The organism is Halorhabdus sp. CBA1104 (assembly GCF_009690625.1).
Lineage (GTDB): Archaea > Halobacteriota > Halobacteria > Halobacteriales > Haloarculaceae > Halorhabdus.
Map to the genome: position 1 here is coordinate 1,574,538 of NZ_CP033878.1, position 110,648 is coordinate 1,685,185.

Annotated in this window: 114 protein-coding genes and 6 pseudogenes (1 of these 120 only partly in view); 53 read left to right on the forward strand and 67 right to left on the reverse strand. The window is 63.2% G+C overall.

All coding sequences use genetic code 11. The features are described from left to right. Positions 1-1,684: the 5' portion of an archaea-specific SMC-related protein gene (locus Hrd1104_RS07950; RefSeq protein WP_195837560.1), read on the reverse strand. Its footprint begins 248 nt before the window's first position; the window shows 1,684 of its 1,932 coding nt (coding positions 1-1,684); it begins with the start codon at positions 1,682-1,684; its stop codon lies beyond the left edge, outside the window. A 177-nt stretch (positions 1,685-1,861) separates the two neighbouring features. Between Hrd1104_RS07950 and rdfA the strand changes: the two genes are divergently transcribed. After that, a complete protein-coding gene (gene rdfA, locus Hrd1104_RS07955) occupies positions 1,862-2,491 on the forward strand; it encodes a rod-determining factor RdfA (RefSeq protein WP_154552255.1) in 630 nt (209 codons plus the stop codon). A 56-nt stretch (positions 2,492-2,547) separates the two neighbouring features. After that, a complete protein-coding gene (locus tag Hrd1104_RS07960; protein ID WP_154552256.1) occupies positions 2,548-3,300 on the forward strand; it encodes an IclR family transcriptional regulator in 753 nt (250 codons plus the stop codon). A 633-nt stretch (positions 3,301-3,933) separates the two neighbouring features. Here Hrd1104_RS07960 and galT read toward each other — a convergent pair. Further along, positions 3,934-4,905, reverse strand: coding sequence for a galactose-1-phosphate uridylyltransferase (gene galT, locus Hrd1104_RS07965; protein ID WP_154552257.1), 972 nt, complete (start codon positions 4,903-4,905; stop codon positions 3,934-3,936). Between the two features lies 1 nt (position 4,906). Next, positions 4,907-5,029 carry a hypothetical protein gene (locus tag Hrd1104_RS13450; protein ID WP_255470246.1) on the reverse strand — a complete coding sequence of 41 codons (123 nt, stop codon included), beginning with the start codon at positions 5,027-5,029 and terminating at the stop codon, positions 4,907-4,909. 193 nt (positions 5,030-5,222) lie between these two features. Between Hrd1104_RS13450 and Hrd1104_RS07970 the strand changes: the two genes are divergently transcribed. Beyond that, complete coding sequence (locus tag Hrd1104_RS07970; RefSeq protein ID WP_154552258.1) at positions 5,223-6,170, forward strand: NAD-dependent epimerase/dehydratase family protein; 948 nt, start codon at positions 5,223-5,225, stop codon at positions 6,168-6,170. Positions 6,171-6,218: 48 nt separating this feature from the next. Here Hrd1104_RS07970 and Hrd1104_RS07975 read toward each other — a convergent pair whose 3' ends face one another. Further along, entirely contained in the window at positions 6,219-7,301 is a 1,083-nt protein-coding gene (locus tag Hrd1104_RS07975) for a galactokinase (protein WP_154552259.1), read from the reverse strand. A 499-nt stretch (positions 7,302-7,800) separates the two neighbouring features. On the opposite strand from Hrd1104_RS07975, the gene Hrd1104_RS07980 reads away from it, so the two are divergent. Continuing rightward, a complete protein-coding gene (locus Hrd1104_RS07980; protein WP_154552260.1) occupies positions 7,801-8,253 on the forward strand; it encodes a Mut7-C RNAse domain-containing protein in 453 nt (150 codons plus the stop codon). Positions 8,254-8,306: 53 nt separating this feature from the next. Continuing rightward, a complete protein-coding gene (locus Hrd1104_RS07985) occupies positions 8,307-8,798 on the forward strand; it encodes a DUF5797 family protein (RefSeq protein WP_154552261.1) in 492 nt (163 codons plus the stop codon). Between the two features lie 2 nt (positions 8,799-8,800). On the opposite strand, the gene Hrd1104_RS07990 is transcribed toward Hrd1104_RS07985, so the two are convergent. Next, positions 8,801-9,847, reverse strand: a complete 1,047-nt coding sequence (locus tag Hrd1104_RS07990) for a DUF5787 family protein (protein ID WP_154552262.1) — start codon at positions 9,845-9,847, stop codon at positions 8,801-8,803. A 65-nt stretch (positions 9,848-9,912) separates the two neighbouring features. Further along, complete coding sequence (locus tag Hrd1104_RS07995) at positions 9,913-10,335, reverse strand: bis(5'-nucleosyl)-tetraphosphatase (RefSeq protein WP_154552263.1); 423 nt, start codon at positions 10,333-10,335, stop codon at positions 9,913-9,915. A 165-nt stretch (positions 10,336-10,500) separates the two neighbouring features. Between Hrd1104_RS07995 and Hrd1104_RS08000 the strand changes: the two genes are divergently transcribed. Next, on the forward strand, positions 10,501-10,827 hold the full coding sequence (locus Hrd1104_RS08000) for an uS10/mL48 family ribosomal protein (protein ID WP_154552264.1): 327 nt from the start codon (positions 10,501-10,503) through the stop codon (positions 10,825-10,827). Between the two features lie 58 nt (positions 10,828-10,885). Continuing rightward, positions 10,886-12,163 (forward strand): amidohydrolase, encoded by a 1,278-nt coding sequence (locus tag Hrd1104_RS08005; RefSeq protein WP_154552265.1) that lies wholly within the window; start codon positions 10,886-10,888, stop codon positions 12,161-12,163. 144 nt (positions 12,164-12,307) lie between these two features. Here Hrd1104_RS08005 and Hrd1104_RS08010 read toward each other — a convergent pair whose 3' ends face one another. After that, positions 12,308-13,672 (reverse strand): geranylgeranyl reductase family protein, encoded by a 1,365-nt coding sequence (locus tag Hrd1104_RS08010; RefSeq protein ID WP_154552266.1) that lies wholly within the window; start codon positions 13,670-13,672, stop codon positions 12,308-12,310. Positions 13,673-13,790: 118 nt separating this feature from the next. Between Hrd1104_RS08010 and Hrd1104_RS08015 the strand changes: the two genes are divergently transcribed. Then, positions 13,791-14,129, forward strand: a complete 339-nt coding sequence (locus Hrd1104_RS08015) for a 2Fe-2S iron-sulfur cluster binding domain-containing protein (RefSeq protein WP_154552267.1) — start codon at positions 13,791-13,793, stop codon at positions 14,127-14,129. Between the two features lie 25 nt (positions 14,130-14,154). Here the strand turns inward: Hrd1104_RS08015 and Hrd1104_RS08020 are convergent, their stop codons facing one another. Then, the gene (locus Hrd1104_RS08020) at positions 14,155-15,552 is read right to left on the reverse strand and encodes an NAD(P)/FAD-dependent oxidoreductase (protein ID WP_154552268.1); all 1,398 of its coding nucleotides are present in this window, start codon (positions 15,550-15,552) and stop codon (positions 14,155-14,157) included. Positions 15,553-15,765: 213 nt separating this feature from the next. Between Hrd1104_RS08020 and Hrd1104_RS08025 the strand changes: the two genes are divergently transcribed. The 3 genes from Hrd1104_RS08025 to Hrd1104_RS08035 all read left to right on the forward strand — a co-directional run bounded on the left by Hrd1104_RS08025 (position 15,766) and on the right by Hrd1104_RS08035 (position 17,893). Further along, on the forward strand, positions 15,766-16,347 hold the full coding sequence (locus Hrd1104_RS08025) for a hypothetical protein (RefSeq protein ID WP_154552269.1): 582 nt from the start codon (positions 15,766-15,768) through the stop codon (positions 16,345-16,347). A gap of 63 nt (positions 16,348-16,410) precedes the next feature. Then, complete coding sequence (locus Hrd1104_RS08030) at positions 16,411-17,388, forward strand: phosphoadenosine phosphosulfate reductase family protein (RefSeq protein WP_154552270.1); 978 nt, start codon at positions 16,411-16,413, stop codon at positions 17,386-17,388. Positions 17,389-17,695: 307 nt separating this feature from the next. Further along, positions 17,696-17,893: a cupin domain-containing protein gene (locus Hrd1104_RS08035; RefSeq protein WP_154552271.1), complete on the forward strand. Its 198-nt coding sequence runs from the start codon at positions 17,696-17,698 to the stop codon at positions 17,891-17,893. Between the two features lie 233 nt (positions 17,894-18,126). Here Hrd1104_RS08035 and Hrd1104_RS08040 read toward each other — a convergent pair whose 3' ends face one another. After that, positions 18,127-18,993 carry a transcriptional regulator gene (locus Hrd1104_RS08040; protein WP_154552272.1) on the reverse strand — a complete coding sequence of 289 codons (867 nt, stop codon included), beginning with the start codon at positions 18,991-18,993 and terminating at the stop codon, positions 18,127-18,129. A 229-nt stretch (positions 18,994-19,222) separates the two neighbouring features. On the opposite strand from Hrd1104_RS08040, the gene Hrd1104_RS08045 reads away from it, so the two are divergent. Beyond that, a complete protein-coding gene (locus tag Hrd1104_RS08045) occupies positions 19,223-21,298 on the forward strand; it encodes an alpha-amylase family glycosyl hydrolase (protein ID WP_154552273.1) in 2,076 nt (691 codons plus the stop codon). A 234-nt stretch (positions 21,299-21,532) separates the two neighbouring features. Here Hrd1104_RS08045 and Hrd1104_RS08050 read toward each other — a convergent pair whose 3' ends face one another. The 6 genes from Hrd1104_RS08050 to Hrd1104_RS08075 all read right to left on the reverse strand — a co-directional run bounded on the left by Hrd1104_RS08050 (position 21,533) and on the right by Hrd1104_RS08075 (position 28,038). Beyond that, the gene (locus Hrd1104_RS08050) at positions 21,533-21,970 is read right to left on the reverse strand and encodes a transcription elongation factor Spt5 (protein ID WP_154552274.1); all 438 of its coding nucleotides are present in this window, start codon (positions 21,968-21,970) and stop codon (positions 21,533-21,535) included. Then, entirely contained in the window at positions 21,970-22,143 is a 174-nt protein-coding gene (locus Hrd1104_RS08055) for a protein translocase SEC61 complex subunit gamma (RefSeq protein WP_154552275.1), read from the reverse strand. The genes Hrd1104_RS08050 and Hrd1104_RS08055 overlap by 1 nt, the downstream gene beginning before the upstream one ends. 183 nt (positions 22,144-22,326) lie before the next feature. Next, a complete protein-coding gene (locus tag Hrd1104_RS08060; RefSeq protein ID WP_154552276.1) occupies positions 22,327-24,714 on the reverse strand; it encodes a methyl-accepting chemotaxis protein in 2,388 nt (795 codons plus the stop codon). Then, positions 24,711-25,946 carry an ABC transporter substrate-binding protein gene (locus tag Hrd1104_RS08065; RefSeq protein ID WP_154552277.1) on the reverse strand — a complete coding sequence of 412 codons (1,236 nt, stop codon included), beginning with the start codon at positions 25,944-25,946 and terminating at the stop codon, positions 24,711-24,713. The genes Hrd1104_RS08060 and Hrd1104_RS08065 overlap by 4 nt, the downstream gene beginning before the upstream one ends. Before the next feature lie 158 nt (positions 25,947-26,104). Next, a complete protein-coding gene (gene ftsZ, locus Hrd1104_RS08070; protein ID WP_154552278.1) occupies positions 26,105-27,265 on the reverse strand; it encodes a cell division protein FtsZ in 1,161 nt (386 codons plus the stop codon). A 134-nt stretch (positions 27,266-27,399) separates the two neighbouring features. Continuing rightward, complete coding sequence (locus tag Hrd1104_RS08075) at positions 27,400-28,038, reverse strand: FAD-dependent oxidoreductase (RefSeq protein ID WP_154552279.1); 639 nt, start codon at positions 28,036-28,038, stop codon at positions 27,400-27,402. A gap of 124 nt (positions 28,039-28,162) precedes the next feature. Between Hrd1104_RS08075 and Hrd1104_RS08080 the strand changes: the two genes are divergently transcribed. Beyond that, positions 28,163-29,935, forward strand: a complete 1,773-nt coding sequence (locus tag Hrd1104_RS08080; protein WP_154552280.1) for a 2-oxoacid:acceptor oxidoreductase subunit alpha — start codon at positions 28,163-28,165, stop codon at positions 29,933-29,935. Next, entirely contained in the window at positions 29,932-30,795 is an 864-nt protein-coding gene (locus Hrd1104_RS08085; RefSeq protein ID WP_154552281.1) for a 2-oxoacid:ferredoxin oxidoreductase subunit beta, read from the forward strand. The genes Hrd1104_RS08080 and Hrd1104_RS08085 overlap by 4 nt, the downstream gene beginning before the upstream one ends. On the opposite strand, the gene Hrd1104_RS08090 is transcribed toward Hrd1104_RS08085, so the two are convergent. Beyond that, complete coding sequence (locus Hrd1104_RS08090; RefSeq protein ID WP_154552282.1) at positions 30,789-32,117, reverse strand: hypothetical protein; 1,329 nt, start codon at positions 32,115-32,117, stop codon at positions 30,789-30,791. The genes Hrd1104_RS08085 and Hrd1104_RS08090 overlap by 7 nt on opposite strands. Before the next feature lie 99 nt (positions 32,118-32,216). Between Hrd1104_RS08090 and Hrd1104_RS08095 the strand changes: the two genes are divergently transcribed. Then, positions 32,217-32,417, forward strand: a complete 201-nt coding sequence (locus tag Hrd1104_RS08095; RefSeq protein ID WP_154552283.1) for a glycerol ABC transporter substrate-binding protein — start codon at positions 32,217-32,219, stop codon at positions 32,415-32,417. 12 nt (positions 32,418-32,429) lie between these two features. On the opposite strand, the gene fen is transcribed toward Hrd1104_RS08095, so the two are convergent. Next, a complete protein-coding gene (gene fen, locus Hrd1104_RS08100) occupies positions 32,430-33,410 on the reverse strand; it encodes a flap endonuclease-1 (protein ID WP_154552284.1) in 981 nt (326 codons plus the stop codon). Between the two features lie 9 nt (positions 33,411-33,419). After that, complete coding sequence (locus Hrd1104_RS08105) at positions 33,420-33,995, reverse strand: GNAT family N-acetyltransferase (RefSeq protein ID WP_154552285.1); 576 nt, start codon at positions 33,993-33,995, stop codon at positions 33,420-33,422. 85 nt (positions 33,996-34,080) lie between these two features. Here Hrd1104_RS08105 and Hrd1104_RS08110 point away from each other — a divergent pair, with 85 nt between their 5' ends. Beyond that, positions 34,081-34,515 (forward strand): DUF3054 domain-containing protein, encoded by a 435-nt coding sequence (locus tag Hrd1104_RS08110; RefSeq protein WP_154552286.1) that lies wholly within the window; start codon positions 34,081-34,083, stop codon positions 34,513-34,515. Between the two features lie 40 nt (positions 34,516-34,555). On the opposite strand, the gene Hrd1104_RS13095 is transcribed toward Hrd1104_RS08110, so the two are convergent. Then, positions 34,556-34,723: a hypothetical protein gene (locus Hrd1104_RS13095; protein WP_195837561.1), complete on the reverse strand. Its 168-nt coding sequence runs from the start codon at positions 34,721-34,723 to the stop codon at positions 34,556-34,558. A gap of 266 nt (positions 34,724-34,989) precedes the next feature. On the opposite strand from Hrd1104_RS13095, the gene Hrd1104_RS08115 reads away from it, so the two are divergent. Continuing rightward, positions 34,990-35,985, forward strand: coding sequence for an ornithine cyclodeaminase family protein (locus Hrd1104_RS08115; protein WP_154552287.1), 996 nt, complete (start codon positions 34,990-34,992; stop codon positions 35,983-35,985). Here Hrd1104_RS08115 and Hrd1104_RS08120 read toward each other — a convergent pair whose 3' ends face one another. The 13 genes from Hrd1104_RS08120 to Hrd1104_RS08180 form a co-directional block, all read right to left on the reverse strand. Further along, on the reverse strand, positions 35,986-37,008 hold the full coding sequence (locus Hrd1104_RS08120) for a presenilin family intramembrane aspartyl protease PSH (RefSeq protein ID WP_154552288.1): 1,023 nt from the start codon (positions 37,006-37,008) through the stop codon (positions 35,986-35,988). Positions 37,009-37,074: 66 nt separating this feature from the next. Further along, complete coding sequence (locus Hrd1104_RS08125) at positions 37,075-37,302, reverse strand: H/ACA ribonucleoprotein complex subunit GAR1 (RefSeq protein WP_154552289.1); 228 nt, start codon at positions 37,300-37,302, stop codon at positions 37,075-37,077. Then, the gene (gene srp19 / locus Hrd1104_RS08130) at positions 37,302-37,580 is read right to left on the reverse strand and encodes a signal recognition particle subunit SRP19 (protein ID WP_154552290.1); all 279 of its coding nucleotides are present in this window, start codon (positions 37,578-37,580) and stop codon (positions 37,302-37,304) included. Before srp19 ends, Hrd1104_RS08125 begins: the two co-directional genes overlap by 1 nt. 32 nt (positions 37,581-37,612) lie before the next feature. After that, positions 37,613-39,166 (reverse strand): cobyric acid synthase, encoded by a 1,554-nt coding sequence (locus tag Hrd1104_RS08135; protein WP_154552291.1) that lies wholly within the window; start codon positions 39,164-39,166, stop codon positions 37,613-37,615. A gap of 19 nt (positions 39,167-39,185) precedes the next feature. Next, complete coding sequence (locus tag Hrd1104_RS08140) at positions 39,186-39,920, reverse strand: cob(I)yrinic acid a,c-diamide adenosyltransferase (RefSeq protein WP_154552292.1); 735 nt, start codon at positions 39,918-39,920, stop codon at positions 39,186-39,188. Next, positions 39,917-41,221, reverse strand: a complete 1,305-nt coding sequence (locus tag Hrd1104_RS08145) for a cobyrinic acid a,c-diamide synthase (RefSeq protein WP_154552293.1) — start codon at positions 41,219-41,221, stop codon at positions 39,917-39,919. The genes Hrd1104_RS08140 and Hrd1104_RS08145 overlap by 4 nt, the downstream gene beginning before the upstream one ends. Next, on the reverse strand, positions 41,218-41,943 hold the full coding sequence (locus Hrd1104_RS08150) for an adenosylcobinamide amidohydrolase (RefSeq protein ID WP_154552294.1): 726 nt from the start codon (positions 41,941-41,943) through the stop codon (positions 41,218-41,220). The genes Hrd1104_RS08145 and Hrd1104_RS08150 overlap by 4 nt, the downstream gene beginning before the upstream one ends. Continuing rightward, the gene (locus Hrd1104_RS08155) at positions 41,936-42,946 is read right to left on the reverse strand and encodes an aminotransferase class I/II-fold pyridoxal phosphate-dependent enzyme (RefSeq protein WP_154552295.1); all 1,011 of its coding nucleotides are present in this window, start codon (positions 42,944-42,946) and stop codon (positions 41,936-41,938) included. Before Hrd1104_RS08155 ends, Hrd1104_RS08150 begins: the two co-directional genes overlap by 8 nt. A 1-nt stretch (position 42,947) precedes the next feature. Further along, positions 42,948-43,949: a nicotinate-nucleotide--dimethylbenzimidazole phosphoribosyltransferase gene (locus Hrd1104_RS08160; RefSeq protein ID WP_154552296.1), complete on the reverse strand. Its 1,002-nt coding sequence runs from the start codon at positions 43,947-43,949 to the stop codon at positions 42,948-42,950. Next, on the reverse strand, positions 43,946-44,500 hold the full coding sequence (locus Hrd1104_RS08165) for an NTP transferase domain-containing protein (protein ID WP_154553220.1): 555 nt from the start codon (positions 44,498-44,500) through the stop codon (positions 43,946-43,948). Before Hrd1104_RS08165 ends, Hrd1104_RS08160 begins: the two co-directional genes overlap by 4 nt. Further along, a complete protein-coding gene (gene cobS, locus Hrd1104_RS08170) occupies positions 44,500-45,240 on the reverse strand; it encodes an adenosylcobinamide-GDP ribazoletransferase (protein ID WP_154552297.1) in 741 nt (246 codons plus the stop codon). Before cobS ends, Hrd1104_RS08165 begins: the two co-directional genes overlap by 1 nt. After that, the gene (cbiB, locus tag Hrd1104_RS08175) at positions 45,234-46,202 is read right to left on the reverse strand and encodes an adenosylcobinamide-phosphate synthase CbiB (protein WP_154553221.1); all 969 of its coding nucleotides are present in this window, start codon (positions 46,200-46,202) and stop codon (positions 45,234-45,236) included. The genes cobS and cbiB overlap by 7 nt, the downstream gene beginning before the upstream one ends. A gap of 13 nt (positions 46,203-46,215) precedes the next feature. After that, positions 46,216-47,382, reverse strand: a complete 1,167-nt coding sequence (locus Hrd1104_RS08180) for a PGF-CTERM-anchored ABC transporter substrate-binding protein (protein ID WP_154552298.1) — start codon at positions 47,380-47,382, stop codon at positions 46,216-46,218. 63 nt (positions 47,383-47,445) lie between these two features. Here Hrd1104_RS08180 and btuC point away from each other — a divergent pair, with 63 nt between their 5' ends. Next, the gene (btuC, locus tag Hrd1104_RS08185) at positions 47,446-48,546 is read left to right on the forward strand and encodes a vitamin B12 ABC transporter permease BtuC (protein WP_154552299.1); all 1,101 of its coding nucleotides are present in this window, start codon (positions 47,446-47,448) and stop codon (positions 48,544-48,546) included. Next, complete coding sequence (locus Hrd1104_RS08190) at positions 48,543-49,817, forward strand: ATP-binding cassette domain-containing protein (RefSeq protein ID WP_154552300.1); 1,275 nt, start codon at positions 48,543-48,545, stop codon at positions 49,815-49,817. Before btuC ends, Hrd1104_RS08190 begins: the two co-directional genes overlap by 4 nt. On the opposite strand, the gene Hrd1104_RS08195 is transcribed toward Hrd1104_RS08190, so the two are convergent. Then, positions 49,818-50,261, reverse strand: a complete 444-nt coding sequence (locus Hrd1104_RS08195; RefSeq protein WP_154552301.1) for a MaoC/PaaZ C-terminal domain-containing protein — start codon at positions 50,259-50,261, stop codon at positions 49,818-49,820. A 40-nt stretch (positions 50,262-50,301) separates the two neighbouring features. Beyond that, complete coding sequence (gene coxB / locus Hrd1104_RS08200) at positions 50,302-51,015, reverse strand: cytochrome c oxidase subunit II (RefSeq protein WP_154552302.1); 714 nt, start codon at positions 51,013-51,015, stop codon at positions 50,302-50,304. Positions 51,016-51,226: 211 nt separating this feature from the next. On the opposite strand from coxB, the gene cyoE reads away from it, so the two are divergent. Genes cyoE through Hrd1104_RS08220 form a run of 4 tightly spaced genes read left to right on the forward strand, consistent with a single transcriptional unit; the run spans position 51,227 to position 55,110 of the window. Continuing rightward, positions 51,227-52,645: a heme o synthase gene (gene cyoE, locus Hrd1104_RS08205; protein WP_229770441.1), complete on the forward strand. Its 1,419-nt coding sequence runs from the start codon at positions 51,227-51,229 to the stop codon at positions 52,643-52,645. Next, entirely contained in the window at positions 52,642-53,349 is a 708-nt protein-coding gene (locus Hrd1104_RS08210; protein ID WP_154552304.1) for a hypothetical protein, read from the forward strand. Before cyoE ends, Hrd1104_RS08210 begins: the two co-directional genes overlap by 4 nt. 7 nt (positions 53,350-53,356) lie before the next feature. After that, positions 53,357-54,322, forward strand: a complete 966-nt coding sequence (locus Hrd1104_RS08215) for an ABC transporter ATP-binding protein (protein WP_154552305.1) — start codon at positions 53,357-53,359, stop codon at positions 54,320-54,322. Further along, positions 54,319-55,110, forward strand: coding sequence for an ABC transporter permease (locus Hrd1104_RS08220; RefSeq protein WP_154552306.1), 792 nt, complete (start codon positions 54,319-54,321; stop codon positions 55,108-55,110). The genes Hrd1104_RS08215 and Hrd1104_RS08220 overlap by 4 nt, the downstream gene beginning before the upstream one ends. Before the next feature lie 26 nt (positions 55,111-55,136). Here the strand turns inward: Hrd1104_RS08220 and Hrd1104_RS08225 are convergent. Continuing rightward, positions 55,137-55,364 (reverse strand): annotated as a pseudogene (locus Hrd1104_RS08225) (type II toxin-antitoxin system HicA family toxin); the annotation flags it as partial. A 2-nt stretch (positions 55,365-55,366) separates the two neighbouring features. Further along, positions 55,367-55,636, reverse strand: a complete 270-nt coding sequence (locus tag Hrd1104_RS08230) for a type II toxin-antitoxin system HicB family antitoxin (RefSeq protein ID WP_154552307.1) — start codon at positions 55,634-55,636, stop codon at positions 55,367-55,369. Positions 55,637-55,780: 144 nt separating this feature from the next. Between Hrd1104_RS08230 and Hrd1104_RS08235 the strand changes: the two genes are divergently transcribed. Next, positions 55,781-57,193 carry an aspartate ammonia-lyase gene (locus Hrd1104_RS08235; RefSeq protein WP_154552308.1) on the forward strand — a complete coding sequence of 471 codons (1,413 nt, stop codon included), beginning with the start codon at positions 55,781-55,783 and terminating at the stop codon, positions 57,191-57,193. A gap of 29 nt (positions 57,194-57,222) precedes the next feature. Here Hrd1104_RS08235 and Hrd1104_RS08240 read toward each other — a convergent pair whose 3' ends face one another. Next, positions 57,223-58,056: a hypothetical protein gene (locus Hrd1104_RS08240; RefSeq protein WP_154552309.1), complete on the reverse strand. Its 834-nt coding sequence runs from the start codon at positions 58,054-58,056 to the stop codon at positions 57,223-57,225. Between the two features lie 122 nt (positions 58,057-58,178). Here Hrd1104_RS08240 and gatE point away from each other — a divergent pair. Both gatE and Hrd1104_RS08250 read left to right on the forward strand, forming a co-directional pair. Next, positions 58,179-60,076: pseudogene (gatE, locus tag Hrd1104_RS13575) on the forward strand (Glu-tRNA(Gln) amidotransferase subunit GatE). A gap of 1 nt (position 60,077) precedes the next feature. After that, positions 60,078-60,494 carry a hypothetical protein gene (locus tag Hrd1104_RS08250; RefSeq protein ID WP_154552310.1) on the forward strand — a complete coding sequence of 139 codons (417 nt, stop codon included), beginning with the start codon at positions 60,078-60,080 and terminating at the stop codon, positions 60,492-60,494. A 36-nt stretch (positions 60,495-60,530) separates the two neighbouring features. Here Hrd1104_RS08250 and Hrd1104_RS08255 read toward each other — a convergent pair whose 3' ends face one another. From Hrd1104_RS08255 to Hrd1104_RS08265, 3 genes are all read right to left on the reverse strand, one after another. Further along, entirely contained in the window at positions 60,531-60,935 is a 405-nt protein-coding gene (locus tag Hrd1104_RS08255; protein ID WP_154552311.1) for a hypothetical protein, read from the reverse strand. 76 nt (positions 60,936-61,011) lie between these two features. Beyond that, entirely contained in the window at positions 61,012-61,725 is a 714-nt protein-coding gene (locus Hrd1104_RS08260; RefSeq protein WP_154552312.1) for an RNA methyltransferase, read from the reverse strand. Next, a complete protein-coding gene (locus Hrd1104_RS08265; RefSeq protein ID WP_154552313.1) occupies positions 61,722-62,255 on the reverse strand; it encodes a hypothetical protein in 534 nt (177 codons plus the stop codon). Before Hrd1104_RS08265 ends, Hrd1104_RS08260 begins: the two co-directional genes overlap by 4 nt. 111 nt (positions 62,256-62,366) lie before the next feature. Between Hrd1104_RS08265 and folP the strand changes: the two are divergent. Further along, positions 62,367-63,209, forward strand: a pseudogene (folP, locus tag Hrd1104_RS08270) (dihydropteroate synthase); the annotation flags it as partial. A gap of 29 nt (positions 63,210-63,238) precedes the next feature. Next, the gene (locus Hrd1104_RS08275) at positions 63,239-63,940 is read left to right on the forward strand and encodes a 6-hydroxymethylpterin diphosphokinase MptE-like protein (RefSeq protein ID WP_154552315.1); all 702 of its coding nucleotides are present in this window, start codon (positions 63,239-63,241) and stop codon (positions 63,938-63,940) included. A 22-nt stretch (positions 63,941-63,962) separates the two neighbouring features. On the opposite strand, the gene Hrd1104_RS08280 is transcribed toward Hrd1104_RS08275, so the two are convergent. From Hrd1104_RS08280 to Hrd1104_RS08295, 4 genes are all read right to left on the reverse strand, one after another. Next, positions 63,963-64,583 carry a hypothetical protein gene (locus Hrd1104_RS08280; RefSeq protein ID WP_154552316.1) on the reverse strand — a complete coding sequence of 207 codons (621 nt, stop codon included), beginning with the start codon at positions 64,581-64,583 and terminating at the stop codon, positions 63,963-63,965. Between the two features lie 40 nt (positions 64,584-64,623). After that, positions 64,624-65,043 (reverse strand): peptide-methionine (R)-S-oxide reductase MsrB, encoded by a 420-nt coding sequence (msrB, locus tag Hrd1104_RS08285; RefSeq protein ID WP_154552317.1) that lies wholly within the window; start codon positions 65,041-65,043, stop codon positions 64,624-64,626. Between the two features lie 172 nt (positions 65,044-65,215). Then, positions 65,216-67,000, reverse strand: coding sequence for an excinuclease ABC subunit C (locus Hrd1104_RS08290; protein WP_154552318.1), 1,785 nt, complete (start codon positions 66,998-67,000; stop codon positions 65,216-65,218). Positions 67,001-67,099: 99 nt separating this feature from the next. Further along, on the reverse strand, positions 67,100-67,729 hold the full coding sequence (locus Hrd1104_RS08295) for a hypothetical protein (protein ID WP_154552319.1): 630 nt from the start codon (positions 67,727-67,729) through the stop codon (positions 67,100-67,102). Between the two features lie 109 nt (positions 67,730-67,838). On the opposite strand from Hrd1104_RS08295, the gene Hrd1104_RS08300 reads away from it, so the two are divergent. The 8 genes and pseudogenes from Hrd1104_RS08300 to Hrd1104_RS08335 all read left to right on the forward strand — a co-directional run bounded on the left by Hrd1104_RS08300 (position 67,839) and on the right by Hrd1104_RS08335 (position 73,513). Next, on the forward strand, positions 67,839-68,099 hold the full coding sequence (locus tag Hrd1104_RS08300; protein WP_154552320.1) for a hypothetical protein: 261 nt from the start codon (positions 67,839-67,841) through the stop codon (positions 68,097-68,099). 355 nt (positions 68,100-68,454) lie between these two features. Further along, positions 68,455-68,694 carry a hypothetical protein gene (locus Hrd1104_RS08305; RefSeq protein ID WP_154552321.1) on the forward strand — a complete coding sequence of 80 codons (240 nt, stop codon included), beginning with the start codon at positions 68,455-68,457 and terminating at the stop codon, positions 68,692-68,694. A 131-nt stretch (positions 68,695-68,825) separates the two neighbouring features. After that, a pseudogene (locus Hrd1104_RS08310) lies at positions 68,826-69,736 on the forward strand (ATP-binding cassette domain-containing protein). After that, positions 69,733-70,125, forward strand: coding sequence for an ABC transporter permease (locus tag Hrd1104_RS13465; RefSeq protein WP_154552322.1), 393 nt, complete (start codon positions 69,733-69,735; stop codon positions 70,123-70,125). The pseudogene Hrd1104_RS08310 and the gene Hrd1104_RS13465 overlap by 4 nt, the downstream one beginning before the upstream one ends. Then, the gene (locus tag Hrd1104_RS13470) at positions 70,119-70,568 is read left to right on the forward strand and encodes an ABC transporter permease subunit (protein ID WP_370454774.1); all 450 of its coding nucleotides are present in this window, start codon (positions 70,119-70,121) and stop codon (positions 70,566-70,568) included. Before Hrd1104_RS13465 ends, Hrd1104_RS13470 begins: the two co-directional genes overlap by 7 nt. Before the next feature lie 61 nt (positions 70,569-70,629). Beyond that, positions 70,630-71,535 carry an ABC transporter ATP-binding protein gene (locus Hrd1104_RS08325; protein WP_154552324.1) on the forward strand — a complete coding sequence of 302 codons (906 nt, stop codon included), beginning with the start codon at positions 70,630-70,632 and terminating at the stop codon, positions 71,533-71,535. Position 71,536: 1 nt separating this feature from the next. After that, positions 71,537-72,373, forward strand: a complete 837-nt coding sequence (locus Hrd1104_RS08330) for an ABC transporter permease (protein WP_154552325.1) — start codon at positions 71,537-71,539, stop codon at positions 72,371-72,373. 48 nt (positions 72,374-72,421) lie between these two features. After that, complete coding sequence (locus Hrd1104_RS08335) at positions 72,422-73,513, forward strand: aminopeptidase (protein ID WP_154552326.1); 1,092 nt, start codon at positions 72,422-72,424, stop codon at positions 73,511-73,513. On the opposite strand, the gene ligA is transcribed toward Hrd1104_RS08335, so the two are convergent. From ligA to Hrd1104_RS08350, 3 genes are all read right to left on the reverse strand, one after another. After that, positions 73,510-75,591, reverse strand: coding sequence for an NAD-dependent DNA ligase LigA (gene ligA / locus Hrd1104_RS08340; RefSeq protein ID WP_154552327.1), 2,082 nt, complete (start codon positions 75,589-75,591; stop codon positions 73,510-73,512). The genes Hrd1104_RS08335 and ligA overlap by 4 nt on opposite strands. An 88-nt stretch (positions 75,592-75,679) precedes the next feature. Next, a complete protein-coding gene (locus Hrd1104_RS08345; RefSeq protein WP_154552328.1) occupies positions 75,680-76,744 on the reverse strand; it encodes a 2,3-butanediol dehydrogenase in 1,065 nt (354 codons plus the stop codon). A gap of 257 nt (positions 76,745-77,001) precedes the next feature. Continuing rightward, entirely contained in the window at positions 77,002-78,114 is a 1,113-nt protein-coding gene (locus tag Hrd1104_RS08350; RefSeq protein ID WP_154553222.1) for an alanine--glyoxylate aminotransferase family protein, read from the reverse strand. Between the two features lie 283 nt (positions 78,115-78,397). Here Hrd1104_RS08350 and Hrd1104_RS08355 point away from each other — a divergent pair. Further along, positions 78,398-79,739 (forward strand): annotated as a pseudogene (locus tag Hrd1104_RS08355) (O-acetylhomoserine aminocarboxypropyltransferase/cysteine synthase family protein). Beyond that, positions 79,736-80,962, forward strand: coding sequence for a homoserine O-acetyltransferase (locus Hrd1104_RS08360; RefSeq protein WP_154552329.1), 1,227 nt, complete (start codon positions 79,736-79,738; stop codon positions 80,960-80,962). The pseudogene Hrd1104_RS08355 and the gene Hrd1104_RS08360 overlap by 4 nt, the downstream one beginning before the upstream one ends. 7 nt (positions 80,963-80,969) lie before the next feature. Here the strand turns inward: Hrd1104_RS08360 and Hrd1104_RS08365 are convergent, their stop codons facing one another. Continuing rightward, a complete protein-coding gene (locus Hrd1104_RS08365) occupies positions 80,970-81,722 on the reverse strand; it encodes a DedA family protein (RefSeq protein ID WP_154552330.1) in 753 nt (250 codons plus the stop codon). A gap of 170 nt (positions 81,723-81,892) precedes the next feature. On the opposite strand from Hrd1104_RS08365, the gene Hrd1104_RS08370 reads away from it, so the two are divergent. The 3 genes from Hrd1104_RS08370 to Hrd1104_RS08380 all read left to right on the forward strand — a co-directional run bounded on the left by Hrd1104_RS08370 (position 81,893) and on the right by Hrd1104_RS08380 (position 83,390). Further along, complete coding sequence (locus Hrd1104_RS08370) at positions 81,893-82,186, forward strand: rubredoxin-like domain-containing protein (RefSeq protein ID WP_154552331.1); 294 nt, start codon at positions 81,893-81,895, stop codon at positions 82,184-82,186. A gap of 70 nt (positions 82,187-82,256) precedes the next feature. After that, a complete protein-coding gene (locus tag Hrd1104_RS08375; RefSeq protein WP_154552332.1) occupies positions 82,257-82,451 on the forward strand; it encodes a hypothetical protein in 195 nt (64 codons plus the stop codon). 51 nt (positions 82,452-82,502) lie between these two features. After that, a complete protein-coding gene (locus Hrd1104_RS08380; RefSeq protein ID WP_154552333.1) occupies positions 82,503-83,390 on the forward strand; it encodes a ketopantoate reductase family protein in 888 nt (295 codons plus the stop codon). Here the strand turns inward: Hrd1104_RS08380 and Hrd1104_RS08385 are convergent. The 7 genes from Hrd1104_RS08385 to Hrd1104_RS08415 all read right to left on the reverse strand — a co-directional run bounded on the left by Hrd1104_RS08385 (position 83,387) and on the right by Hrd1104_RS08415 (position 89,764). Then, positions 83,387-83,752 carry a NifU family protein gene (locus Hrd1104_RS08385; RefSeq protein ID WP_154552334.1) on the reverse strand — a complete coding sequence of 122 codons (366 nt, stop codon included), beginning with the start codon at positions 83,750-83,752 and terminating at the stop codon, positions 83,387-83,389. The genes Hrd1104_RS08380 and Hrd1104_RS08385 overlap by 4 nt on opposite strands. A 61-nt stretch (positions 83,753-83,813) precedes the next feature. Beyond that, a complete protein-coding gene (locus Hrd1104_RS08390) occupies positions 83,814-84,128 on the reverse strand; it encodes a DUF5783 family protein (RefSeq protein WP_154552335.1) in 315 nt (104 codons plus the stop codon). Positions 84,129-84,176: 48 nt separating this feature from the next. Next, positions 84,177-84,446 (reverse strand): hypothetical protein, encoded by a 270-nt coding sequence (locus tag Hrd1104_RS08395; protein WP_154552336.1) that lies wholly within the window; start codon positions 84,444-84,446, stop codon positions 84,177-84,179. Between the two features lie 128 nt (positions 84,447-84,574). Beyond that, the gene (locus Hrd1104_RS08400) at positions 84,575-85,981 is read right to left on the reverse strand and encodes a DHH family phosphoesterase (protein WP_154552337.1); all 1,407 of its coding nucleotides are present in this window, start codon (positions 85,979-85,981) and stop codon (positions 84,575-84,577) included. Between the two features lie 338 nt (positions 85,982-86,319). Beyond that, on the reverse strand, positions 86,320-88,920 hold the full coding sequence (locus tag Hrd1104_RS08405) for an RND family transporter (protein ID WP_154552338.1): 2,601 nt from the start codon (positions 88,918-88,920) through the stop codon (positions 86,320-86,322). Between the two features lie 194 nt (positions 88,921-89,114). Then, positions 89,115-89,390: a hypothetical protein gene (locus Hrd1104_RS08410; protein WP_154552339.1), complete on the reverse strand. Its 276-nt coding sequence runs from the start codon at positions 89,388-89,390 to the stop codon at positions 89,115-89,117. Then, a complete protein-coding gene (locus Hrd1104_RS08415) occupies positions 89,387-89,764 on the reverse strand; it encodes a winged helix-turn-helix domain-containing protein (RefSeq protein ID WP_154553223.1) in 378 nt (125 codons plus the stop codon). Before Hrd1104_RS08415 ends, Hrd1104_RS08410 begins: the two co-directional genes overlap by 4 nt. Positions 89,765-90,187: 423 nt before the next feature. On the opposite strand from Hrd1104_RS08415, the gene Hrd1104_RS08420 reads away from it, so the two are divergent. After that, on the forward strand, positions 90,188-90,628 hold the full coding sequence (locus Hrd1104_RS08420) for a hypothetical protein (protein ID WP_154552340.1): 441 nt from the start codon (positions 90,188-90,190) through the stop codon (positions 90,626-90,628). 287 nt (positions 90,629-90,915) lie between these two features. On the opposite strand, the gene Hrd1104_RS08425 is transcribed toward Hrd1104_RS08420, so the two are convergent. Next, positions 90,916-91,464, reverse strand: a complete 549-nt coding sequence (locus tag Hrd1104_RS08425; protein WP_154552341.1) for a hypothetical protein — start codon at positions 91,462-91,464, stop codon at positions 90,916-90,918. A 296-nt stretch (positions 91,465-91,760) separates the two neighbouring features. Between Hrd1104_RS08425 and Hrd1104_RS08430 the strand changes: the two genes are divergently transcribed. Continuing rightward, positions 91,761-93,491 carry a transposase gene (locus tag Hrd1104_RS08430; RefSeq protein ID WP_154552342.1) on the forward strand — a complete coding sequence of 577 codons (1,731 nt, stop codon included), beginning with the start codon at positions 91,761-91,763 and terminating at the stop codon, positions 93,489-93,491. 412 nt (positions 93,492-93,903) lie between these two features. Here Hrd1104_RS08430 and Hrd1104_RS08435 read toward each other — a convergent pair whose 3' ends face one another. The 4 genes and pseudogenes from Hrd1104_RS08435 to Hrd1104_RS08450 form a co-directional block, all read right to left on the reverse strand. Beyond that, positions 93,904-94,590: a uroporphyrinogen-III synthase gene (locus Hrd1104_RS08435; RefSeq protein WP_154552343.1), complete on the reverse strand. Its 687-nt coding sequence runs from the start codon at positions 94,588-94,590 to the stop codon at positions 93,904-93,906. 59 nt (positions 94,591-94,649) lie between these two features. Next, on the reverse strand, positions 94,650-95,414 hold the full coding sequence (gene cobA, locus Hrd1104_RS08440; RefSeq protein WP_154552344.1) for a uroporphyrinogen-III C-methyltransferase: 765 nt from the start codon (positions 95,412-95,414) through the stop codon (positions 94,650-94,652). Beyond that, positions 95,411-96,534 (reverse strand): annotated as a pseudogene (gene hemC / locus Hrd1104_RS08445) (hydroxymethylbilane synthase). Before hemC ends, cobA begins: the two are co-directional and overlap by 4 nt. Positions 96,535-96,639: 105 nt before the next feature. Beyond that, positions 96,640-97,185: a CDP-2,3-bis-(O-geranylgeranyl)-sn-glycerol synthase gene (locus tag Hrd1104_RS08450; RefSeq protein WP_154552345.1), complete on the reverse strand. Its 546-nt coding sequence runs from the start codon at positions 97,183-97,185 to the stop codon at positions 96,640-96,642. 98 nt (positions 97,186-97,283) lie between these two features. Between Hrd1104_RS08450 and Hrd1104_RS08455 the strand changes: the two genes are divergently transcribed. The 3 genes from Hrd1104_RS08455 to Hrd1104_RS08465 are packed head-to-tail and all read left to right on the forward strand — an operon-like array spanning position 97,284 to position 98,477. Further along, complete coding sequence (locus Hrd1104_RS08455; protein WP_154552346.1) at positions 97,284-97,715, forward strand: hypothetical protein; 432 nt, start codon at positions 97,284-97,286, stop codon at positions 97,713-97,715. 50 nt (positions 97,716-97,765) lie between these two features. Then, on the forward strand, positions 97,766-98,257 hold the full coding sequence (locus Hrd1104_RS08460) for a hypothetical protein (protein WP_154552347.1): 492 nt from the start codon (positions 97,766-97,768) through the stop codon (positions 98,255-98,257). A 25-nt stretch (positions 98,258-98,282) separates the two neighbouring features. After that, positions 98,283-98,477, forward strand: a complete 195-nt coding sequence (locus Hrd1104_RS08465) for a hypothetical protein (RefSeq protein WP_154552348.1) — start codon at positions 98,283-98,285, stop codon at positions 98,475-98,477. Here Hrd1104_RS08465 and Hrd1104_RS08470 read toward each other — a convergent pair. Next, the gene (locus Hrd1104_RS08470; RefSeq protein ID WP_154552349.1) at positions 98,465-99,175 is read right to left on the reverse strand and encodes a sensor domain-containing protein; all 711 of its coding nucleotides are present in this window, start codon (positions 99,173-99,175) and stop codon (positions 98,465-98,467) included. The two genes, Hrd1104_RS08465 and Hrd1104_RS08470, sit on opposite strands and share 13 nt — an antisense overlap. Positions 99,176-99,249: 74 nt before the next feature. Continuing rightward, on the reverse strand, positions 99,250-100,101 hold the full coding sequence (gene pyrF / locus Hrd1104_RS08475) for an orotidine-5'-phosphate decarboxylase (protein WP_154552350.1): 852 nt from the start codon (positions 100,099-100,101) through the stop codon (positions 99,250-99,252). A 99-nt stretch (positions 100,102-100,200) separates the two neighbouring features. Here pyrF and Hrd1104_RS08480 point away from each other — a divergent pair, with 99 nt between their 5' ends. Further along, a complete protein-coding gene (locus Hrd1104_RS08480; RefSeq protein ID WP_154552351.1) occupies positions 100,201-100,860 on the forward strand; it encodes an HAD family hydrolase in 660 nt (219 codons plus the stop codon). A 17-nt stretch (positions 100,861-100,877) separates the two neighbouring features. On the opposite strand, the gene Hrd1104_RS08485 is transcribed toward Hrd1104_RS08480, so the two are convergent. Further along, entirely contained in the window at positions 100,878-101,219 is a 342-nt protein-coding gene (locus Hrd1104_RS08485; protein WP_154552352.1) for a hypothetical protein, read from the reverse strand. Position 101,220: 1 nt separating this feature from the next. Further along, on the reverse strand, positions 101,221-101,661 hold the full coding sequence (locus Hrd1104_RS08490) for a DUF2240 family protein (RefSeq protein WP_154552353.1): 441 nt from the start codon (positions 101,659-101,661) through the stop codon (positions 101,221-101,223). Between the two features lie 90 nt (positions 101,662-101,751). Between Hrd1104_RS08490 and Hrd1104_RS08495 the strand changes: the two genes are divergently transcribed. Further along, complete coding sequence (locus Hrd1104_RS08495) at positions 101,752-102,123, forward strand: 30S ribosomal protein S8e (protein ID WP_154552354.1); 372 nt, start codon at positions 101,752-101,754, stop codon at positions 102,121-102,123. 86 nt (positions 102,124-102,209) lie between these two features. On the opposite strand, the gene Hrd1104_RS08500 is transcribed toward Hrd1104_RS08495, so the two are convergent. From Hrd1104_RS08500 to Hrd1104_RS08510, 3 genes are all read right to left on the reverse strand, one after another. Continuing rightward, positions 102,210-102,968, reverse strand: a complete 759-nt coding sequence (locus Hrd1104_RS08500) for an alpha/beta fold hydrolase (RefSeq protein WP_154552355.1) — start codon at positions 102,966-102,968, stop codon at positions 102,210-102,212. 86 nt (positions 102,969-103,054) lie between these two features. Continuing rightward, a complete protein-coding gene (locus tag Hrd1104_RS08505) occupies positions 103,055-103,726 on the reverse strand; it encodes a helix-turn-helix domain-containing protein (RefSeq protein ID WP_154552356.1) in 672 nt (223 codons plus the stop codon). Positions 103,727-103,804: 78 nt separating this feature from the next. Next, on the reverse strand, positions 103,805-104,809 hold the full coding sequence (locus tag Hrd1104_RS08510; protein WP_154552357.1) for a phosphate uptake regulator PhoU: 1,005 nt from the start codon (positions 104,807-104,809) through the stop codon (positions 103,805-103,807). Positions 104,810-105,177: 368 nt separating this feature from the next. On the opposite strand from Hrd1104_RS08510, the gene Hrd1104_RS08515 reads away from it, so the two are divergent. The 5 genes from Hrd1104_RS08515 to phoU are packed head-to-tail and all read left to right on the forward strand — an operon-like array spanning position 105,178 to position 110,513. Further along, entirely contained in the window at positions 105,178-106,170 is a 993-nt protein-coding gene (locus tag Hrd1104_RS08515; protein WP_154552358.1) for a PstS family phosphate ABC transporter substrate-binding protein, read from the forward strand. A gap of 50 nt (positions 106,171-106,220) precedes the next feature. Next, a complete protein-coding gene (gene pstC / locus Hrd1104_RS08520; RefSeq protein WP_154552359.1) occupies positions 106,221-107,225 on the forward strand; it encodes a phosphate ABC transporter permease subunit PstC in 1,005 nt (334 codons plus the stop codon). Further along, a complete protein-coding gene (pstA, locus tag Hrd1104_RS08525) occupies positions 107,225-108,907 on the forward strand; it encodes a phosphate ABC transporter permease PstA (protein WP_154552360.1) in 1,683 nt (560 codons plus the stop codon). Before pstC ends, pstA begins: the two co-directional genes overlap by 1 nt. A 2-nt stretch (positions 108,908-108,909) precedes the next feature. Then, on the forward strand, positions 108,910-109,773 hold the full coding sequence (gene pstB / locus Hrd1104_RS08530; protein WP_154552361.1) for a phosphate ABC transporter ATP-binding protein PstB: 864 nt from the start codon (positions 108,910-108,912) through the stop codon (positions 109,771-109,773). Positions 109,774-109,832: 59 nt separating this feature from the next. After that, on the forward strand, positions 109,833-110,513 hold the full coding sequence (phoU, locus tag Hrd1104_RS08535) for a phosphate signaling complex protein PhoU (RefSeq protein WP_154552362.1): 681 nt from the start codon (positions 109,833-109,835) through the stop codon (positions 110,511-110,513). Positions 110,514-110,648 lie beyond the last annotated feature (135 nt).

The following is a 110,648-nucleotide window of genomic DNA, read 5'->3' on the forward strand; positions in this document are numbered from 1 at the left end:
GATTGTCGATCGTCTCCTCGTACCCAACGCCGTCGGCCGACTCCCGAATAACGTGTAGGTTGAAACTGCTATCGGCAGCTGGGCTAGCCTGGGACGAGCGCTTCTCGATCCAGACACGAGTAATGTTATCGTACCCCAGGACGTCGAGTAGCTCGTCCATGTGCTGGTTGAACGTCTCGACGGCCCGCTGTTCGAGGCGATCGATACGGGCACGCTGCTCGGCGATCTGGTCGCGCAACTCCGACCGTTGTTCGTTCAGATCTGCCACAGCCGGTAACGCCTGGATCGACTCGATGTCGTCGGTAACGTCTTCGAGTTGCTGATTGAGTTGGCCCCGTTCGTACTGTAAGTCGCTGAGCCGTTCGTACATCTCCAGTAGATCGTCGTCCCGGAGTTGCTGTGTGTCTGCAACTTCGCGTTCGAGATCTGCGATGGTGTCGGCGAGTTCCGACTGTCGCGATTCGAGTGTGGACCGACGCTCACGCCGCTGGTTGAGTCGCTTGCGCAGCGACGAGCGCTCACGTTCGATCCGGTCTTGTTCGTCGAGCGTCGTTTCGATCGTCTCCCGTTCGTCTTCGAGCGTCTCGACGCGTGACGTCACGTCTGTCCGCTCGGCGCGCTTTTGTTCGATGACCGCTCGAAGCGAATCGAGCCGAACATCGACGTCGTTGCGAGTGACAGGACTCCCACACGTCCAACAGACCAAATCACGTTCGTCGTCCGGTGCCAGTTCGCTGGTCGGATCACTGTCGGTGGGTTCGATGCCAGGCAGTTCCAGTGACCCGTCGAGTAGGTCCTGGTTGAATTCGACGATCGTAAACAGTGCGTTGATCGTCTCTTCGAGCTGTCGACGCCGTTCACGCGCGACGGCGAGATCCTCTTTGACCTGCTCGAGATCCTCGTCAGTGTACTCGACGCCCTCGTCTGTGCCGGTGAGTTCCGCCAGTTCCCCTTCCAGTGACTCGATCTCGGCTTCGACGACCTCGATCTCGTTTTCGACGCGGTTGTGCTCTTGTCGGGCCTCGTCGAGTTCTTCGACGAGTGAATCGGCCTCGGCCGCCGTTTCGTGATCGGCCTCGTAGGCGTCGATCTCCGTCCGAAGCGTGGCGATCTCGTCGTCGATCGACTCGACGTCCGCCTGGAGGGATTGTCGCCGATCCTCCAGGGCCGGCAGTTCGTCTTTCCGCTCACCGACCCGATCGATCCGGTCGTCGAGTTGCCGTTTTTCCCGCTGTAAGGACTCGATGCGGCGTTCGATCTCGTCCGTGTCGATCGGACGCATGATGATCTCGCGGAGGTCCCCACCCCGTTCGACTGCTCGTCGCGCCGGATTGTTTTCGAGCAACGTGACGAACGTCTCGACCAGTGAACCGTCGGCAACGTACGGCTCCCCGTCTACGTGGACGTCTTCACCGTCTCGCCGGAAGGTCCGCTCGTACCGTTGGTCACCGATCTGAAGGGCCACCGACCCAGTGTCGGCATCTGTCTTGATCGAGCCAGCCGTCCCGCCAAGAGCACTGTCGACCGCCGAAAGGAACGACGTCCGGTTGGTCGCATTGCGACCGCGAAGAACAGTCACGCCGGGATCGATCGTCACGTCTGTCTGCTCGATCCCACCGACGTTCTCGACGGAGACAGTGATAGCATCGGCCGCCATATCCGTATCGGTAGCTGAGTGGACCATTGATCGGAAAGTTAGGAGACGTCCTATAAATTCCCATCGGTAGTGTGGGTAGATTCCACAGGCGACACTGGTCAGTGATTGACGTCGATCGACCGTAGGCTCCGATAGTATCATGTCCGCGGACCCGGTACGTACGGCCAATGTATGTGCTCTCGCTGACCGCTGAGGTGACTATCGATGGCTGAGTCTCCGTGCTCGTGTAAGGTCGGTCGCGTCGCCGAACGCTACGATCTCTCGGATCTGGATACCGACCTACAGAGTCGCCACGACGCAGGAACGAGTTTGCGTGCCTTAGCGACAGTCCTCAACAAGCGAATCCTCCGGACGGCACTCGAGCGGGCTGGCGGGGACACGTCGACGCTCGTCTCCAGCGACCGCGGTGTCGATGCGCTGTTTGACGTCCTCGATGGCAGCACGGAAGCGACGGACACAGAACGCGTCAGGGTCAAGACGAGACTGGAACAGGCCGGCGTCGACGTCGAAGCAGTCACCGACGACTGGGTATCCCACGCGACGATCAAGAGCCACCTCAACGAGTGTCTGTCCGTCGATACGAGCCGGGAGACGTCGATCACTGAATCGGACGCCATCGATACGATCGAGTGGACCAGAACACGCTCGGAGAACGTGATTGCAGAGACAATTGAGCGACTCCAGAACGCGGGACTGATCGCGGTTGGCGAGCCGACAACGAGCGTTAGGGCGCGGATTACCTGCGAAGACTGTGGTCGCTCCTACGCCGTTCGGGACCTACTAGACGCTGGAGGCTGTGCCTGTAGGGACGACGAATCACGTCCCCGAGAGTGAGTTGATCGTTCACTTCGGGCGAACAGCATATGTACCCGTGAGCCGTTGGGCAACGCATGACACGAGCGGACGACACAGGCGTCAAAACTGCCCGGACGAGTTTCGCGATCGTCGAGGCGATCGCCGAACTCGATGGCGCTGGAATCAGTGAACTGGCACGGCACCTCGATCGCTCGAAAGGCGGCATTCACAAGCACGTCCACACCCTCGCCGATCTCGGCTATCTGGTCGAGGACGACGGCACGTATCGGCTCGGTCTCGGCTTCTGGACGCTCGGGACCGACGTCCGGGATCGACTGATGCCGGAACAGGTTCGCTCGATCATCGACGACCTCGCAGCCTCGATCGGGCACGTCGTCACGCTCGTGATCTACGAGAGCGGCACTGCAGCAGTCGTCTATTCGAAGGCCCCCGCCACGGCCTCAGTACAGCCTTTTGGGGACGGTGACTCGCTCCCGTTGCACGCGACTGCCGGCGGGAAGGCGATTCTCGCGTACTTACCCGACTCGGAGTGTGACTCGGTACTTGAAGGCGATCTGGAAGCCTACACCGAGGCGACGCTGACCGATCCCCAAGCCCTCCGTGCAGCGCTTGGGGACGTGCGCCAGCAGCGACTCGCCCGTGACGATGGCGAATACGATCCGGCCGTCGAGTGTGTCGCGGCACCGATCGTCGACTCCGGGGGCTATCCCCGAGGGTCGGTCGTCGTCACGAGTGGCACCGAAGAACTCCTCGGCGGGACTCTCGAAGCGGACGCGAGCCTCATCGTCAGCGCCTCGAAGTCGCTCGAAAACACCATGACCGACTGAGTGCCGACACACTCGACCGGCCTGGATGCACACCACAGCGAGCAGCCACTGATCGCTGGCAGTGATCCGTCTGACCAAGGGCGGACACGACATCGACGCGCTGCTCGGCGAACTCACGTGGAGGTGGCGGCACTGATCGAGCAATCCGACCGCGGAGACGAAGACGCGAAAGGGTGAGACGAGTTCCAGGGACGGGATTTCGACCCCCCGAAATCAGTGGGTCGGTGGTCTTGGCAGACGGCTCGATCGAAGCGGTGATCGGTCACAACCGGCGCTGGTGACGTGCCACGAGATGTTTTACATCCATATGGACGTAAATAGTTGAATCAGCCCCGGCGATCGCGCCAGGCTGCATATGCATTTTTGGCCCAGTGAGATCAGACGAGATAGATCGGTTCCACAAAGCATACGTCAGGGGCGTAGACGACACCGAGTCGATGGGTGGGCTGTTCGCCGCGAACCACTGTTTGCAGTCAGCAAACGAAAAGAGAAAGACGAAGACGAGAGCCCTCTGTCCCTGGATATCCGTTCGAGGTCAGCGAACGGCTGGCGGATGATCCGACGAGGACCGAAACGAGAGACAATCTATCTGGACGAATGTGGGGCGATATCGACAGACAGGTGCTCGCTCGATCAGTTCACGTCCCGGAGTTCAGCCGCGGCTTCCTCGGCGAGTTTGTTGTTGATGTACGCCCCACCACCGCGTTCGCTGCCGGCGGGATACTTGAGCTTGTGTTCAGTGCGGTAGGGTGGGTAAAACTCCATGTGGAAGTGGGCGTACGCCGCGCCTTCGCCGGTCGTCGGCTGCTGGTGGGTCGCCATGATGTAGGGCATCTCGAAGCCGAACAGCGCGTCGTAGCTGACCTGCAGTTCTTTCAGCACGGCCCCGAGGTCCCGTTCGTGCTGATCTGTGAAGTCAGCCATCGACGGGACGTGCTCGTTGGCGTAGACGTGGACTTCGTAGGTCCAGCGGGCGTGAAACGGCACGACAGCGGTAAAGGAGTCGTTCTGAGCGACGATGCGTCGCCCGTCCTCGCGTTCGGAGGCGATGACGTCACAGAACAGACACCGGCCGGTCTCGTCGTGATGGTCGGCCGAGTTGTCCAGTTCCCGACGGACTTTCGGCGGGACGAACGGGTAGGCGTAGATCTGGCCGTGTGGATGATGGAGCGTCACGCCGACTTCCTCGCCCTTGTTCTCGAAGATGTAGACGTACTCGTGGTCCTCGACAGCCCCGAGAGTCTCGTAGCGATCACGCCAGAGCTGGACCAGATTGACGAACCGCTCGGTGGGTTCGGTGGACAGCTGGCCGTCGTGCTCGGCGGTAAACAGGACGACCTCACACTGGCCGTTTGCGGGCTCGACCGGCGCGAGATCGGTCCCCTCGACGGCGGGCTCGGGCGGGTCGGGCTGGAGGGACGGGAAGCCATTTTCGACGACAGCCATGTCGTACTCGGGCTCGGGGATGGCCGTCGGATACGCGGCGTCCTCGGCGGTCGGACAGAACGGACAGTAATTTTCCGGCGGTTTGAACGTCCGTTCCTGACGGTGAGTTGCAGTGATGACCCACTCCTGTAAGGTCGGATCCCAACGGCGTTCGGTCACGTCAATCGTCCTCCTCGGATTCGGTCCCGGCCGTGGCCGACTCTGACCGAGTGGTGCCCTCGTCGTCGAACTCGTAGAACACGACGTACCGGTCGTTGTGGTTCGTGGTCTTGTGACTGTCCATTGGAATACGACTCCAATCTCTGTGTGAACCATCATAATAGTACCGGACTGTTCGACGAAGACCACCACCGGTCCTGCCACCAGACCGGCGATGCGGTCGGTGCCTCGGCAGCCAACGCAAGTCGATGGGCTAGATCACGACACTGGCAGACCGCACCGGAACTGTTTTGAGAGCTACCGTGTCATTGTCTGCTATGGAATTGACCGATAAGCGGATCCTCGTCACTGGTGGTGCCGGGCTCATCGGGTCGGCGCTGGCCAGGCGACTCGTCACGGACAACGACGTCGTCGTCGTCGACGACCTCTCGAACGGGATCGAAGCATCAGTCCCGGATGACGCAACGTTCATCGAGGGCGATCTCACCAATGAAGGGGTCGTCGCCAAAGCGATCGACGAACAGACAGACATCGTCTTCCACCTCGCGGCCGATAAATACGTCAACGCCGCGCAACCGCGCGAACAGTTCGAGACGAACGGCGAAATGACCTACAACCTGCTCGAACGCATGGCGGCAGTCGGTGTCGAGCATATTGCCTTTACCTCCTCGTCGACGGTCTACGGGGAAGCCCCCCGCCCGACCCCAGAGGATTACGCCCCACTCGAACCCATCAGTGAGTACGGCGCGGCGAAGTTGTCCGAAGAATCACTGCTGTCGGTGTACGCCCACAGCCACGACTTCACGGTCTGGAACTTCCGGTTTGCCAACATCGTCGGCCCACGATACGGCGCTGGCGTCGTCCCCGATTTCATCTACAAGCTCTCGGAGGACCCCGAGACGCTCACGATCCGGGGCAACGGCCGCCAAGAGAAGTCTTACATGACCCTCACAGAGTGCATCGACGCGATGTGCTACGTCGTCGAACACGCCGATCAGCCGGTCAACACCTACAACCTGGGCACGCGGACGACCACGTCGGTCAACCGCATCGCGGACATCGTGGCCGACGAGATGGGCGTCGACCCCGACTACGAGTACACCGGCGGCGACCGCGGCTGGGATGGCGACGTTCCGAAGATGCGCCTCTCGATCGAGAAACTCGCCGCACTCGGCTGGGAACCCTCGACTGCCAGCGATCAAGCCATCCGAAACGGCGTCCAAGAGATCCTCGACGGGGCCGAGAACGAGCCGCATTTGAGTTGAACGGCGTCGATCCCACCGCTGGTCTCGACGACCCACGGCGTCTCTCCCCTACTCGACCTGCTCGAGTTGGACACCGGCCGAGGGCGTGACGAGATAGGTCGCCGGATCGAGGTCGGGAAACTGATCACGATAGGCGGCCGCCAAGGAGTCTGCGAACGCGTCCGCTTGCTCGTCGTCGACGAGCGCGATGGCCGCCCCGCCCCAACCGGCACCAGTCAGCCGCGCGCCGTAAGCCCCTTCCTCGAGGGCCTGTTCGACGACGTAATCGAGTTCCGCACAGCTGGCTTCGTAGTGCTCGGCGATATCGCGATGAGCGTCGACCAGTAGCTCGCCGAACTGTTCGAGATCGCCGTCTGACAGTGCCGCCTTGGCCTGTGTGACACGGTTGTTCTCCCGGACGACAAAGCCCAGACGGTCGCGTTCCAGGGCCGACAGTTCGTCGAGGTCGTCCTCGCTGACGGCCTTCGAGGACTCGACACCCAGCTTCGCCAGTGCGCGCTCGACGGTTTCGCGACGCTGATTGTACGCCGAGTCGACCAACTCCCGGGAGACACCGGTATGGAAGACGACGACTCGGATCCCCTCCGGCATAGGCACTGGCTCGTATTCGAGGGTCTCGGTGTCGATCATGAGGGCGTGATCGTCCTGGCCCAGCGCCACAGCGAACTGATCCATGATGCCACACGACATGCCGACGTGCTCGTTTTCGACACGCTGGCTCAGCACCGCCATCCGCTCCCGAGAGAGACCAAGGTCGTAGGCCTCGTTCAGAAAACCCATGACTGCCAGTTCGAGACTCGCAGAAGAACTCAATCCCGAGCCAAGCGGCAACGTGGCGCTGAGTTCGCCGGTGAACCCACCCGGTTCGTAGCCCTCCGCCTGGAGAATCGCATAGCAGCCTTTGACGTAATCGATCCAGTCGTCTTCGAGTTCGAGAGCATCTGTCTCGAACGTGTATGTCGTTTCGACGGCATCAGAAGCGACCTCGACTGCCGAACTCGGTGTCGCTTCGAGCTGTGTATGTAAGTCTGTCGCGAACGGCATCACGTAGCCGCCCGTGTAATCGGTATGCTCGCCGATCAAATTCACTCGTCCGGGTGACCGAACCCGGTAGGTTGGCTCGCTAGTCATGACGCTATCACTCTCGGAGATTCGGGCCAGTTGCAAAAGCCTGGCGGCGTCGTGGAGTGGGACCACGGACCAGGAAAACAGCCACTCGCTGCGATAGAAACATAAAGAAAGAATAATACCTGTAAATAGTATGATTACGACAGTAACTCCAACACTATACACGCGCTTGCTTGCATACAGCGCACTCACAACGCGCGAAACAGTACGAAATAGACAGCACTAACGTAGAACACAAATTACCCAAGATACGCAGATCTGAAATCAAAAGTGGGAGAGATTTTTGTACTTTGGGTCTTGCGAGACGTTATGTCCGCAGAGATGGTTGATTTCTTTGTACTTTTCGAATACGACGATATCACATAAATATTCGTATATTTCTAAATATTCGTAGGATTTTATACTATACAGACTCGCTCGTCCGTCGTGCTTCCACCCCAGTCCGTCCGGGGCCAGCGGCCGTGCGTAGGCTTTTGGTCGAAACGGACTGACGGATACCCAGATGCCCTCGCATAAGCTCCTGCTGGATGCGATGCTCGGCAAGCTCGGGACGTACTTGCGGATGTGTGGGTACGACGCGGCGTACGCGCTGGACCGTGGCATAGAGGCCGACGAGCGGCTCCGCAAGATCGCCCGCGAGGAGGATCGTCTCCTCCTCACACGCGACCGTGCCCTGGCCGCAAAGACCGAGCGGAGTCACCTCCTGGAATCGCGAGAGGTTACGGCCCAGCTCCGAGAGCTCGACGAGGCCGGATTCGATCTGACCCTCGCCGAATCGCCCACCCACTGCGGGCGCTGTAACGGCCCGCTTGTGGCACTCGACTCTGACACAGAGACACCGGCAGACGTCCCGGACCCGGCGATAGAAGGCGTCTGGCAGTGTAGATCCTGTGGCCAGCAGTTCTGGAAAGGCAGTCACTGGGACGACGTGGCAGCGACCCTGCGGGAGCTGTAGCGCGCCCAGACAAATGCGGAAGGCAGTAATAGCGCCTGCCCGAATCCTCGCCGATGACCCTCTCCGAGGACGCTATCCAGCGGCTGGCCGACGTTGTGGCCCTCCAGCCGACGAAAAATGCCGAACTACAGGATCGGTGGGATCTCGACAGCGGCAGCGAAGTCCACCGCGTGCTCGAAGACGAACTCGGTGACTACTACTACCGCGACGAGGATAGTCTCATCTGTGCGACGCCGGAGGCAGCCGATCTCGTCGCCGAAGAAGGATTGATCGAAGGCGGGAACGACGACCAGGTGCTGCACGTCCCCGAACTGCAAGCCGCGATCGTCGACGTCATTGCCGGCCCCGACGAGGACACCCAAAGTGTCGTCAGCGTCCTCCAATCCCTCCGGGCAGCCGGTCGCGATCCAGCAGTCGAGGACGTCCGGAAGGCTCTCCGGAATCTAACGGACAAAGGGATCCTCGAGCGCGTGCGCACCACGGTTCCGACGTTCCGACTCGCCGTCGAACGGGACGAACTCGTGGTCGACGTTCTCGAAGCGTAACGTTACTCCAGCCCGGGCCGGTGTCGACGGCGGCGACGGTCGAGCACCCGTTGGATCGCCGTCCCGGGACCGCCCGAAAGCGGCCAGTCTGCCGTGCGCCAAGCAGGCGGTTCCGGTTCGAACGCCGAGCAGGCACCGCGACACTCCGCGCTGGTCTGGGGGCGCTCTTTTGCCTGACAGACTGGGATCGGACCGGACTGGATCCAGTCGAGATCGAAGTACCGACAGTCCGGGCGCATCGTCTCGACGTAAGCCCGCCACCCGCGCTCGTAGGCCCGCTCGGCAATCTCGACGCGCTTTTGACCGTTCCAGTCCGGGTCGACGTACTCGAAGCGAGCGGCCGAGGCGTCCCGCTCGCCACCATCTGGTCGGTCGAGAATGCGCGTTCCCGGGCTCTGGGGGTCCAGCGAACGGGGGTGCCAGGCGACATCGGCATCACCAGCCACTGGATCGACAACCAAAACTCCGGCCTCGACCGGGAAATCTTCGAGGAGTGCTGGCTCGACTCGTTGGCCAGTCGCCGCTGTCCCGACCCACACTTCGTCGGCCAGCCCCATAGCCACGTCTCGCTGGAGTTGCGGAGCGAGATCGCGGGCCGCGCTGGCGTCCAGATCCGGTTTGTTCTCGATAGCGACGATGCGATCGACCCAATCCGGGTAGACCGCCTGGCGACGGATCTCGATGCGCCCCTCGCGCTTTCGTGTGTCCAGAATGTCGCGGTCGGCTGCCCGGTGGATCGCCTCCCGGACGTACCGCCAGGGATAGCCTGGGTCCGGGAGTGCCTCGCGGTAATACGTCCACTCGGCAGGGGCGTGTGGAACGACGTCAAGCAAATCCGAATCGAGGGCACGCTCGCCAAAGTGGGCGCGCTGGCGGAGGCCGTCCGGGTCGCACTCGATCACGATCGTGTCCCAGCGACGGCGCTTCGTGCCGAGTTGGCGGGCGACGAGTATCGGTCGCTTTCGGTCGGCCTCGGGCGGCCAGGCACGCTCGGCCCACTGACAGACCCGGAGTTCGAAGTCGAACTCAGCCCCGTAGCCCAGAGTCACGCTCGAAGAGACGACACTCGGTCTGGAAGGCGTTTCGATCCGCTACCTCCCGGCAGCCGATCGGCTCAGAACCCTTTCTCGTCCAGAAAGTCGTGTGCCACCTCGAAGATTTCCCGCGGTCCATCCTGGGTGATGGTGTTTTTGGCCTGTTCGTAATCACGCCACTGGTGGTCGTGATGCTCGGTCGATAGCTCTGCACTTGCTTCGAACGATTGGGCGACGAACAGGTGGACGGTTTTGTGGATCGTCTCACCGTTCGCCTCGAAGACGTAGTCGTAGTCTTTACGGAAGCCGTCGATGAGCCGGAAATCTTCGATTCCGGCTTCCTCTTTCACTTCGCGGATGGCCGTCTGCTGGAGTTCCTCCTCGCCCTCGACGCCCCCTTTGGGGAACTCCCAGTCCCCCGGTCGGCTCTTGAGCAGCAGGTACTCACGCTGGCCACGCGTATCGCGAAAGAGGATGGCTCCCGCGCTCGTGGCCTCGATCATTATCGAACGATAATTCAGCGGACCTTAAGAGGATATCGGAGCGCGGAACGGTCTGCCGTCGAATCGACGATCGCGTCCGATCGGGGATACAGCGTCGGGCTGGGCTCGGCAGGCGAACGACGAAAGCGTGGCTTTTTGAGTCTCGGCCGTCGATCCAGTGACGCTATGCCGTTCGTGACGAAGCTGACGGTCGAAAGCGGGGATCGGCACGTCCTCGAGGACGTGGTGACCGAAATCAAGGAGACGGCCGCCCGCAAGGGTGTCGAGCTGAAGGGGCCACACCCACAATCCCCCGAGGATATTTCGGTGCCACAGTCAAAACGCCTCAGCGCGGAGGGCGAGCGCTTCGATCCCTGGCGACACACCGTCTTTACCCGGACGATCGAGATTGTCGGCTACGAAACGTTCGCTCGGGACGTCTCCGGGTGGGAGTTTCCCGATCGCGTCCACGTCGAGGCCAGCATCGAGCAACGCCGTGGCACCGGTCGGTGAGGGGCCGCCAGATGGGTGAACCGCGGGGTGTTTAGGGACCCTACTCGTTTCCGTAGCTATGACTGACACCAGCGAACACCTCCGTGCGCTCCGTCGAGACCTGCATCGCCACCCCGAGCCGGCCTGGCGAGAATGTTACACGACCGCGCGTCTCTGTGAAGAGATCGAACGTATCGGCGTCGATGAGCTCTTTGTCGGCCCCCAAGCACTCGACGTCGATGCTCGTACCGGCGTGCCCGAAGCCGACGAACTGGCACGGTGGCGCGAGCGTGCACGCGAGGCCGGCGCCGACGACGCGACACTCCAGAAGTGCCAAGGCGGAACGACCGGCGCAATCGCCGTCCTCGAACGCGGGGCGGGGCCGACAGTCGCCCTCCGGGTCGATATCGACGCCCTCCCCCGGACTGAATCGACCGACCCGGGCCACCATCCCGTCGAGGCTGGTTTCCGACCGGACCACGACGACGCGATGCACGCCTGTGGCCACGATGCCCACGCAACGATCGGTGTCGGCGTCCTCGAAGCGATCGCCGACAGCGACTTCGAGGGAACGCTGAAAGTGATTTTCCAGCCCGCCGAAGAAGTCATCGGCGGTGGGCGTGCAGTTGCCCAGAGCGGTCATCTAGACGACGTTGACTACCTCCTTGCCATCCACATCGGCCTGGGGCACCCGACGGGCGAGATCGTCGCCGGTGTCGAGGGGATCCTCGCCGTCGCAAACTTCGACGCCACATTCACGGGCGAACCAGCCCACGCCGGCGGCCACCCAGACCGGGGTCGGAACGCGGTACAAGCGATGGCCACCGCCGTCCAGAACCTCTATGCGATCCCACGACACGGCGATAGCGCGACGCGAGTCAATGCCGGCGACGTCGGCGGGGGATCGGCCTCGAACGTCATCCCCGAGAACGCCTACATCCGTGGCGAAGTCCGCGGTGAGACGACCGACGGGAAAGCCTACATGCGTGAACACGCGGCGGACGTTCTCGAATCGGCCGCGGCGATGCACGACTGTGACGTGGACCTCGAATGGACTGGCGACGCACCGAGTGCCGACCCTGACGCGGCGATCCGCGACCTCGTGTTTGGGGCCGCCGGCGAGGTGCCGGGAGTCGAACACAGGCTTCAATCCGACGATCTCGGTGGGAGCGAGGACGCGACTTACCTCATGCGACGCGTCCAAGACCAGGGTGGGAAAGCGACGTTCGTCGGGATCGGGACCGACCACCCCAGCGGGCATCACACGGCGACGTTCGACATCGACGAGGCGTCGATCGGCATCGGTATCGACGTCCTGGGGCAGGCGATCGAGCAGATCGCCGAGCAGCGACCGTAAGACGGATCCCAAGGGTCCTCTTCGGTCCCTGGCCCTCGCTTGGAGTCAGTCTACGTACTGGAGACGACAGGATGCTCGACTGGCACGTCGGTGCAGGTATCGTGAGAAAAGTCCGTTGCGTCGCCGGCTGCAAGGGTCCGGCGCTCAGTACTTCGGATCCGCGCCTGTCGTCGCGTACACCCGGTCGAGAATAGCGTCGCGCTGCTCTGTCCACGCAGCGAACGCGTCGGGCGAGTCCGGATACGTTTCGTAGTGGTCGAGCAGGTCGTCGGCGTGTGCTTTCGTTCGATAGAGGTCGATGATCGTGCCCCAGTGACCGAAGCTCTTCAGGGCCGTCTTGAGCTTGAGCGACAGTGTGAGATCCGCAGAGCCGGAGTACAGGGCCTCGGAGAGCGCACTGACCGGGAGCCCGGCAAGCATGCCCGTGAGATCGTCGATGTCGTAGGCGGTCGTGAAGATGTTGTAGACGTCCAGAGCAGCGTACCGTGCCCCGAAGTGATCCATCACGCGCTCGTTGTACTCCCACAGCGCAGCTTCGCTGACGTCGCCGTCCGCGATCGCCTCGACGGCCTGTTCGGCGGCGTATTGGCCAGCGTAGGCAGCACCCGCGATACCCCCGCCAGTGGTGGGGTTGACGTGGCCAGCGGCGTCGCCCACGGCCATGAAGCCGGGCGCGACCGCCGAGTCGTAGGGCCGGCGAGTCGGGAGTGCCGCCCCGAGTTTGTCCTCGACGGTTGCGCCCTCGAATTCCTCGCGTTCCTGAAGGTCGCGTTTGAGCGCGTCGACGAGTTCCATGGGGTCCTCGTTCATCTGAAAGCCCAGGCCGGCGTTGATCTCGGTTTCGGTCCGCGGGAAATACCAGACGTAGCCGGCCGAGCGCTCGGTCGGCTTGAACACCAGCGCATCGTCCCACTCGACTGGCTCCTCGACCTCGACGATCTCACGGTAAGCTGAGCAAAACTGCGAATACGTGACGTTCGTATCGAAGGTCCCATCGTCCAGATCGGCCTCGTCCTGGAGAGTCGACAGCGCCCCGGCGGCGTCGATGACGACGTCGGCCTCGTAAGTCTTCGCGTCGCCGTCCTGGACGGCCTCCAGCCCCTCGACGGCTCCGTTCTGGAGGACATCCGTGACGACGGTATCGAAGTGGATGTCTACGCCTGCATCCTGGGCGCCATCGATGAGTCTGCGCCCGTACTCAAAGCGGTCGATGACGGCGAGGTCACCCGGAATCGGAATTTCGAGAACCGTGTCTTCGTCGGGGATCTCGAAGCGACCGTGATCGATGTCAGTGTTCGTAAACGCCGGTTCGATCTGTTCGCGCGGAATCGCCTCGGGGAACTGACTCGCGCCCTTCAGGGCGTCGCCACAGGCGATGTGCCCCGCTTCGTCTTCGGGCTTGCGTTCGAGTATCGCCACATCTAGTCCCGCGTTGGCGACCGTCGCCGCGGCATAACAGCCGGCCGTCCCGGCCCCAGCGACGACGACGTCGTACTCGGTAGTGGTCATGCCCCTCGCTCAGCACCGAGCGGGGTTAATTCTTTGCGCTTGCCCGCCGGTTGTGTCCGCTCGAACAGGTCACAACAGTGAATAAAGAGTTTTGTCGAGGTCATCCCAACGAGTGGGCATGACAGAGTATACCGTCGAATTCGTGGGGACGGGCGAGACTATTCAGGTTGCAGACACGGACACGATCTTGAGCCAGTGTCTCGAAGACGGCATCGCCCAGGAGTATTCGTGCCGGGTCGGGATGTGTCTTGCCTGTACCGCCGAGATCGTCGAAGGCGAAGTCACCCAGCCGGCGGCACGCGGTCTGACCGAGGAAGAAAAAGAATCCTACGCGTTGACCTGCATGGCGCGGCCGGAGTCGGATCTGAAACTCGACCGCGGGAAGTATCCGCCGAGTATCGAGGCCAAGGCGGCGGCCGCGAGTGATCCGGGCCAAGACGCAGCGGCCGACGATTGAGAGGGCCTCGACCCACTGCGAGAGATCAGTCTAGTTTTGCGGCCGTGTCGCGAACGAGTCCGTCGATGAGTTCGGGCGTCGTCGGATGGTAAGCCCGATCGGGAATGTCCCTGACGTCTAGATCCATCTCGACGGCCAGTTGCATCGTCTTTGCCATCACGTCTGCGTGGTAGTGCAGGCCCTGATAGCCCAGGACGGTGCCGTCCGTGCCGACCACGAGGCGGGCGAGGCCGTCGGCGACGTTCTTGGTCTTGAACACACCGTCGCTGGATGCATCCCGGGTGGCAGTAACGTAGTCCAGACCGGCGGCTTGGGCCGACTCGACTGAGTGTCCGACCCGGGCAAACGGCAACACTCCAAGTCCCGAGAAGATAACGTGGTGGTGGACGTTCTCGTAGGCCGAAAGGGCCTCGCCTGCACGGTGTCGCCGGATATTCTCGGCCGCCGTGAAGCCTTCTTCTTTGGCGACGTGCAGGATCGGCTCGCGGCCGTTGACATCTCCGACGACGAAGACGCGATCGTCACCGGCGGCCTGCATCGTGTCCCGGACCCAGCCGTCGTCGGGTTCGAGTGCGGTGTGCTCGATGCCGAGACGCTCGATGGCCGGCTCCCGGCCGGTGAAGGCGTACAGATCGTCCGCCTCGATCGTTCGGGTCTCGCCGTCGGTGGCGACCTCCATGCGAACCCCGTCTGTGGTCGATTCGACCGCGGTGGCATCAGCGTCGACGAGTACGTCGACGTCGAAGTGCTCGCGATAGTAGGCAAGCAGTTCCGCACCGAAGGGCTCGTCCGCCTCACGGAGGACGTCGGGGAGCGCTTCGACGACGGTGAGATCCATATCGGCAGCCTCAGTTAGGTACGGAATGAGTTCCAGACCGATGTAACCCAGCCCGAGAGCGATCCCCGAATCGGGGAACTCGGTGCTGTCGAGGACGTCCGCACTCGTCTTGACGGGCACGTCTTCGATACCCGGGATCGGCGGAATTGCCACGTTCGAGCCAGTGGCGATCACGACGTAATCCGGTTCGAGTCGTCGGCCGTCGACCTCGAGAACGCGATCGTCGACGAAGTGGGCGGTGTCCCGAATGAACTCGACGTTGTCGCGCTCGGCCAGTGTAGCGATACTCTCCCGGCGGTGCTGTGACCAACTCGACGTGTGCTCGTTTTTCCGCTCGACGACAGCCTCCAGGTCGACGTCGGGGGCGTCCCCGACGAGTCGGGGGTCGTGTTGTGCACTGAAGCGGTGTTCAGCCGCCGAAAGGACCTCTTTTGAGGGCATACAGCCGCGCAGAATGCAAAGCCCGCCACCTGGGTCGCCGTCGTCGATCAACGTCAGTTCGACGTCGGGCTCTGCAGCCAACTCATCGGCCACAGCCGAGCCAGCGCTGCCGTAGGCGCCGACAACGGCCACGTGTGTGGTCATACACGAACACAGGCTGGCGCGAAGAAAAACCGTTTGGACCGTGGGGGTGAGCCACACTCCTCGGGCGGACGAGCGTCGGCCGATGGGGGCAATACAGATTGCCGTCGACAGTGACCGAAAGGGCAGGCCATATATGCCCTGGGTCCGTACACATGGGTGATCACTGGTGTCACTCGTTCGGCCCGCGAGATGGCCCCGTCACCGCCCACAACTATGACGAGCCGCGTATACCGACTCCATTCGACACTCGAACTGCCACTTGAAGACGTCTACGACCACTTCGAGGACCCGGATTTACCGGCCGAAATCGAAGACGTAGACATCACCCGACGAAACAACACACTCATCCTGAGTGCTGTCGCCACCGACGGCGAAATCAGCAAGTACACCCCGACCGCTCAGTTGAAAGCGAGTGTGACCGAAAATCGCGTCTACGAAGAGGAGCCCGAGCCACCCCACGGCGGGAGTGGAGGTGGCCAGTGGGGCGCGCTCACCGAAGAGGAAGAAGAAGAGATCGAGTCGGAACTCGTCGAGTACGCCTGCTTCAAGGGCGATCGGGAGACCGTTCTCCAGAACACGAGCGTCCAGTTCCCGATGTTCAAGGTCCTCTGTGACATCGCCGAAATCGCGGAGAAAGGGACCTTGACCGCGATCATCGCGATCGACGACACCTTAGAAGCCGTCCAGATCGTCGACGGCGAACGCCGCCCGGCCTCGATCGGCGTCACCGAAGACCCAGCCGACGACCAGGGCGAAGACGGCGTCGACTGGCGGGACAACGACTTTATCGCCTGAGAAGCGCTTCCGCAGCGGCCTTCGAAAGACTCAACTGCCGGCTAATTATATCTAATTACACTCATGGCGAGCGAAGCCGACTTCCCCGCGTACCTCGACGTCGAGTACGACGATGGCGACGGCGAGGAGCCTGGCGATTATCCAAGCATCGAGCACAAAATCGAGAAGGCAATCGAGGTCACGAAGACCGGCCTCGAACAGTACGACAATCCGGTCGTGATGTGGACCGGCGGCAAAGACTCGACGCTGACGCTTTACTTCGTCAAGGAGGTCGCCGACCGCTTCGATCTGGAAGTCCCCCCGGTCGTCTTTATCGACCACTACCAGCACTTCGACGAGCTCATCGAGTTCGTCAACCACTGGGCTGACGAGTGGGATCTCGAAGTCATCTGGGCTCGAAACACCGACGTCGGCGAGTACGTCGACGAAAACGGGCTCGAACCCGGCGACGACATCCCCGTCGACGCCCTCAGCGAGCACAACCAGCACCACATCCGGAACATCCTCGAATACGAGGACGAGACGTTCCCGTTCCTGCTCGACACCTACGTCGGCAACCACCTGCTGAAGACGGTTGCGCTCAACGATGCCATCGATGAACACGACGTCGACGGCATCCTCAGCGGCGTCCGCTGGGACGAACAAGAGGCCCGCGCCGACGAGACCTTCTTCAGCCCACGCCACGATCCCGACATCTACCCACCCCACGACCGTATCCAGCCGATCCTCCAGTTCGCCGAACCGGACGTCTGGGAGGCGTTCTGGCACTTTGCGGTCCCGGACACAGTCGAGGAGTACCCCGACGACGGCTACGTCCCGCAGGGCCAGGACGACCTGCCCGACGGTGTACAGAAAGAGGACGTCCCGGTCAGTCCGAAGTACTTCGCCGGCTTCCGCTCGCTGGGGAGTCAGGTCAGTACTGACAAGTCCGCCGAGGAACCCGCGTGGCTCCAAGACATGGCCAACACGACCGAGCGTGCCGGCCGCGCCCAGGACAAAGAAGACCTGATGGAACGGCTGCGCGATCTGGGCTACATGTAAGGCCACCGGTTTAGATCGTCGGGTTGCTGGCTTTCGAGCCCAACCCCCCTCGCAGAAATCTGGATCGACAACACCCGGACGCGCCGTGTCCGGCAAAGCGCGCTCACGCAGGGCCGACTGACAGCGTGAGCAGTGACGGTCTGACGACCACACACTTTTCGTGTCGCCCCTGACCGTCCAGAATGGGACCGCTCGTCAACGGCGACGACAGTGAGTGGCCTGAAGCCGAGCGTGGCGAGACTCAAATCAGCGCACGTAACTCGGGGAGGTCGCTGGGGGCGAGCGCCTCGGCTGTAGTCTCTACGAGTTGCCCACCGAGAAACGCATCTGGCCGTATCACTACCACACTGGCAACGAAGAGGCGATCTGTGTCCTCGACGGCCAGGACACCCTCCGGCTCGATGGCACCCGCTACGACATCGAGGCCGGCGATTACGTCGCGCTGCCGTGGGGTGAAGCGAGTGCCCACCAGATGATCAACGACAGCGAGAGTTCCCTGGGATAGCTCGTCGTCTCGGCGACAGCCGACCCGGACGTGATGGGCCATCCGGACGTCGAGAAGGGTGGTGCCACCGTCGATGGCCCGCCTAGGGCGATCCCGGAACCCGGATGATCAGCGAGTTCTTCGACCGCGAACGCGGTCGGGCTCTGAAACGAGGAGGAAGGCGACGAGACGGCACGAACAGTCGCGTTACTTCCGGCTGGCGTCCCGAATCGGCACCCACCACACCGGATCGACTATCGGGATTCGACGAGGGCCGTCTCGGTGACGGCACCCGATTCGTCGACCGTCACGTCGAGACGGTCGGTGCCTTGCTCGATGTGAACGGATACCCGGAGCGGTTCGGTCGCGTCGATCGAAACGCTGTCGTCGCCCACGCAAAACGGGAGCGTCCAGAACGGTACCTGGTCGATATCGACCCCGTGATCGGCCAGGAACGCAACGACAGCCGGATCGGCAAGCAACCGCAGGCCAACGGGCGTCCCGATGTCGACGCCACAATGCTGGCAGACGCTGATCGTCGCGACGTCGAGATACCAGTCGGGATCGGGCGTGACATGGGTCTCCATGCGACCACTGCAATGGGGGCAGACCCCGGCGGAAGCCAATGTGAAATCCCGCCAGAGCTGTCGTGAATACGCCAGAAACAACCCTTCTGGATCGCGAGATGCCCGTCCGCGCGGCGGAAAGTATCCGTAGTGAACGACGACCGAACACGCGGGGCAACTGATCTCGATGTGGCCGTCTTCGTAGGTCGCCCGAAGCGACGCGCCACAGTCCGGGCACGGCGTCTCAAGGTCACGTTCGATCGGAGACGGTGGTTCGCCAAAGCGCTCGTCAAAGAGGATATCTATCGCGCGCCCACCGGCTGGCCGCAGGCGATACTCCTCGTCGTCCTTCCGGACGAATCGGCCCAGCAGTTGCGTGAGGTGATAGTTGAATCGACCGCTGTCCTCGAAGTCGGCTGCCGACTGCAGTCGAGCAAAGGAGAGTGGCTGCTCGTTCCACAGCGCGAGTAAGATAGCGATGCGGTTCTCGTCGGCAAGCGTGCCAAAGGCGTCGGCGGCCCGATCGACAGTCATTGAGACCGCGTCCTCGACCATGCCCGAGGTAGCAGCCGAAGCTCCCTGAATGTACCTTCCCGATCCCACACAGAAAGAATCTTCACAACGACTGCACACAGCCCGCTCTCGTGAGAACTGTGTGGGCCATCTGGCTCGGGTACTGGGCCGAGTGATCGGTGAACGGGGCGGCTCACGGAAAGCGGTCAACCACCGGACAGAAACATAATTCAGAATATGTTTATTGGCATCCAGCGGTGACAGCAGAGACATGCACCATCCAGGCCCACCGCGGTTCACGACCGTCGGCGACGCTGTCGAACTGGCCCCACGAGACCCGGATCCGAACGAGTCCTACGAGTGGACTCTCCTCGACGCACCGGCCGAGAGTGACACAACCGTCGGCGACGGAGCAGTCGAGTACCTGCGACCCGACGTGCCGGGCGTCTATCGCGTCGAACTCGCGGCACCCGATGGCACACACCAGCTGACAGTCCGGACGTTCCCGGACGAACGAGAGCCCGCCCGCTTCGAGATCCCGGTCGAGGACTTCGAGACACCTGCTGAGGAAATCGATCGGGTCGGCGTCATCGGCCTGTTCAACGACCACCTTTGGGGACGCGACGAGGCGGTCCGTGAGGGGGATCGCTACGTCTTCGAGGCGCAACTCGAGCCGGGAGTCCACAACAGTACGTTCATCGTCAACGACGGCGAGGAACACCACCACCGGGAATTCACCGTCGAAGGACCGGGACGGCCGCGGATCTCGCTCGATGCCGTCCGGGACGGCGACGTATTCCGTATCGAGGCCAATGCTCGCCCACCGGCAGACAGTTCGACCGAGGCGTCGGCCCTCGATGTCGTGTTCTGCCTCGACGACCGCGCGGACCTCGAAGAGAGTGTCCTCGAGGTCGACGGGCAGACAGCCAAGCTCCCGGCGAGTGCGATCGACGAGCCGGTCGGCGTCCACGCCGTGGCACTCGATCAGCGCCACAGCGTCAGAGACACGGTAGTCGTCGGTGACGGCGGAGACACCATCGCTCACCCCAACGAGCCACCCGCCTGGGTCGAGACAGCGACGATCTACGAGATCTACGTCCGGGCGTTCGCTGGAGAACGCGTCCAGACGACGTTTTCGGCCCTCGAACGGCGACTCCCGTACATCGAATCACTCGGTGTGGATACCGTCTGGCTCACGCCGATCCTGGCCTCGCCAACCGAACACGGCTATCACATCACGGACTTCTTCGAAGTGGCAACGGACCTTGGCACCCGCGAGGAGTTCGAGTCGTTCGTGGCCGCCTGCCACGAGCGAGATATCAAGGTCGTGTTCGACCTCGTGATCAATCACGCTGACCACGAACATCCGGCGTTCGCACAGAGTGCAGCGGGTGTCCCCGAGTTCCGTGACTGGTTCGTCTGGAACGATCGAGCCGAGCCGGACGCCGACCGCTCGCGTGGGCCAGGCCCGGATGACATGCGCGCCCAACGGTATTTCAATTGGAGCAACATCCCGAACTTCAACTACGGCGAACCGGCGGTCCGATCGTTCCTGCTCGACGTCGTCGAGGAGTGGGCACCGCTTGTCGACGGGTTCCGCTGTGACGTCGCCTGGGGCGTCCCACACGGCTTTTGGAAAGAAGTCCGCGAGCGCGTCCACGAGATCGACCCGGAATTCCTCTTACTGGACGAGACGGTCCCAGTCCACGACCCGGACTATCACGACCTGGAGTTCGACCTCCACTACGGAACGGAAGTCTACAGTGCCCTCCGGCAGATCGGGAGCGGCGACGCGCCAGCGGGGGCACTCCTCGATGCCGTCGCTGACGCCGAACGCGCCGGGTTCCCCGACCAGGCCCTTCAGATGCGATACGTCGAGAATCACGACGAGGAGCGCTATCTCGCCGAATACGGCCGGGACAGCCTGCGCGGGGCCGTCGCCGCGACGTTCACCATGCCGGGCGTCCCGATGATCTACGCCGGACAGGAACGGGGCATGACCGACTCCCGGGGGCCGATCGAGTGGCAGTCCGGCGACACCGGGCTGACGAACGTCCACCGTCGACTCAGCAAGACTCGCTCGGAAACCCCGGCGCTGGAATCGGGGACCCTCGAACGAATCGAGTACCACACCGACACGGAGCAGGCGGTCGCGTTCGGACGCGCGACCGACGACCAGCGCGTGTTCGTCGCACTCCACTTTGGCCCAGGGACGGCGACAGTGAGACTCCCCGAAGGGATTGGCTCGACGGAACTGGTCACCGGAGCGCCAATCGAAGCGACCCCGAGAGACGACGGCGTGGCCGTTTCCGTCGCAGACGTCCTCGTCGTCGAGGCCACGGACTGAGCACTCGCGAGCACCCGCCATCGGCGGTCCCAGGAGGAACCGCTCGCAAGGAGAATGCGCGCCACGATCGGTCGTCTTCGGGTGAGATGGCGTTCGCTGTGCACAACGCTGTACGGAACCGATCACGTGACTGAACGAACGTAGCTGTCCGTTGCAGTCTCGACTCTCTATACCGCGGCCTGCTCGCCGTTGGGCGCTGACGTGGCGTCGACACGACGAGCAGGAAAGAACGTCTTATCGCTCTTCGGAGTCGAGCACCCGAATCTGATCTCCGCGGACGGTCACGGGAATCGGAACCGTCGCTTCGTAGAGTTCGACAGTCACCTGGTCTTTGCCTTCGTCGATTCGCTGGACTTGGGCCTTCTCGCCTTTGAACGGGCCGGCGACGAGTTCGACGATGTCGCTTTCGGCGATCCCTTCGACGTCCGGCTTCGGCGAGAGGAAGTGTTCGACCTCCGCGATGGAGGACTCGCCCTGCACGACGCCGTTGGCGTGGGGGATCTCGTCGAGGATGCGTTCGAACACCGAGGCGTCCTCGGCCTCGACCATGACGTAGGAAGTCAGCGAGTCCGGAGCGAGGGCTGCGTGGACCGCCTCTTCCTCGCGGTTGATGATCATGTCTGCGACGGTGCGTTCCTGGCTGGCGGTGGTCTTGACGGCGTAAATCCCCATCAGACACCACCCGGGAGTAACATCATGGCAACGAAGATGACGAATCCGAGCAGCCCGACCAGCAGGATGCCCGCGCCAGCGATCTTCGCGACCTGGCTAAACTCCTGCCAGGAGGGGGTACTCGCGAGCTTGAGCACCCGCACGTATGAGGTGAGATCGTACGGTACGTCCATAGCAGGTGCTATCCACTGATGGCTTTTCTATATTGTGGTGCGCGACGAAGAGTCAGCAGCAAGCTGACTGAAAGAGTACCACTCGCATGGAACGAGACACGCCCAGAAGAACACGGAGCGAGGCAGCAATTGGGCCGACGCACCGAAAAGCGACCGCGTGTATCGAGATGACTCCGAGCGATACTAGCGGTGGGTGTCGTCCGTCTCGCCGGTTTCGAACTGGTCGATAAGGTCCCTGAGATCGGCCGCTTGGCCGGAGAGGGTCTCGATGCGCTCCGAGACTTCCGTGATGGAGGCAGTCTGCTCTTGTGAGGCCCCGGCGACGTTCTCGGCTTCGGCGGCCGTCTCCTCGCTGATCGACCCGACTTCGTCGGCCATCGCGACCACTTCTTCGGTCGAAGCCGCCTGTTCGTCGGTCGCATCGCTGATCGCTTGGATACCGTCGTTTGCTTGTTCGATCTGGCGGACGATATCGGTCAGCGTCTCCGCGGCGTTGTCGACTGTCGCTTTCCCTGTCTGGACGCTCTCGTCCATCTCCCGGATGTCTGCCACCGTATCGGTTGTCCGAGACTGGACGGTATCGATCAGTGACTCGATGTCGTCGGTGGCTTCTTGGGTCTCTTCGGCGAGTGTCTTGATCTCGTTGGCCACAACCTCGAAGCCTTGGCCCGCATCACCGGCGCGATTGGCCTCGATCGCGGCGTTCAACGCGAGCATATTCGTCTGGTCGGCGATATCGTCGATCAGCGTCGTGACTTCGCCGATCCGGTCCATCTCCGCCGCCAGCGCCTCGACTTGCTCGATGGCCTCGGCGGATTTCCGTTCGATCGTCTCGATTTCCGCGGCTGCCTGCTGGGCGGACGTGCGGCCGGACTCACCAGCCTCGACGGCCCCCTTCGACTTGGCGGCCACTTCGTCCGTCGAGGAAGTAATCTCCTCGACCGTCGCCGAGAGATCGGTCATCTCCTGTGAGACTTGTTGGATGTTCTCGTTTTGTCGGTCGGCCCCTTCGGCGATCTGCTGGACCGATTGACTCACCTGTTCGCTGGCGGATTTGATCTCCCGGGCGCTCGCAGAGATCGTGTCCGTCGAGGAGTCGACAGTGCCGGCGAACGCTTCGATACGATCGATCGTCGTTTCCAGCTCGGCGATCATGTCGTTGAAGTTCTCGGCGATCTCGACCATCGCCTCGTACTCGCTGTCGGTCTCCATCCGCTGGGTGAGATCGCCCGCGGCTGCCCGGTTCATCACAGCACTGAACTGCGACGCCTTCGCTTCGAGCGCCGAAGCCATCGACTCGGCGTCGTCTCGGGCCTGCTCGACGTCAGTGATCAGCGCCTGGATGTCCGTCCCCATCTCTTCGAGGGCCGCTCCGAACTCACCGGGAACGTCCTCTTCGAGGACCGGATCGTCGAACCGCTTGTCTGCAAGCGCATCAGCCTGCTCGGCAGCCGTTCCCAGGTACGCCTGCATCGACGCGAACGAATCGTACAGCTGGCCCATCTCGTCGACGCGTGTCGTCTCCGGAAGCGTACTGTCGATCTTGCCGTTTGCGATGTCACCGGCCGTTTGGGCGACGGTCGCAAGCGACTGTGCAGTCCCGCGACCGATCGTCACCCCGACGAGGAGCAACGCGCCGACAGCCAACGCGACGAGTAACGCGATGTTCTGGGAGACGGCCGACTGCAGTGCGAACGCACGCTCAGCGGGGACGTGATAGAGGAGAGCCCAGTCGGTCCCGGTGATCGGCGTGTATGCCATGACGTACGTGCCTTCGTCCATCCCCGTTCCTGCGGAGACGCGTGCGTAGCCAGATGCACCGCCCAGAGCGGCGGTAATACTCTCAGAACCAGTGTTCCCGGTCGCTTCGTACTGGTCGAGTATCGATGCCTTGCGGTTGTCGAGGAGGATCGTACGATCGGCACTGAGGACTTTCACGTCCCCGGTCGCAAACGGCGAGGTGAATTCGTGAGAGCGCGCCTCCAGAGACACTGTAAGGACGACGGATTCAGTCTCACTGACCGGCTGGACGAACGCGATGACGTCCTGCCCATCGTGCTCGTATGGCCGGGACGTGTCTGTCGGCCCGGAGGCGACGACCGCACCACTGCTGTCGGTCCATGCCCCCTCGACGCTGGCGAGAGACGCCCCAGTCAGGTCGTCGTCGGTACTGGCGATCACCTCGCTATCGGCAGTCGTCACGTAGTGCAACGCCTGGATATCGGCCGGCAATCCGATAAGCTTCCCTTCGAGCCATCGCTGGTGGGCTGACGACGACAGTGAGTCCGACTGGTCGGCAAGCGAGTCCGCGAGGAACGACGTCGTCGACTGTTTGGTCGCGGCCCAGTCTGCGATCGAGCTGGCCTGGGAATCCGCGACGCCACGGATCTGTTCTTCGGTCTGAGCTTCGACGAGTCCGCCGGTCTGGAAGTGGATCGCCACCCCGCCGACGACGAGGACGGCGACCACACCGAGCAACAGCACACCGAACTTCGCCGCGTAGCGACGCCTGACGACACCCGGAAGCGCGCTCTCGATCGCCACCACGAATCGCTTGCGAAGGGAACTCATTGGTTACCTCCCGACCGGAAGAACTGGGATTGAAGCAGTTCCAAAGACTCGACCGTCCCGTCGGTAACGCGCTGAATCAGGTACGAACTCAACGGCTCCAGATTCGCCGTCAGGTCGACGCTACCGGACGCGCCCTGATAGTTGATCTCGCGCCCGGCATCAGTAAGCGATCTGAGGCGGTCGAAGTCGCCAACTGAGACGGTATGGCCCGTGCCACCGGAGACCGACCGGATCGTCTCGGCGATGGCCGGGCCGCTGGCGTCGTCGGCTTTCTCGGCGGCCCCAGCCATCAAGAACAACGCGTCGTAGGCGTTTGCGGCGTAAGATGCGAGCTCGTCGACGTCTGAAAGTCGCCGAACCAGATCGAAGTACCCGTCTGTCCGGTTCGAGGAAAGCGACGCGCTGTAGAAGCCATCGTAGGAGGCAGGTATGTCACTGCCGAACATGCCGGCCGAGAACACCCAGGGAACGTCGTAGTCAGTTTGGGCGTAGGCGTCGAGAATGCCACGCTCCTGTCCGGAGACACTGGTGAAGGCAACGGCGTCGGGGTCGTTTTCGAACACAGCCTCGATCGTGTCGCTGAACGAGTCTGCTCCCGGATCGTAGCGCACGTCCGCGACGATCGACGCATCGATCGCGTCTTGCAAGGACCCAGCGAGTCCCGAACCGAACGAATTGTCGATACTGAGCAAGGCGACCGAGCTCGCATCGATGTACAGCGGGCTGTCGACGACCTTCGCCATCACGGCAGCCTGCGTACCGTCGTTTGGCACAGTGCGGCCGAAGTACTTTCGCCCGTCAGCCTGACCGGCAGTCGACAGTTGTGGGGCGGTACTCGCGTAGCTGACCAGCATGACGTCGTCTCTGGCTGCTTTGGGCGCCAGTGCGATCGAGACGTCACTGACGAGCCCGCCGACGATACCGACGACCCCTCGATCCAGCAGTGACTGGTACTGGTCGGTCGCAACATCGACGTCGGCTTCCGTATCGAGGACAGTCAACGCGACTTCGTTGCCGTTGATGCCGCCGGCGTCGTTGATATCCTGGGCCGCCCGTTCGACCGTCCGCTTTGCATCGCTACCCAGCGCCTCGAGAGTGCCACTGAGCGGCGCTAGCGCACCGAACTCGACTGTGCCTCCCGATCCAGACGGGAGGCCCAGGCACCCACCGGTGGCCGCGAGCGCACCCAGGCCGGATAGTCGTCCGAGGTAGCCTCGTCTAGTCGTTCCCATACCGAGAGGACAGGAGTTTTTCAGTAAATACCCTTTGTCGCAAATATCACAAGTGATAACATTCCACACACCCACATGACAGGACAGCCAGCGAAAGCGAAGTGACGAGCCAAATCGAACTCACAACCGAATCGGGGCCGCCGTCTTCCCCGAGAAAGTTACTCCACGTAATCGATGTCGTCGCCCATCCGCTGGGCAGCCTTCTCGCGTTCGGCCTCGCTTTTGCCGTAAATCTGTGGACTCTCGACGCCCGTGACGACGATCATGGTCTCCATCTCGCCCTCGTAGTCGTGGTTGACGGAGGCACCCCAGATGATCCGCGCGTCGGGGTCGATCCGATCGTAGATCTCCTCGACGACGCCCTCTGCCTCTTCGATCGACATATCTGGCCCACCGACGACGTTGACCAGCGCGGAGTTGGCGCCGTCGAACTCGACGTCGAGCAGCGGCGAACGCAAGGCAGAACGGATCGAGTCTTGGGCCTTGTTGTCGCCGTCGGACTCCCCGAGGCCGATCATCGCGACGCCACCGTTCTCCATGATCGTGCGAACGTCGGCGAAGTCGACGTTGACCAGCCCGGGCTTGGTGATCAGTTCCGTCATGCCCTTCACCGAGCGCATCAGCACGCGGTCACAGATCTTGAACGCGTCCTGTAGGGGCATCGAGGGGGCGTAATCGAGCAGCCGATCGTTGGGCACGACGATGACCGTATCCGAGACCGAGCGCAACCGTTCCAGGCCGGCGTCGGCGTTGGCCCGCCGTCGCTCGCCTTCGGCGGTGAAAGGAATCGTGACGATCGAGATGGTGAGTGCGCCGGCCTCCTGGGCGGCCTGAGCGATGACGGGCGCTGCGCCCGTGCCGGTCCCGCCGCCCAGCCCGGCCGTGACGAACACCATGTCCGAGCCGTCGATCGACTGCTGGATGTCCTCCATGTTCTCCTGGGCGGCCTCTTCGCCGATCTTGGGGACCGAGCCCGCACCGCGGCCACCGGTACGCTTCTTGCCGATGAGGATCTTCGTGTCGGCCTTGACCTCGTCGGCCAGATGCTGGGCGTCGGTGTTGGCCGCGACGAGTTTCGCGCCATGGATGCCTTCTTCCATCATCCGCGTGACCGTGTTGCCGCCGGCACCGCCGGCGCCGACGACGGTGATCTTGGTTTCGAGATCTTCGACGACATCGGCCAGTTCCTCGTCGGTCATCTGTCCCGACGTGGAGACGTCTTCCGTCGTGGTCTCGCTTGTTCCGGGCGGGTCGTCTGCGGGGGGCTCCTCGCGGTCCTCCTCGGCGTCTTCCATAGCGTCGTCGATAATGGAGTCCATATTTAAGTGTCCCGTAGCAGTTCAATACTAATTATCTTTCCCATCGTGTCCGACGGGCGTCAGACGCCACGCGTGCCGAATTTCACCGGTTCAGGGGAAAAAGCTAGTCGGCGTCCCCGAAGGGGGAACTCCAGCTATCCGAAGTTCTCGACTTTCGCTTGGCCAGCGTCACCGCCTGCGGCCTCGATAGCGTCGGTCGCGACATCCAGGAAGTCCGCGAAGCCGTAGACGAACACCTGCTCGTCGCCACCCCCGGTAATTACTTCGGCGGCGACTGTGCCCACGGCGTCGTCTTCGGACAGAACAGAGACATCGACACCGCGATCGGCCAGAGCGGCCAATCGATCCTCGTGAATCGGTTCGTCGTCGCGATAGATCAGGGCCGCTTGCCCGCCGTCGTCGAGGGTTCGTTCGGCGATCCCGATGGCAGGCCCAACGCCGGGTCCCCCCGCGAGGAGGACGACGCGGTCCTCGCCCTCGTAGTAGGCACTCCCGAACGGGCCGGAGAGAGCGACCTCGTCACCAGCTTCGAGTGCGGCGATGTGGGGGCCGAGCGTCCCGTCGTCGTCGATCTCGACAGTGATCTCGACGGTCTCCGTGACGGTCGGCGAGGAGATGGTGTAGAACCGTGGCTCATCGGCAACCGACGGGAGCGAGAACTTGACGAACTGACCGGGAGCCGCGTCGAAATCGGCCGGGGTCGCGACATCGATTGTGACTGCGTCGGGACCGACTGTGCGGACGGCACTGACGGTCGTCGTGGTTCGATCCATGCGCGGGGGTACGGGTGGAGCCACCAATGCCATTTGGGGTAGCGGCACCCGAGAGCGGCAAAACGCCCCGCACACTGCAGGTTGCAGAAGGCTTTTTCTCGGTGGCGGGATAGGTCAAACCTACATGGAAAACGATCTCAATTGGGCCATCGGCGGGGAAGCCGGCGACGGGATCGACTCGACGGGCAAGATTTTCGCTCGGGCACTCTCCCGTGCGGGCCGGCACGTCTTCACCTCCAAGGACTTCGCCTCGCGCATCCGTGGAGGATATACGGCCTACAAGGTCCGAACAGGGGTCGAACGGGTCGAGAGTGTCGTCGATCGACTCGACATCCTGATCGCACTGACCGAGCGGACCATCGAGGAGAACCTCGACGAGCTCCGGGCGGGAAGTGTCGTCATCTACGACGGCGAGCAGACGACGATGGCCGACGTCGAGGTCCCCACGGAGATGATCGGACTGGAGGTCCCCCTGACGGCTCTGGCCGAGGAGGCAGGCGGGGCGATCATGCGCAACGTCGTCGCGCTTGGGGCCGCCTGCGAGGTCGCTGGGTTCCCCGTCGAGTACCTCGATGAGGCTCTGGTCAAGCGCTTCGGCGAGAAGGGTGAAGCCATCGTCGCCAACAACCGGGAAGCCGCGCGCCTGGGTCAAGAGTACGTCCGCGAGGAAACCGACTGCCCAAACCAGTTCAGCCTCGAAACGACCGACGAAGACTACGTCCTGCTCAACGGCGACGAGGCGATCGGTATGGCCGCTATCGCCGCCGGCTGTCGCTTCTATGCGGGCTATCCGATCACGCCCGCGACGGACATCATGGAGTACCTGACCGGCCGGATCGAAGCCTTCGGCGGCGCAGTCGTCCAGGCCGAAGACGAACTCTCGGCGATCAACATGGCCCTCGGTGCAGCCAGGGCTGGCGCACGAGCGATGACTGGCACCTCGGGGCCGGGGATCGACCTGATGAGCGAGACCTTCGGCCTCGTGGCCACCAGCGAGACGCCCCTCGTGATCGCCAACGTCATGCGCTCGGGTCCCTCAACGGGGATGCCGACGAAGCAAGAACAGGGTGACCTCAATGCGATGCTGTACGGTGGCCACGGCGAGATTCCACGCTTCGTCCTCGCGCCGACGACGATCGGCGAGTGTTTCGATAAGACAGTCGAGGCGTTCAACCTCGCCGAGAAGTACCAGCTCCCGGTGTATCTCACGGCAGACCTCTCGATGGCAGTCACCGAACAGACCTACCGACCCGAGCGCTTCGACATGGAGAGCGTCGAGATCGACCGCGGCAAGGTCGTCGATCCCGAGGAAGTCGAGGAGTGGCTCGACGAGAAAGGACGCTTCCGCGCTCACGCCGCGACCGAGGACGGGATCAGCCCGCGAGCCCTCCCCGGGACGCCCGAGGCGGCACACATGACAACCGGGCTCGAACACGACGAACTCGGCCGCCGGACCGAGGAAGAGGACGTTCGCGTCGAACAGGTCCAGAAACGCCAGCGGAAGGTCGATACCGCCCGCGAACGCGAGGACTTCGACTACCGGGAGTTCGGCGATCCCGACGCCGACACGCTGGTGCTCTCATGGGGATCGAACGAGGGCGCGATGCGCGAGGCCCTCGAAATGCTCGACGACAGGGGGATCGACGTCCGGTTCCTCTCGGTGCCGTACATCTACCCGCGGCCCGATCTGACCGAGGCAGTCGAATCCGCCGAGACCATCATCGTCGTTGAGTGTAACGCGACCGGCCAATTCGCGGACTTGATCGAGCACGATACGCTATCGCGAGTCGAACGGGTCACGAAGTACACCGGCGTCCGGTTCATGGCCGACGAACTCGCCGACGAGATCGAAGCGGCGATCGACAACGAGGCTCCACCACAGGAGGTCCGACGATGAGTTCTGAGACACACTTCACTGACTTCAAATCCGACGAGCAGCCCACCTGGTGTCCCGGCTGCGGTGACTTCGGGACGATGAACGGCATGATGAAAGCCCTCGCCGAGACGGGTAACGACCCCGACAACACCTTCGTCGTCGCCGGGATCGGCTGTTCGGGCAAGATCGGGACGTACATGCACAGCTACGCGCTCCACGGCGTCCACGGCCGCGCCCTGCCGGTCGGGACGGGTGTGAAACTCGCCAATCCCGATCTGGAAGTGATGGTGGCCGGCGGGGACGGCGACGGCTACTCGATCGGCGTCGGCCACTTTATCCACGCCGTCCGGCGGAACATCGACATCACCTACGTCGTGATGGACAACCGCATCTACGGCCTGACGAAAGGCCAGGCCTCCCCGACCTCGCGGCAGGGCTTCGAGACCGCAACCTCGCCGGACGGTACCGTCGAACCGCCGGTCAATCCCCTCGCCCTCGCGCTGGCCGCCGGTGGGACGTTCATTGCCCAGTCGTTCTCCTCGGATTCCCAACGGCACGCTGATCTCGTCCAGCAGGCCATCGAACACGACGGCTTTGGGTTCGTCAACGTCTTCTCGCCCTGCGTGACGTTCAACGACGTCGACACCTACGACTACTTCCGGGACGCCATCGTCAATCTAGACGAGACGGGTCACGATCCCGGCAACTACCAGGCCGCTCGTGACAAGATCATGGATCCGGGCACCGAGCACATCGGCGTGCTCTATCAGGCCGAGGACAGCGTCCCCTTCAGTGACCGCGAAGGGATTGACTCAAACATGGCCGACATCCCCGATGGCGCGCCCGAACGCGCCGATCGACTGGTCCGAGAGTTCTACTGAGTCGGCCCGGTGTCGGTTGTCATCGGCCGTCGGGAATGGCCGAATGCGTACGCGACTGATCCGAGCAGTGCGGTGGTGAGTGCCCAGAAAGCGAAGATCGCCGGTGCATACATATCCCCGTAACTCCCGTACGGAGCCCACCCCACGGCGACCAACAGCGGTGAGAGTAAAATCACGCCGGTGAGTAGCCACTGTTCCGACCGCTGTTCGGTGAGTGCGAGCGGGACGAACAGCGTCGCCGTGACGACCGCAACCGCACTCCCGTACCCGCTCGCAATCGGTCCGAGTTGCCCGGCGACCAGCGGGGCCGCGATCAGCGCCACCACCGCGACGGCGACCCCCGACCGGACGAGCCACCGGGTATCAACGTCGACACCGAACCGACCCGTGAGCAAGGCATACTGGACCCCAATCAAGACAGCCGAGAGTGCGAGGATCGGAGCGAGGACGGACGCGCTCAACAGGAGCGTGAAGGTGGCCCCATCCAGTCCGAGTGCGAGCCCAGAAGCGACGCCCAGCCCGGCGATCACGCCGATGGAGGCCAAGATCCTCGTCTTCGAGGCGTCGGCCAATACAGCACGCAATCGGCCACGGAGCGCGAGACAGGCCGCGAGCAGGACCGTCGGAACGGCGACTGTTTCCGGGACAGCTGTGCCTTTCAGCTGTGCGACGTCGACGCTGACTGCGAGCTGAGCGGCGATACTGGTGAAGACACCCCTGTCCTCGGCGAACGCGAGATACCAACCCGGCGAGATGGTTCGCTCGAAAGAATCGCCGTACGTTCCATCCAACGCGATCGCTGTCTCGTTGAGTCGATGCTTCGCAGGTGCCCGGGCGAGTGTGTCTCCCACGGGACCGGTGATGACAAGCCGGTCAGCATTGACAGCGTACCAGCGACTGCCCTCACCCTGTGAGTGGAAATAATCGGCGACCAGGACGCCGCCGAGACTCCGATGTCCCATCCGCGGAACGTCGTAGGTCACGACGACAGCGTTGGCGCTCGTGTTTACCGACAGATTCCGCGGTTGGGCCTCGCCACGGTGACCGTGAAGTGCATTCTCGGCCGCCGACCACACGGCCGACCGGCTGACGTTCGCGTTCGCGCGCGGATCGAGTGTGACGGTCCAGTGTCCGTCCCCGTCCTCGTCGAGTTGGATCGTGACTGTTGAGGACTCGACGTCGCTGCCCGCGATCACGTCGTCGGTGCAGACGTCACAGAGCGGCTGGGGTGGTGGCCGTGGGGCAGCGACGAGCGTGATCGTCGCCAACAGGACAACCAGGAGGGTACCCACAGCCACGAGCCGGCCACGACGGGGATACATACGGAATAGAGGATAGCACGTTGGGAAAACCCTGCTGGTCGACTTGTTGTCTCAGCAGACACACGGCAGATTCATCAGGTCGGCCCTGAAACCGCGACTATGGTCAACGATGAGGGTCGTCACCTCGTCGCCGTCCTCGTCGCGGGCGGCATCGTCCTGACGTTCGCCTACAGCCTCTTCGTCGCGGGGATGCCACTGCTCTGGCTGAATCTCGTCTCCGTCCTCCTCGTGTTCTACCTCCTCTGGCGGTTCGTCCGCGCACACGAGCGCATCGCCGACGCACTCGAACAGCGGGAATGACAGCGACGGCGCTCACGCCCAGTCGTCCAGTCCCGTCTGGACGAGCGAGGACTCGATGCGCTCGAACCCGCGTTCGACCTCGCTTGCCTCGACCTCCCACTCGTCGGTGACGAACGCCCAGGCGGCGTCGAGGTCCGGTTCGAGGTCCGTCTCGAAAGCATAGGCGTCGGTGACGGCAGGATCGAGAAAGAGGTCGCGGATCCGATCGGCGTTCTCGACGTAGACATCCTCGCTCTCGCTGACGCCCCAGAGGTCGCCGTGCTCGCGGACGGCCTCGACAGCAGTCTTGGGGCCGTACCCGTGGACGCCCTCGTTGAAGTCCGTCCCACAGAGGAGAGCAACGTCGACCAGTTGCTCCCAAGAGAGGTCGTGTTCCTCCAAGGTGGTCTGAAAGTCCATCAGTTCGGGAGCGCCCGAACTCGTGAGTTGCCGAAGGGTCCGGGGTGCGCCAAAGAGGAGGGCGTCGTAGTCCTCGGTGCCGACGTAATCGACGTCGCCGTTGCGGGCCATGTGAGCAGCCTGTCCCTCGCCCTCCGCCGGCGCATCGACGACAGGCACGTCGAGCAACTCAAGAAGATCCCGTGTCGTCTCCAGGATGACATCGGTGAGGCGCTGGGTTCTGGACTCTAAGCGTGCGACCCTGACCGCATCACCTTCCTGGCGGGCCGCTTCGAGATCTTCTTCGTACTGTTGGCGCTGCTCGCGCCGGCGCTGTACCTCGTCGTCTTTCAGATCCGTGACGGCACCGTCGAACACCATCACGGGCGTGACTTCGTGCTCGAAGAACTTCGGCAATCCCTGGACGACGCCGACGAGGTTGGCGACTTCTTTGCCCTCGGTCGTCGTGTACACGTCGTCGTTCGTCCACTTGACCGTCGTCGTGAGGTAGCGATACAGCCAGTTGTGGGCGTCGACGGCGACGATCGAGCCAGCCAACTCCTCGAAAGCGATCGATTCGATGGCCGCGATGTCCCGGAGATCGGCGTTTCCCATCGCCGCCGATTAGGTACCACGCTGGTTTGAATCCCCCGTCGCTGGCTCGCCGTCCGCACCCGCGGGGGCGGGAACGATCGCTGGCGGGTCGGCCCCCTCCTGGGACTGTACGAACGCTCGCTGGCGCTCGCTCAACTCGCGGTCACGATAGATGGTGAGTCCGTCGCGATACCGTTGGCCGTCACGATCGGCGGCTGTCGAACAGACGAGTTCGGCAAGGCCCGTTCGCTCGCCGGTAAACGCGAGACCTGCCTTGTAGAAGGCTTCGTAGGCGATCGGATTGTTGACGCCGGCACGTACTTCGTCGTAGCCGCGTTCGCTGGCACGAGCGACGACGTATCGGAGCAGCCTCGAACCGAGACCTTCGCCGCGGAGATCGTCCCGGACCGTCACGTACCGGACCCGGAGACAGTCTTCGTCGGTCCGATCGGCGTCGAACGCCACGGCGGCGACGATCACGCCATCGTCACGAACGACGGCTTTGCCCGTACTCGAAATGACGAACTTCCCCGCGTAGGCGAACCGTTCGTGGTCGAGATCGAGTGTCACATTGGCCGGGGGCCAGGCCAGGATTTCGGAGTCCACACCGGCGTGACGAACCGGCCGGTAAAGTGGCTGTCCCCGGATCGAAACGGGAACGCCCAAGTTGTGGGCCACAGTCGCTTGGGACATGGTGTCTGTCGCCGCCACACTCCGGAACCGCATCGATGTCTCCGCCGCGACAGCTATCCTCGCAGCAGGTGACCTGGTTGCGATCGCTGCGTTCGTCGTGATCGGAACAGTCGGCGCCCACCAGGGCTCGCTATCGAACGTTGCTGGCATGCTGGAAACGCTCGTCCCGTTTCTCGTCGGGTGGGTGCTGGCCGCGTTCCTGGGGAGTCTCTACACCGAAGACGCCCGGCGGTCGGTCCTCCGGGCAGTGTCCTGGACCATCCCTGCCTGGATTACGGCCGCACTTATCGCACAGGTACTCCGCTGGTCGCCGTTGACGCCGGATTCGTTCTCGGCGATTTTTCTGGCGGTCTCGATCGCAACGGGCCTGGTGCTGCTTGGACCCTGGCGTGGGATCGTTGCCTACTGGCTCAGCGACGGAACGTGGCACTAACTCGGACGCTCGCCCGAAATTTCGAAAACGGCACTACTCGTCAGCGATAGTCTTCGAGTGTGACTGCCACGGACGACTGTACCCAGGCCTTGTGATTCTCCCGGTCGTAAATGACGAACTCGTCGGAATCGAGACGGAGCGGTGCGTAGCGGTCGCCGGATTGGTGGCGCTGCATGTCGGCCGTATCGTCCGTAGGCTTTGCACTCATTGGTTTTCATGGTGGCGTTTAGCCACACGATGCCTCCTAATTATGTCTGGGCACGACAGACAAATAAAGGCCACTCCCACATTATCAAGGAGTATAATTTGATCGCCGACCAAAAGAGCGTGAAAAGAAAGCAGACAAATACACGAGATTCATATTCGCCGGATAGAGAGATACGTTCGGCACGCTGGTAAATTCAGTACGTAATACCAAGACAGAACGGGGAAAGTAGGCGAGACGCCTAACTGTGTGCCACGCCTCGAAAGCGTATGGCCGAGAGTGAAGCGCTGTTTCTCGAAAGTGAAGACGTATCGACTCTGGCGACACCGTCGGAATACATCGCGGCGGTTCGAGACGGCTACCGACAGCGCGGGGAGGGTGCGCCCGCCGAGCCACGGACGACGCTGCGGGCAGAGGACCCGCCGGGGATGCTAACTGGGTATCTGGCAGTTCTGCCCGATTCGGGCGTGATGGGTGGGTACACCTATGCGGCGGGGTTCGGTGAGCGTGACGCCCACTTCGTGCTCCCGGTATTCGACGCCGACTCCGGCGAACCCCTGGCTGTCTTCGACGGTGCCAGCCTGAATCCGCACAAGACAGGGGCAGTCGGAGCCGTCGGGATCGACGCCCTCGCCCGAGAGAATGCGACCCAGGTTGGTCTGTTCGGCAGTGGATCACAGGCCAGCGACCAGTTACGGGCCGCCGCCGCAGTCCGTGATCTAGAGCAGGTACACGTCTACTCTCCGACGCCGGCCCACCGCGAGGCCTTCGCCGAGGAGATGGGCAACGAACTCGATCCAGCGGTAAGAGCCGTCACGGAACCAAAGCAGGCAGTGGTCGACGCTGACATCGTCATTACGGCAACGCAGGCGAGCGAGCCGGTCTTCGACGGCGAGTGGCTAGAGCCCGGAACCCACGTCACGGCGATGGGCCAGTACCATCCCGAGAAACGCGAAATCGACGCACACACGGTCGCCAAAGCGACGTACGTTCCGGACCTGCGTGCCCGCCTCGAACAGGACGCCGGGGCATACCTGCAAGCCAAATCCGAAGGGGCGATCGACGAAGGCCACGTCCAGGCCGAGCTGGGGGATATCGTGGCCGGGAACGCGCCGGGCCGCACCAGCGATCGAGAGATCACTGTTTTCGACAGCGGCGGGACGGCGATCGAGACAGTCGCCGCCGCCGGACTACTCTACGAACGAGCCAGAAAAGCAGGGGTCGGCGAGTCGATCTCGTTCGCGCCGGCCAGCGACGCAATGTGATCAGAGATACGGTGCGAGGCCGAGTGCCTCGAGGAGGGTAAGGCCGCTTGCGAGCGCACCGAGAAGGTATCCTCCAATCACGCCCCCGTTCAACAGCGGCAATCCTGCGTGGGCACGGCCTTTCAGCACCATCCACAGCAGGACAGCCAGCCCGAGGAAGGTGCCGACCATCGCCGTAGCGGCCGGCAGTACGGTCGTGAATCCACCGATGCCGACCGTCGGGACCGACGCGGGCGCAAAGAAGGCCGCCGAAGCGACCAGTACCGTCGGGACTACGGCATCGCCCAGCCCGATGAACAACGCGTCGCGGTCGTCGAAAGAGGCATCCTCGGCGTCAGTGTCGCCGTCTTCACTGTTCTGCTGGGCGGTCTCGGTTTCTGCCGACTCGGTACCGTCCATCGGCCCGTCGTCATCGATGAACGAGTAGCCAAGCGTCGTCGGCGCGACCAGCACGACGGGGACGTTGAGGTCCATCACGCCCTCTGCGAGCGTCAGCATGTGCTCGGTGCCGTAGACGCTGATGGCGTCGTAGACCGCGAGCACGGTCAGCAAGACCAGCGCTGGCAAGACACCGAACGTGATGCCGAACAGACCGGCCGCGCCGGCACCCATTACCGCGCCGGCGATGTCGATAACCCACCACTCGGGATAGACGAGCAAGCCGCCGCCGATCGCGATTGCGCCCGCCCCCGCCAGAACGTGCACGCCACCGGCCACCGGGAGTGTCACGACTGGCGGGACCAGAATGGAGAAGACGAGCCAGGAGATGTACACCCCAGTGAGGACGATCAGCCCACGAATCGCCCACTCGCCGTTGTACCGAAACGCAGCGAGCATCACGCCAGTCATGACGAGAATCGCCAGGATGTACAACAGACTGTTCGTCGGATCCTGCGGGTCTTCGACGGGCTGGAGGCCAGCCCCTTTCAGCGGTTCGACCAGCGCCAGCGCACCGAGTTGGACAGCCAGAAAGATCCCGACGATGATAGAGACCGCCAGCCACAGCCCTGGATTCCGATCCATGTCACGGGGAAATCGCGGGGGCGGGAAAAGCGATTCCGTTCCGACCGGCAGTTTCGCTCGCCGCTCTCAACGAGCGTACAGCGTCTCACCGACGAGCGTGGGCGGATGGACGCTATCGCCGATCGTGACGGCGAGATACGGCTGTTCGACGGGGCCGAAAACATCCACGACGCGGCCGACTGTCTCCAAAGACTCGTCGATGACTTCCGTGCCAATGTCGGGATATGTCTCCTCTTCACACTGCAAGACAGCCACGCCCTGGGCCAGCCCCCGAACCTCGCCAGCCCGGCGCATCACTCACGGATCGCGGCGACGTAGGCCGCCACGGCCCCCAGGAGGTCGCTTTTGGTCGCGTCGTCAGCATCCTTGACGAGCACTCGTCCGCGAGTCTCGTACTCTCGTGGATAGGTCTTCTCGCGTTCGATCACCGCGTCGTACCCCACCTGCTGGACTGCCTGTGCAATCTCGTCGACTGTCGGCTCTGCGACCGCCAGATCCTCGGCGACGCGCCGGCCCTCGCTGCGCGTAAGTCGCACGTCCAGGGCCGCCGGCCAGATGACGTTCTCGACCATATCGGTTGGTCGTCGGCCCAGGGGTAAACGCCTTACTGGTCGCGCACACCCGATCCTTCGAACTCCGGGACCAGTCCGAACGCGTCGATCGGCTCGACCAACTGAGCCGCCGCGTCGAACGGATCGGCCTCGGCAGGTGAGCGATCCGGGCGCTCGACGCCGGCGTCCGCGAAGACGGTATCGAGAAACGCCGTCCGGAGCGACCGATTCTCGAAACAGCCGTGGAGGTAGGTGCCGAGGACCCGGCCGCTCGCAGCACTCTCGGGTTCGATCGGCCGCGGAACGTCCGCACGCACCGTCGTCTCTCCCATGTGGATCTCGTAGCCCGAAACCGACCCGCTGACTCCCGCGATCGGGTCGACACCCGTCGCCTCGTAGGTTGCGGCAGTCACGCGCTTCTCGGTCGAGAATTCGGTCTCGACGGGCAGTCGACCGAGGCCGGGAACCGTCCCCGTCGCAGTCGTGCTCTCGACGCCGACGTTGTGGAGGGCCTCGCCGAGTAGCTGGTATCCGCCACAGATGCCAACCATCGGCCCCTCGAAATCCTCGACGGCTTCTCCCAGACGGGCGTCCTGCAACGCGAGCAGGTCGTCGACGGTATTCTTTGTTCCCGGGAGGACGAGCGCGTCGGCGTCACCGATTCTGTCTCCGAGGGGCAGAAATGTGACACGGACGCCTGGCTCGCGAGCGAGCGGGGCCAGGTCGGCCACGTTCGAAAGGTGTGGTAATCGTGGGACGCCGATCGTCACCCGTCGCTCCGGTTCGAGCCCGTCACCGTCACCCCAGGTGCCGCGTTCGCCCGCCTCGGGCAGCGAGAGGCTGTCTTCCTCGGGCAACCCGGGATCGTCGTGGGGGAGGACAGCGACGACGGGCACGCCCGTCCGCTCTTCGATCGCCTCGATCCCGGAGGCGAGCAGGGAGCGATCGCCGCGGAACTTGGTGATCGCCAGGCCGGCCACGCGCTCCCGGAGATCGGCAGGGAGCAGTTCCAGCGTCCCGTAGAGGCTAGCGAAGACGCCGCCGCGTTCGATGTCGCCGACGAGCAAAATCTCGGCGTCCCCGAAGCGCGCGGTCTCGACGTTCGACAGGTCCCGATCCTGGAGGTTGATCTCGGCGATCGACCCAGCCCCTTCGGCGACGATCACGTCGTGGCGGGCAGCGAGTCGATCGTGGGCCTCGCGGGCGGCCCGGCGGGCGCGTGCCCAGTGCTCGTCGTAGTACGTCCCTGCCGAGAAGTGCCCGACTGCCTCGCCATCGATGATCAATTGGCTCTGGCCGCCCCCTCTCGGTTTGAGCAGGACGGGGTTGTGATCGGTCGTCGGCACGACGCCGGCCGCCCGCGCCTGGACGTACTGGGAGATGCCGATCTCGCCGTAGGCGTCGGGATCGCCTGCGGCTGGGTCGCTGTCACCTCTCTCCCCGATGGCGTCTGGTTTGAACCCCACGCGAGCGTTGTTGGACATGTTCTGGGCCTTGAACGGTGCGACGGAGATGCCCCGATTGGCCAGCCGTTGGCAGAGTCCGGCGACGATCGTGCTCTTGCCGACGTGACTGGCCGTCCCGGCGACGAGCAGCGTCACCGCCATGGCCAGCCCACCTCAGTCATCAGTACTCGGTCCCCTTCCGTGCCGGCTGGCCTGCCTCCAGCGGGTGGGCCTGCTTTTCGACGTGGCTGAGGAGGTCTGCCGCTCCTTCGAGGTACGCTGGGTACTCGTGGCCACCGGTCAAGACGAGTTCGAGGTCTTCGGGCGTGTCGTCGATCAGATCGAGCACGTCGTCGGGGTCGATCAACCCCCGGTTGGCGGCGTAGAGCACTTCGTCCAAAATCAGCATGTGGACGCCAGCAGTCGGCTCGCCGTCGAGCGCGAAGGCCGTCGTCTGTGCTCCGTCGGCATCGAGCGAAGTCGTCGGATCGCGCTCGGCCGTGGCCGCGACGATCTCCCGGGCGCGAGCGAGTGCAGCCCGTGCTCTGGCAGCGTGTTCGTCGTCGTCGGTGTCGTCCATGAAGCCGTGCCAGCCCACGTGGCCGGTGTTCTCGATGGTGTAGCCGGGGACCTGGGCGATCGCGTTGAACTCCCCGCGGACGCCCTCGACAGATGGCGTACCGCCCTTCATGAACTGGAGGACGTGAACGCGATAGCCGTGGCCGGCCGCGCGCAGACCCATCCCGAGGGCGGCCGTTGTCTTGCCTTTCCCGTCGCCCCACCACGCCTGGACCAGGCCGAATGCCTCGGGTGTGGCGGGTTCGATCGGCTCGGTGTCGGGCACCGCGTCTTGGTCGCTCGGCGCTGTCGGTTCGTCGGTCGTCGATGCCTCGTCTTCGGTAGTGTCTCGTGTCATCGTAATCGCTCCAGTAACGTATCGAACGCGCCACTCGCCGCGTGGACGTGGGCGTAGGTTCCCAGCGTCTCGTACTCGGTGAGTCCGTCCCGTCCGTCGGCGATACCCTCCCCGTCGACGGTGAACGCGAGGGTCGCATCGCTGTCGAGGCTGGCCCGCGAGTAGTGGAACTCGTGACCCCGCAGGGAATCGCCCGTATCGGCGGTCAGCGTCCGTCGATCGGCCGAGAGCTCGACGTGCCCAAGCGCCTGGTAGCGCTCGCACATTTCGACCGTTGCCGGGAGAATCCCCGACATATCGTGGCGTCTGCCGTCAGTCGTCCGCAACGAGTCCGCCAGCGCCATGAATCCGCCACACTCGCCGTAGATCGGTACTCCCTCGGTCGCCCGGTCAGCGAGGGCGGAAAGCGTCGGGCTCGCGGCCAGTTCCGCGGCGAATCGTTCGGGATACCCGCCAGGCAAGTAGATGGCGTCGGCCGGTGGGAGACCGTCGCCGGCTACCGGCGAGAACGTCACGAGATCGCCAGCGGTCGCCAGACGCTCCCGAACAGCGGGATAGACGAACCGAAACGCCCGATCCCGGGCGATGGCCACGCGTGGTTGGTCACCCAGCGCGGGACCGTCCTGCAGACCAGGAGCCGGAGCCGGCTCCTCTGCAATCGCTCGCAGGCGGTCCGTCCGAAGGTGTGTCGCTGCGTCGTCGAGCGCGTTCTCGTCGATCGGCGCTTCGTCCCCGAGGTGCAGTCCCAGGTGCCGATCGGGGATTTCCAGATCCGAGTCCGGTGGAATCCGACCGCAGTATTCGAGTTCCGCCGGCAGCGCCTCCCAAATTGCCTGCTCGTGGCTCCCGCCGTGGGCCTGCTGGGCGATCACCCCCGCGACGCGAACATCCAGGTCAGTTCGGGCAGCATACGTCCGGAAGCCAAGCGCCGTCGCCGCAACGCTCTCGGCCCCGGCACTGGCGTCCACGACGAGGACGACCGGCAGGTCTAGCGCGTCGGCCACGTCGGCGGTGCTAGATCGGTGCCCATCGTAGACGCCCATCACACCCTCGATCACGCAAACGTCGCCCTCGCCGCGGTGGTAGTTCCGTCGCAGTCCCTCCCTGCCTTCGAGCCAGGTGTCCAGCGTCCGGGACGGGCGATCGACCACGGTTTCGTGGTGGCTCGGATCGATGAAGTCCGGGCCGGCTTTGGCGGGTTGAACGGTCAGCCCCTCGCGCTGGAACGCCCGGATGATCGCCAGCGTCGCGACGGTCTTGCCGACGCTCGATGCCGTCCCGCCAACGACCAGGCCCGTCACGGCTCGAACACCTCCGCCCGGGCAGTTGTGGCTTGCCCGTGTTCGGCCGCTTGGACGCTTGCAGGCGGGTCGGTTTCCTCGTATCGCGACCGGAAACTCGCCGTGATCGCCGCCCGGACACAGGCTCGCGTGGCCCGCCCGACGGGCGTGGCGCTTCCCGTGTATTGTGTGGGCTCGCCCGCAGGGTCAGACGCGACGACGATCGCGTCGCTGGTCGTCCCGGTGAATCCGACCAGTTCCAGGAGCGTGGCCGTCCGGGCTTCGGCCGCGATCGCGACCAGATTGGCCATGCCGGCATCCGTCAGCGACCGCGTCGTGCCGACGACGAGATTGACTGTGCCGGGCTCGGGCGACTCGTCCGACCCGTCGACGGCCCCCACTTCGGCACGACGCTCGTCGGGTTCGAGTGGCAGCGTCGTGGGGTTCGAGAGCCCGACGGTCGCGAAGACGGTGACCGGACCGAGCCGCGCCCCGCTGGCGTGACGCTGATCGACGCCGGTCAGCAGGATCGGGCCAGCCGCCGCGTCGAAGTCAGCCCGGTCGAGGCGATCCTGAACGTCCGCCCGAATGTCGCCAGGGTCCCATCCCTTCGGTACCGTACAGTTGTATGCCGCTTCGGCCCGGCAGAACCCGCCGTCCCAACCCGTCGAGAGCCACCGCGTCTCGGGTCGAGCAAGTCGCAGGACGCCCTCCGATCGGGCTGTTTCGAAGTACTCAGACATCCGCAAACACCTCCAGCGTCCGGTCGGTCGCCGTTCGATCCCGAACAGCGATCCGGACGTGATTCGCCAACCCGCGGAACGTCCGTGCATCCCGAATCGCAACGTCGTACTCGCGGGCGGTCGACAGCACTGCATCGACACCCGGCTCGCCCACCTCGACCAGCAGAAACGGCGCACTCGACGGGCGGACATCGAACCGATCGTTCAAACCGTCACGCAGGCGGTCACGCTGCTCGCGAATCCGACGCCGCGTTTCCGCGACGAACCCCGACTGGCGCATGCAGTAGCGGCCGGTCGCCAGTGCCGGCACGCTCACGTTCCAGGGCCGCCGGGCGGCGACCATGGCCTCGCGCATCTCGCCGGTCGTCACGGCGAAGCCGGCCCGAATCCCAGGCAGGCCGAACAACTTCGTCAACGACCGGGCGACCGTGACGCCCGGTGTCCCGGCGAGGGAGGTCTGCTCCGTGAATCCGAGGAACGCTTCGTCGACCAGCAGGTGCGTCTCGGCCTCACGGCAACGCTTGGCGAACGCGAGTAGGTCGTCCCGCGCGTACAGCGTCCCCGTGGGGTTGTTCGGATTGCAGACGATCGCCAGCGCGTGGTCAGCTGGGTCAGCCGTTAGGATCTCGTCCTGAGTGAGGAACGTCGGCTCGGCGCCCTGCAATCTGACCTCGCGGGCGTAAGAACTGAAACTCGGAGCGGGCACGAGCACGGAATCGTCCGGGCCGACGGCAAGATCGATTGCCAGCCTGATCGCGGCCAGACCACCCGGCGTCGGGACGACGTTACTGGGTTGGCAATCGACGTACTCGGCGGCCGTCTCGCGATAGGCAGTCGGCGGTTCGACCGGGTAGCGTCGCGCATCTTCGAAGGCATCTCGGTAGACCCCTAGGAGGCCGTCCGGCGTTCGTGGATTGATGTTCTCACTCAGATCCAGCACGTCGGGGTCGTCACTGCTGCCGTGTTCGACGCGCTCTACGTCGCGTACGTGCGCTCGATCCATCTCAAATATCCCCCAGGAATCGATCGTAGAGTTGCTCGGTGCGATCCCGAATCGCTTGCAGTTCGACCCCGCGACGGCGGGCCAACGCGAGCGCGCCGCCCATCCCGACGCCCTCTTTGCCCTCGCCGGCGGCAAGTCGCTCGATGCCGGCGTGGCCACAGTCCCCCAGTTCCGGGTCGGTCACCGTGAGCGAGAGATCGAGCGCAGCGGCGGTTTCGCGGACGGTCGCCGTGGCGTCCGCGGCGACATAGGCCGTCGTCGCGAGTTCGAGACCGGCGTCGACCCCTGCGTGGCGGAGCAGCGCCGCGGCGGCAAGCAGCTGCGTCCCGCCCGCCAGTGTCACCGACGCCCCGGCCGACAGTGCGCCCTCGACCACACCCACAACGGCGGCCAGGACTGGACCCCCCTGCCGACGGACGGCCCGCTGGGGCTCGCCGGCCAGTTCGCCCGCCTCAATTCCGCTTGCGTCGAAACCGTCCCGAACGACGGCTCGTTTTCGTTCGAGCGGGTTCTCGGGCAACGACGAGGAGACTGACAGATCGACGCCAAGCGCCTGGGCGACCCCGAACGCGGTCGTCGTCCCGCCGGGGATCGTCTCGCCGACGTATACTCGGTCAGCAGTCTGTTCGGCGATCTTTTCGCCGACGGCCCTGGCACGCTCCCAGATCGCGTCTGCGTCCGGAACCGGTTCCGCCGTGCGCACGTCGCCGCCCGGGCGTTCGGCAACAGTCGTCGTGTCGATTCCGGGCGCGGTGGCGAGTCCGGCGTCGATCACCCTGGCGTCGAACCCAGCGAGTTCACGGACGGCCCGCGTCACCAGCGCCGGTGTAGGACAGCCGGACGGACTGACCGGGACGGCCGGCGCATCGACGACATTCCCCTCGATCAGGATCTCGGCGTCCGCCGTCGGCGTCACCGCCATCGCTTCGGGATCGGCCCCGGCCGCGCTAATCCCGTCGATCCGTGCGGTCTCGGTCGTCCCAGCGACGAGGACGAACGTCACGGAAGTACCTCCGATCGACGGAGCGCCTCTGCCACCTGCAGGTCTCGCACGTGGTTGACGTTGACCGCCAACCGCGGCGTCTCGAAGACGATTCGTCGATCCTGGTCGCCCGCCGCGATCACGTTCACGCCCGAGGGGGCGAGGTCCCGGCCGTCTGCCGGGACCGTCGTGTCGATCGTTACGCCGAGGCGTCGTTTCAGGGCCACTGGAACACAGGCTGTCATCGAAGTACCTTCATGGGAAGTTACCACAGCGTCGATCGTTTCGGCCGCGAGCAACGGCAGATCGGCGGCGACAGTCAACACCGGACGCCCAATCCGGTCGAGGGCGTACTGTAGGTCCGGGACGTAGCCGTCGCCAGGGGCATCGATCCGAGGTAGGGAGACATACTCGCGCGTCCGGGGCGCGTTCGGTGACGTGACGGCGTAGGCTCGATCGATCGAGCTTGCCGTGAGTGCGTCGGCGACGCGATCGACCAACGCTCGCCCGCCGATCTCGACGAGCGGTTTCTCGCCGCCGACATCCAGGCGGGTACCCCGACCGCCACACATCAGGAGAGCGTCCACGCGATCACCCCCGCGTGCAGCCCGACGAGGCGAGCAATCTCGGCAGTCGCACCCAGTACGTCCCCGTCGACGCCGCCAAGCGTCCGTCGAGCCCACAACACCATCGGCCCGACAGTCGCCACCGCCGTGAGGAGCGCGACGGCGGCCGCCGGCTCGGGCCACGTCAGGGCGGCCACAGGAAGGGCAACGACGACCGGCCCAGGAGCGTTCCGGGAATCGAGCCCGTCGGTAAACTGCGCGCCCAGGCCGTCGTGGGTAGCCGACCCGAAACAGGCCCCCAGTGCGACGGCACACTTCGCCCCGACTTCGGTAGCAACGACGACCAGCGCGACACGGGCCGGCAGTCCCGCCAGCTCGTAGCCGGCCGTCGTCAGTCCCACGAACACCAGTCCGACCGCCGCGAGCGCGCCGACACCGACAGTCGTGTCCGAAAGCACTTCGCGGCGGCGCTGACGGTCGCCGTGGACGACCGCCGCGTCGCCGAGATCCGCGATGCCGTCGAGGTGATTGATCCCGGTGAGGACGTATAGCCAGACGAGAAAACCGAACGCAGCGGTAGCGGGGAAGACCGGGACGAGCAGTGGGAGCGCCGCGAGGCCGCCGGTCAGATAACCGACCAGCGGGAACGTCGCCGGACGGGCGCGAAACGCGTGCCAGGCCGCCTCGTCGCGCCCGATCGGCAAGCGCGTCAGAAAGCCCAGCGCGCCCCGGAAGGCATCTAGCATCGTGCCACCCCCACTGCCATGGCAAAGAGGGACTCCGGAACGATCGGCACAGCCACGAGCAGCATGGACACGAGTCCCGCGATCGCCCCTGCAATCGCGACGACGGGAATCGCCGCCGTCGCCGTGTCGCCATCTGGAAGTTGTGCGTCCGGATGCAGTACGTACACGCCCGGTTTTTCGAGGCGGACATCGAGGACCACCGCGAGCGTGGCCATCGGCCAGCCGGAGTTGGGCGACGACGGCTGGGTCCGAAACTGGCGGGCGCGCCACAACGCGCCGGGTCTCCCGCCCGCTACCGCGAGTATCACCGCTGTCAGGCGCGCCGGAAGCCACATCACGATGTCGTCCAGCCGGGCGCTCGCCCAGCCGATCGGCTTCTCGTGATACCCCAGCATCGAGTCCAGCGTGTTGACGGCCTTCACCCAGACGGCCGCCGCGATACCGACTGACAGCGACAGCTGTGCCCCGACGACAAAGGCCAGCAACGGGCCAACGTAGCCGTCGGCGAGGTTCTCCGCGAGGCTCTCGACGGCACCGCTTCGAAGCTGAGGCGAAGAGAGGGGTTCCGGGTTTCGACCCACGAGGGCAGGAATGCGTTCGCGGGCTCGCCCCGGATGAGTCTCGGTGGCGTCGATCACCGCGCGTGCGCTCCCCAGCAAGCGACGCAAGCTGATCGAACTGAACAGGAGCAAGCCGGCGAGAACGGTGCCGACGACGCGAGGGAGCGCCGAGACTGCCAGCCAGGCGAGGGCCGCCACACTCACGGGAGCCAGCGTCGCGATGGCAAGACCGACAAGCCGTGGGCTCGGCCACCGCCGATCAAGCCCGGCGATCGCTCGCCCGAATATCGCGACAGGATGTATTGTCTCAGGCGGTTCCCCGATCACTGCATCGAGCAGCACGGCGAGGAGGACAGTGACCGGCGGCTCGACGCGGACGGGCAGCGTGCCGAGGGCAACCATCACGACCATCGACTCAGCGACGACGGGCGGCCGTGCCAGCGCCCAAGAGGGCGACGATCGACGCGATCACGCCGAATCCGGGGCCGCTGGTCGTCGTCGTGTCGGTCGTCGTCCCCATCGTCTGGTTGGACTTGAGCGTGACCGTGCCGTCCATGTCGAGCGTCTCGGTGGCCGTTGCCGTCGCCGTCGCAGTCGGCGTCACGTCGGCTTCACAGGTCGGTGTGGAGACCGACGCCGGATCGACGCTGATCGCGGCGGTCCCATCGGGGTGGAACGCCTCCGCCATCGGCTCGAGGGGCTGGGTCACGCGCGGCCCGGGCTGGCTGATGAAGTTATTGTCCACGAACAGGACCTGCTCTTCCTGAATCGCAGTCGTGCCGTTGATATCCGGCCCGGACGGCACTGACCGGCCTTCCGGGACGACGATCCAGTCGGGGTCTTGCTGGACGACGATCTCGTTGCTGATGATCCCGTACTCGCTGATATTCGCTGCGGCGGCAACGTTCTCCCCGCCCGCGGCGTCGATGACGTCTCCGATGAACGTCTGCGGGCCGGCCGTGTACCCACCACCCATCGCATAGAGGACTGTGGGCCGCTCAGCCCCACTGGTGGCGTTCCGATAGGCTCGGAGTGTCGCTTCCGTTCGGGCGCTAATCTCACGGGCGGTGTCGTATTCCCCGACGAGCCGGCCCGTCAAGCGAGTCTTCTCGACGACATCACTGATCGAGGCAGCCTGGTCGAACCGGTAGACGGTAAGGCCCGCATTGCGGAGTTGGGCAACCGCATCTTCGCTGACGATGTTCGGGGCGAGCACGAGGTCGGGTTCGAGACCAATGATCGTCTCCGTCTGTGGCTGTCCCTCTTGGCCGACGACGTTTTGCTTCTGAGCCGATCCGTCCAGGTAGCTGGTGTAGGGATTGACCGGCATCCCGACGACTTTCTCCTGGGCACCGATCTCCCACATCACCTGCGAGGCACTCGGGGCGAGCGTGACGACGCGCTCGGGCTCCTCCTCGATAGTCACTGTCGCGCCGTTAGCGTCGGTGACCTCGATGGGATACGTACAGTTGGCAGTCGTCTCGTTTCCACCGGCCTGACCGGCGACCGGACCAAAGGCCACTCCGCCCAGACTGGCGAGCAACACAACCGCGAGCAAGACACTACCGATAGTGCGCTTCATTGTACACCCGGCTGTGGGCTTGTTCAATAAATATTTACCTAATGCAACTCAACTTGCTCACAGATGCGGTTCGGCACACGCCTCCTGAGTTGGACAGTCGGGCTCGTCGCGACGTTGTTCACCGTTATCGTGGTGAGCGCTGCGATCGGCCCGGTCGCACTGGATCTACTGACGGTTGCCAAGGCGACACTCAACGCCGTTGGCGTCCCGTCGGGACTGGGTGTGGGCCTCGGCGAGAGTATGGTGGCCGGCGTCACGATCCCGTCGCCGACAGTCGACGTGAGCTATGCCTACCCCTTCTCGTTCGACGTTCCCGGAACGGCCGAGACGATCGTCCGGCAGGTGCGACTGCCTCGCATCGCGCTGGGCGCGGTCGTCGGCTTCGCGCTGGCGTCGGCCGGCGCGGTCATGCAAGGCTTTTTCCGGAATCCGATGGCCGATCCGTCGATTATCGGCGTCTCCTCGGGGGCCGCGCTGGGTGCCGTGGCGACGATCGCGTTCCCGGTCGCCGTGCCGCTTGGGCTCCAGACCGCCGCGTTCGTCGGCGCGCTCGTCGCCGCCTTTGTCGTCTACGCGATCGCAACCGAGAACGGCCGGACGCCCGTCGCGACGCTGTTGTTGGCGGGTGTCGCCATCCAGACGTTTCTCGGCGCGGTGATCTCCTATACGCTGCTGCAAGCCGGCGAGAGCCTCGATCGGGCCGTCTTCTGGTTGATGGGCCACCTCAACAACAGCACCTGGGCGAAAGTCGAGGTGACGCTCCCGTTGGCAGTGATCACGTTCCTCGGGTTGCTCACCTACGCACGGGATCTGAACGTCTTGATGCTCGGTGAAGAAGACGCACGAACGGTCGGCATCCCGGTCGAGCGGACCAAGCGTATCCTGCTGGCACTGTCGAGCATCGTCACCGCCGCGGCGGTCGCCGTCGCGGGCGTGATCGGCTTCGTCGGGTTGATCGTCCCACACGTGATGCGGCTGCTAGTCGGCCCGGATCATCGACTGCTGTTGCCGACGAGCGCACTCGCGGGCGCGACCTTCCTCGTCGCGACCGATACCGTCGCTCGGTCCGGCCCGGCGGAGTTACCGGTCGGGATCGTCACCGCCGCCCTGGGTGCCCCCTTCTTCCTGTATCTGCTGCGACGACGGGAGGTACACGAGCTATGAGCGAGCCACCACAGACGGAGCCGACGATCGTCCTCGAAGACATCTCCCTGTCGCTGGGTGCAGTAGATGTCCTCGAAAGTGTCTCACTGGCGGTCGAAAAAGGGCAGTTCCTCGGACTCGTCGGACCGAACGGAGCCGGCAAGACGACGCTGTTGCGGACACTCAACGGCGTTTTCGAACCGGACGAGGGACGCGTCAACCTCGACGGAGACCGGATCGATCGTCTCGATTCCCAGGCCGTCGCCCGCCGGGTCGCGACTGTCCCACAAGACACCTCGGTCGCCTTCGAGTTCACCGTCGAAGATGTCGTTCGAATGGGGCGGACACCGTACCGTTCGCGGACTGACATCGTCGCCGACGACGACGATCACGATGCCGTCGAGGACGCCCTGGCACGGACCGAGATGTGCGACCTGCGTGAGCGCCCGATCACCGAGGTCAGCGGCGGCGAGCGCCAACGCGCCTACGTCGCTCGCGCACTGGCCCAGGAGACCCCCGCGCTCGTGCTCGACGAACCGACCGCCAGTCTCGATATCAACCATCAGGTGCGGGTCCTAGAACTGGTCGAGGATCTCGTGGCAGGCGGAACGACCGCCGTCGCCGCGATTCACGATCTCGATTTGGCGGCTCGCTACTGCGATCGGCTGGCACTGCTTTCCGACGGGCAGCTCCAGGCCGTCGGCGACCCGGAAACGGTGTTGACCGACGACAATCTCCAGCCTGCCTTCGATACCCAGACCGCTGTCACGCCAGACGTCGTTACCGGCACACCGAACGTGACCGCCATCGCCGAGCCGGCGCGCGATCGAGGGACGCAGGTTCACGTCCTTGGATGCGGAGCGACGGCTGCCCGCGTCCTGACGAAGCTCTGGCAGGCCGGCTTCGAGGTGACTGTCGGCCCGCTTCCGAGTGGTGACGCCGCACTCTCGGTCGCTCGTGAACTCGGCATCGACGCAATCGAGACGCCACCGCTTTCGGGTCCCGACGAGCGCGCCCTGACAGACACACGGGAGTATTGCCGCCAAGCACGGGCGACTGTCCTGGCCGACCCCGTGATCGGCGCGGACGAACACGTTCTCGATCTCGCCGAAGCCAGCGACCGATCGATCTTCCTCGAGCGGCGGCCAGTAGCCGAGCGAAACCGGGCCGGCGAGGGGGCTCGACGGCGCTATCGGGACCTCAAGTCGGAAGCCACCACGGCCACAGTACACGGCCTCGTCCCGGCGATCACCGAGGCGACAACCGCCAAGGCGGTCCCGGCTGACGACTGATTAGGCTGGCGCTGCTCGGCGCCCGAACAGCCCCTTCAGAAGCATCGAGAGCACGACGTCGCCATGCTGGTTTGTGGTCGTCACGCGCAGGTCGACCCGGCCGCATTCGTCGTCGAACTCTTCGACGCCCACAACCTCGATCTCCGCGGTGAGTTCCTCGCCGGGCTCGACCGGTGTCGGCCAGCGGAGGTCGTCGACCCCCAGGCCAGCCCGAACCGCCGAATCTGCCAGCACGCCGTCGACGACGAGACGCATCGTCAGCGAGCCGGTGTGCCACCCGCTGGCGATCAGGCCGTCGAACATACCGCCCTCGGAGTGGCCTTCGACGTGCATCGGCAGCGGATCGAACTGTTCGGCAAAGGTGACGATCTCCTCGGCGCTGACAGTCCGTGGTCCCGCAGTCCAGCGGTCACCGACAGCAAAGTCCTCGAAGTACCGAGTCATCGAATGCAGTGACGAGACGGCAGCACAAAAGCGACTGGGCTCAGTTCGACTGCTCGTCGAGCCAATCCTGAAAGGCGGCTTGGCTCGTGACGTCGACAGTCCCGAGCATGCCCGAGTGACCGGCCCCGCAGAACTCAGCGCAGTAAAGCTGGTGTTTGCCGGTCTTGGTCGGCTCGGTGACCAGGTAGTTGGCTTGCTCGGGGAAGGCGTCCTGTTTCAGTCCCATCCCCGGCACGTGAAAGGAGTGCAACCAGTCTTTGGAGGTGACGTTGAGGCGCACTTCGCGGTCGACCGGGAGAACGAGCGTGCCCCCAGTTGTGACGTTGTGCTCGGGATACTCGAACGTCCAGGCGTACTTCTCGGCAACGACCTGGACTTCGAGTGTGTCCCCGTCGGCCTCGGCCGACTGCCCGGTCGTCGTGACGTGATCCTGAGCGAGGACACCGTAGGAGGCGACACCGACAAACAGCAACACGACCGCCGTCGCGACCGTCCAGGTGATCTCCAGACGGCGGTTTTCCCGCGTCGGCATGGCTTTCTCGACGTTCCCAGCACGGTATCGCCAGACCGTGTAGATGAGGATCCCTTCGACGAGCAGCGTGATCGGGATGGCGATCGCCAGCAGTTCGATATTGAGCCCCCAGATTAGCCCGTCCGTCGTCGAGGACCCCGATTGGGCCGCCACGGTGGGGACGAGTGTCGAAAGCCCCGCCAGCGTGAACGCGGCGACCAGCCCGGTTCGCGTCTCGCTCATATGCCTGCTTCGGGACAGCCAGTCATAAAGAGCGTTTATGCGGCGAATTTCGGTGATTCCTCCCGGCGTTCGAGCCGCGAATGGAGTGTAACCAGCGCTTGGGGCCGTTTGGCCGGCGGACAGCGGGCGACCGGTCGACTGGCAAACCCGACAAGTGTTGCAGCGGGGGGAAGCCTAAGTATCGCCCGGGACGGAACTGAAACGAGAACCAGTGTTACGGAACCGGATCGATGACGTCCCGCTGTCGACGCTGCTGGCCGGGACGATCGTCGGCGTCTATCTGCTCGTCATCGCGGGGGCAACAGCCTCAGTCGCCGACGCCGCCGCGACCTGTTCGACCTGGCCGGCCTGCCAGGCCCCCTCCGCCGAGTCGCCGGCGCTACTGGTCGCCTGGGGCCATCGGCTGTTGGCAGCAGTCGTCGGCGTCGCGGTCCTGCTGAGTGCGGTGGTGGGCTTGGGCCGTGTCTCGGATCGGCGGGTCCGGACCGCCCTCGTCGTCGCCGTCGTGCTCTTCCCGATCCAGATCGCGCTTGGGGCCGTGGTGACAGTCACTGGCGCGGCCGGGCTCTCGCCGGCCGTCCACCTCGGGGTAGCGATGACCATTTTCGGCTCGCTCGTGTTCGCGCTGGCCTGGCACCTCGAAGTCGCCTACGGCGATCCAGCCGACAGCGGAACAGCCCAACCCACGCCGACTCCAGCGCCCGACGAGGGGCCCGACAGTGGGACCCCGGATGTCGGAGTCCAGAACGACCGGAGTCCCATCCACGAAGCGATCACGACCCTTCGCGCGTACATCAGTCTGACCAAACCGCGACTGATGTGGTTGCTCTGTCTCGTCGCTTCCGCCGGCATGGCGCTGGCAGCGGGGCCGGCATTGACGGTCGGGACGGTCCTGGCGACGTTGACTGGCGGTGTGCTTGCGATCGGCGCGAGCGGGACGTTCAACCACGTCCTCGAACGCGACCGGGACAAGCGAATGGAACGTACGTCGGATCGACCGGTCCCGACCGACCGGATCCCCATCCGGAACGCGGTGGCCTTCGGCGTCGCGCTGGCGGCGCTGTCGCTTGCCGTCTTCGCCTCGATCAACCTGCTTGCAGCTGCACTGGGCCTCTCGGCGATCCTCTTTTACAGCGTCGTCTACACGCTCTTGCTCAAACCTAACACGGTCCAGAATACGGTCATCGGCGGGTTCGCCGGCGCGCTTCCGGCACTGATCGGCTGGGTCGCCGTCACTGGGACGTTCGGCGTCCCCGGCCTCGCGCTGGCGGGGATCGTCTTTCTGTGGACGCCGGCACACTTCTACAACCTGGCGCTTGCCTACCGCGAGGACTACGAACGCGGTGGCTTCCCGATGATGCCCGTCGTCCGCGGCGAGACCGAGACCCGCAAGCACATCCTGCTGTACCTCGGGGCGACGCTGCTGGCCGCGAGCGGGCTCGCGGCGCTGGCGAATCTGGGCGTGATCTACGGCGCGACGGTCGCGACTGTCGGAGCCGTCTTCCTGTGGGCCGTCCTGCGATTGCACCGTGAGCGAACGAAAGCCGCGGCCTTCCGGGCCTTTCACGCCTCGAATGCCTTCCTCGGGGCTGCCCTGGTCGCGATCGTGATCGACACCCTGGCCGTATGAGCGCGGTCTCGTTCGGACACTCGCGAGTGGTGCCCTCGAAAGGAACGTTGCTGTGGGGTGCGTTGCTAATCAACACGGAGGCGCTCCTCCTGCTGGGATATCTCCTCGTCAGCGACTCCCAATTGCTGAACCTCGCAGCACTGCGGTTGTACGGCTACCCGTTCGTCTGGATCAACGTCTCGCTGTGGGCACTCGTCCGCGTCCGGCCGCCGACCGCTCCTCGCCGCCGACAACTGCTGGCAGGGACCCTGGCCGCCGGCTACTTCCTCGTGCTGGCGTTCCTGGGCGGACTCGTCTCGCTTGCAGGCTCGGGCGGCGTGAGTGTCTCGATCACCGCACTGTCGCTTCCACCCGGCTGGGGACCGGCACTTTCTATCGACGCGTTCGGCGTGCTGGTGACGTTGCTTCCGTTCAAGACGATCGGATATATTACGTTGTCGTACCTCGTATACACGACTGTCGTCGAAGCAGCCGGCATGCTGCCGGCCGTACTTGGACTGTTCTCGTGTGTCTCGTGCGTGTGGGCCGCCGTCGTTCTCCCGCTGACCGGTGCCATCGGCGGCACCTCGGCGATCGCTGGGTTCGTCTACGCCGGTGGCTACGATCTCTCGACAGCAATCTTCGTACTTGCCGTGGCGTTGCTGGCCTGGCGGCCGTCGGTATCGTCGCTGAATCGAATCGGCTTTCCCGGAGGCCGGAAGTGATCGAGACGTGACCGATGCAATCGTCGCCGAAAACGTGCGCCGCGCTTACGGCGACACTGTGGCGCTATCCGACGTGTCCCTGTCGCTGCCGGCCGGTGAGGTCTTCGCACTGGTCGGTCCGAACGGGGCCGGCAAAACCACGCTCGTCCGGTCGATCACGGGGACGACGGACTACGAGGGAACGATCGAGCTGTTTGGCGAGGATCCCCGATCGTTCGATCGATCGCGGCTCGGGTTGCTCCCCCAGGAGTTCACGCCCCACGAGCGCCTGCGTGCAAGAGAGTTGATTGCCTACTACGCCGGGCTGTACGACCAAGCACACCCACCAGGGCAGATTCTGACTGACGTCGGCCTCACCGACAGCGCGGGGGTTGCCTACGAGGATCTCTCCGGTGGCCAGCAACGCCGAGCCTGCGTGGGAACGGCCCTTGTCAACGATCCCGACCTCCTCATCCTGGACGAACCGACGACGGGGATCGACCCGGCTGGTCGCCGGCAACTGTGGACGCTGCTGGAAGAACTGGCCGAAACAGGGACGACCATCCTGTTTACCACGCACTACATGGCCGAGGCCGAGCGCCTGGCCGATCGGGTCGGATTATTAGCCGACGGTGAGTTGGTCGCAGTCGGGACGCCAGCCGCACTGATCGACGCCCATGGCGGCGAGACGCGACTGACCATCGAGACGACGCCAGCGCCGGAGGCCGTCGCGTTCGATCTCGAGTACCGGACGGCAGTGGCCGGGACCGAACTCGTCGTCTACGACGTCGGACCGACCGAAATCGGAACGGTCGTCGATACGCTGACGGCTACCGGTCTGGAGGCCGAGTCGCTGACCTGGAGTGAACCGACTCTCGCAGACGTGTATCTGGAACTCGCGGGCGAATCCATCGAGAGGGACCTGGGGCGAGGCGAGACAGCAACGCCGGAAAGGAGCGACCTCGACACAATCACGACGGAGGGATCGTCGTGAGCCGCCGAGGCCGGATCACGAGCGAAACGCGTGCGGCGGCGAAGTCGTTCCTACGCCGCCGGACGGCCGTGTTCTTTACGTTCCTGTTTCCACTCCTGATCGTCGTCATCTTCGGGGCCTTGGTCCAGACCCAACCCACCGGCGGCGGGCTGTTCACGGAAGCGCCGGCCTACTACGTGCCGGGCTATCTCGCGGTCGTCGTCCTCTTTACGCCGCTGTCGCGGGTCGGCAGCGAAGTCGCCCGCCACCGGGAGGGCAATCGCTTCGAGAAGCTGGCGACGACACCGCTCTCCCGCGGGGAGTGGCTGGCCGCCCAGACGCTGGTCAACGTCGCGATCATCGGGATTGCAGGGGCACTCGTCCTCGCCGTGATGGTCGCCGTGACGGGAGCCGAAATCGTCCTCTCGCCGCTGCTCGCGGTCTTTCTGGCACTCGGGGTCGCGCTGTTCTGTGCGGTCGGTGCGCTGATCGGGTCGCTCGCCGATTCACAGGACGGCGTGATTTCGGCGAGCAACGCCATCGCGATTCCGCTCTTGTTCCTCTCTGAGACGTTCGTTCCGCCGTATCTGCTGCCGGAGTGGTTCCGTCCGTTGCTGGACCTCTCGCCGCTTTCGTACTTCTCGCGGGGCGTCCGAGCGGTCGTAACTGATACCGGCCCGTCGGCCGAGGGGACCGTCGTCGCAGCCTGGCCCTCGGGACCCGATCCGCTGTTCAATCTGGTCGTCCTCGCGGTGCTCGCTGTGGTCGCGTTCGCTATCGGGACGATCGCGTTACCCCGGACGGACTGATCACGTGTTCGAAGCGATCCACACACACAGAACGAGTCGAAGTCGTTTGCGCCAGCGTCGTCAGCTATCGAACGGAGTGTGCCCGTCTTGAGTTCATCGTGCAGCGGGACGGTTACCTGCCGACGATCGTCCTCGTTGGTCGGGTGTTCGTAATACAGTTGAGCGTGATCGCCAACTGTCCGCCGCCATTCGAAGCCGCCGACGTTGACGAGCACTTTCACGACGTCCATCCCGGAAAAAGTCCCCCGTCCCATCGCTAGTCGAGCACGTCCGGGGGGTCGCCGTCCCCAGTCGAATTGTCCGCAGGGTCAATTCCCGCCTCACGAAGTTCTGCGTCAGATGGTTCACGACCGATTTCGCCCTCATGGAGTGCGACTGCTTCGTCGAGGTTTTCTAATGCAGCCTCACGAGATGGGCCCTGTGTGGTGACACCCGATGCAACGTCCGTAGCGACCCACCAGTCGTCTTCACGCCACAGACGGATCTCTTCATCGTGAATGTCACCGTCCACGGTGGAGCTAGCCATGTCGGATGCATATACAGCGTCTGGCACAATAATTGTTGGCTCAGCGAAGGTCCGAAACTGGTCGCACAGTAGCGAGTGTTTCGAAGAGTACTCTGTGCACTGACGCCGAAAGTTAAGCCACTGGCGCGTGTGGCTCCGGACGCAATGACCGACGCTGAGGATTATCGGACCGAACGGGACAGTCTGGGGGCGGTTGAGGTACCGGCAGAGGCCTACTGGGGAGCACAGACCCAGCGGGCCATCGAGAACTTCCCGATCAGCGACCAGCGCTTCGGGCGGCGGTTCGTCCGGGCGCTGGGGATCGTCAAGAAAGCGTCCGCACAGGCCAATCGGGAGCTGGGGCTGCTGGACGATGAAACGGCCGGGCCGATCATCGAAGCCGCCCAGGAAGTCATCGCCGGCGACCACGACGACCAGTTCCCCGTCGACGTCTTCCAGACCGGCAGCGGGACGTCGACGAACATGAACGCAAACGAGGTGATCGCCAATCGCGCGACCGAGATCGCCGGCGGCGAGGTCGGTTCGAAGGAGATCCATCCCAACGATCACGTCAACTACGGCCAATCGAGCAACGACGTGATCCCGACGGCGATGCACGTCGCCGCCCTGGAAGCCGTCGAACGTGACCTCCTGCCAGCCTTAGAGACTCTCCGTGAGGAACTCGAAGTCAAGGAGACGGAATTCGACGACGTGGTCAAGACCGGGCGGACACACCTCCAGGATGCGACGCCGATCCGCCTGGGCCAGGAGTTCTCGGGCTATCGGACGCAGATCGAAAAAGGGATCGCCCGGGTCGAGAACGCAAGCGAGCGCGTAGAAGAACTCGCGCTGGGCGGGACCGCCGTCGGGACCGGGCTGAACACCCATCCCGAGTTTCCCGAACTGGCCGCGGAGTACATCGGCGAGGAGACGCTGCTCCCCTTCCGCGAGGCCGACAACCACTTCGAAGCCCAGGCCGCCCACGACGCGATGGCCGAGGCCCACGGCGCAGTCCGGACGGTCGCCGGCTCGCTGCACAAGATCGCCAACGACCTCCGGCTGCTGGCCTCGGGACCGCGCAACGGGATTGGGGAGATCGACCAGCCCGAGAACCAGCCCGGTTCCTCGATCATGCCGGGGAAGGTAAACCCCGTGGTCGCCGAGTCGGTCAACCAGGTCTACGCCCAGATCGTCGGCAACGACGCGACGGTCTCGACGGGCGCAGCCAACGGCCAGATCGATTTGAACCTCTACAAGCCCGTGATCGCGAAGAACTTCCTGGAGTCTGTACAATTGCTCACGACCGTCAGTGGAACCTTCGCCGAGAAATTCGTCGCGAAACTGGAAGCCGACCGCGACCATTGTGAACAGCGCGTCGAGCAAAGTATGGCGCTTGCGACGGCACTCAATCCCGCGATCGGCTACGACAAGGCCAGCGAGGTCGCCAAAGCGGCGATGACGTCCGGTAAAACGATCCGTGAGGTGGCCATCGAGAAGGGCTATCTCACCGCCGAACAAGCCGAGGAAGTACTCGATCCCGCTCGGATGACCGAGCGAGTCATTCTCGGGGAAGACTGACGCGACCGGACAAGCGATACGAACGGGCCTCACTGGATGGGGCGTGTCGTCCCGTTTTCATGTCTGGACCGGGCCGTCTCCACCCACGGGGGCTGTCGGACGGTGACAGTGCCGATCTGGGAGAATGTAAAGCGATAGCGAACGTGCTCGGTCGAGCCAGCCTGGACGGTCGTATAGCTCGCTGTGAGGTTCCGGACGAGACCGTCCGGCCTCACGTGTGCGCGGACGCTGTAATTTTCCATCATCGAGCCACCCAGTCCCGTCGCGTTTCGGCCGACGAGCCGATACATCGTTTTCCCTTCGACAGACACGCGATCGACGCGAACCGTCTCGACGGTCAAATACCGCTGGACGGCTGCAGTCGTCGACCTGACGAGCCGGTCGCGATTGGGGACGACAGGTGACCGATCGTACCGTGCTCGCCACCAGGAGTACGACTGCGCCCGGGCGAACTGGACGGAACCATTGGCGTACTGGCTGTATCTGGCGTAGAAGGCGTCTTTCGGATGGGTCAGAAACATCGTCGCGTCACGAGAAAAGCGCGTCTCGTTTTCGAGTGCGATCTCGTCGTACGTCTCTGCACTCGATGTGACGTTGCCAACCGTGCCGGTCCAGTTTCGCTCTGCCCGCCACCGGAACGATCGATTGGCCAGGACAGCCGCCTGGGCGTCGGCGAGTAGCCCGATATCGACGCGACCGTCAGCCCACACACCGGGCGCAACCGTCGCTCCGGGGCCGCTCTCGGGGGCCTCGTCGGGAACCGGAACCGGCGTGACCGTCGATGGGTCGGCGGCACCACCATCGATGGCGCTACACCCCGCTGTCGTCGCCACCACGACGACGAACAAAACACGCCATCGCATACCACGACCTGGGTGTGCCAGCTACAAAAACACGTGGAGACCGGCAACGAAGCGGACATCCATGGGGGCCCCGGACGGTAACAACGGAGCGTTTTTCCCCGCAGCCGTGTCACTGCCCGGTAATGACCGCCGAGTACGACTACGACGATCTGGGCCTGGTTGCCGGCCTCGAGATCCACCAGCAACTCGACACGGCGACGAAACTGTTCTGCAACTGCCCGACAGCCCTCCAGGAGCCGGAGGAATCGTCGAAAACGATCACGCGATACCTGCACCCGACGACGAGCGAGCTTGGCGAACTCGACGAGGCCGCACTCGAAGAGAGTCAGGTCGAACGCGAGTTCGAGTATCTCATGTACGATTCGACCTGTCTGGTCGAGGCCGACGACGAGCCACCGCATCGGGCCGACGAGGAGGCACTCGCGGTGTCGATGGAGATCGCCCAGTTGCTCGATATGAGTGTCGTCGATCAGCTTCACGTCATGCGGAAGCTCGTCATCGACGGCTCGAACACCTCGGGTTTCCAGCGGACGATGATGGTCGCGACCGACGGGGCGATCGAGACCAGCGAGGGGCCAGTGGGAATCGAGGATCTGATGCTCGAAGAGGAGAGCGCCCAGCGGGTCGAAGAGACCGAATCGGGCGTCCGCTACAGTCTGGATCGGCTCGGCATCCCCTTGGTCGAAATCGGGACCGAGCCGGACATTCGCTCGCCCCAGCAAGCCCAAGAGGCCGCCGAGCGCATCGGCATGCTGTTGCGCTCGACCGGCAAAGTCCGACGCGGACTGGGCACGATCCGCCAGGACGTCAACGTCTCGATCGCCGAGGGTGCCCGCGTCGAGATCAAAGGCGTCCAGAGCCTCGGCGACATCGAGGCGATCGTCCGCAACGAAGTCGGTCGACAGGCCGAACTGCTCGAGATCGCCGCGGAACTCGAAAACAGGGACGCCACGGTCGGCAATATCCAAGACGTCACGGGCGTGTTCACTGATACCGACAGCGGCGTCATCCAGGGCGCGCTCGACGAGGGGGCGACGTGTGGGCGGTCGCGCTGCCCGGCTTTGGCGGGCTCGTCGGCCGAGAGATCCAGCCGGATCGACGCCTCGGCACCGAATTCTCCGATCACGCCAAGCGACACGGGGCCGGGGGCATCTTCCACACGGACGAACTGCCCGCCTACGGCGTCACCGACAGCGAGGTCGAGGCACTCGCGGAGGCGGTCGGCCTCGATCCGACGGCCGTCGTCGGCGAGGACGCGACGGATGCAGTCGCCATCGTCGCCGACGAGCCCGAGATAGCCGAGCAGGCCATCGACGCGGTCGCAAAGCGAGCCGAGACCGCGATGGACGGCGTTCCCGAGGAGACCCGCGACGCCACGGAGGAGGCGACGACCCGCTACCTGCGCCCACTGCCCGGTGCGGCGCGGATGTACCCTGAAACGGACGTCCCGCCGGTCGAACCCGATCCGGCCGCCGTCGAGCCCCCCGAGTTGCTCACCGAGAAGACCGACCGCTACCAGGAGGAGTTCGACCTCGATGCCGGCCTGGCCGAACAGGTCGCTTACGGGGAGCGTTGGGCGCTGTTCGAGGAAGCCGTCGAGGGCGGCGTCGACGCCACGCTGGCCGCCCAGACGGTCGAGTCGACGATCACGGAGATCCGCCGAGACGGTGTGCCCGTCGAGCACCTCACCGACGACCACTTCCGTGAGGTCTTCGTGCTGCTGGCCGAGGACGAACTCGCCAAGGAAGGTGTCCCGGAGCTGCTGGCCGCACTTGCTGAGGACCCTGAGCTGAGCGCCAAAGCAGCAGCCCAACAGGAGGACCTCGGCAGTGCAGCCGAAGACGAGGTTCGGGAGGCGGTCGTCCGCGTCGTCGAACGCAACGCCGAGCAAGTCAGCGCGGAGGGAATGGGCGCTTTCTCCGGGCTGATGGGAGAGTGTATGGGTGAGTTGCGTGGGAAAGCCGACGGCGACGTGGTTAGTGACGTCCTCCGCGAAGAGATCGGAAAACGCGCCGAGTGAGATGTACCCCCTCGCCCACGCCATCATCTCGCTGGTCGTCGCCGTCGGGGCCGTCGCCGTCGGCGAAGCGACTGTCAATCCAGCGCTGGCCGTGGGCTACGGCGTGGCGCTTGGCGTGTTGATCGACCTCGACCACTTCCTGCTCTCGTGGGCCGTAGGCGACAGTCTGGCCCCGCTGAAGCGAGTCGCTCGGCGACCGTGGATCGCCGCGACAGACCCGGGCGCGATCTTCGAGGACAGTGATCTCGGTCCGTACCATCGACTCGTCAGTCACGTCGTCATCGCGGGGGCGATCAGTCCCGCGGTCTGGCTCGTGGTCGATCCCTTCCTCGGGACGCTCTCGGCGGTCGTGCTGTACGCACATCTTCTGGCTGATCTGGTCGCCGACCTGCGGACCTTCGAGACCGTCCGGCGGTAAGTAGGGGCAGTGCGGACACAGCTCCGTCGCCGTCGGTCACTGCTGGACGACGATACCCGCTCGGTTGAGATAGGCGTTGAACGTCTCGACGTCCCCGGTGACGATTTCGCCCAGGGTCGCCTGGTAGGGTGTGATCGAATAGGTGCCGCCTGGCGACTGTGGCTGTTGTGGATCGGGGACGAACGCGCGGCTGTCGTCGACGCCGACGATGGTGTGATACTCGACCGGCGAATCGCCGTAATAGAGGACGTACTCGTGTCGGGTGCTCGTGGCCTGGAAGCCGTTCGTCCAGGGCTGCTGGACAGTGCCGAGTTGCCCCTCCCGTTCGAGCCTGATCTCCACCTGTGGTTGGTAGGTCCAAACCCCCAGTCCGTCGAAGCGAATCCACTCGTGATAGGCCGACTCGGCCACCGACTCGTGGATATCGTTACGGGACGTCATTCGACGGCGTTTCTCCGGTTGCCCTATTAAGTGTCGGGGAGATCCCTCAACGGGACCGACTGCCGCCGACGGGCCATCACTCCTCGATTTGCTGCTGGGCACGCCGGAAGAGTCCCCTGAGCGTGCGTACCTCGCGGCCAGTCGGGTGTGCACGACCGAGCAGGCGACGCCACAGTCGCTGTGCCTTCGGGCGTTTCTCCTGGGGGTGGCCAACCGCCTCGAGGAAGTCGCTGAACTGCCCGTCGAGGCCGTCGATCGCCGGCTGGGCCGCGCGATCGATCGCGTCTGGATGCTGGGTTGCATCGACGGTTAGCTCACGCAGTTCGTACAACACGATCGTCGCGGCCTGGCCCAGATTCAAGACGGGATACGTCTCGCTGGCCGGAATCGAGCAGATCTGATCGACGGCGGCGAGTTCGTCGTTGGTGAAGCCGACGCGCTCGCGACCGAACATCACACAGACGTCACTGTCGACGCCCGCGAGGTCCGCAGCGAGTTCGGCCGGCGTCACGAACGGGTACCGGACGTGTTTGGCCGCGTCCTCGTTGGTGACTGCGGTCGTCGCGACGGTGTGATACTGTTCGATGAGGGCCTCGAATGTCACCACGTCGGCGTTCGGAAGGATATCTTCGCGGGCCTGGCCGGCGAAGCCGTAGGCCTCGCCGTCGGGATCGAGTTCGGGTGGATCGACCAGTTTGAGATCCGAGAGGCCGAAATTCTTCATCGCGCGGGCGATCGTCCCGACGTTGCCGGGCGTCTGAGCGTCGACGACAGCGACGGCGAGACTCATAGATCGACGTCCAAATCGAGGTCACCCAGGTCGACGTCTAAGGCCTCGCGCTCGGCCTCGTCCATCTCCTGGAGGTCGTCTTCGAGCCCCTGGATCTCGTGAGGATCGAACGCCGGCAGTTGCTCGGGTGCCTCCTCGACGTGATCGAGGCCGCTGTAGCCCGCGGGTGCCCGATTCCCGTCGTCGAACCACGCCTGGAAGCCGTTGGCCATCTCCCGGGTGCCAGCCAGCTCTTGGCCGCCCTCCTCGCGAAACCAGTACAGAAAGTCGCTCTCGTGGGCGTCACAGAGCAAGACTTCGCCCATCGGCTCGCCGTAGACGATCGCACCGGCGTTGCACTGCTCGATCGCAGCCTCGCCGTGTTCGATGTAGCAGGCGTCGCAGGGTTCGCCAACCAGCGCCGTCAGCCGGAGGATCCGTTCGCGTGCGTCCGGTGGCATCGCCGTCAATCGCTTGAGCATCCCCTCAGCGTCGAACACTGCGTCTTCGTCGAAGCGCCAGCCGCGTAACCCGATCGAAACCTTGGCCATAGGTCCGGTAATCGCCTGCCGGACTAAAAGAGCGCGCTGTCGGACACCACTCGGCTGACAGCCGTCGCCGGGGACCGATCGTTTTTCACGGCCCCGCCCGTCACCGCCCCCATGCACAATGTAGACGCCGCAGGCCTGGGAATCGGTGACGACTATCCACCCCGGATCATGGGCGTCCTCAACGTGAGTCAGGAATCGCCGTACAAACCCAGTGTCTTCGACGACGCGAGCGAGGCTGCCGCCTACGTCGAGGACATGATCAGCGAGGGGGCCGACATCATCGACGTCGGCCTCGAATCGGCCAACAAACGCCTAGACGTTCTCTCGGCCGAGGAGGAGCGTGATCGCCTCGATACGGCGATCGAAACGATCGAGGCCGTCAGCGGCGAGGCCGTCTTCTCCATCGAAACCCGGTACAGCGAGGTCGCCGACGAGGCACTCACCCGCGGGTTCGACATGGTCAACGACATCTGTGGCTTCGCCGATCCCGAGATGCCGGTCGTCTGTGAGACCCACGACGCCGCCGTCGTGAAGATGGCCAGCCCGCCCGACCTCGAACGCCCAGGTGCCGTCAGGGAAACAGACTGGGCACAGCGCTGCGATGAGGGATGGGGTGCCGACGCCGATTACGTCGATCAGGTCCACGAGGCACTCACACAGCACGGCTTCACGGAGAAGACGATCGTCGATCCAGCTTTCGGCGGCTGGAGTGACCGCCAGACGATCGAAGACGACCGCGAGACGTTCCGACGCCTCCGTGAGTTTCGAGACCTGGGCCGACCGATGCTGGTCTCGATCAATCGGAAGAACTTCCTCCGGGAGATCGCGGGCCGATCGACCGAGGAGGCGTTGCCGGTCAGCCTCGCGGCGACGGCGATGGCCGTCGAACGTGGCGCTCACATCATCCGTACCCACGATGTGGCAGAGACGCGCGATGCAGCGCTCGTCGGCCACGAACTGGGCGACAGCGCCGAGGCACGATAATGGACTTTTCGACGTGGGAGCCGGTCTACGAGGCGATCCTCGCGGACTTTGGGTACGATCGGGCGGCCGACGAGCGCGTACGGGACCTGCTTTCCTCGCTGTACCAGGCGACAGACGCCGAACCGTACGAACCCGAAGCTGCTGCCTTCGCGGGCCAGACGGTCGCCATTGCTGGGGCAGGCCCGTCGCTTTCGGCGGAACGCAAAGCGGTTCGAAGGGCAGATGCTATCGTCGCTGCCTCGACGGCCGCCGATCGACTGATTGAGGCCCAAACGAGCCCGGATGTCGTCGTGACGGACTTAGACAAGCATCCCGAGACAGTACGAGAGCTGACGAACTCGGGTACCCCAGTTGTCGTCCACGCCCACGGCGACAACACCGCCGCCATCAGAGAGGCCGTTCCCACGTTCGATTGTGAGTGGGTGCTACCGACAACCCAGGCCGAGCCGGTGGGTCCGGTCCGGAATTTCGGCGGGTTTACCGACGGCGATCGGGCAGCCTTTCTCGCCGACGCGCTCGGAGCCGACCGGCTTGTCTTTCCCGGGTGGGACTTCGACGACGAGACGGTCGATGCCGAAAAAGGGCGAAAACTCACCTGGGCCGAGCGGTTGCTGTACTGGCTCGAAGACCGTCGCGACGAGCACTTCGCCGTACTCGATGGGCGGCGAAACGCTATCGATACCAAAGCCCTACCACCGTAGTACTCTGGGCGAGGGCAGAACGCTACCGCTGGACCACATAGCCCACAGCAACGCCGAGAGTCCCGACGACGAACGGATACGCAAACCCGAACGCGGCCGATTCGACCAGATCGGGTTCGAGGAGGAGCGTCCCCAGACTCCACCCGACAGACAGCTCCACGACGAAGGACCCGGCGACAGCAAGTGGGAGATAGCCGATCGCCACTGCGACACCGAGGAGCGCGATTGTGACGTACTCGACGTCAGCTGTGATCGCCCGGTAGCCGAGCACTGCCCCAACAGCGACGAGCGCGACGAAGGGGATAGCAAAGTACACGAACGTGGGGACCGCCGTGCTTCCCTGTTCGAGAATGACGTTAAACCGCACCGTTTCCTGAAGGTTCGCCGACGTTATCGTTTCGATCCCGTCGACGAACTGGGCGTTGTAGAATATCACACCGATCCCCCGAAGCCGTTCACCGGTCGAACCAGCCCCCAACGACGCTGGGCCCAGATAGAACAGCAGGGCCATCAACCCGTAGCCGACCAGCCACGCGACGGCCCCAGCGACAACACCTGGGAGCAATGGCACGTCCCGTAGATCAGCCAGCCAATCGTCGGCGAGCAGATCGGCACCCCGACCGGTGGAATCGTTTCGCGACACACCAACAACTCACCGAAGACCGGGAAAAAACCTCCGGCCGTCAGTCCTCGCCAGGTTCGAAGTCCAGGGCCGCCGAGTTGATACAGTAGCGTTTGCCAGTCGGATCCGGGCCGTCCTCGAAGACGTGGCCCAGATGCCCGCCACACGCACCACAGAGCACTTCGGTTCGTTCCATCCCGTGACGGGTGTCCAGTTCCGTTTCGACGTTGCCGTCCTCGAGGACGTCGGTGAAACTCGGCCAGCCGTGACCGGAGTCGAACTGCGAATCGGTGTCGAACAGGGCCGTGCCACAACCGGCACACCGGAAGACGCCGTCGTCGTCGACGTCAAGGTACTCGCCGGTAAACTTCGGTTCGGTGCCGCGTTCCCGAAGGATGTGATACTCCTCTTCGGTCAACATCTCTTGCCACTCCTCGTCGGACGCCGGAACGTCACTCGATGCAGTCGTCGATTCGTCCATACTCGTACCTGGGCCTCCGTCGGTAAATGTCCACGGACCTGGCGGAAACCCACCGCATTGGAACCGGCTGAGAAGGGCCAATACAGGCGTGACCAACCGCTGAGACGCCGGCTCTGGGTCGACCGCTGTAGCGTCCCGGTGCGATAGTGACACCCGTGACGCCCCGAGGAACCTACAGCTGCCGGCGGAGCGTCGCCGCCGTTTCCGGCCCCACTCCAGTGACATCGCGCAGTTCGTGCTCCGAGGCGTCACGGATGCCGGCGACGCTGCCAAACCGTCCCAAAAGACGCGTCCGAAGTTCGGGGCCGACGCCTGGAACGTCGTCGAGTGCCGTCGACGCGTCGTCACGAAGCGTCTCGTGGTACTGTACCGCAAACCGGTGGGCCTCGTCACGGACGCGCTGGAGGAGGCGCAACTGCGGCGCATCGGTGTCCCATTCGTAGGTTCGCTCGGGCGTGATCAGACGCTCCTCGGCTTTCGCCAGGGCGACGGCGGGGACGTCCCATCCTGCAGCCTCGATCGCCTCGCGGGCCACAGCCAGTTGTCCCGCGCCGCCATCGATCAACAGGAGGTCGGGGTCCGGCCGGTCGTCGCGGCCATCGACGGCTCGCTTGGCTCGCCAGGTGAGCAGCTGCGCCATCGCCGCGTAATCGTCGTTGCCCTCGCCGAGGTTCCGACGGCGATAGTCGGGTTTCTCGGGTGCGCCGTCGAGAAAGCAGACGTCGCTGCCGACCACGCCCGACCCACCGGTGTGGCTCACGTCGAAGCCTTCGATTCGCTCGGCCGCGTCCAACCCAAGGGCCTCGGCGAGGGCTGTCGTCCCGTCCCGTTTGCCAATGTTCCGTCTGGCGTTTTTCAGTGCGAGGTCGACGAGCGTTGCCTCCCGGCCCGCCCCAGGAACGGTCACCTCGACGCCGGCCTCGGCTAGCCACGCAGTGACCTCTTGGTCTGTGAGTCGGTCCGAAAGGAGCAGGCGATCGGGCAAGGCACGTTCGGCGTAATACTGGGGAACGAACGCCGCCAGGACGTCCCCGCCGCGGCTGTCGGCTGGCGTCTCGACCTCGTGGCGCTCGCGATCGAGCAAGGACCCGTCGACGCTGTGCAAGCGGGCAACTACCGCCGACTCGCCTTCGAGGGAGACGGCGAGGACATCCGTCTTCACTCCCGTCTCACCTTCGACGACCCCACCGCCGCACTCGTGGAACGACTCGACGACCGACAGGCGATCCCGGAGATTCGCCGCCCGTTCGAAGGCCGCGGTCTCGGCTGCCCGATCCATCTCTTCGCGGATCGGCTCGGACAGCACACCCGTCTCCCCCCGGAAAAAACGGCGGACGGCATCGACGTCTGCACGGTAGGCTGCCATCTCGATTTCGCCCGTACAGGGAGCCGAACAGAGGCCGATATCGTAATCGAGACAGGGCCGATCCCGCCCGGCGTACTTGTGATCCGAACAGCCCCGCAGCCCGTAGGTCTCCCGGATCGCCTTGAGGACAGTTTCGAGCTGTCCCTTGTCGGTGAACGGGCCAAAGACGTCCGCGCCTGCAGCCGGATCGCGCGTGATCTCGATGCGCGGCGCTCGGTGGTCGGTCAACTGCACCAGCGGATAGGACTTATCGTCGCGCAGCCGGACGTTGTACCGGGGCTGATGGCGCTTGATCAGGTTCGCCTCCAAGAGCAGCGCCTGGGTCTCGGTGTCGGTGACGACGATATCGATATCCACGGCGCGTGCGACCATCTGCCGGATACGCTGACTCCGGGGGCCGCTCGGCGTGGCGCTGGGGTCGGACGCTGAGGAGCCGTCGCCACCTCGCTGGTCGGCGTACGACCGGACGCGATCCCGAAGGTCGACGGCTTTCCCGACGTAGAGAACGGTCCCGTCGGCTGCCTCGAACTGGTAGACGCCGGGCTTGGAGGGAAAATCGGCGGCCAGATCACCCACTGCGTCGGCGTCCATGTACCGGCAGTTGTCGCTTGAGCGTGTTGAACGTAGCGTCTGCGGTCGTGTGACCGCCTTGTTTCCCACCCCCACAGCGGCAGACCGAGAACGGTCCGCTCACTCGAAGGGGTTCAAAGAGCCACCGAGGAGCCCAGACGAGCGCTCGGCTGGTACGCCCTCGGGCAAGACTGCCGCCCGGACGCGTTCGACAGCGTCCCCGGCGTCCTCGGGGACGGCCACGTGAATGTCGTCGTCGCCGGCAACTTCGATGACGAGGTGGCGTTCCCGCGTCCAGGCGTACACACCGAGGGGCACGATCGCGAAGACGAGCAACAGCGCGCCAAACAGGCGCATGTAGTAATCGAGCTGGCCGATCAGCGAGATCATGCCTTCGACCATGCCCAGGACGTTTCCGATACCGAGTTCTTGGGTGCCGCCCCCGCTGAGGGAGACGCCGCCCATGAGGGCACTGAAGTCGACGACCAGACCGATCGAGAGCAACAGGACACCGTACAGTCCAGCACGGACGCCCATCGCGAGGAAGTTCGATTCGGCCGTCGTCGAGAGCGCCGCCCCGGAGACGTTCGGCCGCTTGACCTCCCGGAAGTTCTTGCCGTCCAGTTGTGGCGTAAACGCCAGCACGCGGTGACTGGTCACAACCACGGCCGCGTCGCCGAGATCGACCCGTCGCTCGACGTCCTCGCCATCGTAAAGCAGGTCCTCGACTCGATCACTCCAGGCGTCCATCGGGTTGACGTACGCGGCCGGATCTCAAGAAGCCTCGGGCCGATCGATCCCAGCGTCGAAGCAACCACGCGTCGGAGGATACAACCGGGTGCGACGCCAACGGCTCTGTATGACCGAGGAGGTACGGTGCTGGCTGGTCGAGCGGGACTTCTACGACGAGGACCTCGTGACGCTCGTCTATGCCACGCCCGACGGAAGCCGCCACGTCACCCAGCAGCGCTCGACGGCACTCCTGATGAAGGAGTCGGTCACCGCCGCGATCGACGTCGAACGCGATCGACTAACAGCCGTCACCGAAGACGAGCGCGAGCGCTACGCCAGAGAAGCCAAGCGCATGGCTAGCTCACACGATCCCGACGACGACGTGTAGTGTGTCGGTCCCGGAGGGGGCCACAGATAGCTCAAAGACGCGTTTGACCGTTCGTGAGGTTTTGGGGAATGCCGATCGAGGCTGTGGATATGTCCTCGAATTGGTCCCACCGATCGCCTGGCGGGGCGATGGGAAGCTCGCCCCGACAGGTACTGTGTGGCATCGCTTTTTGGTGTGCGATTGGGCTCCCGCTCGGGTACGTGCCGTTGTTGGCGCTTGGGGAAGTTTCTGTGGGCCAGGCCAGTGCGATGATCGCGCTCAATATCGCGTGTCTGGTGGTCGGCCACCGGCACGAGCCTGACGGACGCGTGTGGTCGCAGTCGTGGGATCGACTCGTCGCCGGGGTGAGTGGGCAATGAGCACGACCGCCGAGACAACGGCCGAAACCAAACGCCGACGCTTCCAGGAGTATCTTCGCGAGCGGACCGCCGACGGTGAGTGCTACTGTAAGAGCAAATTCGTCGCCGAAGACCTCGACCTCTCGACGCGTGAGATCGGGCAACTGTTCGCCGACCTTCGCGAGAATGCAAGCGACTTGGACGTCGAACGCTGGGCGTACTCGAACGCGACGACCTGGCGGGTCAGCCAGGCGTGATTGGGTCTAGATGAGCGGGGAGTCGTGTGCCAATCGACAAGAGACGGCAGCTGCATCGATCCACACTGGACTGCAGCCGGTGAAATCGAGCGCGTAGTTATAACATATGTGGGGGAGTACCGACGATCGCTATGGCAGCCATCGAAACGAGCGGATTACGCAAGCGATACGGTGAGGAGATCCTCGCACTCGACGGCATCGACCTCCGCGTCGAAGAAGGCGAAATCTTCGGCTTTCTGGGCCCAAACGGCGCGGGCAAATCCACGACGATCAATATCCTGCTCGATTTCGTCCGCCCGAGTGAGGGGTCGGCGACGGTACTCGGCATGGATGCACAGGCCGACTCTCAGGCGATTCGCCGACGAACGGGCGTCCTTCCGGAAGGCTATCAGGTGTACGACCGCCTGACTGGCCGCCAACACATCCAGTTCGTGATCGACTCGAAAAACGCCACGGCAGACCCCGACACATTGCTAGAACGGGTCGGCATCCCGAGGCCGGAACCCGGAAAGCTGGAGGCTACTCGAAAGGGATGAAACAGCGACTCACGCTGGCGATGGCGCTGGTCGGCGACCCCGACCTGTTGATCCTCGATGAGCCCTCGACGGGACTGGATCCCGCAGGCGCACGCGAGATCCGCGAAATCGTCCGCGAAGAAGCCGATCGTGGCGCGACGGTCTTTTTCTCCAGTCACATCCTCGAACAGGTCGAGGCCGTCTGTGACCGGGTCGGGATCCTCCGGGGAGGCCAACTCGTCGCCGTCGACTCCATCGAAGGACTTCGAGAGGCGGCCGGCGATGGCGCGACGCTGCGGGTCGAACTCACGGCGGTCACCGACGACGCCATCGCAGTCGTCGAAGGCGTCGAGGGCGTCACGGACGTGACGCGGCGCGATGGGGGGGTGACTGTCTCGGTCGGGGACGGGTCGAAGACGGCCGTCCTGTCGGCCCTGGAGGACGCCGGCCACGAGGTGACCGACTTCCGGACCGAGGAGACATCGCTCGAGGAAATATTCATGAGCTACACGGAGGGGTCGCGATGAGTACACTCGCCGTCGCCAAGAAGGACTTCCGAGATGCACTGCGCTCGCGCGCACTCTGGGGCTTGTCGGCACTGTTCGTCCTCCTCTCGGTGTTGATCGCCTACGCGTTCGGAGAGTTTACCACGGAGATGGGGGTCGAAGAACAGACCGCCGAAGGCCTGGCGTACTTCCTGGCCAGCCAGATCGGGCTGTTCGTCTCGGTCACAGCCATCGTCATCGCGTACAAGGCCATCGCGGGCGAGCGCGAGAGTGGCTCGATCAAGATTCTCCTGTCGCTGCCTCACACGCGAAGGGATGTCTTGGCAGGGAAGGTACTCGGCCGGGGGCCACGCTGGCCGTCCCCACGCTCGTCGGACTCGCCGCCGGCGGGGCACTCGGGAGCGTGCTGATGGGCGAGTTCGCCGCCCCGGCGTTCGCGGCACTACTGGTCACGTCGTTGTTGTTTGTGATGACGTACATCAGCGTCGTCGTCGGCCTCTCCGCGTTGACGGGCTCGACCTCCCGCGCGTCGATGCTGACGATCGGCTTTTTCGTCGTCTTCGAATTCATGTGGGGAGCCGTCAGCTACGGTGTCGTGTGGCTGACGAACGGGTTCGCGCTACCGCCCCTCAGCGAGTTCCCGAATTGGGTCTTCCTCGTCAATCAGGTTCCGCCGAGCGCGGCGTTCACGACCGGATTGACGGCATTCATCCCGGGCGATATCTCGGGTGTGGCTGGCCCCGATTTCGAGGCGTTCTACGCGACGCCGTGGGTTGGCATCGTCATGCTCGTCTTCTGGCTGGTGGTGCCGCTTGCGATCGGCTACTGGCGGTTCTCGAACGCAGATCTCTGAGGGCAGCGGGGGCGACAGTACGTAAGACAAGGATTATGCCAGCCGCCCCGGAACCGGGGGCATGGTCGCTATCGACCTCGATGGCGTCACCAAGACCTACGGTGGCGTCACTGCCCTCCAAGGAGTCGACTTGACCGTCGAATCAGGCGAGGTGTTTGGCTTTCTGGGCCCGAACGGGGCCGGCAAGTCCACAACGATCGACATCCTGCTCGATCACGCCCGCCCGACGACCGGTCACGTAACGGTTCTTGGGATGGATGCACAGACAGAAACCGTCGCCGTCCGGGAACGGATCGGCGTGTTGCCCGAGCGGTTCGGACCACTCGGCGAAATGACCGGCCGCCAACAGCTCGAATTCGCCATCGAAGCGAAGAGTGCCGAGGATGATCCGGATGCGATCATGGAGCGGGTGGGAATCGCCCACGCCGCCGATCGGCCAACCAAAGGCTACTCGAAGGGGATGACCCAGCGGCTGATGCTCGGGATGGCGCTGGTCGACGATCCCGACCTGTTGATCCTCGACGAGCCGACGACCGGACTGGACCCAAACGGCGCACGACAGTTGCGCCAGATCGTCCACGAAGAAGCCGACAGGGGAGCGACGGTGTTTTTCTCCAGTCACATCCTCGAACAGGTCGAGGCCGTCTGTGATCGGGTCGGCATTCTCGATCAAGGGAATCTCGTGGCTGTCGACTCAATCGATGGCCTTCGGGACGCGGCCGGCACCACGGGAGAGATGACCCTGGAACTCGATTCGGTGCCCGACAATTTGGACGCCGAGATCGAACGGATCGAAGGCGTCGCATCCGTCCGTCGCGAAGACGGCAGTGTCACGGTCGGCTGTGAAAATCCCGCGAAGGGGGCCATCGTCCGGGCCTGCCAGGACGCCGGTGCGACCGTCGAGAACATCGAGACCAGCGAAGCGAGCTTAGAGGATCTGTTCGCCGCCTACACAGGGGGTGCCTGAGATGGGGTGGCTCCAGCTCGCCCGGAAGGACTTCACCGATGCACGGCGAGAGCGCCAGCTGTATTACCTGCTGGGGCTGCTCGGAGTGGTCGGGCTCGCCATCGGCTACTTCATCGGCGAAACGCCCGATATAGCATCGGAGGGAACGACGGCGTTCGGACTGCTCAGCGTGTTCGGATTTTTGGCCCCGATCGTGGCGCTGACGATCAGCCAGGCGGACGTGGTCGGCAAGCGCACGACCGGAGAGCTCTCCGTGCTGTTGACTCTCCCGTTCTCACGGCGGTCGATCGTCGCCGGGAGTTACGCCGGGCGGATGGCTGTGATGACGGTCGTCCTGCTGCCGGCGTTCGTCTTTGCCCCACTCGTGGCAGCGTTCCGGGGCGTCCCGATCGACCCAGTTGTCCTGGCAGGCTCGTTCCTGGTGATCTGGGGACTGTCGCTGATCTTTACCGCGATCGCACTCGGAATCTCGACGTTCACGAAGTCGACGACGGTCTCTGCCGGCGGGTCGTTCGGTATCTTCCTGTTGTTCGTCATGAATCTGTGGGTGGCCATCCCGACGGGGATTCGATTCGTGCTCAACGGCCTCTCGCTACCCACGGGGCCACAGCCGGAGTGGGTCTCGATATTCGGACAACTGTCGCCGTTTGCGGGCCTGCGCAATCTCGCACACCCGGTACTGCCTGATCTCGTCGCCGGGTTCCCGCTAGCGCCAGGGCGCATCGGCGAGAGCCTGCCGTGGTATCAAGAGCCGGTCTTTGCCGGGATCGTCGTCCTCGCGTGGATCGTCTTGCCACTGGCGATCGGCTACTACCGCTTCCAGACGACCGACCTCTAATCCGATCGCATCGGTAGTATTTTGCTCGAACGCTCGAAGGGACCAGCCATGGATCCACGAGTGCGCGAACACGCCGAAACGATCGTCGATCACTCGGTCGACATCCACGAGGACGACGAAGTTATCATCCGGGGACACCCGGTTGCCGAAGACCTGCTGGTTGCGATCGCGGAGTTGTGTGGCCGGCGCGGGGCGAACATCTCGGCCCGGGCGGTCAGCCCCCGCGTGGACCGTGCCTATCGCAAGGCGATCGACACCGAGAACATCAGCCAATCTGAGGTGGCCTATGCGGCCACACAACAAGCAGACGTGGTAATCGGAATTCGGGCCGACGCCAACACATTCGAAACGAGCGACGTCGACCCGGAGAAAGCCAGTGCGGTCGCGTCGGCCAACAAGGAGATCCAAGAGCTCGTGATGGACAAACGCTGGGTCAGCACACAGTACCCGGCCCCGGCCAACGCCCAGGACGCAGAGATGAGTACCGCCGCCTACGAGGCGTTCGTCTGGGGGGCGATCAACAAGGACTGGGACGCCGTGCGAGACTTTCAACACCAGCTGGTCGAGATTCTCGACCCGGCCTCGGAGGTCCACATCGTCTCCGGAGACACGACCGACATTACCATGTCCATCGAGGGGAATCCGACAAGGAACGATTACGGAGAGAAAAATCTCCCGGGTGGAGAGGTGTTTACGGCGCCACTGCCGGCCAGCGTCGACGGCGAGGTACTGTTCGACAAACCGCTGATGGCCCAGGGTCGTGAGGTCCAAGACGTGTACCTCCGATTCGAAAACGGAGAAGTCATCGAGCATGCTGCCGAGAAAAACGAGGACGTCCTGACGGCCGTCCTGAACACCGACGACGGCGCACGTCGCGTGGGCGAGCTCGGTATCGGGATGAACCGCGACATCGATCAGTTCACCTACAACATGCTATTCGACGAAAAGATGGGCGATACGGTCCATCTGGCCCTAGGTCGAGCCTACGAAGAGACCGTTAGCGACGACAACGAACGCAACGACAGCGCGATGCACATGGACATGATCGTCGATATGAGCGAAGCGTCCTACATCGAGGTCGACGGTGAGCGGATCCAAGAAGACGGGACGTTTGTCTTCGAAGACGGATTCGACAATTAAGCGGTCACGCCACGATCGGCCAGTAGCGACTCGAACGCCGACTCGTCGAGAATCGGGACGTCGTTTTCTTGGGCATCCGTACGCTTGCGCTGACCGGGATTCTCGCCGGCCACGAGATAATCGGTGTTCCCCGAAACACTACTCGTCGCTGACCCGCCGTGGGCCTCGACGAGTGCTTGGGCTTCACTGCGAGTGAAGCCCGACAGCGATCCCGTGAACACGAACGTCAACCCGTCGAGTGCGTCGCCACCCTCGACCTCGTAGGGCTGTGGCTCGACGTGCTCGAGCAGGCGCTCGATGGCGTCGTGGTTGCGCTCGCTCTCGAAAAAGTCACGGACGTCTTCGGCGACCCGCGGTCCGATGTCTTCGACGGCCTGTAACTGCTCGCGATCGGCGTCCATCATGGCGTCGAACGTGCCGAACTCCCGAGCGAGGGCAGTCGCCGTCGCGCTACCGACCGAGGGAATGTTCAGCGCCGCGAGGAAGTCATCGAGGGGTGGCTCCCGACTCGCCTCGAGTTCCTCCTGGAGGTTGGCGACCGACTGCATCCCCCACCCCTCCAGCGAGGTCAAATCGAGTTGCCCGAGTTCGTAGAGGTCGGCCAACTCTTCGACCAGGCCGGCATCCAGGAGTTGCTGGATGCGTTCTTCGCCAAGCCCCTCGATGTCCAGGCCGTCGCGACTGGCGTAGTGAACGATTGCCCGTTCCAATTGCGCTGGGCAGGCCAGCCCGCCGGTACAAAAGGCCAGCGGGCCGTCGCGTTCGACCGGGCTGTCACAGACAGGACAGGTAGCCGGGAAGTCGAATGTCCCGTCGCTGTTCGATTCGACGACCTCCGCGACTTCCGGGATCACGTCGCCGGCCCGCTGGACGCGTACTTCGTCGCCGACGGCGACGCCCAGGCGTTCGATCTCGGCGGGGTTGTGCAGCGAGGCCCGCGAGACCATCACGCCGCCGACCTCGACAGGATCCATCAGCGCGACGGGCGTCAACCGGCCAGTCCGACCGACCTGAACGACGACATCTCGGATCGTCGTCCGCTCGGTCCGGGCCGGGAACTTGTAGGCAAAGGCCCAGCGGGGCGCACGGGCGGTCGAGCCGAGTGCGCCGCAGGCTTCGCGGTCGTTCAATTTGAGCACGACGCCATCGATCTCGAATGGGAGGGCATCGCGCTCGGCGAGCAATCGGTCGCGATAATCGATCGCCCCCTCGATCGAGTCGGCGCGTTCGGCGAGATCGGTGACGCGGAGCCCCCATTCTGGGAGGCGTTCGTAGACCTCACTGTTGGTCCCGAAGTCCACGCTCGCGTCCAGCACGCCGAAGAAGAAAATCGAGAGGGGTCGTTCGGCCGTGATCGACGGATCGAGTTGCCGGAGCGTGCCCGCGGCGGCGTTGCGCGGGTTGGCGAACGGATCGTCACCACGTTCGATTCGCTCGCGGTTGTGCGCCTGGAAGGCCTCGGTCGGCATGAGGACTTCACCACGTACCGCCAGAAAGTCGGGGTAGTCACCCCGCAGTCGTCCCGGCACGCTCGGGATCGTCCGGACGTTCTCGGTGACGTCCTCGCCGACCTCGCCGTCCCCGCGGGTGGCCGCCCGCTGGTAGACGCCGTCCTCGTAGACGATCTCCACCGAGAGGCCGTCGAATTTGGGCTCACAGAAGTAGGCCCGCACGTGGGGGTCGAAGCCAGCGTCGTCGAGTCGGCGGGCAACGCGGTCGTCGAATTCCCGGACGTCCGCGACTTCGCCGCCCTGGTCGATCGACTGCATGGGCGCGACGTGTTCGAGGGAGTCGAGTTCGTCCAGTGGCTGCCCACCGACGCGCCGGGTGGGACTGTCCTCGCGATCGAGGTCGAAGTGCTCTTCGAGGTCCTGCAGGCGAGCAAAGAGGGCGTCGTAGATTCGATCACCGATCACGGGATCGTTCTGTACGTAGTAGCGGTGGTCGTGATAGCGGATCGCCTCGCGCAACTGCTGGGCCTGTTTTCGGGCACCGTCAGCGTCGAGTGCCGCGACGGGCGAAAAGTCCGTCGGTGGATCCGCAAGGTACGGATTGGCTTCCGGGGCGTTGGCTGTCATTACTCTGCTGTCGCGGCCGCTCCCTCTTTGAAGATTCGATGGGGAGTCCGAAACCCCAACAGAGCCTAAAACGAGTCCGGGCGAGCAGTTAGGGTTTGACCAGGATCTTTACTTGGTCGCTGTCGGGATCGAGGAGTGGTTCGAATCCGTCTTCACTGATGTCTGCGAGATCGATTCGATCGGTGATGAGAGGGTCGGGGTCGAGTTGCCCGTCCTCGAGCATGTCGATGACCATGCCGAACTCTTCGCCGGAGCGTGGGCCGCCCTGGTAGGCGATCGAGCCGACGATCGAGCGCTCGGGGATCACGAGGTCGTTGGGCTGGGTTTCGAGAGCCTCTTCGAAGATGCTCACTTCTGCGACACGCCCACCGGGTCGCGTGCTGTTGATCGCCTGGTTGTACGTCGCTTCGACACCGGCTACGTCGAACGCGATATCGACACCCTCGCCGGTCTCTGCACGGATCGCTTCGAGTGGGTCTTGCTCGGTCGGATCGATCAGTACGTCGGCGCCGGACGCATCAGCACGTGCACGTCGCTCGTCGCGCGGTTCCGAGACGATGATCGGACCGGCACCGGCCGCCCGCAACGCCTGAATCTGACAGAGCCCGATCGGACCGCTCCCGAAGACAGCAACCGAGTCGCCGGCCGAGACGTCGGCGACTCTGGCTGCGTGCAATGCGACCGAGAGGGGTTCGACGAGTGCACCGTGTTCGACCGGGATCTCACCCAGTGAGACGGTTCGTTCGGCGTCGACGACGACGTTCTCGGCGAACCCGCCGTTGGCCGCCAGACCGGTGAACCCGAGCGCTTCACACTGGTGGTACTGACCGGCCTCACAACGCGGGCAGGACCCACAGTAGATGATCGGATTCGCGGTGACGGCATCGCCCTCCGAGAAGTCGGTGACGTCAGCACCGACCTCCGAGACGATCCCACTGAACTCGTGGCCCATCGTGAGCGGCGCCGTGGCACCCGAGACCGGGTGCGGGGCGTCCCCCGGAACGAAGATCGGTCCGGCAGTATATTCGTGGAGGTCCGACCCACAGATGCCACACGCTTCGATGTCGATCCGAACCTGCTCGGGACCGACCGAATCAGGTTCGATGTCTTCGACACGGATGTCTTCCTGACCGTAATATCTGGCTGCGTCCATACACGCCGGGCTACCACGCAGACGGGGATAACCCGTCGATCAGTTCCCACGGGACGAAAACCCAGTCGCATTTTAATACGACACCAGAACGGGGCTGGAGCCCGAGCGTGTGAAACATCGATCGGTCGGGTGATTCTGGTGGAAGAAACCTGTTGAATAGCCACTCAAAGGATCCGTGTGCCGAGATACGAAGGCCAGACCGAGCGTCCAAGCCAGTCGGCGGTGACAACCCAATCCGGACAGCGGGATTGGGTCGTTCAGAAATCGGCCACGTCTTCGATCGCGTCAGTGAGCGCTTTGATACTCTCGAGGTCGTGTTCGCCCATGTGCCCGATACGGAAGGTCTTCTCGCCCAATTGGGAGCCATACCCATTCGAGAACACCATGTCGTACTGCTCTGAGACTTCCTCGATCGTCCCGGCGACGTCGATGCCCTGCGTGTTCTCGATACAGGTGACCGTCTGGGAGCGATACCCCTCCTCGGCGAACAGATCGAAGTGCTCGGTGGCCCAGTCGTGAACGTACTCGGTCATCTCGCGATGGCGCTGGTCGCGCGCGTGATGTCCCTCTTCGAGCATGTACTTCATCTGCTTGCGGTAGGCAAGCATAATCGGAATCGAAGGCGTCGAATGGGTCTGGCCCTTCCGGTCGTAGTAGTCCAGACAGCGCTGGAAGCCACCGTACCACGAGGCCTGGTCGGATTCGAGTTCCCGCTCGTAGGCATCGTCGCTGACGACACAGACCGCCAGGCCAGGCGGCATCGCGAAGGCCTTCTGGGTCGAGGTGAAGATCACGTCGATGTTGTGCTCGTCGATGTCGACGTAATCGCCACCCAGCGAACTCACGGCGTCGACGACGAAGTACGTATCCTCGTAGTCGGCAACCACGTCACCGATCTCCTCGATCGGATTGCGGACACCCGTCGAGGACTCGTTCATGACGCTGGCGACGACGTCGTACTCGTTGTCACTCGCTTCGATGGCCTCGCGGATGTCCTCGGGCTTGATCGCCTCGCCCCAGTCGTACTCTAAGCGGTCGACGTCCTTGCCCAGTCGCTCTGCGACGTTGGCGTGGCGCTCGCTGAAACTCCCGCAGGTCGGCACGAGGATCTTCTCCTCGACCAGATTCAGCGTCGATGCCTCCCAGAACTCGGTCCCGGAGCCCGTCAGGATAATGACCTCGTTGTCGGTGTCGAGGAACTCCTTCGTATCCTCGACGATCGTGGTGTAGAGGTCGGTCATCCGGTCCATCCGGTGGCCAAACATCGGCTGGGCCATCTCACTGAGAACGTCCTCGCGAACTTCGGTCGGGCCGGGGATGTACAACGTCTTTTCGGGGTAGTCGTCGGTATACTCGCGTTTCTCGGTCACGGAACTCACCTTGGTAGGCTAACGCTCACGGTCGGCCGGCATGGTAGTTTTGATCCGACATCGAGTGCCGATAGGCGGATTTAAAGGCCCACTCACGGGAACGAGGCCAACAGGAGACACAGAGTTCAGGACGATAACCGGACGCCGCTGTCGGTATCACGACCGACGGTTTGCTCACCCCCGACTTCTCCCGGGGTCTACGAATGCAGTGATCGCAACCGACCCTGCCCAAATTTGCCGTAACTCGTAGTTATACCAGTCCAGAGGTATATGCATACGAAACATGAGCGAACACGAGCCACCGCACTTCGGGACGCGGTGTCTGCACGCCGGCCAGACGCCCGATCCCGAGACCGGCGCGGTCGCGCCGCCGATCTATCAGACGACCTCCTATGCCTTCGAGGACGCCGACCGCGCGGCCGACCTCTACGCCTTAGCGGCCGAAGGCAACATCTACAGTCGCTTCGACAACCCGACCGTCCGAACGCTCGAACGCCGACTGGCCTCACTGGAAGGTGGGACAGGGGCCGTCGCGACGGCCTCGGGGATGGCCGCCCTGGACGCGACGACGACTGTACTGGCGAGCGCGGGCGAGAATATCGTCTCTGCTTCCTCGATCTACGGCGGCACTCACTCCTATCTGACGACGACCGCCCGAGAGCGGGCCATTGAAGCGAGGTTCGTCGACACGCTGGATTATGAGGCCTACGCTGAGGCCATCGACGACGAGACGGCCTACGTCCACCTCGAAACGATCGGTAACCCCTCGCTGATCACGCCGGACATCGAGCGCGTCGCCGAGATCGCCCACGAGCACGGCGCGCCGCTCGTCGTGGACAATACCTTCGCAACACCGTATCTCTGCAATCCGATCGAGCATGGCGTCGACGTGGTCTGGGAATCGACGACGAAGTGGCTCCACGGCTCGGGCACCACCGTCGGCGGCGTCGTCGTCGACGGCGGGAGCTTCCCCTGGGCGGAGTATCCCGAGCAGTATCCCGCGCTGGGCGACAGTGCGGCGGAACTCGACGGCGACAGCTACGTCGATCGATTCGGCGACCGTGCTTTCGCGGTGGCGACCCGCCAGCGGGCGGTCCGGAACGTCGGCGACGGCCAGAACCCATTCGACGCCTGGACGACCCTGCAAGGGACCGAAACCCTGGCCGTCCGGATGGAACGCCACTGCGAGAACGCCATGACCGTCGCCGAGTTCCTGGCCGACCACCCCGAGGTGGCGTGGGTGTCCTACCCCGGTCTGGAGAGTCACGAAACCCACGACAACGCGAGCGAGTATCTCGATGGGGGTGAGGCGAGCAGTGCGAGCCGATCCTCAGGTGACGGTACGTCAGCCGGCGGCTACGGCGGCATGGTCACCTTCGGCCTCTCGGGGGCTACGAGGCGGGCCAACGACTCTGTGAGGACACTGATCTCGCACAGTTCCTCGCAAACGTCGGCGACGCCAAGACCCTGGTCATCCACCCGGCCTCGACGACCCACGCGAAACTGACCCCGAGGAACAACGCGCAAGCGGCGTCGCGCCGGACATGGTTCGCCTGTCGGTCGGGATCGAAGACGCCAGAGACATCATTGGGGACCTGCAAGCGGGGATAGAGACAGCCACATGACGGTCACCGCCGAACGCGAGACGATCTCAGTAGGTGAGTTCGAGTTCGAGTGTGGCGAGTCCATTCCCGAACTCGAAATCGCCTACGAGGCCTACGGCGAGTTCGAGGGCGACAACGCAATACTGGTCTGTCACGCCCTGACCGGCTCAGCCCACGTCGCCGCCCATCCCGATGCGGACGACACCACCAGCGGACAGGCCCGTGCCTGGTGGGACGACATCGTGGGTCCAGGCAAGGCCATCGACACCACCGAGTACTACGTCGTCTGTGCGAACGTCCCCGGATCGTGTTACGGGACGACCGGGCCGGCGAGTACGAATCCCGAAACCGGCGAGCCCTACGGGACGGAGTTCCCGCCCGTGACAGTCACCGATTGGACCGACGCCCAGCGCCAGCTTCTGGACGAGCTGGGTATCCCACACCTGCACGCCGTCGTCGGCGGCAGCGTCGGGGGCATGAACGTCCTCGAATGGGCCAAGCGCCACCCAGATCACGTCGACCGGATCGTCTCGATCGCCACGTCGGCCCGCCTGGACGCCCAGAGCCTTGCCTTACACGGGATCAAACGCCGGGCGATCACGAGCGACCCGGCCTGGGACAACGGTGAGTACTACGACGACGAGCACCCCAACCCGACTGATGGGATGGCCCTCGCTCGGCAGATCGGCCACGTCATGTACCTCTCGAAGGCCTCGATGGACCGGAAGTTCGGCCGCCGGTCGGCCGGTCGTGAGGCCCACCGGACGTTCCCCGAAGAGCCCGCCGCCTCGTTTTTCCCCTACCGGGACGTCGAGTCGTACCTGGATTACCAAGCCGAGAAGTTCGTCGGGCGCTTCGATCCGAACGCGTTCCTGGCGATGACCCGTGCCACGGAAAATTTCGACCTCGCCGCGGGCTTTGAATCCGATGCCGACGCGCTGGCGGCCTTCGACGGCCAGGCACTGGTCGTGTCTTTTACCTCGGACTGGCACTTTACGGTCGCCCAATCGGAATCGCTGGCCGACGCGCTTCGGGAGACCGATACTGCCGTTGCCCACCACGTGATCGACTCGGATCACGGTCACGACGCCTTCCTCGTCGAACCCGAAAACGTCGGGCCGCCGCTCGGGGATTTCCTGACCGACGGGGTCGACGGGTCGGCCGTCACTGACACGGCCGAGACAGACGAGTCGGTTCCCGAAAGCGACTTTGCACCGGTCCATACGAGCCTCTTTTCGCCGTAAGTCACTGCTAAATAGCGGAGACGACACCGAGAGTCGCGAGGGCGAGAATCACCTCGAAGGTAAGCGTCCCGAGCGCAGAGAGGAGCGCGAACCGCCGGAGTCCCATCCCGGCCAGGCCCGCCGGAACCGTTGCCAGTCCGCGGACAAACAGAAGCGTGTTCGAAATCGGCACTGCCAGAGGACCCCACCGGCCAAACCAGTCCTCGAAGCGGGCCAAGCGATCCTCACCAACGTGGAACCAGCGGGCGTTCAACAAGTACTCCCGGCCGCCGTACTTCGCGAGGCTGAACAACAGACACTGCCCGATCGTCGCCCCGACCACCGAGACCAGAACGATCGTCAGGTACCCGAGCGGTGAGTCGGCAAGCAAGAGGACGGCCGCCGGAACCAGACTCTCGCTGGGTGCGAAATACAGGACCTGTCCACCCTCGATGACGAACAGGACGAACAGCGCGATCAGCCCGTAGTCCCGGAGCAAACCCCTGGCAAGCCCGGTCGTCTGGGTCGGGAGCGCAAAGAAGTCGAATTCGAGGACGAACAACACGACGAGGGCGGCCCCGACAGTGGCGAGGACGATCACCGCCGCAACTCTCGTCGAGATGGACTGTCGAATCGACGCCCGCGTCGGTCGTCCGGTTCGACGATAGAGCAAGCCAGCGACAACGCCCAGCAATCCTACCAAGCCACTGGCGAGGACAACTGAGCCCGGCACACCCAACAGTGATGCCAGGACGACAGGGAGTCCAGCTACCCCGATCATCGCATCTCCTCCGTGGAATGCCGTCGGTTTCGTCTCATGCGTAACCGTCGTCTCGAAGCAAGATACGAACGTGGCGTAATATGCCTTTCCGGTCGACGACGCGCTCGGCCATACGTGGCTGCGGTGGCGACCACAGGTTTTTGTTTGTTGGTACCTAGTAACACAGTGCCATGTCAGGGGAAGCAACGAACCGACAGGCGGGGTTCGGGGAATCGATCTACGACGCCGACGGCAACGAACTCGGCACTATCAGGGGGGTCGACGAGCACGGCTTCTACGTCTCCACCGAGGACGGAATCGCCGCGCTTTCGAGTGAACACCTCGCAAGTGGCCCCGCCGGCGAGGCCGAGTTGATGTGGCGCTGCTGGGCGTGTGGCGAGATGGGCGACATCGAGGAGATCCCGACCGAGTGCCCGGCCTGTGGCGCACCGAAGGAGGACATCTACTACTGGCAAGAGGACTGAATAGCCGACAGACAGGGCCATCGTCAGGGACGGCCCAGATGTTATGTGATCTCGGTGACAAAGATATTGTATGCTCGAGGGTTTGACCGAGTGGGTCCGGTCGCGTTTTGCCCCCAGCGATGCCGACGAACAACGACGGTTTCGGCCTTCCCTCCTCGACCGGTCGGTGCTGTTCGCCCATGGAAGCGGCCGGAACGACGTCGATCGGGAACTGGCTGAGGTCCAGGAGAACGCCAACGAGCTCGAAGAGCATCGCCGGAAGTGAGTCGGCACAGATCCAGTACTGTCTTGCTTTTGGGGGCCGGAACGTCGACCAATGGAGATCCTCGTCTTCGGTGCCGGCAGCCTGGGCAGCCTGATCGGGGGGCTGCTGGCTCGCGACCACGACGTGACACTCGTCGGTCGTGAGCCACACGTCGAAGCGATCGAGCAATCTGGGCTGACGATCGATGGCGAAATCGAGCGAACCGCTCGGCCACAGGCCACGACAACGACTCCGGCTGAAGCGGAACTGGTGATCGTCACTGTCAAAGCCTACGACACGGCGACGGCCGCCGACGCACTCCGGGACTGTGAGTGTGAGGTAGTACTCTCTGTCCAGAACGGGATCGACAACGAAGCGACACTCGCGGATGCACTCGATGCCCAGATTCTTGCGGGCACGGCAACCTACGGCGCAATCGCTGCCGAACCCGGACACGTCACGTGTACGGGCATCGGCGAGGTGGTGCTTGGCGATCCGGACGGGGGACCAAACACAGTTGCCGACAGGGTCGGTGCGGCGTTCAGATCTGCGGCTATCGAAACGACCGTCGCGACGGATATGCCACGCCGGCTCTGGACGAAACTCGCCGTCAACGCGGGCATCAACGCGACGACTGCCCTGGCGCAGGTGGAAAACGGCGCACTTGCCGAGGAGCCGGCCAGAATGGTGGCCCACCGGGCCGCTCGTGAGACTGCGCGTGTCGCAGATCGAAACGGTGTCGCCCTGGCCGAAGGAGACGCAGTGACCGCACTGGAAGCAGTCATCGAGGCCACGGCGGACAACGAGTCGTCGATGTACCGCGATATACAGAGCGAACACCGAACGGAAGTCGACGCGATCAACGGTATCGTGGCCGACAGCGACCTCGAGACACCGGTCAACGAGACGCTGGCCGCGCTAGTGCGAACGTGGGAACGCGAGCGAACACGTCGGCGTTAGAAGGGGGCGCTGGGGCCTTCGTCGTCGTCGCTCTCGATACTGCCACCGCGAGAATCACCAGGACTGGTCGACCCATCCATCCCGCCCATGCCACCGCCGCCCATACCGGCGTCGGCGTGCACCGTGTCGATTTCCGGGATTTCCTTGGTCATGCGGGACTTGATCGCCTGGATAGTCATCGGCGAGATGCCACATCCGCTGCAGGCACCGCCCAGAGCGATTGTCACTTCACCCGCTTCCTTGTCGAGTTCCTGGATCGCCGCCGAGCCGCCGTGCATCTGGATCTGCGGGAAGTTGCGCCGCAGGAAGTTGGTGACGCGCTGTTCGAGGTCGGAGTCCCCTTCCTGGGTATCTGTACTCATTGGTGGAGACAGGTAGGTGACGGCCGGGTTTAGGCCTTTGGTATCCGACAATACGAGGGCGTCACGAGTCGAATTCGAACACCGCCTGCAATTGGGTGTTCAGTGTCGAAGTATACTCCTCGAGGGCAGATTCGATTCGGTCTCGATCCTGGTCGGGGAGGCGATCGGCAGCATCTGCCGGGAGCTCGATGCGAAACTCCCCGTCGCCGACATAAAACGGCTCGCTCTCGGCGAGGATCTGTTGATCGATCGCGTGGATCAACTCGGAATCGTGTCGTTCACTCATGGCTTCGAAAGCCTGCCGGTACGCCTGTTGCAGTTCCATGAAGTAGTGTTCGTACTTCTCTTCGAAGCGGTCGGGATCGAACGCTGTCATTGGGGGCAGTTCCCGGTGGGCGTCTAAAAGGGCACTGTCGTCGGCAGGTTACTCCTGATCGTCGGCAGCGATCGGAATTCGAGACCGGTTTTCCGGAAACGAGAGCACGAACAGGGCCACCCCAACGATACCTGTAAAGACGATCCCAGCAATCACGATCAGGGCGTCCGCCGACGTCAGAAGGTCCCCGACCGCAACGGTACCGTTCGCTACCAGGACTAACTCCAAGACGAGCAACGTCAACATGACACCGAAAGCAAAGCCCGCCGCTAGCAACAGCCGTTCTTTGTCTCTCACCGCACCAGTAGTGTCTGCCATATCACCCTGGTAACGCGCCTCAACTCAAATAACCACGTGTCGAAGGCACCGCGGCCCCACTTTTGTATAGCGGCATATAGTTTATTCGGCGGCTACACACCGCCCCCTACGGGCAGACGTCCCGCCAATTACGCGATCTGCTCGCCGATCGCTGCGTCCAGCCGGTCGAGAAAGGCCATGCGTTGGTCCGTTGGAATCGTCGCCCCGGCAGCGACGTCGTGTCCGCCACCGTCACCGCCGACGGCTCGACTCGCCGCCCCGATCGCGTCGGACAAATCCAATCCTTGAGTAACGAGTGCAGGCGTCCCCCGAGCGGACACCTTCCGTTCGGTATCGGATTTCTCGGCGAAAGCTACAATGGGCCGATCGCGCTTGACGCCGGGCGTCCCAAACGCCATTCCGGCGACGATCCCCACGATCGTCTCCCGGATTGCGTCACCGGCGTCGAACCACTGGAGGTTGGATTCGAGAGTCACACCCTGTTGGCGAACCCATTCGAGCCCTTCAGAGAGGTTGCGACGATGGTTAGCGAGCAGACGGCGGGCCCGGGCGAGAGCATCCCCACGATCACCAAGACAGACAGCGAGTCCGACGTCGGCGCGTTCGTAGCGTGCGGTCGCGTTCAGCAGTGTCGAGAATTCACTTGCGTCCCGAAGCTCCGTCCCCGGTTGTTCCTCGGCAAGCGTGTATGTCGTCCCTACGAGGCCATCAATCGAGTCCGCCGAGACACCTCGGTTGACACCACGCTTTAGCAGGGCGCTAACGACCGACTGGCGTTCGTCCATCGAGAGGTCGACCCACCGTCGCCACTCGCCGTCGGCCTTCAGTTGGATCCCGACCGACTCTAAAAACTCGATTGCACCCGCCTGGTCGCCTGTCACCCCAGGGATGCGTGGTCGATCTGCGTATTCGAGCAGTTTCGGGAGTGGCCGGGTTTGTGTCCCGTACAGTGCTAGGTCGGTTCGCTCTTCGAGGACGCCCGCGGCCATGCCTTCGTCGACGATCGCCCGGTTTGTGCCCACCAGTTCGCCACCACTGGCCTGCATGTCACCGACTGCCCCCACGACCGCGAGCCCGGCGAGGTCCCGGTTGTCCGTGTCGTCTTCCAGCGCACGCGCGAGCAGGTAACACGCCCCAGCCCCGGAAAGTTCGGACGCGCCGTCGATCCCTTCCAAAAGCGGGTTGAGATGGTAGCGCGTCTCGGCATCGGCCGGTTGGTGGTGATCGACAACGATCGGCTCGAAGTCTCCACGGCTCTCGTGATCACTGATCGCGTCGAGCTGCCCGCTTCCGAAGTCCGTAAACAGCACTGTCTCTTCCTCACGGGCGGCGATCGAAGCGATCTCCTCGTCGTCCAGCTGGTTCTTGAAGACGACGGTCGTCGGAATCTCAGCCCGTTCGAGGGCGCTGGCGGCGATCGCGGCACTGGTCAGCCCGTCGGCGTCGATATGAGATGCCAACAGGACAGACTCCGCCTGGCGGAGTCGGTCGGCACACGAGCGAGCGCGATCGGCCAGTTCGGGGACAGGACCCATCGGCAGTACTTGGTTCGGGCCACGATAAAAACGCCAGGGTCGAATAGATAAACCATATACCACTATATCAAATTGCCGTCGCTCGAAGACACAGATTCTGCGTTTGGATTTCTACAAATCAACAAAATTCCAACATGTGGTCTGCGGGCGGGAATAAATAGGTGTTCGCGTCAACTTCGACACAGGCACGGAGTAGATAGTTTCTCGTGCCTCACCCGTGAGCAGGCTTGCACAATCGGCTACACTTCAGATTGGTCTCTGAATCGCAAAGTGGTCAACCCGGTTGAGAAATTACAGCATCGTGTGAAAGGACGAATGCGTGTGCGCCCTATGGAGATTCAGGCAACTCTTGTGAGTACGCGCTCCCGAACCACGAGCAGACACGGAAGTACCGTCACGCACGCGATGAACGCGTAGACGATACTCAAGCCTGTGACGATGCCAAACCGTTGGAGCGGGGGTGACAGCGCCAGTGCGAGCACCCCAAAGCCCGCCGCAGTCGTCACCGCACTTCCGAGTAACGCACCGCCAGTTCCCTCAAGTGCTGTCCCCAGCGTTTCGGCGAGCGAATCGTGGCGAACGCGTTCATCGACAAACCGCTCACTGACGTGAATGCTGTAATCCACGCCGAGACCAATGGCTAAACTCGTGATCACGACGGTCTCGCTGTTGAATGGGATATCGAGCACAGACATGGTGCCGAGCAACCACGCGAGCGCGATTACGACGGGTGCGAGCGTCACGATACCCAGCCCCGGTGCATGGTATCGCCACCAGTACATACTGATAAGAAGGGCAAGGATGACTCCTAAGGTGATAGCGAATCCCTCGACGAGCGTTTCGAACAGAGCACTCTGGACGACAGCAGTGATGACCGGACCACCTGTTGCAGTAGCTCGTACTGGGGCGTCCTGTTCAATGGTCGAGGAGATGTCTCGTACGTCCCTTGCGACCGACTGAGCCGAGGCGTCCCCCTGCACGCCGACAGTTAGCCGTGCAGATTCGTATGACCCGTTCTCGGCTCGATAGAGAACCGACGATGCTTGTTCGGGAGCAACATTGAACATTAGGTCATAGACTGCTGCGACGTCTCTATCTGGGAGACCATCACCATCCGTGTCACGGGCTGCAATTGCATCCGCAACCGTTTGATTCTCCGAAGCCACAGCTCGAAGGACAGATGTTGGGCTTTCGATAGCTGGTCTTCCATCGGAACCAATAACGACTGTCCCGCTGCTCTTAGTATTGCGGACCACATCGTCGGTCGCGGTAAGGAGTGCTGGCGCGGTCACGTTCCCACGTATCAATATTTGACCTTCTGATCCCTCTCCACGTTGCCGGAAATTGTCGCTGAGGTATGCAAGATTCTCACTCACCTCGTACTCACCGGGTGCGAACGGTTCCGGGAGGGAATCCATCCACGACGGCGCATCCTGCGGGATGAAATCGGCTTGGTTGAACTCGGTGTCGATACTGGTCGCGCCGTACGCCCCTGCGGAGGCGAGGAGTAACGATAGAACGATGACGACGAGGGGGACTCGCCGAGCAAGCGTAGCGGTACCCGAGAGAACACGGTTCAGCCGCCCCGAACCGACGCCGACGGCGGGGGTATGCCGGTCGCGGCCACGGCGGTCGAAAAACTGTTCGAGTTCAAGTTTGACGGCTGGTACAAGCGCGGCGAAAACGACGAAGATGGCGACGATTCCCACACCGCTCAGGATGGCGAAATCCTGAATTGAGCCCAGCGGACTGATGTAGTTCGAGAGGAACCCGACAGCCGTCGAGAACGCGGCGGTAGCGAGGGCGAGAACGACCCCAGCGATTCCGAGACGCATCGCTGTCGTGGGATCTCGTCGACTGACGTTCTCATCGTCGGTGTCGAGCGCTCCCTCTCGGGCTTCGCGGTAGCGCATGACGACATGGAGCGAGTAATCGATACTCAGGCCGATAAGCAAGAACGGAACGGCGATCAGGGTCGAATTCGACGGAATCCCGAGCCACCCCTGTATGCCAGCGTACCACACCAGCACGACGGCCACGCCGAATAGACTCACGAGAACGTCGATGAGGTCGCGGTAGGCGATTGTGAGGACGGTGAGCAAGAGAACGATTGCGACCGGTGTGATGATGATGAACGTGTCGCCGATGGCCTGCGAGGATTCCGCATCGATGAGACCCTGCCCGAACACGAACGCGTCGTCGAAGCGCTTCTCGACGAGAGAGCTGATGACCAGCTGTGCATCGTTCACCGATTCGGTTGTTGTAGTCGAACTGCTCGGACTCTGCTGAAAGACGAGAGTCGTTCTCGCGTCTGCACTCGTCGTCCCTGGTTCGTAATCCGTCGGCAGAAATTGAGTTGGCTCGTTGCCGGGAACAGACGCGTCTGGGTCGAGGATTCGGCTGAGATACGTTTCCACTTCCTCGTCGGTGCTGGATTCAAGTGCTGTGATCTGCTGGTCAAGTGCCGGTGCTGACGACTGACCCTGTCTTGCCATCGACGTATTGTTTCCAGAACCATTGGCGATAGCTGACGAACCGTTACTCTGTTGGTGTGCGTACGCAACGTTGGCAACTATATTCTCAAGGCCGACGATCCCCGTTCCGTCACGAAGTGTCGCATTGATCGATGCATTCTCTCGGAGATCCTGCTGAAGACGGAGACTTTCGAGTAGCGATTCGCGGGTGAGAACGTCACCTCCCTCGTCCCTAATAACAACCTGTGCGACAACTGTATCATCCGTCTCGTACGTCGCTTCGATACGATCGAGTGCTGCCTGTTCTGGGGAATCGATGCCGGTTTGGCCGATCTGGCCTTCCCCAGTGGTGCCGACAATCGCGCCAGCCCCAACGACGGCACTAATGACGAGCAACAGTACAATAACCAACCTGCTCCGCGATGCGACGAAATCTGCGTACTCAGAAGTAAGGCTTCGCTTCATCGATTACTGACACCCCCAGCTATACCAGAAAATACGATGTCTAATCGAGTTTGTTCTGTATCGGACGTGTCCATATGCGCATTCCGATGGGGATTGATAAGGAGCGATGGAAGGGTCCCAAGATGTGGGAGAACCAGTCGTAGCTTCGAACGTTCTTACTGGAGTAGCGACCGTCGGCGACGACAGACCGGATTCTACGTCTGGTTGAGTCCGTAGATCATCACGACGAATCCAATGCTGATGATCACACTCTCAAGAGTCATCCCGGTGATAGTGGACGCTCCACCGATGTGGTTGAAGACTCCGACGAGAAACGTTCCAAGTGTGATGACTGCTAATCCTATCGCAAAGAACTGGAGGCCCGCGATTCGCGTGCGATTGTATGCTCTGTACGCCATCAGAGACACAATTCCCCCGAGAATGAGGGCAGTGATCTTCACGACGCCGAGTAACACGATAGAGAGGTTCATTTCGATTCCTCCTTCATTGCAGACCAGAACGTTGCCATGCGGTCTTCTGGGTCTTCTTCGGGTCGGGATACCTCTATCGTGAACTCGTCATCGGTGACGCTAATTGAGATGTCAGTAAAATCGCGTTCGTAGAGAGTCACGTTGGGTCCGTCACGTCGAACCTCGGTGTATTCACGGACGAGCATCGATTCACGGAGCAAGTCGAGCTTCCGATACACCGTCGAGCTTGAGAGACCGCACTCCTCACAGAGTTCGCTGGCAGATTTCGGTTCGGCCAGTAGCGTGAGTATGGTTCGACATTTATCGTCGTCGAGGGATTTCAACACCGTCGGGAGGCCGGGTTCGTCGAGTTCCTCGGACGACCATCGATCCATTTCAGTAGATGAATTGCGGAATGAATTCTTCGACGGAATTAGTGATAGACGATTCGGATCAACGTTTTGTTCGGTCATCTCAAGTGCTGTATATTGTAGAGCTGCTGTGGCATTTCACGGACATCGTATTTTGTAGTGTTTAATTCATTCGGCGCGATGGCTTTAGAGTCCCGGTTATTCCCAAGTTGCTGGAATAGCACGCTGTGGTGCGTTACTGCTGTTTCTGGTCGTTTACAGGTACTACTCCCAGACTCTGGGACACCTCCTTTGGTGTATATGGCCAGCCTCGAATAATCGACTGATGACACACGAAGCTAATAAATGAATCAACCTGCGAGACGCGGGGTGTGAAGCATCCAGCACAAAACGCCGATCGAGCAACCCTAATTCGATTGTCACACAATTGAACGCGGAGGTGCGACAATGACAACTATGCTTGATGTGGTAATGACCATCCACACGGTCTTCGCCGCATTATGGACGGGCGGGACACTCGTGGTTGCAGGGGCCGTCATCCCGGCAGCACGCAGCGATTTGCTGAGTACAGAAGGGCTGACGCTTATCGCACGAAGATTCTGGTATCTTACGGTGGCCTCAGTCCTGCTATTGTTGTTCAGCGGCGGCCATCTCGCAGGGACGCTCTATACTGCCGAATCGCTCCAGGCGACGGGCCGAGGAAACCTCGTCCTGACGATGGTCGGCCTGTGGCTTGTCCTCGCAATCGTGCTGTTCTTCGGGTTCCGTCGACTGACCGGCAGCCAATCGGAGACGTCAGCGGTCGCAGCTTCAACGCGAGCGCGACCGTGGTTCCTTGGTGCGAGCGGTGTCTCGATAGCGCTGCTCGTCGTTGCCGGGCTTCTGTGAGACGAGTCGACAGAATTTATCACCGTATGAAGCAGAGAACAAGGTCGGATCTCAATAACGCTACGTAAGAATATTCCTTCTATCTCGGTTGACGAGGATTCGAGTTATAAGAAGAAGTTGGCATCGTGATAAACTACTTAAAGTACAGACCACCTCATGGCTCATGAGCCATAAGACGGTGGAAGGTGTGTTTGATTTGCTTCCTGCCCTGAACCGTCAGCTGAGACAGTTCCATTTGTGGCTGAGAGTTTCACAAGAGGTAGCCGAGCCGCTATAAATCGTTTGTCTCAGTCGCTGCCCCCTCCCGTCCCATCGGCGTCCTCGAGTTCTTCGATTGGCTCAAGATTCGCTTCCATACGTTTGTGTTTAGCTTCACGAAGCTTCTCTTCTGACGCCATCTTCGGCACTAAAGACGCCCCTTCGGGAAGGTCGACATCCTGATCCTCTACGGGTTCCGAATCGGTGACCATCTTGCGGATCTCCATATCTCGGTTGAGTTTCCCAACCATCCGTTCGAACGCCGTCTCACGTTCGTGCTGAACCCGCCGGAGCTCCCGGACCTTCCGTTCGAATTCCGTCTTAGCTGCCCAATCGTAGATACGACGTCCAAGAATCGTGAGCGCATACCGTTTCTCTGTCCCATGCTCGGTCGGCTTATGGCTGACCGTGAACACTTCGCGTTCAACGCCTTCTGAGAGTCGTGAAGACACCGTCGATCCACTTACCGCAACCGCGTCGGCAAGCGCGTTGAATGTCGCTGTTTCCATCCCAATCTCCGTGATGAGTTCCGCCGCTCCCTTCTTCCGAAGAAATGCTTCGAGTTCGTCCAAGCCCATCGTATCTCCTTCTTCTCACACATCACTATAAACCCAACCGAAATTTGATTCAAACTGATTTTTGACTCATACTGAATAATGGCTACAACCAATTCTCCAAATACAGCACGTATACTCCTTGAAATGTCTCCAGCGATAAGCTCAGAGCAAGCAATCGACACAAATTCTCTACTCTACTTTTACTCTACTTTATACTGAAGTATGCTCTTGGATAGCGGACAGAACTACACAGAATCACTCCAGTAGTTGGTCGACCACAGCTCAGAATCGGAACAGTTCGCCCTGGAGGTGGCTCAATGCCAACTGATCCGTCGGCTGTCGCTGATTCAATCATTGTCCACGCGGAGACACTCTGTGAGCGTGAAGACCACCTCTGGGATGTCATTCGTCAGCTTTCGATCCCTGTCGACAATCTCGAGGATGCCCGCGACCAGAGCCGCGTGACCTTCGGAACTGACGAAATGTTTCGCACGCTCCTGTTCAAAGGAATTCGAGGGATCTCACAGAACGAACTAGCCCAACGACTCGGGCGTGAGCCGAGCCTCGTCAAGAGCTTCCACCTCGATATTACCGATCTCTCGAATACGCCGACCCAACAACAGCTCTCGTACACGCACGCGCAGTTCAGTGAGGACACCCAGGAAGTCCTCAATCGGACGGTTGCTGGCGTCCGGCAAGTTGCTCTCGACAACGGCGTCCTCACGGAGGGTCTTGTTCCGTCAGTCCCAGCCGAAACCGAGGAGGAGTCACAAAGCGCGAATGAGTACAAGAAAGAGAAGGCCCAGAAGACGCTGACGCTCGCTCGAAAACACGTTATCCCTGAGTTCGACACGCACCGAGCAGCTCACAAGACGTACTCCGACGAAGTGATGCTGGATATGTTCGCAAGTATCTGCGCGAACAACGGTAGTGCCCACTCAGAAGCCGAGTACGGTTGGCTCACTGATGACGACCTGATCTGTGACGATTCGACGTTCCTCCGCGCAATCAAGAAGATCGCGACACCCGAAGACTCCGATGGCCAGCTCACGTTCGAAGATTTCCAGGACGATGACTCGATGCCCGAGATCGACCAGATTCGGGACGCTATTATGACGGCGTTCAACGCCGCGACGGAAAACATCATCAACTCAATTCGTGGCGAGGACCCCTTCGACTCCCGTAAGAAGATTGCAGCCATCGACATCACGCACGAGCAATTCCACGTCTGGCCGTGGGAGGACAAGGAAGCAGGCATCGCGAAGCCAGACTACCCGAAGATGGTGAGTGGGTACAAGAAAGACGGCGAGTACAAACACGGCTACAAGTACGCCACCATCACCCTAGTCGGTGACCACGCGCCGATCGCCCTCGGCATTGAGCCGGTCAAAGAGGACTCTGCGTGGGAGCGTGAGGACTCGCCGTCGTACTCAAAGGCTGACCTGGTGAGCCGATTGCTCGACCGGGCGGAGCAGTTCGTTGATCTGGACATGGTGATGTTCGACCGTGGATTCTACGTCAATCGCGTGTACGCAGATGTTCACGAGCGCGGGCTCACATACCTCTCTCCAGTGCCGACGTATGAGGATGATTTGGCGGCAATTCAGGATATTCAGGAACATCCGACGGCAGACGCAGCTGTCAAGCACGACGTTCCATTTGGACTCGATGGCGAAGTACATCACGAGGCCGAATTCTTGTACGCGCCGAGCACGAGTGACGATGCCGAGGGGAAGTATGCGGTGTTCGTGACGAATCGGGATCGCGTTGAGCCCGAGGAAATCAGGAGTATCGTGAACGGGTACAGTCGGCGCTGGGATATCGAGAACCAGTACAAGTCGATCAAGGACTTCATGCCGAAGACGTCGTCGACGGACTACCGGCTTCGGTTGTGTAACTTCGCGCTGTCAACGCTGATCTACAACCTGTGGCGGCTGACTGACTATCTAATCAAGGTCGCGCTCGACGAGCCGATCCGGTCGCCGCCAGTGATTACGGCGAAGACGTTCGTGCGAGCGTTGGGCGACTTCCTACGGGAGTTCGGGTAACGCTTTTCTCACTCTGGGTTCACCGATTCGGTAGCGACTGCTCTATCGATTTTCGTCTTTTCGGACTACTTATCACATAGAATACTAATTGACAGTCGCTAATTCGATCGCATCCGGTTTTCGCACCGGAATTTAAGTCACCAACTCGGGAATTTCCCAGTTTCATTTGTAAGCTTATAAGCACGCTAAGAATGTGAAGAATCTCACGATGGCGAGCTAGTGTCCAAGTGTGCCAAGATAAGCAGTAGGACGGGTCCAAAAGCCCTCAGCAGGGCGATCGACACCGGGGCAAGTGAGCGAACGCTGAAAATGTGTAGACGGCGGCGAAGCCACTCGCCACGAGAAGTCAGTGAGACAGCGCTGATGGACGAGCACTATCGGACCGGCAAACGAACAGTGGTCGCCGTCGGCGTCAGGGACGATCGATACGATCGGCGACCGTCCGGGCCAAGGCTTCGAAATCGGCGGTGTCGGGAACAACCACGTCATCGAGCCCGTGATCGCCCGCCGTCTCGCGAGTCGGTTGCCCGATCGCGCCGACGACCGCGCCAGACAGCCCCTCGAGGACGGCAGAGTGGCGATCGCGTTCCCCAGCGATCGCAAAGAAGTGTTCGACAGTCAGCGAGGAAGTAAACAGCGCGCCCGCCAGCTCGCTGCGTGCTGCCATCTCGACGGCGTTGCCTGCGTCTGGCGGACGAACGAGTCGGTACAAGACCGTCTCGTGGACGAACGCACCACACTCCCACAGTCCGTCCGGCAAGACGTCGCTGCCGTGGTCACTCCGCGCAACCTCGACCCGACGACCGTCGATACGGTCGGCCAGTGCGTCGACGAGCCCGGCCGAGGAGAACTCCTCGGGCACGACGTCGACACCGATGCCAGCCGCTTCGAGGGCCGTCGCCGTCGGGTCGCCGATCGCGGCCACTGTCGCGTCCCCGGGCGTCCACGCGCCAGCGACGAGTTCGGCCCCGGTCTTGCTCGTGAAAATGACGACATCGGCGTCCTCCCGGGGGAGTGCCCCGGTCGGCTCGACAGCGAGCATGGAATCGGCGATCGGTTCGACGCCGAGGGATTCGAGGAACTCGATCGCATCGCGCATACGCTCATCGTCGGGGCGGAAGACGGCCACTCGCGGAGGAGTGGTCCCGTGATCGGGCGTCACTCGTATCCCTCCAGCCACGCGAGCACGTCGTCGCGAACGCCAGCCACTTCGCCGATGACCGTCACCGCTGGCGGCTCGATCCCGGCGGACTCGCGGGCCTCGACGATCGTCTCCAGGGTCCCGGTCGCGACCTGCTGGTCGGTCCAGCTGGCTCGTTCGACCAGTGCAACGGGTGTCTCCGGGTCCATGCCCGCCTCGATCAACGCGGTCGTGTACTCCTCGAGTCTGGTCACGCCCATCAGGACGACGATTGTCCCGTTCGTGTCGGCCAGACACTCCCAGTCGACCGCCGACTCCGATTTCGAGGGATCCTCGTGGCCAGTGACGATCGTGACACTCGAGGCGAACTCGCGATGCGTGAGTGGAATACCCGCGACTGCAGGCCCGCCAGTCGCCGAGGTGACGCCTGGGACGACCTCGAAGGGGACGTCGTGAGCGGCGAGATACGTCATCTCCTCGCCGCCACGGGCAAAGACCGTCGGATCGCCGCCCTTGAGTCGGACGACCGTCTTCCCGTCCTGGGCGTGTTCGACCAGCCGGCGATTGATCTCTGCCTGGGGCGTCCGGTCACCGTGGGCGCGTTTCCCGACATCGATTCGGGAGTCGGCGGGGACGAGTTCGATGATCTCCTTGCCGGGCAGTCTGTCGTGCATGACGAGATCGGCGTCCTCGAGCAACCGGCGAGCCTTGACCGTCAATAGTTCCGGATCACCGGGGCCACTCCCGACAAGATAGACCGTTCCGGTTGTCGCCGCGCTCATGTCTGTTCCTGTGTCGCCTCCCGTGCGCGATCGATCAACTCCTCGGCACCGCGATCGGCCAGATCCAACGCCATCTCGCGGGCTGCCTCGGCGTGTCGTCTAGCGGGCAGTTCTCGGCGATCGCTCACTTCCTCGGTGCCGTCCCCGGAGAGCACGCGGACGGTCGTCGAGACGACTCGGCCCTGCAAGACCGCATAGACGCCGATCGGCGCGACACAGCCCCCGCCAAGCGTTTCCAGAATCGTCCGCTCGACGGTTACCTCGACGCGTGAAGGAGGGTGGTCGATCGAGCTACGGACCTCTTCGGTGACGTCTTCGTCGGTTGCAACGACAGCGAGAGCCCCCTGACCTGGCGCCGGCACGAACTCACGGGGGGCAATCGCTGGAACTGGAGGTGGTGGGTCAACCCGAGGCGATCGAGCCCCGCCTCCGCGAGGACGATCGCGTCGTAGGTCGTCTCGATGTCGCGTTCGAGTGCCTGGCGCTCTATTTCGGCGAGGCCGTTGAACCACGCCTCGGCAGAACTATCGTCTGGGTCGTCGCTTCCATCGTCGTCGGTTGTCGCGTCGCCGTCCGCTGACTCAGCCGTCTCTTCTTCGGCGGCCAGTCGATCGGCGTGTTCGGCCTGCAGCGACGGGGCTAGGAGCTTCTCGACGCGCGTGTCGACGTTCCCTCGGAGTGGTTGGACGTCGAGGTCGGGACGAGTCGCAAGCAACTGGGCTTTGCGGCGCAAGCTCGACGTACCGACAGTCGCGCCGGAGTCGAGGTCTTCGAGGGCTGTTCCGTCGGGACTCACCAGAACGTCGTTGGCAGGTGCGCGCTCGGGGACCGCCGCGACGACGAGATCGGAGCGGTCCTCGGTCGGGACATCCTTCAGGGAGTGGACGGCGAGATCGGCCTCGCCATCGAGCACCCGCTCGTCGAGGCTGTGGACGAACGCGCCCGTCTTCCCCAACCGATGGATGAGTTCGTCGCGAATGCGGTCGCCGGCCGTCTCGACTTCCAGCAGTTCGACATCTTGTCGACGACTGGCCAGGGCCTCACGGACCGAACTCGCCTGGCGAGTCGCCAGATCCGACCCACGTGTCGCCACCTGGAGTGTCGTAGAACGATCGCTCATTATCGAGACCATCTTCGGCCAAGCGGGATAACCCCACCGCTCGACTGTCGCCGAAACGGGACAGTGCGGCCCGTCGAAACCGTAGAGTGATACTCCGCAGGCGGATCAATACGGTTCGTCTTTTAGGCCGAGACCGTACGCGATCGCGTTCGTCGAGAGATGCAAAAGCGGAGTCAGCAAGACGACAACCAGGAGAACGCCGGGCGTGAAGGTGTCGGCGAACCAGGTAGGAACGAAGAGGGCAGCGAGCGCCAGCGCGCCGACGACGAAATCAAGTTGGTCGAGACCAGGCACTGGCGCGCCGCGTTCCCGGTCGAGACGGCGCTTGATGAACGACGCCGCGATATCACCCACCATCGCTCCGAACGCGAGTGCGAGTGCAGCGAAGAGCGGAAATCCCGGCACGTCGACACCGATCACAGCGGCGACTGTCGGTCCGATTCGGTCGAGGATGAGCGCCAAGCCGACACCCGCGGCGGTCCCCGCCGCCGTCCCACGCCAGGTTTTGCCGTCGCCGAGGGCGCGCGCCCCACCAAGGGTCCGGCCGCCGTCGATCGGCCGGCCGCCACCCGCAAGCACCGCGGCATTGTTCGGGACGTACGCCGGCAACATCGCCCAGACAGCGACAACGACGACCGACAGCCATGACATACTGTCCCGAGATACGAACGCCGGCCCTTAAGTGCTGATCGTTCGGTAGCGAGGGTGTCTCCGAATGGATTAAGGCTCACGACACCGCCGGGAATTGCATGGGCAGTCAGAATTGGGCCGGTCTGGACACGCTCAGCGAGAGACTGTCGGGTTTGCGAGTCGTCCTCGCGGGGGCAGCAGTCGTCGCCGTCGCTGCCTGGCTCCCCTGGGCACGCATCGAGTCGATCGGGACGGTGACCGGCATCGACGGCGACGGCTTTTTGACACTCATGCTTTCGACTGCTATCGCCGGCCTGCTGGGAACCCGCGAGTGGGGCCGCATCGAACAGGCTGCAGTCGCCGTGATCGGCCTGCTCGTGCTCGCGCTCGTCTGGAAGTTCGTGACGGATCCGGCAACACCCATCCTGGCGAGTGGCGACCCCAACGCAGCCGGGAAGTCACTGTCACCGGTCTACGGGCTCTATCTCACCGTATTCGGTGGTATCACGATCGTCGGAGGCAGTCTCTGGGCGGCAGTGGGAGACGGCTGACAGTCGACCGCCCCCGCAGCTATAAGGACCGGTGGGCGGAAGTGGGGCTGATGGCAGGCCAGCAACCACAACGATCGAGACAGTCACAGACAGGCCGATTCAGCCGGAGTGAACAGATCGCGCTCGGCAGCGTGGCAGCCGTAACGATCGGGGCGTTTCTTCCCTGGATCACGGCGTCGGCATTCGGCACGAGCGTCTCGGTCAACGGCATCGACGGCGACGGCGTATTCACCTTGGGCATGGCGATTGTCGCTGCCGTCCTCGTCGTTGCCCGAAACTGGGACCGGATCAATACGTTCGCTATCGGCGGGTTAGGCGTATTGATCACCGCATTCAGTATCCTCTATATTGTCGACCCCGCGTTCGGTATCGAAGAGAGTGGTGCGATGGCCGAAGCCGCAAAGGAGATGCTGAATCCGGGGATCGGCCTGTACGTGACGCTGCTTGGCGGGGTCGGTCTGATCGCCGCCAGCGTGCTCGATCGCCTGCGAGGGAGCGACTCGGCCCCTGAACAGCAGTCCCAGCAGCCACCCCAGCTTTGAACTGTTCCAGCCCGTAGGTGCGGACATGAGCGTTTCGGGGCTGTGTACGGTCTGTGAAAGCGAGAGCGCCGAATACACTTGCGGTCGCTGTGGGTCACTCGTCTGTGAGGTCCACTACGATCCGACGGTCGGTTTCTGCGTCGAGTGTGCCGGAGAGATCGGTAACAGTCGACCTGGCGACACCGACCAGCCTGACGATGGTGACACCTACCGGTTCTGATCGCCTGCGTCGAAGAGCCCGACAGCCAGCCATCCCAGAACGGAAGCGACGCCGTTGAAGACGTGCAGGGCGACCAGCAAGACGACCGCGCCGACGACCGACGCCACCAGTGCCTCGGGTGCAGTGTCGATGAGAACCATGTCGAACCCACCAGTGCTGAGAGAGTTCTCGACTTCCATCGGTCCAAGGGTGATCATCGAGCCGTCGCCGCCCAGGAACTGATAGCGGACACCCGGAATCCAGAAGACCAGCGGCGCGACCAGCAGCGCGAGGGGGATGATCAGCCCGGTCGTGAGCGCGATAAACAGGATGACGCCGACGACGAATTGCGCCAGAAAGTACGCGACCAGACCGTAGTTCCGCGGAGTTGCCACGATCGTTTTGGCGTACTCAGTCACCGACAACGCACTCGGGTCGGTCGGCGTCCAGTCGACATCGACCCCGAGGAGGCCGTCCGCGATACGCGCTTCGATTACGCCCGCGTAATCGGCGGCGACGAGGACGCCGATCAAGATCGGCACGCCAACGAGCAACGGGAGCAAGACAATACCCAGGACGATGCCGGTGAAAAAGAGCGTGAAGTAGGCGATCCCCAGCGGAAACCGCAAGAAAAGATACGCGAGATTACGGTACGTTTGTTCGGCCGCGACGATGCTGACGATCCGGCCGAGCAATGAGGGACTTTGACTGGCTGTCATCGAGTGAATCACCGATCGCCAGGTATACCAAAAGGAGTGCCGGGTTGTTCGCCGCTCAAGTCTGCGTAACGTTTTTAGGCATCGCGGTGGCGGTTCAGCCGGCGCTTGAGTCGCTTTGCAGCCTCCCCCGCGGCCCGATAGTACGCGTCGGGATCCGGCTTGCCCGGTCCACCGGCCTCCTCGCCCGCAAAGATGATCCCGCGTGATGAGTTCACGAGCCCGACACGTGTGTCGGTCCCACTCTCGGCGAGCCCGTATTCGACGGCCGCTTCAGCGTCGCCACCCTGGGCGCCGACGCCGGGCACGAGGAATGGGAGGTCAGGCACCTGTTCGCGAAGCGTTTCGAGCTCTTCCGGCGCGGTCGCACCGACGACGAGGCCGACGTTACCGTTCCGATTCCACAGGTCTGCCAACGCGGCCACGCGCTCATAAAGCGTGTCGCCGCCGTCGAGTTCCAGGTCCTGTAGGTCCGCCCCACCCTGATTCGAGGTCCGACAGAGGACGAACACGCCTGCCTCCTGGCGGGAGAGAAACGGCTCCAGAGAGTCCCGGCCGAGATAGGGGTTGACGGTGATTGCATCGGCATCGAGACCCCCACTGTCGAGGGCGCTCGCGTACTTGCGTGCCGTATTCCCGATGTCGGCCCGCTTTGCGTCTAAGAGGACGGGTACATCCTTGCCGTGGGCGTAGGCGATGGTCTCTTCGAGGGCGCGCCAGCCGTCACGGTCCTCGTAGAAGGCGGCGTTGGGCTTGTAGGCCGCGGCGTGTTCGTGGGTCGCGTCGATGATCCGGCGGTTGAACGCCCAACGGGGAAGGTCGCGATCGGCGAGATGGGCGGGCAGGCGGTCTGGATCGGGATCGAGACCAACCGAAAGAACGCTGTCGACCGCATCGATCCGGGCGGCCAGTCGCTCGAAGAAGTCCATGCGGGGGCAACCGGCCGGGGCGACTCAAGTATTTCCATCGCCCACGCGAGCGGATCGAACGGGAAGACTCAATTACTCACGTCAGGTTAGGCCTATCTGATGACACTCGCGGCGGTGGTGTTCGACTTAGACGAGACGCTCGCCGTGACGACCCGCGACCGCCAACGATTGCTCGCGGACACGGCGACTGCGGCCGGGTTAGAACCGATCGAGTACGGCACGTACGAACGCGCCCACCGGGAATCCGTGACGGGCGACACTCGCGCGCGGATCTTCGAAACGCTCATCGACGACGAATCGATCGACCCCCACGCCGTCGCCGAGACCTACCGGGGCGTGGTCAACGAGCACTTAGAACCGATCGAGGGGGCCGAAGCGTTGCTCACCCAACTCACCACGGGAGCCGGCTACCGCGTCGGCGTCCTGACTGACGGTCCCGAGCGCGCCCAGTGCTCGAAAATCGAGAAACTAGGATGGGGAGACCTCCTTGACGCGACCGTCGTCACCGGACGTATGGAGACGCGCAAGCCCGATCCGGTCGCCTTCGAAGCGGTGCTTGGGGCCCTGTCTGTCGACGCCGACCAAGCAGTCTACGTCGGCGACAAGCCGGAAGCTGACGTCGAAGGAGCACTCGACGCCGGCATGCGGGCGATCCAGGTCCTCTATCAGGGCGGCCCGGACCCCCATCCGCGCGCCGACGCTCACATCGAACGGGAGAATCTCGGCACGGAATTGCCGGCGGTCGTCGAATCACTGTAACGAACGGACGGCAGTACTCACGGCAAGCGATCGACGACCGCGACGAGCAGATCGACGGCAGCCTTCGTTTCCGCGGCCGAGTCGACGACGACCACGACTGGGCCTTCCGTCTCCTCGACTTCGAGACTGGTATGTTCGGCAGCCGATCGAACGGCTGTTGTGCCTTCGGGAAATCGTATCTCGACGCCCGTTTCGCGGGGAACTATCTCGGCCAGTGGGCTCTCATCGCAGACGATCGTCGTATCGTCCCCTGTCGCCTCGATCGAGAAGCGTTCGAGGCCGGCCGTCTCGCGGCCGTCGATCTCCGCACGGAGGACCTCAGCAATGCGGTCGCCGTCGGGAAGCCGATCCCGAACCATCTCAGCGCCCCTCGATCGCTTGGTTTGGGGCCTCACTGACGTCGATACCCTGGCGGCGAGCGTAGAGGACAGCCGCGGCTTCCAGCGTGATCGCGAGGTCTGACTGGAGGCCGTTGATGGCCGCGACGGCTTCCTGTTTGTCGATGCCTTCGGCGAGGAGTGCATCGAGAACGCGTTCGAACGTCGAACGCTCCCGGAGGATGGACTCGTCGGGGACGAAATCAGGTGGGACCGTCACCGAAGCGTGATCGAAGGTGAGTTCGAGGGTCTGTTCTTCGACCGTGAGCAGCCCTTCGCTGGCGGCGACATCGATGAGTCGCTTTGCCTGCTCGGGCGACACCCAGTCCCGGTCTAAAGAGAGGTCGACGACGAAATCGCTGCGGGGAAGACGATTCGTCCCGGCCTGGACGAACGGGGCAGCGACGGCTGTTCGGAGGCTCATTACGCCGAGGTGGGCCGCTCGCGCTTCTAAACTTGACGATCGCGGCCCAGATTCGAGGGGTTGAAGTACGCCCTCGCACTTGCTTTCGGTATGAAATTCCAGGGACGCTCGACGCGCAAGCGCACCGGTGGTCGACGCCGACACGCCCGAAACAAACGCAAACACGAACTCGGTGACGAGCCGACCGAGACGGAAGTCGGCGAGCAGAAACTCAAGTTCGTCGACGCGCGTGGTGGCACCGAGAAAGTCCGGACCATCGCGACGGACGTCGCCAGCGTGGCGACCGACGACGGGACCATCAGCGCCGAGATCGAGAACGTCGTCGAGAACCCCGCCAACCCCAACTACGTCCGGCGGAACATCATCACGAAAGGCGCAGTCATCGAGACCAGCGAGGGCGAGGCCCGCGTAACCTCCCGACCCGGCCAGGACGGCCAGGTCAACGCCGAACTGCTCGAATAACTGCGACTCGTTTTGTCGAGGCAGACTGTCTCAAGCAGTGTGCGATTTCGAGGGACAAGACGACGGTTCGACAGTAATGGCGATACTTACCCGAGGAAAGTGTTGAGAGCGTCGCCGACCCGTTCGGGTGCCGCCTCGATCCCCATGTGTCCGACGTCGTCGAACGGGATAACGCAGACATCCGAGAGTCGGTCCGAAAGCGCTCCGACGGCGTCCCGAAGGTGGTCCGGCCCGCGTTTACCCGTCAAGAGTAGTGTTGGGGCATCGACGACGGGCAGTTCCGAGATCCGGTAGTTCTCGACGGCGCGAGTCTCTCGAACGACGGTCTCGACGCGATCGAGCGGTGCCTCATCTGGCCACCACGGAAGGGCAGTCACGTCAGGCACCCCGCCGGCTTCTTCGACAAACAACCGGAGTGACTCGCGGCGTTCGCCCGCATCGAGGCGGTCCTGCATGCGGTTGGCAAGGTCGTTATCCCGATGCTCGCCGACCAGCACGGCCGGTTCATAGAGGACGAGACGCTCGATGGAGAGGTCCGGCGCGGCCGCCAGCGCGACGAGCCCCCCGAAAGAATGGCCAAATACGGAGGGAGTCCCGTCGACTGCGGCAACGAGAGCGCGCAGATCCTCGATCTCGCGGTCGAGACTGTAGTGGGATCCGTCCTCGCTGTCACCGCGCCCACGGCGATCTGGGACGATGAGCGTCTGTTCGTCGGCCAGATGGGGAATCAACGGCCGGAAACTGTGGCGGTCGGCGCTGGAACCGTGCAGGAGGATAAGCGGCGCTCCCTCACCGCGTCGTTCGTAGGCGATACGTGTACCGTCTGCGGACGTCACCGTTTGCATGGATCGATCGCTCGGGGACGGGCGAGACTAAGACTAACTCTCAGTCATGCGGCCATTCAAGTGGGAACAAGAATCCGAGCCGTAGATCACGCATCCGGGCCATCGAAGTACGTCTCGATCAGTGCGAGTTGGCCTCGTCGGAGTCGCTCGGAGAGCGAGGACGCGCTGATATCGAGACCGGCTGCGATGTCGGCCAGCGATGCGTCCCTGGGCACGGCGAAGTAGCCCTGTTCCGCGGCCGCGAGAAGTGCCTCGCGCTGGGGCTCGGTCAGCCCGTCAGCTTCTGCATGTGGACGTGAGACCGGCTTGATCCGACGGAGGCGGAAGCTACCGTGGCGCTCCCAAAACGACTGAAACTCCGCGAGAGTCGCCCGATCTGCGAAGCAGCCGGACTGGATCCAGCCGGTCTGTGTCACCCGGATCTCATCGACGAGGGAGTCAGTATCGGCCAGGGCTTTCAGCCCACCCACGTCGAAGTCCTCGGGAAAGTGATCACTCATACTCAGGGCTGGCAACACCTTGTACTGCGGTGGCGCATCGGACTCGTCGAGACGTGTGTATCCGGCCACGAACATCGCCTCGTCGAAGGCTTTCTCAACAGCCGGAGCCGGCCCCTCTTGGACAGTAACGATGAACGGTGTGTATTCGTCCTGGCTGGGAACCAAGCGGACCAGGAGAGTCGCGTCCGGGACCGAGGCCACCATGGAGACGAACGGCAGGTGCTCGCAGGTAATCTCGTAGGTGGCACGCAGGGCCATGGACATGTCAGGGCCGGGACGTCCAAATGGCTGTTGAAACACACCGATAGCTGTCGAAAAACCAGCGGTGTCCGCTTGCTACGACGGCCGCGGTGCGGCCTTTTGCAGTGCGCTCTCGGCGATGTTGCTCCCGTAGTCGGCCGTCCGGGACAACGAGTCGACGATGAGCCCGAGGCGATGGGCACGCTGTGGGTCGTCGAACTCGCGGATGAGATTGTCCACGTCACGGGCCTCTCGATCGACCTCTGGGATCCGGCTCCGGGCTTCGTTCGCGAGTTCGACCGCCTCGTCGGAGTCATCGGCCAGCAGCGCGTCCATCGCGGTCTCGGGGACGGAAACGGCGATTTCACGGAGTTCGTCGAGCGCTTGTGCCTCCTCTGATGGAACGTCGCCGATCTCGCTGGCGATCCCGGCAATCTTGTCGGCGTGGTCGGCGATCCGTTCGAGTTGCCTGGCAGCAGACTGATAGTCGAAAACCGTCTCCCGCGGGAACCCAATCTCGGTGGCGGTGGTCGGATCACGTAGCACCGTCCGAAACACCCGCGAGACCATGTACCACAAGCGGTCGACGTCGTCGTCGCGCTCCCTGACGTCCTGGGCGAGATCGGCGTCGTTCTCGACGAGGGCCATCACAGCGTCCTCGGTCATCGTCAGCGAGACCAACCGCATCCGCGTAATCGCGTTGTGGACCGACAACTCCGACGAATCGAGCAAGTCCTGCAAGACGACCCGCTCGCCGGTCTCCTCGATGACTTCCAGCCCGACCAGGCCCTGGGTCGCGTCCCGGACGATCCGGCGCTGGGCGGCAGTGATCCGCGCCGCTTCCAGTTCGATGATGTCGAACCCACTGACGTACATCGTCATGACCGCCCGTGTCAGTTCGGTCTCGGCCGTCAGCCCGCTCACGTCGAGGACCCCTCGGGTTCGCTCTTCCTCGTCCCTCGGCGAGAGCAACAGGAAATCCTCCTCAGAGTGGAATTCGACGATGCTGCCCGCACTGACCTCGTTCTCTGTCGCCCATCCTTTGGGAAGCGAGACGGTATACGTCGAGCCGCCCGTCACCTGGACCTTGCGGGTCTCCATATCACGACGTAAGCCGAAGGAGGAATATAAATCATTTCATACCTATATATTTTCTCCTATAAATAGATATATACTGCTATATGCTGGTATGAAGCCACGAGCACTACAGGAAAGTCCTCCAGCGAGAGTCCGCTTATCCCCCACAAAACACCGTATAACGGCGATTCATGGGTAGAGAGATCTGTAGCAGGCGACCTCAGCCAACGGAGTACCCACGAGAGTGACACGCCTATCGGATCGTCGCCGCGTGGCCGAAGATCGGTCGAGGACGTCCAACGATCGGCGATCCGAATAAATATATAGGTCTATATAGAGATAAGAGAAATAATAGTAGGGTATTTACTCTAATGAGGACGGTATTGGAGGTAATGACACGGGATCCAGGTCGAGACGTGTCGCGGCGACAGTTTCTGATCGGAGCCGGAACCGCGAGTGTGAGTTCACTGGCGCTGGCTGGCTGTACCGAACAAAGCGGAACGACGACCACGGGCGGGAGCTCGCTGTCGGGCGAGTTCAAGATGACCGGTTCGAGTACGGTGTATCCCCTGGCCGTCGAGGTCATCAACCAGTTCGAAGCAGAGAATCCGGACGTGACCATCCCCATCAACCGGACCGGGAGCGGTGGTGGGTTCAGTAACCACTTCTGTCTCGGAAACTCGGTCATCAACAACGCATCCCGACCGATTACCGACAGCGAACAGGATCAGTGCTCTCAGAATGACGTCACGCCTCACGAAATCAAGGTAGCGAGCGACGCCGTGACGGTCATCGTCAACAACGACAACGACTGGGTCGAGTGCATGACGGTCGAGCAGCTCGCCGAGATCTGGCGGGAAGACGGTGCCCAGACCTGGAGCGACGTCGATTCCTCCTGGCCCGACGAGCCGATCAACCGCTTTGGCGCGGCCAGGACCTCCGGCACGTTCGATTACTTCAAGGAGACGATCGTCGGCGAGGAGACAAACCACACCTCGGACTACTCTGCGACCGAGCGGGACAACGAAATCCTCGCCGGCGTCCAGCGCGACAAGTACGCTATCGGGTACTTCGGATTCGCCTACTATGCCGACAACCAAGACACAGTGAACGCCGTCTCGATCGACAACGGCGATGGGTGCGTCGAGCCGTCCTTAGAGAACGCCCGGACCGGCGAGTACCAGCCACTGTCGCGACCCCTGTTCACCTACGTCGCCGAGAGTGCCCTCGAACGGGACGAGGTCGCGGAGTTCTGCCGGTTCTTCGCCGAGGAGAGTACGAACCAAGAACTGGTCGCGGATACGGTCGGGTACGTCCCGAATACCGAAGAAGAGAAGGAACGGGAACTCGAGGAACTCGACTCAGCGATCGAGTCGGCCCAGTAAGATCGTTCCGAGTCGCTTTTCACCCACAGATGAGAACGCACGGACCATAGATGAGTGCTGAAAGGGAATCCCCGGATCTGACCGGCGGTCACGGAACACGGACAACCCGTGAATCCATTTATCACGCGCTTTTTTTCGCCTCGGCCGTGATATCAATCCTGACGACGGTCGGGATCATCCTCGTATTGACCATCGACGCGGCCGGCTTTTTCGGCCAGTACTCTACCGTCGAATTCCTGTCGGGGACGACCTTCAACGTCCAACGCGAAGTGTTCGGCGTCCTCCCGCTGGTGGTCGGCACGCTCCTGATCACGATCGGAGCGGCAGTCATTGCGATTCCACTGGGCGTGTTGACGGCAATCTACCTTAGCGAGTACGCCAGTCCACGCGTCCGAGCGATCCTCAAGCCGCTGCTCGAAGTGTTGGCCGGAGTCCCCACGGTCGTCTACGGGTACTTCGCTTTGGTGTATATCACGCCAGCACTCAACGTCGTTATCGGCTGGCTTAGCGGGATACTTGGTGTCGAGATTCCCACGCTGGGACTGTTCAACGGACTCTCAGCGTCGATCGTCGTGGGAATCCTCATCATTCCGATGGTCTCGTCGATCAGCGAGGACGCGATGTCATCCGTGCCGGACTCGCTCCGGCAGGCAGGCTACGGGCTCGGGGCCACGAAATTCAGTGTTTCGACGACGATCGTCGTTCCGGCGGCGATCTCGGGCATCGCGTCGGCGTTCATCCTGGCGATCTCCCGGGCTGTCGGTGAGACGATGGCCGTCACCCTGGCAGCGGGGACGAGTCCGCTGAAACTGCCTGCGACGGAATCGCTGTTCGGCATCCCGTACGTCGCTCCGACAGACATCATCGGTCTATATGCCGACAGCATGGCAACGATGACCTCGAAGATGATCGACATCGCCGGTGGGGACCTCGCAGGCGGGTCGATCAGTTACGACGCGATGTACGCGATCGGGCTGACGCTGTTCGTTATCACTTTGGCCATGAACGTGTTGAGTGATCGCATCGCGGCGCGGTACAGGGAGGAATACGAGTGATGGCGGCCGAATCGAACGCGTCCGGCGGGTCGGCGTTTGGCGAGGTAAACCGCCTGAGAGGGATCGCGTTCCAGTATCTCTCAGCCGGGGCATCAGTACTGGGGCTGATCGCACTCGCGTCGCTCCTGACGTTCGTGTTCTGGGACGCCTTCGGCCTCTGGAGTGCCGGCACAGGCTGGTACCTCACCTTCGGGGCGACGGTGCTCGTCCCGACGGCTGCCTTTGGCTGGTACGCGCGGACACGTCCGGCCGTCGCCGAGGCAGCGCTCGAACTCGTTAGCGGGACGGTCGGCGGTCTGCTCGGGGCTATCGGAACGGTACTCGTCCTCCTCGTCATCGCAGGGCCAAACGTCTGGTTCGCGTACTTCCTGACGGTTTTTGCGCCCGCCGGGGCGCTGTACGCCTACGGGCGATACGATACTGAAGCGAACTGGACCGGGCTCGGTATTCTTCTCGTCTTGCTGGGCGGCCCAGTGGTCGGGACGCTCGCCCTCTCCGTGTTGACGAACATCGCCGGCCTGCTCGGTGGGCCCGGGATCATGTTCGTCTCGGTCGTGCTCCCTGGGGCAGCGATCCTCGCGTTCGTCCTCCGGTCGCTGTTCGAGTACGGCAAGCGGATGACACTCGGGGCCGCTGTGGCGCTGCCGGCCGTCGCGATCGCCGGCATCCCGGTGATCGATCGAGTGGCCATCATCTCCCGGACCGTCTGGCTGACACTACTGGTCGTCTTCGCCGTCCCAGTCGCCGTCGCGGTCACCAACACGATCCGGGATCAGGCCCGCCGGCCTGCCTTTGCCCTTCCGGCGATCCTGTTTGGCGGGTTCGTACTCGGACGGACGATCGTCGGCGCGTTTGGCTTCCGCCGACCGGAACCGTGGCTGGACTGGCAGTTTCTCACCAGTGACCCAGTGACGGGCACAGCCGCCAACGCAGGGCTCTATCCAGCGATCGTCGGCTCAGTGTTCATGATCGTCTTAGTCGCCATCCTCACCTTCGTGCTGGGGGTCGGCGCGGCCATCTACTTAGAGGAGTACGCCCCTTCCAGCGGACCGCTGGCCGGAATCACGCGAATCATCCAGATCAACATCTCCAACCTCGCGGGCGTTCCCTCCGTCGTCTACGGGTTGCTGGGACTGGGGATCTTCGTCAACATGCGCCTGGAGTCGCTGACGATCCCCTTTGTGGGAGTCGAAGTCCCGCTTCCGTTCATCTACACCGGGATCGGCGTCGGGACAGTCCTCACAGCCACGTTCACCCTCTCGTTGCTCATCCTCCCCATCGTCATCATCTCCGCGCAGGAAGCCGTTCGGGCAGTCCCGGGATCGCTTCGACAGGCGTCCTACGGGATGGGGGCCACGAAATGGCAGACGGTCCGAAACGTGGTGATTCCGGAGGCGTTGCCCGGCATGTTGACGGGGACGATCCTCGCACTGGGGCGTGCGATCGGGGAGACTGCGCCACTGATCATGGTCGGCGTCGCGACGAGTACGTCGAGTCCACCCAGCGGCTTCTTCTCGAGCGTGAGTGCGATGCCGATGCAGATCTACACCTGGTCGTCGCTTCCCGGCGATGCGTTCCAACATGGCGTGACCGCGGCGGGCGTCGTCACGTTGTTGATCGTGCTGCTGACGATGAACTCGGTGGCGATTCTGCTACGAAACAAATACGAAACGGAGGCCTGAGGATGTCACAGGAGAACACTTCACCCGACCCAGCATCGAACGACGAGCAACTCATCTCGACAGCACCCGGCCGTGGCGGCCTCGGTGAAGGGGACGACCCCACGACAGAAGAGAGTCATACCGTCATCGAGACCCGCAACCTGGACGTCCACTACGGGGAAACACAGGCGATCCAGGAGGTTTCGATGGAGATTCCGTCGAACCGAGTGACCGCGATGATCGGTCCCTCGGGCTGTGGGAAGTCGACGTTCCTGCGCTGTATCAATCGGATGAACGACCTCATCGACGCCGCCCGGATCGACGGCGAGTTGCGCTTTGAGGGCAAGAACGTCTACGACGACGACGTCGATCCCGTCGCCCTGCGCCGGAAGATCGGAATGGTCTTCCAGCATCCAAATCCCTTCCCCAAATCGATTTACGATAACGTCGCCTACGGGCTTCGGATTCAAGACGACACTGAGAATCTCGATGAACGGGTCGAGACGGCGCTGAAACGCGCCGCACTCTGGGACGAAGTAAAGGATCAACTTGACGAGTCGGCACTTGACCTCTCGGGCGGCCAACAGCAGCGCCTCTGCATCGCCCGGGCGATCGCCGTCGACCCCGAGGTCATCCTGATGGACGAACCTGCCTCGGCGCTTGACCCGATCGCGACCTCGAAGATCGAGGACCTCATCGAGGAACTCGCCGAATCCTACACCGTCGTCATCGTCACCCACAACATGCAACAGGCCGCCCGGATATCCGATCAGACGGCCGTGTTCCTCACCGGTGGAGAACTCGTCGAGTACGACGACACCGACAAAATCTTCGAGAACCCCGAAAACCAGCGCGTCGAGGACTACATCACCGGCAAGTTCGGGTAACGTTCGCCGACATTGGCCAAAGGACAACACACTTACCGGACACCCACCCACCACCAACCATGCCACGCGAAGAATACCAAGAGCAACTCGAGGATTTGCGCGAGGACGTCCTCTACATGAGCGAGGTCGTCCACGATCGGCTCACACTCGGGTTGGATGCACTCGAAACGAAAGACGAAGAGCTCGCTCGAGAAGTCATCGACGGCGACGAGGAGATCAACCAGCTCTATCTCGATCTCGAACGGGAGTGTGTCAACCTGATCGCGCTCCAGCAACCCGTCGCCGGCGATCTGCGCTTTATCGCTGCCTCCTTCAAGATCATCACCGATCTCGAGCGCGTCGCCGATCTCGCGGTCAACCTCGGCGAGTACGCCCTCGAAGCCGAACAAGACATGTACCCCGACGTCGACGTCCAGGCGATCGGCGAGGAAGTCGTTACGATGAACGAGCAGGCGATGGACGCCTACGCGGAGGAGGACACGGATCTCTGTTATGCGATCGGCGACCGCGACGACGACGTCGACATGCTGTGTCAAGACGCCTCCGATACCGTCATGCGAAATCTCATCGAGCGGGAGATCGACGCCGAAACCGCAGAACAGGAAGTCGAATCCCTCATGCGTGACGTCTCTCGCCTTCTGTTGACGATCCGTGACCTCGAACGCGTCGGCGACCACGCGGTCAACATCGCCGCCCGGACGCTGTACATGGTCGACAACGACGACGCGCTGATCTACTGAGACCACCTTTTTACTTCGACGGGTTCGCAAGCGAACGCGCTCTGCTCACGGACGCGGAGCGTCCGTTCGCATGGTCAGCGGGACCTCCGGTCCCGCTCGACTCGCAAAAAGCTGGACCAAAAACATCCGAGCGCC

Bases quoted from the DNA above. Each gene is read 5' to 3' on its own strand.
- Hrd1104_RS08155 (WP_154552295.1), bottom strand. From the start codon at position 42,946: ATGGATCGAGCGCACGTACGCGACGTAGAGCGCGTCGAACACGGCAGC.
- Hrd1104_RS08335 (WP_154552326.1), top strand. From the start codon at position 72,422: ATGGATCCACGAGTGCGCGAACACGCCGAAACGATCGTCGATCACTCG.
- Hrd1104_RS08110 (WP_154552286.1), top strand. From the start codon at position 34,081: ATGGTGTCTGTCGCCGCCACACTCCGGAACCGCATCGATGTCTCCGCC.
- Hrd1104_RS08490 (WP_154552353.1), bottom strand. From the start codon at position 101,661: ATGAGCCTCCGAACAGCCGTCGCTGCCCCGTTCGTCCAGGCCGGGACG.
- Hrd1104_RS08465 (WP_154552348.1), top strand. From the start codon at position 98,283: ATGAGCGTTTCGGGGCTGTGTACGGTCTGTGAAAGCGAGAGCGCCGAA.
- Hrd1104_RS08255 (WP_154552311.1), bottom strand. From the start codon at position 60,935: ATGACGTCCCGTAACGATATCCACGAGTCGGTGGCCGAGTCGGCCTAT.
- Hrd1104_RS08385 (WP_154552334.1), bottom strand. From the start codon at position 83,752: ATGAGTACAGATACCCAGGAAGGGGACTCCGACCTCGAACAGCGCGTC.
- Hrd1104_RS08370 (WP_154552331.1), top strand. From the start codon at position 81,893: ATGTCAGGGGAAGCAACGAACCGACAGGCGGGGTTCGGGGAATCGATC.
- Hrd1104_RS07985 (WP_154552261.1), top strand. From the start codon at position 8,307: ATGACCCTCTCCGAGGACGCTATCCAGCGGCTGGCCGACGTTGTGGCC.
- Hrd1104_RS08430 (WP_154552342.1), top strand. From the start codon at position 91,761: ATGCCAACTGATCCGTCGGCTGTCGCTGATTCAATCATTGTCCACGCG.
- Hrd1104_RS08390 (WP_154552335.1), bottom strand. From the start codon at position 84,128: ATGACAGCGTTCGATCCCGACCGCTTCGAAGAGAAGTACGAACACTAC.
- Hrd1104_RS08210 (WP_154552304.1), top strand. From the start codon at position 52,642: ATGAGCGCGGTCTCGTTCGGACACTCGCGAGTGGTGCCCTCGAAAGGA.
- Hrd1104_RS08030 (WP_154552270.1), top strand. From the start codon at position 16,411: ATGGCGAGCGAAGCCGACTTCCCCGCGTACCTCGACGTCGAGTACGAC.
- Hrd1104_RS08180 (WP_154552298.1), bottom strand. From the start codon at position 47,382: ATGAAGCGCACTATCGGTAGTGTCTTGCTCGCGGTTGTGTTGCTCGCC.
- Hrd1104_RS08450 (WP_154552345.1), bottom strand. From the start codon at position 97,185: ATGTCATGGCTGTCGGTCGTCGTTGTCGCTGTCTGGGCGATGTTGCCG.
- Hrd1104_RS08495 (WP_154552354.1), top strand. From the start codon at position 101,752: ATGAAATTCCAGGGACGCTCGACGCGCAAGCGCACCGGTGGTCGACGC.
- Hrd1104_RS08265 (WP_154552313.1), bottom strand. From the start codon at position 62,255: ATGGCCAAGGTTTCGATCGGGTTACGCGGCTGGCGCTTCGACGAAGAC.
- phoU (WP_154552362.1), top strand. From the start codon at position 109,833: ATGCCACGCGAAGAATACCAAGAGCAACTCGAGGATTTGCGCGAGGAC.
- cbiB (WP_154553221.1), bottom strand. From the start codon at position 46,202: ATGGTTGCCCTCGGCACGCTGCCCGTCCGCGTCGAGCCGCCGGTCACT.
- Hrd1104_RS08020 (WP_154552268.1), bottom strand. From the start codon at position 15,552: ATGACCACACACGTGGCCGTTGTCGGCGCCTACGGCAGCGCTGGCTCG.
- Hrd1104_RS08060 (WP_154552276.1), bottom strand. From the start codon at position 24,714: ATGAGTTCCCTTCGCAAGCGATTCGTGGTGGCGATCGAGAGCGCGCTT.
- Hrd1104_RS08345 (WP_154552328.1), bottom strand. From the start codon at position 76,744: ATGGACGCAGCCAGATATTACGGTCAGGAAGACATCCGTGTCGAAGAC.
- Hrd1104_RS08375 (WP_154552332.1), top strand. From the start codon at position 82,257: ATGCTCGAGGGTTTGACCGAGTGGGTCCGGTCGCGTTTTGCCCCCAGC.
- Hrd1104_RS08505 (WP_154552356.1), bottom strand. From the start codon at position 103,726: ATGGCCCTGCGTGCCACCTACGAGATTACCTGCGAGCACCTGCCGTTC.
- coxB (WP_154552302.1), bottom strand. From the start codon at position 51,015: ATGAGCGAGACGCGAACCGGGCTGGTCGCCGCGTTCACGCTGGCGGGG.
- Hrd1104_RS08195 (WP_154552301.1), bottom strand. From the start codon at position 50,261: ATGACTCGGTACTTCGAGGACTTTGCTGTCGGTGACCGCTGGACTGCG.
- Hrd1104_RS08360 (WP_154552329.1), top strand. From the start codon at position 79,736: ATGACGGTCACCGCCGAACGCGAGACGATCTCAGTAGGTGAGTTCGAG.
- Hrd1104_RS08295 (WP_154552319.1), bottom strand. From the start codon at position 67,729: ATGGACGCCTGGAGTGATCGAGTCGAGGACCTGCTTTACGATGGCGAG.
- Hrd1104_RS08470 (WP_154552349.1), bottom strand. From the start codon at position 99,175: ATGACAGCCAGTCAAAGTCCCTCATTGCTCGGCCGGATCGTCAGCATC.
- srp19 (WP_154552290.1), bottom strand. From the start codon at position 37,580: ATGGTCGAGAACGTCATCTGGCCGGCGGCCCTGGACGTGCGACTTACG.
- Hrd1104_RS08275 (WP_154552315.1), top strand. From the start codon at position 63,239: ATGGACTTTTCGACGTGGGAGCCGGTCTACGAGGCGATCCTCGCGGAC.
- Hrd1104_RS08405 (WP_154552338.1), bottom strand. From the start codon at position 88,920: ATGAAGCGAAGCCTTACTTCTGAGTACGCAGATTTCGTCGCATCGCGG.
- pyrF (WP_154552350.1), bottom strand. From the start codon at position 100,101: ATGGACTTCTTCGAGCGACTGGCCGCCCGGATCGATGCGGTCGACAGC.
- Hrd1104_RS13095 (WP_195837561.1), bottom strand. From the start codon at position 34,723: ATGAGTGCAAAGCCTACGGACGATACGGCCGACATGCAGCGCCACCAA.
- Hrd1104_RS08435 (WP_154552343.1), bottom strand. From the start codon at position 94,590: ATGCGCGATGCGATCGAGTTCCTCGAATCCCTCGGCGTCGAACCGATC.
- Hrd1104_RS08485 (WP_154552352.1), bottom strand. From the start codon at position 101,219: ATGGTTCGGGATCGGCTTCCCGACGGCGACCGCATTGCTGAGGTCCTC.
- Hrd1104_RS08040 (WP_154552272.1), bottom strand. From the start codon at position 18,993: ATGGTCGAGGACGCGGTCTCAATGACTGTCGATCGGGCCGCCGACGCC.
- Hrd1104_RS08150 (WP_154552294.1), bottom strand. From the start codon at position 41,943: ATGTCTGAGTACTTCGAAACAGCCCGATCGGAGGGCGTCCTGCGACTT.
- pstA (WP_154552360.1), top strand. From the start codon at position 107,225: ATGGCGGCCGAATCGAACGCGTCCGGCGGGTCGGCGTTTGGCGAGGTA.
- Hrd1104_RS08115 (WP_154552287.1), top strand. From the start codon at position 34,990: ATGGCCGAGAGTGAAGCGCTGTTTCTCGAAAGTGAAGACGTATCGACT.
- Hrd1104_RS08010 (WP_154552266.1), bottom strand. From the start codon at position 13,672: ATGACCACTACCGAGTACGACGTCGTCGTCGCTGGGGCCGGGACGGCC.
- pstB (WP_154552361.1), top strand. From the start codon at position 108,910: ATGTCACAGGAGAACACTTCACCCGACCCAGCATCGAACGACGAGCAA.
- cobA (WP_154552344.1), bottom strand. From the start codon at position 95,414: ATGAGCGCGGCGACAACCGGAACGGTCTATCTTGTCGGGAGTGGCCCC.
- Hrd1104_RS08455 (WP_154552346.1), top strand. From the start codon at position 97,284: ATGGGCAGTCAGAATTGGGCCGGTCTGGACACGCTCAGCGAGAGACTG.
- Hrd1104_RS08415 (WP_154553223.1), bottom strand. From the start codon at position 89,764: ATGGATCGATGGTCGTCCGAGGAACTCGACGAACCCGGCCTCCCGACG.
- Hrd1104_RS08425 (WP_154552341.1), bottom strand. From the start codon at position 91,464: ATGGGCTTGGACGAACTCGAAGCATTTCTTCGGAAGAAGGGAGCGGCG.
- Hrd1104_RS08290 (WP_154552318.1), bottom strand. From the start codon at position 67,000: ATGGACGCCGACGCAGTGGGTGATCTGGCCGCCGATTTTCCCTCCAAG.
- Hrd1104_RS08085 (WP_154552281.1), top strand. From the start codon at position 29,932: ATGAGTTCTGAGACACACTTCACTGACTTCAAATCCGACGAGCAGCCC.
- Hrd1104_RS08460 (WP_154552347.1), top strand. From the start codon at position 97,766: ATGGCAGGCCAGCAACCACAACGATCGAGACAGTCACAGACAGGCCGA.
- Hrd1104_RS08025 (WP_154552269.1), top strand. From the start codon at position 15,766: ATGACGAGCCGCGTATACCGACTCCATTCGACACTCGAACTGCCACTT.
- Hrd1104_RS08075 (WP_154552279.1), bottom strand. From the start codon at position 28,038: ATGGATCGAACCACGACGACCGTCAGTGCCGTCCGCACAGTCGGTCCC.
- Hrd1104_RS08050 (WP_154552274.1), bottom strand. From the start codon at position 21,970: ATGGGGATTTACGCCGTCAAGACCACCGCCAGCCAGGAACGCACCGTC.
- Hrd1104_RS07970 (WP_154552258.1), top strand. From the start codon at position 5,223: ATGGAATTGACCGATAAGCGGATCCTCGTCACTGGTGGTGCCGGGCTC.
- Hrd1104_RS08250 (WP_154552310.1), top strand. From the start codon at position 60,078: ATGTACCCCCTCGCCCACGCCATCATCTCGCTGGTCGTCGCCGTCGGG.
- Hrd1104_RS07995 (WP_154552263.1), bottom strand. From the start codon at position 10,335: ATGATCGAGGCCACGAGCGCGGGAGCCATCCTCTTTCGCGATACGCGT.
- Hrd1104_RS08045 (WP_154552273.1), top strand. From the start codon at position 19,223: ATGCACCATCCAGGCCCACCGCGGTTCACGACCGTCGGCGACGCTGTC.
- Hrd1104_RS13465 (WP_154552322.1), top strand. From the start codon at position 69,733: ATGAGTACACTCGCCGTCGCCAAGAAGGACTTCCGAGATGCACTGCGC.
- Hrd1104_RS08305 (WP_154552321.1), top strand. From the start codon at position 68,455: ATGAGCACGACCGCCGAGACAACGGCCGAAACCAAACGCCGACGCTTC.
- Hrd1104_RS08395 (WP_154552336.1), bottom strand. From the start codon at position 84,446: ATGGCAGACACTACTGGTGCGGTGAGAGACAAAGAACGGCTGTTGCTA.
- Hrd1104_RS08125 (WP_154552289.1), bottom strand. From the start codon at position 37,302: ATGCGCCGGGCTGGCGAGGTTCGGGGGCTGGCCCAGGGCGTGGCTGTC.
- Hrd1104_RS08510 (WP_154552357.1), bottom strand. From the start codon at position 104,809: ATGGAGACCCGCAAGGTCCAGGTGACGGGCGGCTCGACGTATACCGTC.
- Hrd1104_RS08235 (WP_154552308.1), top strand. From the start codon at position 55,781: ATGACCGACGCTGAGGATTATCGGACCGAACGGGACAGTCTGGGGGCG.
- Hrd1104_RS08300 (WP_154552320.1), top strand. From the start codon at position 67,839: ATGACCGAGGAGGTACGGTGCTGGCTGGTCGAGCGGGACTTCTACGAC.
- Hrd1104_RS08480 (WP_154552351.1), top strand. From the start codon at position 100,201: ATGACACTCGCGGCGGTGGTGTTCGACTTAGACGAGACGCTCGCCGTG.
- Hrd1104_RS08080 (WP_154552280.1), top strand. From the start codon at position 28,163: ATGGAAAACGATCTCAATTGGGCCATCGGCGGGGAAGCCGGCGACGGG.
- Hrd1104_RS08410 (WP_154552339.1), bottom strand. From the start codon at position 89,390: ATGAACCTCTCTATCGTGTTACTCGGCGTCGTGAAGATCACTGCCCTC.
- Hrd1104_RS08095 (WP_154552283.1), top strand. From the start codon at position 32,217: ATGGTCAACGATGAGGGTCGTCACCTCGTCGCCGTCCTCGTCGCGGGC.
- btuC (WP_154552299.1), top strand. From the start codon at position 47,446: ATGCGGTTCGGCACACGCCTCCTGAGTTGGACAGTCGGGCTCGTCGCG.
- Hrd1104_RS07960 (WP_154552256.1), top strand. From the start codon at position 2,548: ATGACACGAGCGGACGACACAGGCGTCAAAACTGCCCGGACGAGTTTC.
- Hrd1104_RS08065 (WP_154552277.1), bottom strand. From the start codon at position 25,946: ATGGGAACGACTAGACGAGGCTACCTCGGACGACTATCCGGCCTGGGT.
- Hrd1104_RS07975 (WP_154552259.1), bottom strand. From the start codon at position 7,301: ATGACTAGCGAGCCAACCTACCGGGTTCGGTCACCCGGACGAGTGAAT.
- Hrd1104_RS13450 (WP_255470246.1), bottom strand. From the start codon at position 5,029: ATGGACAGTCACAAGACCACGAACCACAACGACCGGTACGTCGTGTTC.
- Hrd1104_RS08190 (WP_154552300.1), top strand. From the start codon at position 48,543: ATGAGCGAGCCACCACAGACGGAGCCGACGATCGTCCTCGAAGACATC.
- Hrd1104_RS08380 (WP_154552333.1), top strand. From the start codon at position 82,503: ATGGAGATCCTCGTCTTCGGTGCCGGCAGCCTGGGCAGCCTGATCGGG.
- cobS (WP_154552297.1), bottom strand. From the start codon at position 45,240: ATGCTAGATGCCTTCCGGGGCGCGCTGGGCTTTCTGACGCGCTTGCCG.
- Hrd1104_RS08420 (WP_154552340.1), top strand. From the start codon at position 90,188: ATGACAACTATGCTTGATGTGGTAATGACCATCCACACGGTCTTCGCC.
- Hrd1104_RS08165 (WP_154553220.1), bottom strand. From the start codon at position 44,500: ATGTGTGGCGGTCGGGGTACCCGCCTGGATGTCGGCGGCGAGAAACCG.
- fen (WP_154552284.1), bottom strand. From the start codon at position 33,410: ATGGGAAACGCCGATCTCCGGGACATCGCGGCCATCGAATCGATCGCT.
- Hrd1104_RS08400 (WP_154552337.1), bottom strand. From the start codon at position 85,981: ATGGGTCCTGTCCCCGAACTGGCCGATCGCGCTCGCTCGTGTGCCGAC.
- Hrd1104_RS08500 (WP_154552355.1), bottom strand. From the start codon at position 102,968: ATGCAAACGGTGACGTCCGCAGACGGTACACGTATCGCCTACGAACGA.
- Hrd1104_RS08515 (WP_154552358.1), top strand. From the start codon at position 105,178: ATGACACGGGATCCAGGTCGAGACGTGTCGCGGCGACAGTTTCTGATC.
- pstC (WP_154552359.1), top strand. From the start codon at position 106,221: ATGAGTGCTGAAAGGGAATCCCCGGATCTGACCGGCGGTCACGGAACA.
- ligA (WP_154552327.1), bottom strand. From the start codon at position 75,591: ATGACAGCCAACGCCCCGGAAGCCAATCCGTACCTTGCGGATCCACCG.
- rdfA (WP_154552255.1), top strand. From the start codon at position 1,862: ATGGCTGAGTCTCCGTGCTCGTGTAAGGTCGGTCGCGTCGCCGAACGC.
- Hrd1104_RS08260 (WP_154552312.1), bottom strand. From the start codon at position 61,725: ATGAGTCTCGCCGTCGCTGTCGTCGACGCTCAGACGCCCGGCAACGTC.
- Hrd1104_RS08055 (WP_154552275.1), bottom strand. From the start codon at position 22,143: ATGGACGTACCGTACGATCTCACCTCATACGTGCGGGTGCTCAAGCTC.
- Hrd1104_RS08140 (WP_154552292.1), bottom strand. From the start codon at position 39,920: ATGACACGAGACACTACCGAAGACGAGGCATCGACGACCGACGAACCG.
- Hrd1104_RS08090 (WP_154552282.1), bottom strand. From the start codon at position 32,117: ATGTATCCCCGTCGTGGCCGGCTCGTGGCTGTGGGTACCCTCCTGGTT.
- Hrd1104_RS08120 (WP_154552288.1), bottom strand. From the start codon at position 37,008: ATGGATCGGAATCCAGGGCTGTGGCTGGCGGTCTCTATCATCGTCGGG.
- Hrd1104_RS08230 (WP_154552307.1), bottom strand. From the start codon at position 55,636: ATGGCTAGCTCCACCGTGGACGGTGACATTCACGATGAAGAGATCCGT.
- Hrd1104_RS08240 (WP_154552309.1), bottom strand. From the start codon at position 58,056: ATGCGATGGCGTGTTTTGTTCGTCGTCGTGGTGGCGACGACAGCGGGG.
- Hrd1104_RS08005 (WP_154552265.1), top strand. From the start codon at position 10,886: ATGACTGACACCAGCGAACACCTCCGTGCGCTCCGTCGAGACCTGCAT.
- Hrd1104_RS08015 (WP_154552267.1), top strand. From the start codon at position 13,791: ATGACAGAGTATACCGTCGAATTCGTGGGGACGGGCGAGACTATTCAG.
- Hrd1104_RS08365 (WP_154552330.1), bottom strand. From the start codon at position 81,722: ATGATCGGGGTAGCTGGACTCCCTGTCGTCCTGGCATCACTGTTGGGT.
- msrB (WP_154552317.1), bottom strand. From the start codon at position 65,043: ATGGACGAATCGACGACTGCATCGAGTGACGTTCCGGCGTCCGACGAG.
- Hrd1104_RS08135 (WP_154552291.1), bottom strand. From the start codon at position 39,166: ATGGCGGTGACGCTGCTCGTCGCCGGGACGGCCAGTCACGTCGGCAAG.
- Hrd1104_RS08000 (WP_154552264.1), top strand. From the start codon at position 10,501: ATGCCGTTCGTGACGAAGCTGACGGTCGAAAGCGGGGATCGGCACGTC.
- Hrd1104_RS08330 (WP_154552325.1), top strand. From the start codon at position 71,537: ATGGGGTGGCTCCAGCTCGCCCGGAAGGACTTCACCGATGCACGGCGA.
- Hrd1104_RS07980 (WP_154552260.1), top strand. From the start codon at position 7,801: ATGCCCTCGCATAAGCTCCTGCTGGATGCGATGCTCGGCAAGCTCGGG.
- Hrd1104_RS08325 (WP_154552324.1), top strand. From the start codon at position 70,630: ATGGTCGCTATCGACCTCGATGGCGTCACCAAGACCTACGGTGGCGTC.
- ftsZ (WP_154552278.1), bottom strand. From the start codon at position 27,265: ATGGACTCCATTATCGACGACGCTATGGAAGACGCCGAGGAGGACCGC.